78 protein-coding genes, 1 tRNA gene, 2 pseudogenes and 1 riboswitch (1 of these 82 running past the window's edge) are annotated in these 115,343 nt (G+C 54.9%); of the genes and pseudogenes, 39 read left to right on the top strand and 42 right to left on the bottom strand.

Annotated features, from left to right (window positions below):
* Positions 1 to 249: the end of a DUF8166 family protein gene (locus tag H6G07_RS21465; RefSeq protein ID WP_084173709.1), read on the top strand. The gene continues 381 nt to the left of window position 1, outside the view; the window shows 249 of its 630 coding nt (coding positions 382-630); the start codon falls outside the window, past its left edge; its stop codon occupies positions 247 to 249.
* Positions 250 to 267: 18 nt separating this feature from the next.
* On the opposite strand, the gene cobS is transcribed toward H6G07_RS21465, so the two are convergent.
* Positions 268 to 1,062 carry an adenosylcobinamide-GDP ribazoletransferase gene (gene cobS / locus H6G07_RS21460; protein WP_244901970.1) on the bottom strand — a complete coding sequence of 265 codons (795 nt, stop codon included), beginning with the start codon at positions 1,060 to 1,062 and terminating at the stop codon, positions 268 to 270.
* A 233-nt stretch (positions 1,063 to 1,295) separates the two neighbouring features.
* Between cobS and H6G07_RS21455 the strand changes: the two genes are divergently transcribed.
* Positions 1,296 to 1,751 (top strand): hypothetical protein, encoded by a 456-nt coding sequence (locus tag H6G07_RS21455; RefSeq protein WP_073611197.1) that lies wholly within the window; start codon positions 1,296 to 1,298, stop codon positions 1,749 to 1,751.
* Positions 1,752 to 1,795: 44 nt separating this feature from the next.
* On the opposite strand, the gene H6G07_RS21450 is transcribed toward H6G07_RS21455, so the two are convergent.
* The gene (locus tag H6G07_RS21450) at positions 1,796 to 3,547 is read right to left on the bottom strand and encodes an alpha-amylase family glycosyl hydrolase (RefSeq protein WP_084173717.1); all 1,752 of its coding nucleotides are present in this window, start codon (positions 3,545 to 3,547) and stop codon (positions 1,796 to 1,798) included.
* An 875-nt stretch (positions 3,548 to 4,422) separates the two neighbouring features.
* Here H6G07_RS21450 and H6G07_RS21445 point away from each other — a divergent pair.
* The 3 genes from H6G07_RS21445 to H6G07_RS21435 all read left to right on the top strand — a co-directional run bounded on the left by H6G07_RS21445 (position 4,423) and on the right by H6G07_RS21435 (position 7,950).
* The gene (locus H6G07_RS21445; RefSeq protein ID WP_084173707.1) at positions 4,423 to 5,163 is read left to right on the top strand and encodes an NfeD family protein; all 741 of its coding nucleotides are present in this window, start codon (positions 4,423 to 4,425) and stop codon (positions 5,161 to 5,163) included.
* Positions 5,164 to 5,308: 145 nt separating this feature from the next.
* A complete protein-coding gene (locus H6G07_RS21440) occupies positions 5,309 to 6,670 on the top strand; it encodes a flotillin family protein (RefSeq protein ID WP_242026926.1) in 1,362 nt (453 codons plus the stop codon).
* Complete coding sequence (locus H6G07_RS21435) at positions 6,667 to 7,950, top strand: flotillin family protein (protein WP_073611196.1); 1,284 nt, start codon at positions 6,667 to 6,669, stop codon at positions 7,948 to 7,950. The genes H6G07_RS21440 and H6G07_RS21435 overlap by 4 nt, the downstream gene beginning before the upstream one ends.
* Before the next feature lie 172 nt (positions 7,951 to 8,122).
* Here H6G07_RS21435 and ruvC read toward each other — a convergent pair whose 3' ends face one another.
* Positions 8,123 to 8,623, bottom strand: a complete 501-nt coding sequence (gene ruvC / locus H6G07_RS21430) for a crossover junction endodeoxyribonuclease RuvC (protein WP_073611195.1) — start codon at positions 8,621 to 8,623, stop codon at positions 8,123 to 8,125.
* Positions 8,624 to 8,631: 8 nt separating this feature from the next.
* Positions 8,632 to 9,735: a magnesium chelatase ATPase subunit I gene (gene bchI, locus H6G07_RS21425; protein ID WP_073611194.1), complete on the bottom strand. Its 1,104-nt coding sequence runs from the start codon at positions 9,733 to 9,735 to the stop codon at positions 8,632 to 8,634.
* Between the two features lie 398 nt (positions 9,736 to 10,133).
* On the opposite strand from bchI, the gene H6G07_RS21420 reads away from it, so the two are divergent.
* The 15 genes from H6G07_RS21420 to cysC all read left to right on the top strand — a co-directional run bounded on the left by H6G07_RS21420 (position 10,134) and on the right by cysC (position 24,902).
* Positions 10,134 to 10,565, top strand: coding sequence for a hypothetical protein (locus H6G07_RS21420; protein ID WP_073611193.1), 432 nt, complete (start codon positions 10,134 to 10,136; stop codon positions 10,563 to 10,565).
* Between the two features lie 103 nt (positions 10,566 to 10,668).
* Positions 10,669 to 12,093, top strand: coding sequence for a glycoside hydrolase family 1 protein (locus tag H6G07_RS21415; protein WP_073611192.1), 1,425 nt, complete (start codon positions 10,669 to 10,671; stop codon positions 12,091 to 12,093).
* 107 nt (positions 12,094 to 12,200) lie between these two features.
* Positions 12,201 to 12,590, top strand: coding sequence for a hypothetical protein (locus tag H6G07_RS21410; RefSeq protein WP_073611211.1), 390 nt, complete (start codon positions 12,201 to 12,203; stop codon positions 12,588 to 12,590).
* 22 nt (positions 12,591 to 12,612) lie between these two features.
* Positions 12,613 to 14,271: a substrate-binding domain-containing protein gene (locus H6G07_RS21405; protein ID WP_073611191.1), complete on the top strand. Its 1,659-nt coding sequence runs from the start codon at positions 12,613 to 12,615 to the stop codon at positions 14,269 to 14,271.
* A 277-nt stretch (positions 14,272 to 14,548) separates the two neighbouring features.
* Positions 14,549 to 15,838 (top strand): glucose-1-phosphate adenylyltransferase, encoded by a 1,290-nt coding sequence (locus tag H6G07_RS21400; protein ID WP_073611190.1) that lies wholly within the window; start codon positions 14,549 to 14,551, stop codon positions 15,836 to 15,838.
* A 34-nt stretch (positions 15,839 to 15,872) separates the two neighbouring features.
* Positions 15,873 to 16,391 (top strand): AAA family ATPase, encoded by a 519-nt coding sequence (locus H6G07_RS21395; RefSeq protein ID WP_338420722.1) that lies wholly within the window; start codon positions 15,873 to 15,875, stop codon positions 16,389 to 16,391.
* A gap of 108 nt (positions 16,392 to 16,499) precedes the next feature.
* Positions 16,500 to 18,227 carry a peptide ABC transporter substrate-binding protein gene (locus H6G07_RS21390; RefSeq protein ID WP_073611189.1) on the top strand — a complete coding sequence of 576 codons (1,728 nt, stop codon included), beginning with the start codon at positions 16,500 to 16,502 and terminating at the stop codon, positions 18,225 to 18,227.
* A 109-nt stretch (positions 18,228 to 18,336) separates the two neighbouring features.
* A complete protein-coding gene (locus tag H6G07_RS21385; RefSeq protein ID WP_073611188.1) occupies positions 18,337 to 18,624 on the top strand; it encodes an MSMEG_0570 family nitrogen starvation response protein in 288 nt (95 codons plus the stop codon).
* An 86-nt stretch (positions 18,625 to 18,710) separates the two neighbouring features.
* Positions 18,711 to 18,784 (top strand) — tRNA-Asp (locus H6G07_RS21380).
* 233 nt (positions 18,785 to 19,017) lie between these two features.
* Positions 19,018 to 20,859, top strand: a complete 1,842-nt coding sequence (gene ftsH / locus H6G07_RS21375; protein ID WP_199312326.1) for an ATP-dependent zinc metalloprotease FtsH — start codon at positions 19,018 to 19,020, stop codon at positions 20,857 to 20,859.
* Between the two features lie 195 nt (positions 20,860 to 21,054).
* A complete protein-coding gene (locus H6G07_RS21370) occupies positions 21,055 to 21,402 on the top strand; it encodes a hypothetical protein (protein ID WP_073611186.1) in 348 nt (115 codons plus the stop codon).
* Between the two features lie 101 nt (positions 21,403 to 21,503).
* On the top strand, positions 21,504 to 22,316 hold the full coding sequence (locus H6G07_RS21365) for a Nif3-like dinuclear metal center hexameric protein (RefSeq protein WP_073611209.1): 813 nt from the start codon (positions 21,504 to 21,506) through the stop codon (positions 22,314 to 22,316).
* 203 nt (positions 22,317 to 22,519) lie between these two features.
* A complete protein-coding gene (locus H6G07_RS21360; protein ID WP_073611185.1) occupies positions 22,520 to 22,747 on the top strand; it encodes a hypothetical protein in 228 nt (75 codons plus the stop codon).
* A 604-nt stretch (positions 22,748 to 23,351) separates the two neighbouring features.
* The gene (locus tag H6G07_RS21355; RefSeq protein ID WP_073611313.1) at positions 23,352 to 24,296 is read left to right on the top strand and encodes a YihY/virulence factor BrkB family protein; all 945 of its coding nucleotides are present in this window, start codon (positions 23,352 to 23,354) and stop codon (positions 24,294 to 24,296) included.
* A gap of 54 nt (positions 24,297 to 24,350) precedes the next feature.
* Positions 24,351 to 24,902 (top strand): adenylyl-sulfate kinase, encoded by a 552-nt coding sequence (gene cysC / locus H6G07_RS21350; protein WP_073611314.1) that lies wholly within the window; start codon positions 24,351 to 24,353, stop codon positions 24,900 to 24,902.
* Positions 24,903 to 25,022: 120 nt separating this feature from the next.
* On the opposite strand, the gene H6G07_RS21345 is transcribed toward cysC, so the two are convergent.
* The 4 genes from H6G07_RS21345 to H6G07_RS21330 all read right to left on the bottom strand — a co-directional run bounded on the left by H6G07_RS21345 (position 25,023) and on the right by H6G07_RS21330 (position 30,597).
* Positions 25,023 to 25,304: a hypothetical protein gene (locus H6G07_RS21345; protein WP_073611315.1), complete on the bottom strand. Its 282-nt coding sequence runs from the start codon at positions 25,302 to 25,304 to the stop codon at positions 25,023 to 25,025.
* A gap of 152 nt (positions 25,305 to 25,456) precedes the next feature.
* The gene (locus H6G07_RS21340; protein WP_190740769.1) at positions 25,457 to 28,321 is read right to left on the bottom strand and encodes an ATP-binding protein; all 2,865 of its coding nucleotides are present in this window, start codon (positions 28,319 to 28,321) and stop codon (positions 25,457 to 25,459) included.
* Positions 28,318 to 29,625: a P-loop NTPase family protein gene (locus tag H6G07_RS21335; protein ID WP_073610559.1), complete on the bottom strand. Its 1,308-nt coding sequence runs from the start codon at positions 29,623 to 29,625 to the stop codon at positions 28,318 to 28,320. The genes H6G07_RS21340 and H6G07_RS21335 overlap by 4 nt, the downstream gene beginning before the upstream one ends.
* 342 nt (positions 29,626 to 29,967) lie before the next feature.
* Positions 29,968 to 30,597 (bottom strand): DUF1176 domain-containing protein, encoded by a 630-nt coding sequence (locus H6G07_RS21330; RefSeq protein ID WP_139297161.1) that lies wholly within the window; start codon positions 30,595 to 30,597, stop codon positions 29,968 to 29,970.
* Between the two features lie 378 nt (positions 30,598 to 30,975).
* Here H6G07_RS21330 and H6G07_RS21325 point away from each other — a divergent pair, with 378 nt between their 5' ends.
* The gene (locus H6G07_RS21325; protein ID WP_073610561.1) at positions 30,976 to 34,986 is read left to right on the top strand and encodes a PAS domain S-box protein; all 4,011 of its coding nucleotides are present in this window, start codon (positions 30,976 to 30,978) and stop codon (positions 34,984 to 34,986) included.
* 108 nt (positions 34,987 to 35,094) lie between these two features.
* Here the strand turns inward: H6G07_RS21325 and H6G07_RS21320 are convergent, their stop codons facing one another.
* Positions 35,095 to 35,673, bottom strand: a complete 579-nt coding sequence (locus H6G07_RS21320) for a GNAT family N-acetyltransferase (protein WP_242026925.1) — start codon at positions 35,671 to 35,673, stop codon at positions 35,095 to 35,097.
* A gap of 166 nt (positions 35,674 to 35,839) precedes the next feature.
* On the opposite strand from H6G07_RS21320, the gene H6G07_RS21315 reads away from it, so the two are divergent.
* From H6G07_RS21315 to H6G07_RS21305, 3 genes are all read left to right on the top strand, one after another.
* Positions 35,840 to 36,733 (top strand): class I SAM-dependent methyltransferase, encoded by an 894-nt coding sequence (locus tag H6G07_RS21315; RefSeq protein ID WP_073610563.1) that lies wholly within the window; start codon positions 35,840 to 35,842, stop codon positions 36,731 to 36,733.
* Between the two features lie 90 nt (positions 36,734 to 36,823).
* A complete protein-coding gene (locus H6G07_RS21310) occupies positions 36,824 to 38,719 on the top strand; it encodes a GTPase family protein (RefSeq protein WP_073610564.1) in 1,896 nt (631 codons plus the stop codon).
* A gap of 98 nt (positions 38,720 to 38,817) precedes the next feature.
* Positions 38,818 to 39,330, top strand: coding sequence for an NADPH-dependent FMN reductase (locus H6G07_RS21305; RefSeq protein ID WP_084173541.1), 513 nt, complete (start codon positions 38,818 to 38,820; stop codon positions 39,328 to 39,330).
* An 11-nt stretch (positions 39,331 to 39,341) separates the two neighbouring features.
* Here H6G07_RS21305 and H6G07_RS21300 read toward each other — a convergent pair whose 3' ends face one another.
* Positions 39,342 to 48,266 carry a tandem-95 repeat protein gene (locus tag H6G07_RS21300; RefSeq protein ID WP_277882100.1) on the bottom strand — a complete coding sequence of 2,975 codons (8,925 nt, stop codon included), beginning with the start codon at positions 48,264 to 48,266 and terminating at the stop codon, positions 39,342 to 39,344.
* A gap of 519 nt (positions 48,267 to 48,785) precedes the next feature.
* Here H6G07_RS21300 and H6G07_RS21295 point away from each other — a divergent pair.
* Positions 48,786 to 52,445 (top strand): helix-turn-helix domain-containing protein, encoded by a 3,660-nt coding sequence (locus tag H6G07_RS21295; RefSeq protein WP_073610567.1) that lies wholly within the window; start codon positions 48,786 to 48,788, stop codon positions 52,443 to 52,445.
* Between the two features lie 7 nt (positions 52,446 to 52,452).
* On the opposite strand, the gene H6G07_RS21290 is transcribed toward H6G07_RS21295, so the two are convergent.
* Positions 52,453 to 54,954 (bottom strand): ligase-associated DNA damage response DEXH box helicase, encoded by a 2,502-nt coding sequence (locus H6G07_RS21290; RefSeq protein ID WP_084173543.1) that lies wholly within the window; start codon positions 54,952 to 54,954, stop codon positions 52,453 to 52,455.
* A gap of 466 nt (positions 54,955 to 55,420) precedes the next feature.
* Here H6G07_RS21290 and H6G07_RS21285 point away from each other — a divergent pair, with 466 nt between their 5' ends.
* Positions 55,421 to 57,121 (top strand): SUMF1/EgtB/PvdO family nonheme iron enzyme, encoded by a 1,701-nt coding sequence (locus tag H6G07_RS21285; protein WP_084173545.1) that lies wholly within the window; start codon positions 55,421 to 55,423, stop codon positions 57,119 to 57,121.
* A 120-nt stretch (positions 57,122 to 57,241) separates the two neighbouring features.
* On the opposite strand, the gene H6G07_RS21280 is transcribed toward H6G07_RS21285, so the two are convergent.
* Entirely contained in the window at positions 57,242 to 58,120 is an 879-nt protein-coding gene (locus H6G07_RS21280) for an S-methyl-5'-thioadenosine phosphorylase (RefSeq protein ID WP_073610569.1), read from the bottom strand.
* 31 nt (positions 58,121 to 58,151) lie between these two features.
* Entirely contained in the window at positions 58,152 to 58,997 is an 846-nt protein-coding gene (locus tag H6G07_RS21275; RefSeq protein WP_073610570.1) for a Tab2/Atab2 family RNA-binding protein, read from the bottom strand.
* Between the two features lie 310 nt (positions 58,998 to 59,307).
* Between H6G07_RS21275 and H6G07_RS21270 the strand changes: the two genes are divergently transcribed.
* Together H6G07_RS21270 and H6G07_RS21265 are read left to right on the top strand one after the other, a co-directional pair.
* Positions 59,308 to 60,603 carry a YcbK family protein gene (locus tag H6G07_RS21270; RefSeq protein ID WP_244901958.1) on the top strand — a complete coding sequence of 432 codons (1,296 nt, stop codon included), beginning with the start codon at positions 59,308 to 59,310 and terminating at the stop codon, positions 60,601 to 60,603.
* 108 nt (positions 60,604 to 60,711) lie between these two features.
* Positions 60,712 to 60,957, top strand: a complete 246-nt coding sequence (locus tag H6G07_RS21265) for a hypothetical protein (RefSeq protein WP_073610572.1) — start codon at positions 60,712 to 60,714, stop codon at positions 60,955 to 60,957.
* Between the two features lie 20 nt (positions 60,958 to 60,977).
* Here H6G07_RS21265 and H6G07_RS21260 read toward each other — a convergent pair whose 3' ends face one another.
* The 8 genes from H6G07_RS21260 to H6G07_RS21225 all read right to left on the bottom strand — a co-directional run bounded on the left by H6G07_RS21260 (position 60,978) and on the right by H6G07_RS21225 (position 66,592).
* Positions 60,978 to 62,348, bottom strand: a complete 1,371-nt coding sequence (locus tag H6G07_RS21260; protein ID WP_073610573.1) for a 16S rRNA (cytosine(967)-C(5))-methyltransferase — start codon at positions 62,346 to 62,348, stop codon at positions 60,978 to 60,980.
* A 1-nt stretch (position 62,349) separates the two neighbouring features.
* On the bottom strand, positions 62,350 to 62,538 hold the full coding sequence (locus tag H6G07_RS21255; protein WP_073610574.1) for a hypothetical protein: 189 nt from the start codon (positions 62,536 to 62,538) through the stop codon (positions 62,350 to 62,352).
* A 17-nt stretch (positions 62,539 to 62,555) separates the two neighbouring features.
* Positions 62,556 to 62,645, bottom strand: a complete 90-nt coding sequence (gene petN / locus H6G07_RS21250; RefSeq protein ID WP_073610575.1) for a cytochrome b6-f complex subunit PetN — start codon at positions 62,643 to 62,645, stop codon at positions 62,556 to 62,558.
* 120 nt (positions 62,646 to 62,765) lie between these two features.
* Complete coding sequence (locus tag H6G07_RS21245; protein WP_073610576.1) at positions 62,766 to 63,803, bottom strand: agmatinase family protein; 1,038 nt, start codon at positions 63,801 to 63,803, stop codon at positions 62,766 to 62,768.
* A gap of 51 nt (positions 63,804 to 63,854) precedes the next feature.
* Positions 63,855 to 64,193, bottom strand: coding sequence for a HepT-like ribonuclease domain-containing protein (locus H6G07_RS21240; RefSeq protein WP_073610577.1), 339 nt, complete (start codon positions 64,191 to 64,193; stop codon positions 63,855 to 63,857).
* The gene (locus H6G07_RS21235) at positions 64,165 to 64,539 is read right to left on the bottom strand and encodes a nucleotidyltransferase family protein (RefSeq protein ID WP_073610578.1); all 375 of its coding nucleotides are present in this window, start codon (positions 64,537 to 64,539) and stop codon (positions 64,165 to 64,167) included. Before H6G07_RS21235 ends, H6G07_RS21240 begins: the two co-directional genes overlap by 29 nt.
* A gap of 34 nt (positions 64,540 to 64,573) precedes the next feature.
* Positions 64,574 to 65,857 carry a polyamine aminopropyltransferase gene (gene speE / locus H6G07_RS21230; protein WP_073610579.1) on the bottom strand — a complete coding sequence of 428 codons (1,284 nt, stop codon included), beginning with the start codon at positions 65,855 to 65,857 and terminating at the stop codon, positions 64,574 to 64,576.
* Positions 65,858 to 66,040: 183 nt separating this feature from the next.
* Positions 66,041 to 66,592: a peroxiredoxin gene (locus tag H6G07_RS21225; RefSeq protein ID WP_073610580.1), complete on the bottom strand. Its 552-nt coding sequence runs from the start codon at positions 66,590 to 66,592 to the stop codon at positions 66,041 to 66,043.
* A gap of 167 nt (positions 66,593 to 66,759) precedes the next feature.
* Here H6G07_RS21225 and H6G07_RS21220 point away from each other — a divergent pair, with 167 nt between their 5' ends.
* The 3 genes from H6G07_RS21220 (at position 66,760) to H6G07_RS21210 (ending at position 69,617) form a co-directional block, all read left to right on the top strand.
* Complete coding sequence (locus H6G07_RS21220; protein WP_073610581.1) at positions 66,760 to 67,725, top strand: aldo/keto reductase; 966 nt, start codon at positions 66,760 to 66,762, stop codon at positions 67,723 to 67,725.
* Between the two features lie 326 nt (positions 67,726 to 68,051).
* Positions 68,052 to 68,211, top strand: a riboswitch (cyclic di-AMP (ydaO/yuaA leader).
* 98 nt (positions 68,212 to 68,309) lie between these two features.
* The gene (locus H6G07_RS21215) at positions 68,310 to 68,885 is read left to right on the top strand and encodes a universal stress protein (RefSeq protein WP_242026922.1); all 576 of its coding nucleotides are present in this window, start codon (positions 68,310 to 68,312) and stop codon (positions 68,883 to 68,885) included.
* 219 nt (positions 68,886 to 69,104) lie between these two features.
* Complete coding sequence (locus H6G07_RS21210; RefSeq protein WP_073610582.1) at positions 69,105 to 69,617, top strand: universal stress protein; 513 nt, start codon at positions 69,105 to 69,107, stop codon at positions 69,615 to 69,617.
* Positions 69,618 to 69,631: 14 nt separating this feature from the next.
* Here H6G07_RS21210 and H6G07_RS21205 read toward each other — a convergent pair whose 3' ends face one another.
* Positions 69,632 to 70,294, bottom strand: a complete 663-nt coding sequence (locus tag H6G07_RS21205; protein WP_139297163.1) for a hypothetical protein — start codon at positions 70,292 to 70,294, stop codon at positions 69,632 to 69,634.
* Between H6G07_RS21205 and H6G07_RS21200 the strand changes: the two genes are divergently transcribed.
* Positions 70,293 to 71,318 (top strand): aspartate carbamoyltransferase catalytic subunit, encoded by a 1,026-nt coding sequence (locus H6G07_RS21200; protein ID WP_073610584.1) that lies wholly within the window; start codon positions 70,293 to 70,295, stop codon positions 71,316 to 71,318. The two genes, H6G07_RS21205 and H6G07_RS21200, sit on opposite strands and share 2 nt — an antisense overlap.
* Before the next feature lie 99 nt (positions 71,319 to 71,417).
* On the opposite strand, the gene H6G07_RS21195 is transcribed toward H6G07_RS21200, so the two are convergent.
* Positions 71,418 to 72,170, bottom strand: coding sequence for a YdcF family protein (locus H6G07_RS21195; RefSeq protein ID WP_244901959.1), 753 nt, complete (start codon positions 72,168 to 72,170; stop codon positions 71,418 to 71,420).
* Between the two features lie 202 nt (positions 72,171 to 72,372).
* Between H6G07_RS21195 and H6G07_RS21190 the strand changes: the two genes are divergently transcribed.
* Complete coding sequence (locus tag H6G07_RS21190) at positions 72,373 to 72,855, top strand: molybdenum cofactor biosynthesis protein MoaE (RefSeq protein WP_073610585.1); 483 nt, start codon at positions 72,373 to 72,375, stop codon at positions 72,853 to 72,855.
* Position 72,856: 1 nt separating this feature from the next.
* On the top strand, positions 72,857 to 74,224 hold the full coding sequence (xisF, locus tag H6G07_RS21185; protein ID WP_073610586.1) for a fdxN element excision recombinase XisF: 1,368 nt from the start codon (positions 72,857 to 72,859) through the stop codon (positions 74,222 to 74,224).
* Positions 74,225 to 74,281: 57 nt separating this feature from the next.
* On the opposite strand, the gene H6G07_RS21180 is transcribed toward xisF, so the two are convergent.
* The 3 genes from H6G07_RS21180 to H6G07_RS21170 all read right to left on the bottom strand — a co-directional run bounded on the left by H6G07_RS21180 (position 74,282) and on the right by H6G07_RS21170 (position 80,007).
* On the bottom strand, positions 74,282 to 74,506 hold the full coding sequence (locus H6G07_RS21180) for a hypothetical protein (protein WP_073610587.1): 225 nt from the start codon (positions 74,504 to 74,506) through the stop codon (positions 74,282 to 74,284).
* The gene (locus H6G07_RS21175; protein WP_073610588.1) at positions 74,493 to 76,484 is read right to left on the bottom strand and encodes a DUF3987 domain-containing protein; all 1,992 of its coding nucleotides are present in this window, start codon (positions 76,482 to 76,484) and stop codon (positions 74,493 to 74,495) included. Before H6G07_RS21175 ends, H6G07_RS21180 begins: the two co-directional genes overlap by 14 nt.
* 1,531 nt (positions 76,485 to 78,015) lie before the next feature.
* Positions 78,016 to 80,007, bottom strand: coding sequence for a hypothetical protein (locus H6G07_RS21170; RefSeq protein ID WP_073610589.1), 1,992 nt, complete (start codon positions 80,005 to 80,007; stop codon positions 78,016 to 78,018).
* Between the two features lie 589 nt (positions 80,008 to 80,596).
* Between H6G07_RS21170 and H6G07_RS21165 the strand changes: the two genes are divergently transcribed.
* Together H6G07_RS21165 and H6G07_RS21160 are read left to right on the top strand one after the other, a co-directional pair.
* A complete protein-coding gene (locus H6G07_RS21165; protein WP_171973088.1) occupies positions 80,597 to 81,115 on the top strand; it encodes a hypothetical protein in 519 nt (172 codons plus the stop codon).
* Between the two features lie 686 nt (positions 81,116 to 81,801).
* Entirely contained in the window at positions 81,802 to 84,018 is a 2,217-nt protein-coding gene (locus H6G07_RS21160) for a hypothetical protein (RefSeq protein ID WP_073610593.1), read from the top strand.
* Positions 84,019 to 84,232: 214 nt separating this feature from the next.
* Here the strand turns inward: H6G07_RS21160 and H6G07_RS21155 are convergent, their stop codons facing one another.
* From H6G07_RS21155 to H6G07_RS21105, 11 genes are all read right to left on the bottom strand, one after another.
* Positions 84,233 to 86,308, bottom strand: coding sequence for a UvrD-helicase domain-containing protein (locus H6G07_RS21155; protein WP_073610594.1), 2,076 nt, complete (start codon positions 86,306 to 86,308; stop codon positions 84,233 to 84,235).
* Between the two features lie 16 nt (positions 86,309 to 86,324).
* Positions 86,325 to 92,861: a DEAD/DEAH box helicase family protein gene (locus H6G07_RS21150; RefSeq protein WP_073610595.1), complete on the bottom strand. Its 6,537-nt coding sequence runs from the start codon at positions 92,859 to 92,861 to the stop codon at positions 86,325 to 86,327.
* A 168-nt stretch (positions 92,862 to 93,029) separates the two neighbouring features.
* On the bottom strand, positions 93,030 to 94,187 hold the full coding sequence (locus tag H6G07_RS21145) for a hypothetical protein (protein ID WP_073610596.1): 1,158 nt from the start codon (positions 94,185 to 94,187) through the stop codon (positions 93,030 to 93,032).
* Between the two features lie 85 nt (positions 94,188 to 94,272).
* Positions 94,273 to 96,117 (bottom strand): DUF2357 domain-containing protein, encoded by a 1,845-nt coding sequence (locus H6G07_RS21140; RefSeq protein WP_073610597.1) that lies wholly within the window; start codon positions 96,115 to 96,117, stop codon positions 94,273 to 94,275.
* 14 nt (positions 96,118 to 96,131) lie between these two features.
* On the bottom strand, positions 96,132 to 99,548 hold the full coding sequence (locus tag H6G07_RS21135) for an AAA family ATPase (RefSeq protein ID WP_139297165.1): 3,417 nt from the start codon (positions 99,546 to 99,548) through the stop codon (positions 96,132 to 96,134).
* A 58-nt stretch (positions 99,549 to 99,606) separates the two neighbouring features.
* Positions 99,607 to 104,610: a DNA methyltransferase family protein gene (locus H6G07_RS21130; RefSeq protein WP_073610599.1), complete on the bottom strand. Its 5,004-nt coding sequence runs from the start codon at positions 104,608 to 104,610 to the stop codon at positions 99,607 to 99,609.
* A gap of 33 nt (positions 104,611 to 104,643) precedes the next feature.
* The gene (locus H6G07_RS21125) at positions 104,644 to 104,994 is read right to left on the bottom strand and encodes a HepT-like ribonuclease domain-containing protein (RefSeq protein WP_073610600.1); all 351 of its coding nucleotides are present in this window, start codon (positions 104,992 to 104,994) and stop codon (positions 104,644 to 104,646) included.
* Complete coding sequence (locus H6G07_RS21120; protein WP_242026920.1) at positions 104,991 to 105,314, bottom strand: nucleotidyltransferase family protein; 324 nt, start codon at positions 105,312 to 105,314, stop codon at positions 104,991 to 104,993. The genes H6G07_RS21125 and H6G07_RS21120 overlap by 4 nt, the downstream gene beginning before the upstream one ends.
* 48 nt (positions 105,315 to 105,362) lie before the next feature.
* Positions 105,363 to 108,416, bottom strand: a complete 3,054-nt coding sequence (locus H6G07_RS21115; RefSeq protein ID WP_199312316.1) for a DEAD/DEAH box helicase — start codon at positions 108,414 to 108,416, stop codon at positions 105,363 to 105,365.
* Positions 108,416 to 108,826: a hypothetical protein gene (locus tag H6G07_RS21110; RefSeq protein ID WP_073610601.1), complete on the bottom strand. Its 411-nt coding sequence runs from the start codon at positions 108,824 to 108,826 to the stop codon at positions 108,416 to 108,418. The genes H6G07_RS21115 and H6G07_RS21110 overlap by 1 nt, the downstream gene beginning before the upstream one ends.
* 965 nt (positions 108,827 to 109,791) lie before the next feature.
* Positions 109,792 to 110,127: a YkvA family protein gene (locus tag H6G07_RS21105; RefSeq protein WP_073610602.1), complete on the bottom strand. Its 336-nt coding sequence runs from the start codon at positions 110,125 to 110,127 to the stop codon at positions 109,792 to 109,794.
* 414 nt (positions 110,128 to 110,541) lie between these two features.
* Between H6G07_RS21105 and H6G07_RS27160 the strand changes: the two are divergent.
* From H6G07_RS27160 to H6G07_RS21090, 3 genes and pseudogenes are all read left to right on the top strand, one after another.
* Positions 110,542 to 110,736: pseudogene (locus tag H6G07_RS27160) on the top strand (tyrosine-type recombinase/integrase); the annotation flags it as partial.
* A gap of 142 nt (positions 110,737 to 110,878) precedes the next feature.
* Positions 110,879 to 111,004 (top strand): annotated as a pseudogene (locus tag H6G07_RS27155) (tyrosine-type recombinase/integrase); the annotation flags it as partial.
* A 364-nt stretch (positions 111,005 to 111,368) separates the two neighbouring features.
* Positions 111,369 to 112,028, top strand: a complete 660-nt coding sequence (locus H6G07_RS21090) for a hypothetical protein (RefSeq protein WP_073610604.1) — start codon at positions 111,369 to 111,371, stop codon at positions 112,026 to 112,028.
* Positions 112,029 to 112,167: 139 nt separating this feature from the next.
* Here H6G07_RS21090 and H6G07_RS21085 read toward each other — a convergent pair whose 3' ends face one another.
* The 5 genes from H6G07_RS21085 to H6G07_RS21070 all read right to left on the bottom strand — a co-directional run bounded on the left by H6G07_RS21085 (position 112,168) and on the right by H6G07_RS21070 (position 115,150).
* Positions 112,168 to 112,782 carry a hypothetical protein gene (locus H6G07_RS21085; RefSeq protein WP_073610605.1) on the bottom strand — a complete coding sequence of 205 codons (615 nt, stop codon included), beginning with the start codon at positions 112,780 to 112,782 and terminating at the stop codon, positions 112,168 to 112,170.
* A gap of 187 nt (positions 112,783 to 112,969) precedes the next feature.
* Entirely contained in the window at positions 112,970 to 114,085 is a 1,116-nt protein-coding gene (locus H6G07_RS21080) for a hypothetical protein (RefSeq protein ID WP_073610606.1), read from the bottom strand.
* A complete protein-coding gene (locus H6G07_RS21075; protein WP_073610607.1) occupies positions 114,082 to 114,615 on the bottom strand; it encodes a DUF4365 domain-containing protein in 534 nt (177 codons plus the stop codon). Before H6G07_RS21075 ends, H6G07_RS21080 begins: the two co-directional genes overlap by 4 nt.
* A gap of 135 nt (positions 114,616 to 114,750) precedes the next feature.
* On the bottom strand, positions 114,751 to 114,882 hold the full coding sequence (locus H6G07_RS26755) for a hypothetical protein (protein WP_277882098.1): 132 nt from the start codon (positions 114,880 to 114,882) through the stop codon (positions 114,751 to 114,753).
* 4 nt (positions 114,883 to 114,886) lie between these two features.
* Positions 114,887 to 115,150, bottom strand: a complete 264-nt coding sequence (locus H6G07_RS21070; protein WP_139297166.1) for a hypothetical protein — start codon at positions 115,148 to 115,150, stop codon at positions 114,887 to 114,889.
* Positions 115,151 to 115,343 lie beyond the last annotated feature (193 nt).

Below are 115,343 nucleotides of genomic sequence, written 5' to 3'. Positions count from 1 at the left end.
GCCAATACACCGGTCTATGGTCTGACACCAGAGCAGGTGCACTGCTTCCACTGCAACAAAGACGGGCAGACGCAGTTTAGCTACTACAGCCATTTGCTTAGATCGGGGGGCATGTTTGCCGCCCAGTTGGCTCAGCAGGTGCTGGCTGAGCTAGTTGACAGTGGTTTGTTCACCGGGGCCGATCAAAAAGCGCTGATGGTGCTGGGCAAAGAGCTGAGCTGGAAGAATACCCTGGGGGCGATTCGATAACCACGGGCATGGCAGGCTCTAGGCCAGGGTAGCTAGGCACAGCAGCAGGGTTTCGATCCATTCGACCGTGGCTCCGTAGGTGTCGCCAGTGTGCCCCCCCAGACGACGATTTAGCCAGGCTCCTATTAACAGGGAGAAGACCAATCCCCCTGCCAGGCTGATACCGTTGAGCAAAATTTGGTCGGGCTGTCTCCAGAACCAGAGACCATGTATGCCCAAAGCCAACGATAGCCCTAGCAACCAGTCTTGGGGCGATCGCAAATGCTCCCGATGCAGCGCCCCCTTTCCTTCGGTACGCAGGTAGGGGTAGCGGGCGATCGCCACTACCTGACCCCAGCGACCCCACACCATCGCCGCCACCAATACCCAACCACGCCCCGTGGCTAGCTCTGTCAGAGCCAGGGTTTTGAGGCCGAGAATGGCGATCGCCGCCATAACCCCAAAGGCTCCGCTCTGGCTGTCGGCCATCACCGCCAGCCGCCGCTCAGGGGCCATCACCGCTAGACCATCGGCGGTATCCATCGCGCCATCGAGATGGAGGCCGCCAGTCAGCCACACCCCCAAACCAATCACTAAGGCGCTGCGAGTTAGCGTCGGCATACCCAACAGGGCCAGGGCAGCATCTACTGCCACTAAACCAAGGCCAAGGCCAAGGCCCACCACTGGAGCGAGCGGGGCAATGCCCTCAAAGCGCGGCTGCCAGCCTGGTGGCAAAGGCAGCTTTGTGTAGAACAAAATGGATCCTCCCAGCCTGGCGAACCAGCCGGGGCGGGGGGAGGTTTCACCGGGTCGCGCGGGGGGCAATGGGGTCACGGATCCACCTCTGCGCTATAGAAAAACATTTCGGCAAAATCACGGAGACTTCAGCATTCTGGCGGAATGCTTAGCGGTTGGGCCTTTGGCAGAATTATCTCAGGGTTTTCCACAGAGCCAAGCGATCGCAGGGCAGATCATTCCCAGCGATATCGAGTATCGTGGATATAGACCCACAGGAGCGACCGCCACGGGCCTTGCTCCACCCGCCAACGTAGCGTGGTTAAAAACCCATGAATCACGAGCGTGCTAGTAATTTAAGCATCCCCGCTCCTTGTTTAATCGATAGCGGGGTTGTTGTCAACAAAAACGACATGCTCAGGCTACTTCAAGACCTGGGGCAAGTGCAGTACCGCCACTTTCAAGACGGCATTACCCTCTCCGAAGGCCAGGGACTGGTCATGGAGGTGTTCGCCGACGGGCAGCAGGCCACGCTCGTGGCTAATCATACACTCTATATCAACGTTTACAGTTTTGATTGTCTAGAAATTGGCAAAACCGATGCCGACGGCAACCATTTTGACCTGGTTCAAGACAACCGCCGACTGCGCCTGATCCCGCTATCTGACCCGATGCACGAGCACATTACGCGATCGGTGAACACCGCCGCCTTTGAGGCCATGGTCGCTGACGCCCTCTCCGCCAGCTGGGATGCCTGCCTCGACGACGATCGCAACTTTTTAGAATAATTTTAGAATTAGGGGCGCAGCATGCTGCGCCCCTACATAATTTTCTACAGCAGCGTCGGCATGGTGTCGTCGTGGGCAGAGTTGGGCTTGTTGGTGATCCACACCGACTGGTAGGGAGCCAGTTCGTAGATGGTGCGATCGTCGGTAAACCGGTGACCGCTAATCAGGTCGTACCAGTCGTCGGTGCTGACCAAATTGAGATCGCTGAGCTGGAGGTCTTGGGGTTGGTCGCTCAGGTTGTGTACCGAGAAAATGCTCTGGTCACGGGTCAGGCTTTGCCGCCAAAAAGCAAACAGCGCCGGATTCATGGGGTGCAGCGTGTACTGGGTGGCGTTGGGGTGAAACGAGGTCTGCTGACGACGAATCTTGATCAGTCGCTTGAGTTCTGCCAACACCTTGGCATGGGCGGTGGTGGGGTCGGCCAGGGCGGTTTCTAGCGTCTTGAGATCCCACTTGTAGCGGTTGATGGTGCGGTTGTGGCCGGTTTCTTCCACACCTTCGGTGTAGTTGTGGGTGGCTAGCAGGCTGTGGATGTAGAAGGCCGGAATACCCTCCAGCGCCATCATGATTGTTTGGGAGCAGAGAAAGCGCTCCACCTGCCACTGGTCTTCGCCCTTGACCGTGCCCTTGAGGGCATCAAACAGTGAAATGTTGATTTCGTAGGGCGATTCGGTGCCGTCGGGGCGGCTGCGCATGCTAATTTTGCCGCCAAAGTTGCGCATGGCCAAGATCAGCTGCTCATACTCGTCGCCGGTCAGCAGTCCTTCGGCGGGGCGCATGCCAATGCCGTCGTGGGAGGCCGTGAAGTTGAAGTAGGCGCAGCCAATGGGGGCAGGCGGCATACTCATCATCCAGGTTTTGAGGTGGTCGGCGCGGCCCTGCATGAGCGCGTTCAGCAGCAGCGGCGGCAGGCTGAAGTTATAGATCATGTGGGCTTCGTTGCGGTTGCCGAAGTAGCTGAGGTTTTCGCGGTTGGGCACGTTGGTCTCGGTGATCAGCGAAATGCCGGGGTCAACCAGCTGCAAAATTTCGCGGAACAGGCGCACCACGGCGTGGGTTTCGGGCAGGTGCATGCAGTTGGTGCCGTGCTTTTTCCACAAAAAGCCCACCGCATCGAGGCGAATGTAGCGTGCCCCGGCCTCGACGTAGGCCAGGATGATTTTGACGTACTCAATCAGCACGTCGGGGTTCTCAAAGTTGACATCGACTTGGTCGGCGCTAAAGGTCGTCCAGACGTGCTTTTCGCCCTCGGCGGTTTCGACGGGGGTGAGCAGGGGCGAGCTGCGGGGCCGCACCACCTGAGACAGGTCTTCACTGGGGTCGGCGGTGATGAAGTAGTTGCAACCGGGCAGTTCGTTTTGCTTAAACTGCTCAAACCATTCGTGCTGGCTGGAGATGTGGTTGATCACCAGGTCGGCCATCAGGTTGAAATTGGTAGCGATGCGCTTGATGTCGGCCCAGCTGCCTAGCTCGGGGTTGACCTTGAGATAGTCGATGATGGCAAAACCATCGTCGGAGCTGTAGGGGAAGAAGGGCAGGATGTGGACGCCGGTAATGGTGTCGTAGAGGTGGGTTTCGAGAAACTCGGCCAGTACTGAGAGGGGGGGACGATCGCCGTCAACGATGGTATCCCCATAGGTAATCAGCAGAACATTGTTGTGGTTCCACTTTTTGAGATCTTCGCGGCCTGAGGGGCACAAGGTGTCTTTAATCAGCGCAAAGATTTCGGTGGTTAATCGCTCAGCTGTTTCTGAGGAATAAACCTTCGCTAGCAGGGGTTTAATGTTATTGGTCACGCGACAATAGGGTGGGCTATCTACAGAAATATCTAAGTTGTTTATAGAGTGATTTTGAGGGGCAGTCTGAGCCGCAACGTTTTGGTAGGAGGCGGGTGCAGATTGCTTAGTACGATTTTTAGCGACGGTCATAATAACCTACAGTTTCCAGTAGTGGTTTACGGTAGTCTTTGCATCAAAAAGCAGTTACCGCCGGGGGGAATATTTCCCCCGAACAGCGCCTGCTCGTAAGCATTAACGGCCTACCCAACAGGGCTAACGAGCTAGCCTATTGGGCGGGCCGCTTTGGGCCCAAAGCATGACGAATAAACAGCTGCACCATCCCTTCGCCCCGTCGTATCGGCCTGGGAAATTGGATGGTACAAGCGTTTGCGTTATTGCTAGAGCTGCTGTGGACTAATGCCACGCAATTGCCATCGATGATTTCCGAGAATTCCCGCCGCTGGGGTCAAAGAAAACACGGGGTAGCGATGGTAATGGCTAAATAACAGATTTTTAGTGACGAATTTCAGATAGATGTTGTTTCGATCGCTGCGTAACGGCAGGTGGTGACCGTCACACTTTTTCTCCCTGGGATAGTTCTGATGGTGGCATAGGTCACTCTAAAACGCTGGCGCTAAGCCACGAAGTTCATAGCTTTTTAGGTATATCTTCGGAGTCTTCACAAAGCCTTGAGCACAATGTCTTGAGAGGGACTGCGTACAGTACACTGCCAGGGTGTTTGTGCTGGCAGTAGCCGCAGAGGCGGTTCAGATCTTAGAACGCTACTGAAGGGGCGATCGCACAATCCTAAGGCCAACTGCGTCTAGGGCTAACACTTAAACGGGTGTGCGCGGTTTCAAAGTTTTGGCTGTCAATGTTGTATCCCAAACGCCATGGTCAAGGCTGAGATCGCCTTGGTAGACGGCCACTCTCACGTTCTAATTAATGAAGATACGGGCGTAGACTCGGTTGGCGCGAGTACCCTGGCAACGGGGATTGATCTGGCTAACCCCGTGAGGTGCCGCCAAACTATGCTGATCTATGGTCTGTGTTTTCTGGTCGGGGGCATTTTTGTCTTGCTGGCCGCTGTCGGTGGGTTTGATGGTGTAGACATCGACGCCGATTTTGATGTTGATGCCGCAGCCGCCGTCAGCATTGACGATATTGACGCGGGTACCCAAATTGACCAGACGCTGACAGCTCTGCGCGATCGCTGGTGGCTGCCCTTCCTCAGCCTGCGGTTTTGGACTTTTGCTCTCTGCTTTTTTGGCCTGACGGGGCTACTGCTTAACCTGGTGCAGCCCAACTTGGCAGAGTGGCTGGGGGCGCTGATTGCGGTGCTGATGGGCCTGTTTTGCGGGCTGGTGGCGGCGCTAGTGCTGCGATCGCTGGGTCGGCAGTCGGTCAGCAGCCTGATTCGCTCCGAAACCTTGATCGGCCAGCTCGCTACGGTAGAAATTCCCTTTGATACCAATAGCCGAGGTAAGGTCAGCCTCAGCATGGCCGGCTCGACCGTCAGCTTTTTTGCCATCACCCAGGAGGAACGCGAGTTTCAGGCAGGCGAAACGGTGCTGGTGGTGGGCATGGAGCGCAACAAGCTGTGGGTGGCGGCGGCGGAGGGGATGGAGGGGTAGGGGAGTAAGGGAGATGAGGGAGGTGAGGGAGTGGGGGCGTTTTGATCGCTTGATTACTCCATCACCCCTATCTTCCCCATCACCTTTCTAATATGCCTAGCGCTAGAGATTACGAATAAGGAAGAGGTTGCGTATGACGAATGGAATGACTAGGGCAGAAACGGTGGCGATCGCAGAGGCAATGCCAGCGGTGCCGGTGATGGGACAGAGCGGGGGCCGGGCTCTCGGGGGTGGGGCGATCGCAGTCTTGATCTTCGCGATTTTGATCACCATTTGGGGCGTTAACGCCTTTGTGCAGATCTGCGACCCCAACAAAATTTTGATTATCTCCGGGCGCAGGTATCGCCGGGCCGACGGTCAAACCCTGGGCTATCGGGTAATTTATGGGGGCCGCACCTTCCGCATCCCCATTCTCGAAACGGTCAGAACCATGGATTTGACCACCATGCCGGTGCCAATTGAGGTCACCAACGCCTACTCGAAGGGGGGGACGCCGCTGGATATTCAGGCGATCGCCAACGTCAAAATCGCCCGCGATGAGGTGCTGGTCGGCAATGCGATCGAGCGCTTTTTGGGTCGGGGCCGAGAGGAAATCTCTCGGGTGGCGAGGGAAACCCTGGAGGGCAACCTGCGCGGTGTAGTCGCCACCCTCACCCCCGAACAGCTCAACGAAGACCGGCTCCAGTTTGCCGAGCGCATTGCCAGCGACGTGCGCAACGACCTAGTCAAGCTGGGATTGCAGCTCGACACCCTCAAAATTCAAAGCGTCGCTGACCAGGTTGACTACCTCAACTCCATCGGGCGGCGGCAGATCGCCAACGTAGTGCGCGATGCCGAAATTGCTGAATCTAACGCCGTCGCCGAGGCCGAGCAAATTGAGGCCGACAGCGCCCGCGAGGCCGACGTGGCCCAAACCCAGGCCCGCACCGTGATTCAAGAAAAAGAAAACGAGCTGCGCCGCATCACCGCTGAGGTCGAAAAGCAGGCCCGCATCGAAGAAGAGCGCACCCAGGCCGCCGCCGCCGAAGCCCGCGCCCGCGCCCAGCGAGAACTCCAAGCGATTCGCGCCCATCTGGAGCAGGCCCGCCTAGAGGTGGAAAAAGTGCTACCTGCAAAGGCTCAGCAGCGCGCCCAAGAGTTCCACGCTCGCGGGGCCGCCGCCACCCTCGAAGAAAATGCCAAGGCCTCGGCCCAGGCCAGCCAGATGCTGGTGCAGGTGTGGCAAGAAACGGGGGTAGATGCCTCCCAGATCTTCTTAGTGCAGCAGCTCGAAATGGTGCTCAAAGAAGCCGGTCGCATCCCCGGTCGCCTGCATCTGGGGCAGGTCAACGTGATCGACAACGGCGACGGCAAGGCGATCGCATCGCTGCTCAACGCCTACCCCGAAATGGTGAAGCAGTTTCTACGCCAGTCCGAAGACATCCTCGGCATCCCCCTCGCCGCCGTCTCCCCCCTCACCCCCTCTTCCTCATCTCCCCTCATCTCACCCTCGGAGCAAACCCCATGAGCCTAATCTTCACCCTCCTGGTCGTCATGTTCGGGGCCACCGGCAGCCTGCTGCTGATCATCAAAAACCTTTACTACATCTGCCAGCCCAGCGAAGTGCTGATCTTTTCGGGCGATCGCCGCACCGTTGGCGATGGGCACAGCGTCGGCTATCGCCTGGTCAAGGGCGGCAGCAGCATTCGCAAACCCCTGCTCGAAAAGACGTTCCGCATGGAACTCACCAACATGATCATCGAGCTGAAGGTGGCCAGCGCCTACTCCAAGGGCGGCATTCCCCTCAACGTCGATGGCGTGGCCAACATCAAAATTGCGGGCGAAGAACCGGCGATTCACAATGCGATCGAGCGCCTGCTGGGCAAAAGCCGCGAAGAGATCGAAAAAATTGCCCGAGAAACCCTCGAAGGCAACCTGCGGGGCGTGCTAGCCACCCTCACCCCCGAACAGGTGAACGAAGACAAAATGGCCTTTGTCCGCAACCTGCTCGACGAAGCCGACGACGACCTTGCCCAGCTCGGCCTCATCCTCGACAACCTGCAAATTCAAAACATCTCCGACGACGTTGGCTACCTCAACTCGATTGGGCGCAAACAGCGGGCTGACTTGCTGCGCGACGCTCGCATCGCTGAGGCCGAGGCCAAGACCCAGTCGGCTTTACAAGCCTCCGAGAACCTCAAGCGCACCTCCCTGCGCCAGATCGAAGCCAAAATAGAGACTACCCGCGCCGACGCCGATCGCCGCCTGCAAAACGCCCTCAGTCAGCGCCAGGCCGCGATTTCTGAAGCCGAGTCTGAAATTGCTGCCGAAGTCGCCCGCACCGAGGCCGAACTCGCCGTCCAGCGCGAACGCCGCAACCAGGTCGAGCAGCAGCTCCAGGCCGATGTGATTGCTCCCGCTGCCGCCGCTTGCCAGCAGGCCCAGGCCCGCGCCAAGGGCGACGCCGCCAGCATCGTCGAAGACGGTCGCGCCCGCGCCGAGGGCATTCGCGAACTGGCCACCACCTGGAAAGCGGCAGGCGACCACGCCCGAGAAATCTTTCTCTTCCAGAAACTAGAGTCGCTGCTGGCGAATCTGGTTGACACCGTGCCCGAGGTGCAGGTCGAAAGCATCACCGTGATCGACCCGGAACGGGGCGGCAGTGCCACCAAGCTGGCCTCGTTTATGGAACAGATGAAGCAGGCCACAGGTTTAGATTTGGCTCAGACGTTGCAGAATCTGGGTGGCGGCAATACCTCCCAGGCGTCATTGGCTGCTAACCCAGACGCTGATACCAACCAAGGGTAAGGCACTAATCACGGCTCAACATGGTGGGTTAAGTCATAACCCACCATGTTGAGACAGCATGAAAACGCCGAGATATTGTCCGAGAGTTTTTGAATTGCATGCTCCGCAGTTCCGACGACCGAGCAGAACTACGTCTAGCTTGAGGCCACCTGTGTTGATCCTGTAAGTGTCGTTACCGCTGATACCAAGCTGCCAGCGCCAGCGCCAGCCCATCTGCCGCATCGTCGGGGCGGGGAATGCGCTCTAGGCTCAGCTCTCGGGCGACCGCCTGCTGCACCTCAGACTTATCGGCATTGCCGTAGCCCGTCAGCGCCTGCTTCACCTGAGCCGGGGTGAATTCGACAAAGGGCAGGCTGTGCTGAGCCAGCACCAGCATCACCACCCCCCGAGCCTGGGCCACCAAAATCGTGTTGCCCATACGGTAAAAAAAGAACTTCTCGATCGCCACCAAATCCGGCTTATACAGCTCTAGCAGGCTGTGCAGATCGGTGTAGATAGTGCAGAGGCGATCGCCCACCGGAGTCTTAGCCGGGGTCTCGATCACGCCAAAATCGACCACCGTGGCCTCGGCATGGCCGCCGGGGGCTAGCAGCGAATCGGGGTGGTCGCCGTCGATCACCCCAAACCCCAGAATGGCTAGGCCAGGGTCAAGCCCGAGAATGCGCTGACCCACAGGAGTGCTTACCGAGCCCCCACAGGCTGACGACCGTTGACCGCCGCATCGGGGTCGGCTAGACCAAACACCTTACAGAACACTTTTTCGACTTTGTAGCCCGAGTCGATGCTCTCTAACGGGTCTTTGCGCAGGCGGTGGCGCAGGCAGAGCACAATTACCCGCTTGATGTCGTCGAGGGTGACTTCAGTGCGGCCCTCATAGGCAGCGATCGCCTTGGCGGCCCGGTTGGTGACAATGTCGCCCCGCAGCCCGTCTACATCTAGCTCTGAGCACACCTCAGAGATGCGCACCCGATCTTCGTAGTCGAGGTTGACTGAGGCTAGCCGCTGCTGCGCCTCCACTAGCTTGACCTGGAGCGCTTCTTGCTCGGCCTGGTGCTTGGTTAGGTAGGTGGCGGGGTCTTGGTCAAACTCAGAGCGCTGCTCGACAATTTGTACCCGCAGCTCAGGGTCGCGCACGGTGCGAATCTCGGCGTGCATACCGAAGCGATCGAGCAACTGGGGCCGCAACTCTCCTTCCTCAGGGTTGCCAGAGCCTACCAGCACAAACTGGGCCGGGTGGCGAATGGAGATGCCTTCACGCTCTACAGTGTTCCAGCCCGAGGCGGCGGAGTCGAGCAGCACGTCGACGAGGTGGTCGTCGAGCAGGTTGACCTCGTCTACATAGAGAATGCCGCGATTGGCCTTGGCCAGCAGGCCCGGCTCAAAAGCTTTAACGCCCTCAGATAGGGCTTTTTCGATGTCAATCGTGCCGCAGACCCGGTCTTCGGTGGCCCCCAGGGGTAGGTCAACCATGGGAACTTTCTTATGCGCCACAGGCAGATCATTGGTGCCGCGCTCGGCCCACACGTCGCGGTCCTGGGGCGAACGGCTGAAGGGGTCATCGGCTACGACCTCGATCTCGGGCAGCAGGTCGGCCAGGGCGCGAATGGTGGTGGATTTGCCGGTGCCGCGATCGCCCATGATCATCACCCCGCCAATTTTGGGGTCGATGACGTTGAGGAGCAGGGCCAGCTTCATGTCGTCTTGGCCAATCACGGCGGTGAAGGGAAATACCGCGCGGCGAGCGGGGGCAAAGGTGGCCGAGGGGGTCGCAACAGTAGAATTCACAGGCGTTTCAAAAGATGACGGCAAAATTTAAGAGTGTCTTCCATTGTGCCACAGTACCTGCGCTCCTTTGGCCGAGCGCGACTTAAAAGAGCGATTCTCACTAGCTATTGGCTATGGTATGACCGCGAGGGCTGGTGTAGATGCTACCCGTTGGCGATGTAAAGGAGGCTGAAGCTAGAGAGAACTTGAGCGATCGAAGCCCAAAATGAATAGATAGTTATATATCGGTTGCCCAATTACCCGCTATAAGCATATTAGTAGTGAGCCAGATAAATTTCTACCTGGGTTCCATAAGAGGAATATTTTAAAAAGTCCGCTCTAGTTGCAGTCTTATAGTTAGGGAGATTTACAGTAGAAAGGCTCTTAAGATTTCCTTTGACAAAAATGGGAGGTTTATAATGCAAGCTAAACAGCCCGAGCCGTGGGAATTGGCAAGATTGGAATATGAAGCGGCTTTAGAACAATATCGTCATTTAACCTCTTTGCGAAGACAAGACATGACCTTTGCGACCACTGTACAGGCAGCAGTTTTAACAATTATTGGAAACAGGCTTTTGAGTTTTAATGCTTCAGATCTGCTGCTATCAATTGTGGCTGCATTTGTTCTTTGTTTGGGGATCAATAGCGAACGTCGATTGGCAGCTTATATGTCTGGATATATGCGCCGTGCGAAAGAAGCTGAATTGGAATATGGAATGCAATTAGTACTTTTTGGCACGCAGGAGGTAGCGAGCAAGAAGCTACTAGCATCTAATTCTATAATCTTTCCATTCTATTACGCCTTCTTCTTTGTTGCATGGCTCACCGTCTGGATCATCAATGTATTTTGAATTTGGCCTTTAATTCCAACTTGAGTAGATATTAGTCATCTTTTTGTCTCATGTTGGAGTTAGTCAGCTAGGCGATTGGTTGAAGTCCCTTGCTCTTAACACTATGGCAAACTTTCCACCCGATTTTCTCTGGGGAGCTGCCACCGCTTCCTACCAAGTTGAGGGAGCCTATCAGCAAGATGGCAAAGGCCCATCCATCTGGGACATCTACTCCCATTTGCCTGGCACAACCTACCAGGGCACCAACGGAGATATTGCGGCAGACCATTACAACCGGTATGAAGAAGACGTTCGGTTAATGGCAGAGCTGGGGCTGCGCTCCTACCGATTTTCGATCGCCTGGGCACGCATCTTCCCCAACGGCATGGGCGAGGTCAACCCTGAAGGAATTGCATTTTACAGTCGCTTAATCGACGAACTGCTGAAGTATCAAATCATCCCATTCGCAACGCTGTATCACTGGGATTTGCCCCAGGCCTTGCAAGATATCGGCGGCTGGGAAAATCGAGCTGTCGCCGATGCATTTGCCACCTACGCCAAAATTTGTTTTGAGCAGTTCGGCGATCGCGTCACATACTGGCTTACCTTCAACGAAGTGATTAATTTCATCATGCTCGGCTATCGCGATGGCCTGCATCCTCCCGGCGTCAAAGATGAGCGCCGAGTCGTAGAAGTCACCCACATTGTTAACATTGCCCATGCCAAAGCGATCGCCGAGTACAGACAGTTAACTCGCGAAGGAAAAATTCTGGCGGGCAAAATTGGCATGGCCCACGTCCTCCTGCCCGGCTTTCCCATCAGCGATCAACCCGAAGATATTCAGGCCTACGAAAATTATGAGGTCATGGATCACCATTGGTTCTATGACCCGGTTCTACGGGGAGACTATCCCCAGACCATGTGGAACTATTACCAAAGCAAATGGGGTGCGCCAACGGTATTAGAGGGCGATCTGGCTCTGCTAAAGCAGGCTAAAAGTGACTTCATTGGCGTCAATTACTACCAGAGCACCTTTCTCGCCCACAACCCTCTAAATGGAGTTGGTTTGACCACGATAAACACCACGGGTGAAAAAGGCAGTCAAAAAGAAAGCGGCATTCCTGGCCTGTTTAAGCGAGTTATCAACCCCAACATTGACTACACCGACTGGGATTGGGCGATCTATCCAGAAGGGCTGCACGAAGGCATAAAGCGGATTCAGGAAAGATACGGTACCATTCCCATCGTGATCACTGAAAACGGCATCGGGGCGAAGGATGCGATCGCGGCCAATGGCGAAATATTAGACTATCCTCGCATTGAGTATCTGAAGCAGCATATTCTGGCCTGCAAGCGGGCGATCGCCGATAGCATCCCTGTATTCGGCTACTTTGCCTGGTCATACATTGACCTGCTGAGCTGGCTAAACGGCTATCAAAAACAGTATGGCTTTGTCTACATCGATCGAGAGAAAGACTTAGAGAGACGAAAAAAACAGAGCTATTTTTGGTATCAAAGAGTAATTCAAACCAACGGAGCAAAACTTTAAACGCAATTGCTCAACCCAGTTGGGCAATTACGTGGGAGCTTTGTCTGGGCTTGGGGCGATCGCCCTAAGCTTCTAAGTAGCAAACTCGTTGAATGGAGACCCGAGTTATGGATGGGTGCACAGTCACAGATCTAACAGTCCACGGTCAGCACAACTGCTTTCAGTTTAGCCCTGAGCAGATGGAGGCGCTGCAGCGAACCGGTGTCTCAGCGCAGCTAGAGCCGGGCACCAATATTGTCAAAATTCGCTCAGGCTCTTTTGGCTATGGGGCCGACGCCCTGCGCAATGAGCCGGTGGTGCTGCTGTGGATCTACGGCGGTCAGGTGATCAACCAAAAGACCAACGTGCCGGTGAATGCCACCTGGGTATCGCTCAACGGCTACGACGACGCCCTAGTCATGGAGGTGGTAGAGCCCGCTACCCTCTGCGCCTTTTTCTTTGATACCTATTTAGAAGACAACGACGAAGAACTGACCCTCTCGATCGTGCGAATTTAGGGGAGCGGTTAGGGATACTACCATGGCAACTCAATCACCTTCTCTGGCTCGGGCCGTGGCGCTGCTGCTGGCCACAGCGGCGATTTCTCCGATCGCCGCCGATCGCCTTTTAGCCCAGGCCCCAGGCACCCTGCCCGATCCGGTCTCAATTCCCACTCAGCTACCGGCAGATGCAGTGCTGCGCCTCGACGGCTCTAGCAGTATGGTGTTGGCCAATGAGGATTTGCGCGATCGCTTCCTCCAACGCTTCCCCAACGCCTCAGTAGAAATCGGGGCTAGCCGCACCGATGCAGCGCTGCGGGCGTTGATCGATGGCGAGCTAGATATTGTGGCCGCCGGGCGGCCTCTCACTGCCGCCGAACGCAGTCAAGGCCTAGTAGAGATACCCATTGAGCGCGAAAAAATCGCCGTGATAGTCGGCCCCGACAACCCCTTTGAAGGCAGCCTCAGCTTCGAGCAGTTTGCCCGAATGTTTCGCGGCGAGATTAGGAACTGGGCCGAGGTCGGCGGTGCTCCAGCCCGCATTCGCGTGATCGATCGCCCCAACTACAGCGATACCCGCATCGCCCTGAGCCGCTATGCCGCCTTTGACGGAGCCTTCTTTGGCACTGGCTCTACCGCCGACCCCGTCGATGACGACGACACCGAAGCCGTAGTCGAGGCCCTGGGCGCAGACGGCATTGCCTACGCGGTGGCCTCCCAGGTGCTGGGCCGCAGCGATGTGCGGGTTTTAGCCATGCACCAAACACTACCTAACGACCCGCGCTACCCCTACTCCCAACATCGGGCCTATGTCTACAACGCCGAAGACCCCACTCCCGCCGCCTTGGCCTTGATCGGCTTTTTTATGCAGCTGCCCGGGCCAACTAGCGCTGATGCCGCCGCAACTAAGGCATCAGAACCGACAGCAACCCCCTCGCCTAAAACTGCGCCCGCGATCGCTCCTCCAGCCCCAACTGCGACGCTTGAATCCACCGCCACCTCAGGACAGAACACCGCTTTAGTCCCCCCCGCTGGCACTACAACCGAGACAGCTACATCAGGGCGGTTTCCCTGGTGGCTATTGGGTATTCCTGTTTTGGGCGGGCTGCTGTGGTGGCTACTCAAGGGTCAGCGCAAACCAATAGCGTCACGCTCAATAGCCCCGGTTGCGCCACCCAAGACAGTTCCGGTAGCGGCTCCAGTAGCAGTCCCGGTAGCAGCTCCGGTAGACGATGTGGCCCTAGCCCCTGTACTAAACCCAGCAACAGCCCAGCCCGCCCCCATCAGAGACGTCGCTGCTGTTGTCTCTAAAACTTGCGCAATTCAAACCATAACCGTGCACAGTCGTCATAACGCCGTCTTGCTCAGGGGTGACCAGATGCAGTACCTCCAGGAGCAAGTAGCCGCTACCTGCAACCTCGATCCAGGCTCCTACATCCTGCGCATTAAAGCAGGCACCTTTAACTACGGCGACGATACCCAATCGGGCGAGCCCTGGGTACTGCTGTGGATCTACGGTGGCCGGGTCTCAAATTTAAAGACTGGCGTCTGGGTCAATGGCACCTGGTCCACCCTCAATGGCCATGCCGACACCCTCTCCCTAGAGGTCGATGAACCTGCCCAACTCTGTGCCTTTTTTATCGACACCTTTCCCGAAAACAACAGCAGCGCCATCACGCTGTCGGTGATCCGACTTTAAGAGTTGGATCCTGGTAGAAGGTTAGATGATTTCAACGTGAGCCAGTTCACCGGTAGGCCCATAATCTACGCGCTCCACTGCCCCTCAGCCTACACCTGCCTATCCCAGGCTGAGGGGCACTCTATAGGGATCACTAAAAACTGCTGGCGTGTCCCAGGTCACATTCCACCACAATATTTTCATAAACCCCTTGTCAAGCGGTACCCTCAGGCTCACACTGGGAATGTGAAACAGACGGTGAAAACGAGCCAGTTTGTGGGCTTATTGAGGGAATCTTGTGAAATCAGTTCTGGCCATAATTCTAGGGGGCGGTGCCGGCACTCGCCTTTATCCATTAACGAAATTTCGGGCTAAGCCAGCGGTTTCTTTGGCCGGTAAATATCGCTTAATTGATATTCCTGTAAGTAACTGCATCAACTCCGAAATCCACAAAATTTACGTACTGACCCAGTTCAACTCCGCCTCGTTGAACCGGCACATTGGTCGTGCCTACCAGTTTTCGCAGTTTACCGAGGGCTTTGTGGAAGTGCTGGCGGCCCAGCAAACCCCTGAGAGCCCTAGCTGGTTCCAGGGCACCGCCGACGCCGTGCGCAAATACCTGTGGCTGTTTGACTCCTGGAACGTCGAGGATTTCATCATCCTCTCTGGGGATCACCTCTACCGCATGGACTACAGCCTGTTTGTGCAGCGCCACCGAGCCACCAACGCCGACATTACCCTGTCGGTGGTGCCCATTGGCTACAAGCAAGCCTCTGACTTTGGCCTGATGAAGGTCGATGGCACCGGGCGCGTAGTTGACTTTAGCGAAAAGCCCAAGGGCGAAGCCCTAGAGCAGATGAAAGTTGACACCACCTCCCTTGGCCTCAGCGCCGAACAGGCGGTCGAGAAGCCCTTCATCGCGTCGATGGGCATCTACGTGTTTAAAAAGCAGGTGCTGATCGACCTGCTGCGTAAGAACCTCGACCAAACCGATTTCGGCAAAGAAATTATTCCGGCCTCGTCGCGCGATTACAACGTGCAGGCCTATCTATTCGACGGCTATTGGGAAGACATCGGAACCATCGAAGCCTTCTACGATGCCAACCTGGCGCTAACTCAGCAGCCCTACCCCGACTTCAGCTTTTACCACGAAGACGCGCCCATCTATACTCGCGCCCGCTACCTGCCGCCCAACAAGCTGCAAGACTGCCAGATCACCCAGTCGAGCATCACTGAGGGCTGCATTCTTAAAAACTGCCGCATTCACCACTCGGTGGTGGGGTTGCGCCAGCGCATTAACGCCGACTGCGTGATCGAAGACTCGCTGCTGATGGGGGCCGACTACTACGAGCCGCTCTCGGAGAGCAGCCAGCACCTGACTCGGGGCAAAATTCCCATGGGCATTGGCGAAGGCTCAATCATTCGCCGCGCCATTATTGACAAAAATGCCCGCATTGGCCGCAACGTGCAGATCGTCAACAAAGACAATGTGCAGGAGGCCGAGCGAGAAGACCTGGGCTTCTACATTCGTAGCGGCATTGTCGTGGTGCTGAAGAACGCGGTGATTCCCGACGGCATGATCATTTGAGGCCGGGTCTCCGGTGAGCCGAGATGCAATCCCTGTGCCCCTGTTGATGCTGGTGGGTATTCCCGGCAGCGGTAAGTCGACTTGGGCCAGGGATTTTGTCTTGGCCCATCCCCGCTACCGTATTGTGTCTACCGACAACCTTCGCGCCCAGCTCTACGGTGACGAAGCGATTCAGGGCGACTGGCTGCGGATCTGGCAGCAGGTGATGACCCAGTGGCAGCAGGCGATCGCAGCCATTCACCAGGGCGAGCTAGAGGGCGTGATCTACGATGCCACCAACGCACGGCGGCGGCACAGGAGAGAGGCGATCGCCGCTGCCTGCCAAACCGGCTTTGCCCCCATCACTTTAGTCTGGTTTGATGTGCCCCTAAGCCTGGCGATCGAGCGCAATCGGGGGCGATCGCGCCAAGTGCCCGTCGACATCATTGCCACCATGCACCGCCAACTCCAGGGAGCGCTGCCCTCGGTGCAGGAGGGGGTGGATCGGGTACTGGTTTTGGGAACAGATCTGTATCCTGCTTTACCATCTCAATCCGCCGACCCGCTACGCTAATGCCTGGGGATCGAACTACCAGGGCTCAGGTCATCGTGGTACAACCCAACCCCCTACCCCCCACCCCTACCCTCAACCGCCAATCTTCAGAATTCTACTGAGTTGCCCATGAACGTTCGTGCCGTCGCTGCCGCTAGTCTCTGTTTGCTGCTGTTTAGCGGGTGTCGGGCACCGGAGAATGCCCAAACTGAAACTGGCACTGATACAGCCACCGCCGCCGCTGACGACACCCTGCGGCTACTCTACTGGCAGGCTCCCACTATTCTCAACCCCCACTTTTCCAGCGGCTTCAAAGATTCCGAGGCCAGCCGCATCACCCTCGAACCCCTGGCCAGCTTTGATGCTGAGGGCAACATGGTGCTATTCCTGGCCGCCGAGGAGCCCACCCTCGACAACGGCGGCGTCGCCGCCGACGGCACCTCTGTCACCTGGAAGCTTAAGGAAGGTATCACCTGGTCAGACGGCACCCCCTTCACCGCCGAGGATGTGGCGTTTACCTACGAGTTCATCGTCAACCCCGAGGTGGCCACGGTCAACGCGGGCACCTACGAACTGGTGGAGCGGGTAGAGGCGATCGACGATACTACCGTGAAGATCACCTTCAAGGAGCCGAACCCCGCTTGGTATCTGGTGTTTACCGGCACCGAGGGCATGGTGCTGCCCAAGCATGTGTTTGAAGACTACAACGGCCCCAACGGTCGCGAGGCCCCCGCCAACACCATGCCCGTGGGCACCGGCCCCTACCGCGTCACCAGCTTTACCCCCGGCGATGTGATTGTCTTTGAGGCCAACCCCAACTACCGCGACGCCGACCAACTCGCCTTTAGCCGCGTTGAGCTGAAGGGCGGTGGCGATGCCACCTCGGCGGCGCGAGCGGTGCTGCAAACCGGGGATGTGGATTACGCCAACAACCTCCAGGTCGAGGCTGCCATTCTCGAACAGCTTGAGGCGGCGGGCCAGGGTGAGGTAGTGGCCAACTTTGGCTCCCTGGTCGAGCGGGTCATCTTCAACTTCACCGACCCCAACCAAGCCACCGCTGACGGCGAGACCTCTAGCACCGAGTTTCCGCACCCCTTCTTGAGCGATCGCCTGGTGCGCCAGGCCATTAATCTGGCCCTCGATCGCGACACTATTGCCGCCCAAATCTACGGCCCTACAGGCCAGGCCACCACCAATTTTTTAGTCGCCCCCGATCCCTTTGCCTCGTCCAACACCAGCTACGACTACGACCCCGAAGCCGCCGCCGCCCTGCTCGACGCCGCAGGCTGGGTCGATAGCAACAACAACGGCACCCGCGACAAAGACGATCAAGAAATGCAGTTGGTCTTTCAAACCTCAGTCAACCCCGTGCGCCAGAAAACCCAGGAGATTGTCAAACAATCCCTGGAGCAGATCGGCATTGGGGTCGAGCTAAAAAGCATCGACGCCAGCGTCTATTTCTCGGGCGATCCCGCCAGCCGCGAAACCCTTGAGCGCTTCTCCGCCGACCTGCAAATGTTTGCCACCGGCAACACCAACCCCGACCCTGGCTCCTACATGCAGACCTACACCTGCGCCGAAATGGCTCAAAAGGCCAACAACTGGTCGGGCAGCAACTACGCCCGCTACTGCAACCCCGAGTACGACGCCCTCTGGCAGCAGGCCGCCGCCACCCTCGACCCTGAAGAACGGCAAGACCTGTTTATTCAAATGAACGACTTGCTGATTGAAGATGCCGCCGTCATGCCCATCGTCCACCGCGCCGATGCCTCCGGCGTCAGCAACCGCCTCACCGGCATCAACCTCACCCCCTGGGATCTGAGCACCTGGAACATTGCTGAGTGGAGGCGACCTTAGGATGAGTGGACGGGTGGATGGGTGGATGAGTAAAAACCGCTGACCACCCATCTCTGCCTTTGAAAATCCGTCGCTCCCTCCCTACCCATCCACCCCTTACCCCCTACCCATGCCCGAAATTCGCTTCCAAATCCAGTGGCCCGACGGCAACCAAGACACCTGCTACTCCCCCTCGCTCGTCGTGAAGGACTACTTTAGCCCCGCCACCAGCTACCCCCTGACCGATTTTGTGGAGCGATCGCGCACCGCCCTGACCATCGCCAGCGATCGCGTGCAGGCCAAGTACGGCATGCCCTGTAGTTTGGCCCTGGGGCAGCTGCGCCAGATCGAAGCCACCGCCAGCCGCTACGACCACCTATCCACCCCCACGGTGACGGTGATTCAGTTCTTGGAATAACCGAGTTCAAAGAAAATTTTAGAAATTCTCGCTAGTCGTTTGACAAAAGCCCCACCAGGCCGCACTATAGAAATTGCCTAAGCCATGGGCCTGTAGTTCAACTGGTTAGAGCACCGCCCTGTCACGGCGGAAGTTGCGGGTTCGAATCCCGTCAGGCCCGTTCTAGTTCAAGTAATTCTTTTGCCCCACGAATATTTAATTCGTGGGGCAAAAGGTATCCATGCTGGGCGGTCATTTCAAGACGAGAGGGTTAGACTAGTGAACAGCCCATCCGGTATCTGGCGATACTAGCGTCGGGTAAAGTTTCGCTGAGTTAAACCGTCTATGACCCTACGTTTTCCTGGTAAGCAGGCTGCCCTCCGCCCCCGCACTGGCGCAACCGCCACGGGTGTCATGACCATTGGCTGGTTTTTGCTGCAAACCCTGATGCCGCTGCCCCCCGCTCTGGCCCAGGCCGAGGGCGAGCCGGAAGGGCTGACCTATGGGCAGTTTTTAGAAAAAATTGAGCAGGGCCAGGTTGAACAGGTTGACCTAGACGAAACCCGAGGCATTGCCTACGTCACCCTAGAGGGGGCTGCCGAAGACGCTGAACCCGAACAGGTGGCACTGTTTGCCGGAGAGCGCAACGCCGAGCTGATTCGCCGCCTGCGCGCCAACGATGTCGATGTAGAAATTCGCGACTCGTCGAGCAGCGGTGCGCTGGCCTGGTTGGCTACCAACTCGCTGCTGGCGCTGATTCTGATTTTTGGGCTGCTGCTGCTGCTGCGGCGATCGGCGGCGGGGGCAGGCAACGCCATGAGCTTTGGCAAGTCGAAAGCCCGCTTTCAGATGGAGGCCAAAACCGGCGTCGTGTTTGACGATGTGGCCGGTATCGAAGAGGCCAAGGAAGAACTGCAAGAGGTGGTCACCTTCCTCAAGAGCCCGGAGAAATTTACCGCCATTGGAGCCCGCATTCCCAAGGGGGTGCTGCTGATTGGTCAGCCCGGTACGGGTAAGACGCTGCTGGCCAAGGCGATCGCGGGCGAGGCCGCCGTCCCCTTCTTCAGCATTTCGGGTTCTGAATTTGTCGAAATGTTTGTGGGTGTGGGCGCATCGCGGGTGCGCGACCTGTTCCGCAAGGCCAAAGAGAATGCCCCCTGCATTGTGTTTATCGACGAAATTGATGCCGTGGGTCGCCAGCGGGGCGCAGGTATCGGTGGCGGCAACGACGAGCGCGAGCAAACCCTCAACCAGTTGCTCACCGAGATGGATGGCTTTGAGGGCAACAGCGGCATCATCGTGATTGCCGCCACCAACCGGGTGGATGTGCTCGACCTGGCGCTGCTGCGTCCGGGCCGCTTTGACCGTCAGGTGGTAGTTGACCTGCCCACCTACAAAGGGCGGCTGTCAATTCTAGAAGTCCACGCCCGCAACAAAAAAATTGAGCCGGAGGTTTCCCTGGCGGCAGTAGCGCGGCGCACCCCTGGCTTTTCTGGGGCTGAGCTGGCCAACTTGCTCAATGAGGCGGCCATTCTCACCGCCCGCCGTCGCAAAGAGTCGATGGGCATGACCGAGATTGAAGACGCGATCGATCGCATCACCATTGGCCTCAGCCTCACTCCCCTGCTCGACAGCAGCCGCAAGCGCATGACCGCCTACCACGAGGTCGGCCACGCCCTGCTCACCACCCTGCTGACCCACTCCGACGAGCTGAACAAGGTGACGATTATTCCGCGATCGGGCGGCATTGAGGGCTTTACCCAGTCGCTGCCCAACGAAGACATCATCGACAGCGGCCTCTACACCCGCAACTGGTTGATCGATCGCATCACCGTGGCCCTGGGGGGCTTTGCCGCCGAGGCCGAAGTGTTTGGCGACGACGAAACCACCACCGGAGCCAGCGGCGACATTCAGCAGGTGAGCAACCTGGCCCGCCAGATGGTCACCCTCTACGGCATGTCTGAGCTTGGCCCTGTGGCCCTCGAAAGCATGGACAACCAGGTGTTTTTGGGCCGCAACTTGATGCCCCGCAGCGAGGTGTCGGAGGAAATGGCCAGCAAGATCGACGCCCAGGTGCGCGGTATTGCCCTCACCTGCCTCGATCGCGCCCGCAGCCTGCTGCGCGAGCACCGCGTCTTGATGGATCACCTGGTGGACGTGCTGCTGGAGCGTGAAACCGTGGACGGCGAAGAGTTTCGCCAAATTGTCAGCGAATACACCCAAATTCCAGAGAAGTTCTTGGTTAAAGCGGGCTAAAGCAGCCTGGGGCGCTCTGTCTCTACCTAAAGATGGAGTGCCGACGCTCTAATCTCTACCCCTTACCTCTGTCTGCGGGACGATTCGGTTGGGGTAGCCAAATCGCTATGAATAGGGAGCTTTGGCGAGTGGTGATGCGACCGGAATCACCAGGTCGCCGAAATAAGTTTTCCTACCCGATTTTGGAGACCGACCATGAATACCTTTTTTGCTGCGGCTATGGGCTGGGCACGCAACGTTGCGATCGCCCTTTCCTGCATGCTGGTGTTGCTGACCGCTGCCCCCGCGATGGCTAACAGCAGCACCCCGAGCAGCCCCGACCAGGGCACGGCCCCACTCAATGGCATTTACAACGAAGCTGAAAAAGCGGTGCAGCCTGAGAACGCCCTCGATGGCGACAAGATGATCGACCGAGCCAACCAAGGGCTAAACGAAGTGCAGAAAAATGCCGATGTCAACCAGATGAACAACCCCGCGAACTCTGGTCAGGCCACTTCGCCCATCGATAAAATCAAAAATGCCTTGAGCAATATGACCAAGTAACCCCACTCAACAGACCTTCCTGACGCCGTTGGTCAGGGGTAGCACGGTAGACTAGGAGGGTTTTCTCCTGGAGCTGGCTACCCCGGTCAGCGGTGTTTTTTATGGCCCTTGCGATCGCAGATCTGATCTCTAAACTCGAAGCCTGGGCCAACCCCGCCTGGCAAGAAGACTGGGACAACTGCGGCTGGCAGGTGCAGCCCGGCCTGCTCGACGAACCGGCCCACGTGCTGGTATGCCTCACCCCAACGCTAGCGGTGATGGCCGAAGCCCTCAAACTCCGCCAGCAGGGCGTGGGCGTGAACCTGATTTTGGCCCACCATCCGCTGATCTTTAGCCCGCTGAAGCGCGTCACCCAGGGCGACCCGGTGGGGGAAATGGTGCAACTGGCGATCGCCCACAACATTGGCATCTACACTGCCCACACCAACTTTGACCAGGTACAAGACGGCACCGCCGACCTGCTAGCCCAAGTGCTGCACCTGCAAAATTCTGAACCCGTAGTGCTCACCCAGCCCGGCCTTGGCTACGGGCGTGTGGGTAACCTCAACCCCGCCCTCAGTTTGCAAGGGCTGCTCGATCTCATTCAAGCTAAGCTCTCACCGCCGCGCCTAATCTATTCTCCCGCCGCTGACCTGGAACAAACTATCGACCGGGTGGCGGTGCTGGGGGGCAGTGGGGCCAGCTTTATGGGAGCGGTAGCCAAAACTGGGGCGCAGGCGTACCTGACCTCCGACTGCAAGTTTCACCAGTTTCAGGAAGGGCGCGATCGCAAACTAGTGCTGATCGATGCCGGCCACTACGCCACCGAGCGCCCCGCCTGCGCCCGTCTAGCGGAGATTGTGGGGCAGTGGGGTGCCCCCTGGGCACAGCTCAGCGACCAGGACGAAGATTTTCGCCAATTTTGGGGCAACTGAAGCCTCTGTCTCATTTCGAGGGTTATATAACGTCCCTTGGCTGAACTCTCAGCAGCAGCTCTGTACTTCTAGCCAGTTTTCCTCATCAAAATCTGCCCACTGATTGGGGCTTTTAGGCAGCGCCGTTACTTTGCCCCCTTGGAACCCTGATAAAGGATGGGGTAGTATCGGCAATAACCTTATGCGCTAGGAGGGCTAGGCTCATGTTCCATCTGTACTTTGGAGCGTTTGATATTGTGCTTTATTTGGCGGGCATCTACGCTGCTATGGCCCTATCCAAAGCCCTCTGCGACCAAATGGATGAAGCCGAAGCCACCCAGAACGTGACCACCACGGCTCCTCAGGTTGCCCCTATGCAGGCGATCGCCCCCCATCTCGTCGCCCCTGCCCCCAAGCGCGAATCAGTCAGCGTCAAAGTATCGGCGAACTGACGCCAGCCCAAGCAATCCATAGAGCAGCCATGTCTTTACAACCCTCCCGATACCTAAGTGCGGTGGGGCTAATTTGTGCAGCTCTTTTTTTGGCGTTGCTGATCAACGGTATGATTTGCCCCCCTAGCCCCCCAATTCTGGGGGGAACCGGACGACTTCAAAGCCCCCCAAACTTGGGGGGGTTGGGGGGCGATGCAGCAACTGTTGCTTTTGCAGATTCATTCCTCAATTCAGCAACGCTCTTTTTTTTCTGTAGAGGCCTTGCACTGCTTGTAATAGAGGAGAAACTGCCACAGTAGATCGTCTTTAGCATCAGTGATTTGACAGCATGGAGCTGTAGAGCTGGGAGCTAAAGCCCTAGCGGCCTATAGGCGTTGGCGTTCATGAAACATTTCGAAGGAAAGCCCCTCTGAAAGAGAATTGCCCCTAAACCGAGTAATTTTGTCCTTCGGTGCTCTACTTTTTGGGTTTTATGCCACTCTAGGTAGCTGGCACAACCCTCTAGCGAACAAATAGGGTCGGTAGAATGAGGAGACAACGGGCGCGGTTAGAGCATTGGCGACGCGCATGGTCACTGGCACACCAATGGATCAACAGCGCGGCTATGCTCGATTTCTTTAAATATCGAGTGGGGCAGTCAGCGTGGACCAAGCTGATTGGCCGCACCCTGATGAAGTGGCAGCAAGATGATTGCCTTGAGATGGGGGCTGCCCTTGCCTACTACGCCCTGTTTTCCATGTTCCCAATGATTTTGGTGTCGTTGAGTATTGTGGGCTTTCTGATTGGCCCCAGCACCGATGCCTATAACGCCGTGCTCCACTTTGCCCAAGAGACCCTGCCCCCCGACGCCTTTCCCCTGGTGCAGACCACCCTCACAGAATTTCACAACGGCAGCACCAGTGCCAGCATTGTCGGTTTCGGCATTTTGCTGTTTACCTCCAGCGGTTTTTTTGGGGCGCTCAGCCGCTCCTTCGATAAAATTTGGCACACCAAGCCCAGCCACCACCGCTTCGACGGCGTGGGAGAAGTGGCGTTTATCTTTTTATGGCGGCGGTTTCTGGCGTTTTTGCTGGTGATTGGGGCCACCAGCTTGATTTTTGTGTCGTTGCTTTCCAACATTGCTATCGACACCATCACCAAGATTTTGGAAGGGGTGAACGAGTGGGTGACGGTGCTGGCGATCGATCAGGTGCAGCTGCTGTCGTGGCTGCGGCTGGGCATCTCCTTCGTGACGCTGACCCTGGTAGTGATGGTGCTCTACAAAACCCTGCCCAGCACCCGTGTCGCCTGGCGAGACGTGTGGCTGGGGGCACTGCTCACCGCCATTCTCTGGCTAATTTTGCAGCAGTTAATCAGCAACAGTGTGATTAGCCTGGGCAGCCAGTTTCGCTCCTACGGGGTGGTGGGCGGGGTGATGGTGCTGATGTTGTGGATTTACCTCACCAGCCAAATTTTCTTCTTGGGGGGCGAGTTTACCTACGTCTACGCTCACCAATTCGGCAGCCGCAAGGGGCAGAAAAAGCTCACGGCCAAGGTCGGTGGCCAGTGAGAGGGATGGGCCAGTAAGTGGTTTAATTTATAGAGCAGTTTACGGAATGGGCCAATGGCGACAGCGCAGCGTGGAGTAACGATCTGGTTTACGGGGTTGAGCGGGTCGGGTAAATCGACCATTGCTCGGGCTCTGGAGGCCGAACTGCGCCAGCGGGGTTGCCAGCTAGAGGTGCTCGATGGCGACATTGTGCGCACTAACCTCACTAAGGGCCTGGGTTTTAGCAAAGAAGACCGGGACGAAAATATTCGCCGCATTGGCTTTGTGGCGCACCTGCTCACCCGCAACGGTGTGGTGGTGCTGGTGTCGGCCATTTCGCCCTATCGCGAAGCGCGGGATACGGTGCGCGATCGCATCGGTGACTTTGTCGAAGTCTTTGTCGATGCCCCCCTCAACATCTGCGAAGACCGCGACGTCAAGGGCCTCTACAAAAAAGCCCGCGCTGGCGAAATCAAGCAGTTTACCGGCATTGACGACCCCTACGAAGCGCCCCTCAACCCCGAGGTGCACTGCCACACCGATCAGCAATCGGTCGAAGAGAGCGTGGCCCAGGTGATCGACAAGCTTGAAGCCATGGGCTACCTAGCGGCGGCAGCGGTGGTCTAGTCGCTCTCTAGCGTTGTAGCCGTGATGCCCACTATTTCGTGAAAAATAGTGGGCATCGAGAGTTGACCAGTGCGGCATCAAGCCTTTGGAGGAAATTTGCTTCCCTGGCAGAGATTTGATTTACTCTACTCCAGAGACTTCTTCCAAAACGTCCTTCCGAGTGACGGCCCAGAAGATGCCAGCACTGCCTGGGGCTCTGAGCTTACAGGCCGGGCACTCACAGGTCGCGCCGCCCTCTACGAGATTGAGATATTTGATTTCTGCCTGAATAGAAACCTCGCTAATCGGCAGCCCCAGCATCTTTTTAATGTGGGACTCTAAGGGGCGACAGGCCCGGCGGGCATAGCCTTGCCCTGCTCGTTCAGAGTAGATAACGTAATCCGAAAGCCAGGTGTCATTCATATAGCAGCTCTATCAAGCGACTTTACATCTCCCTTGAGGAATAGATTAAGATTACGCCTTAAGGTAGATGTAAATCAATGGTTCCCCAAAAGAGAGTGATGTTCTCATTGGCCAAGTCGGCTTAAATGCTTGTCAATGGATAAGCTAAGCACCTAGTGCTGTCCCAGGGCTCGGCTGCGTCGCAGTTTGCTGAGCAAACGCGCAGGCGGTTCTCGGCGGGCGTAGCTGACTAGATAGTCATGCACCAGCTGGTAGCGATCGATGGGGATATCGGGCAGCAAAAACACCAGGCCTGAGCCGACCAGAATATCGAGCACCAGGTCGAGCTGGTCGGCTTGGTAAACGGCACCGCGCAGTTTGATTTCTTCTTCGATGTCTTCTCGGCTGCGCTGGGGGCGATAGGGGCGGCTGTCGCGATCGATGTCGGTGAGCAGGTAGAGCACCAGGCGGGCCAGATCGGCATTCTCAGCGCCGCAGTCGTCCACGACGGTGCCCAAAAAATTCTGCACCAGGGTCTCCTTGGGAGAATCGCCCAGGTCAAGGTATTCGGCTAGGGTGTTGATTTCCTGACGCTGGAGCTGAGCCCCCACCACCTGAAGCTCAATTGGGCGCACCTCGCCAATGGAGGTAGACAGGTCAGCCACCAACTGATCGATCAGGGCGGTTTCGAGATAGAAGTGGGCGTCGTCGGTGAGGCGACGAATCAAAAATTTGGCGTCGGTGGCCTTAAAGTTGCCCAGGTAGTAGCGGTAGTCGCGGCTGAGAATGTCGTTGTTGAGAATGTCGAGGTCAAAGCTGCGCTCAATTTCGAGCAGGTGGTGGAGGTAATCTTCGCGCAGGGACAGCACCACTTTGAGGTAAGGCGTGTTGAGGCAGTCGAGCAAGAAGGCGTAGAAGTCGCGGCGCTGGGTCAGCTCGACGGCATCGACAAAAAATTCTTCAAACTGATCAAAAATCAGCACGATTTGCCGATAGCTCTGCTCGGTGAGGCGCTTGAGGCGATCGCTCAGGTCGATGGGGTCGATGGGGGCCGCCGGGGGAATGCCGTCGCCGTCAGCCTCGTTTTGCTGCTGTAGGGCGCGGGCCACCGCCTGGTTGACCTCATCGGGCCAGTCGCGGTAGCCCCTGACCAGCACCGCCAAAGTCGATCGCCCCTCCGGAAACGACTTGGTCAGGGCGGGCATCAGCCCAGCGTAGAGAATGGAGCTTTTGCCCACCCCCGACGGCCCGTGGATAATCACCAGCGGATAGCGGGGCTGCTCAAGGCGATCGGTGAGGGCCTCGACATCGGTCTGGCGACCCGAGGACTGAATCTCGGTGGCTAGCAGCGTCTGGATGGAGCCACCACTCCGCAGGGACTCTTGGGGCTGAATTTCGCCCGCCCCAATGAAGGCGCGTAGCTTGAAGCGGGTATCGACCTGGCGCTGCTTGAGCTTGACCCCAAAGGCGGCGCGGTATTTTTTTTGCTCGTAGTACTGCTGTTGCAGAGTTTGCAGAATGTTGCGGTAGAGAGGCAGATCGGTTTTGGGGTCGGTGTAGGTGTAAGCCGCTTCGAGCAGGGTAGTGGCCGCATCGGGCTGCTCTTGGGCTATATACACCCGCCCCAGTAGAAAGAGGTACCAACCCCGCTGATATTGGTTGGCCATCGTCAGCGCCGAGCAGGATGACTCGGCATCGGGTTCGCCGGAGGCCCCGGCGGTGATGGCCCCAGCGATCGCCAGAATATTCAGCGCCCGCTCAGCGCTGGTTTTGGCGGTGGCGGCATCGCCCTGGGCCAGGGCCACTTCTGCTAAATAGCCATAATTGCGGGCTAGGCGAATGGGGTCTTGGCGGTGCAGGGTCAGCCCCTCCTGGGCGGTGCGGGCCAGGGCGGGCCAGGCCCCCAGTTTTTGCTGCACCTCCGCCAAGGCATGAATGAACTTGCCCACCAGGTCGGGCTGCTCCAGATCGCGAAAAATCCGCAGGCAGGCGGTGAAGTAGCTCTCGGCCTTATGGAGCATGCGATCGTAGACCACCCGCTGCAAGATGGCCTGGCTGCGGCAGGTGGCCCCGAGGTAGAAGAGCAGGACGGCTTGTTTTTGGCGGGGGGTGGGGGGTGGGGGGTGGGGGAGTGATGGGGGGACGGGGGGCGGGGGCAGGGCAGATTCAGACTGTTCTAGGGAATTTTGAATGTTGAATTTTGTTCGCGCAGCGTCTCCGGAGGAGAAACTTTGACGTATGGAATGGGCCGACGGCCCTGGGGAATTTTCGTTTTTTGATGGGCGGGTGGATTTTTGCCAGTAGGTGAGGCTTTGCTCGAAGTGGTAGCGGGCCACGTCGAGGTCGCTGCGGCTAAAGGCGTCGCGGCCCTTGAGAAAGTCGAGACTGGCCTTGAGTTCACCGTCGAGGGTGGCATGGGTTTGGGCGATGTCGGCCAGGGCAAACTCTAGCTCGGTGCGCAGGGTCGAACCGGGTTGGTAGTGGGTGGCTTCGGCAGGGTGGGGGCTGCTATCGCCCAGCGAGAGCATGGTGGCGAATAGATCATTGGCGTTGGCGTGGAGGGAGTCGATCAGCTCGCCGGGGGGATATTCAAAAGGAATAGGGGCGGCGGCAAAGCTCTTAAAGTCAGGGGCGTGGCGGTTGAGAATGGTCAGGGTATGGTCGCTCACCCACAGCACCACCGGAAACGGCAGCGCCTGGGGAAAAGCGTTGCGCCCCAAATTGGCGGCTTTAAACACCGCAGCGGCGTTTTGTAGATGCTCTAGGCCGGTCACCATCAGCGCCGCAGGCAGCGGGGTATCAGGGGGCAGGGACAAGGCCTGGAGTAGAGTCGTCACGTGGCTGGGCAGCGATCGCTCCACCAGGGGCGTATAGGCCTGCAAATGATCGACCATCAGCCGCTGCAAGCGCGAGTAGTTGCACCGAGCCAGCACCAGTGAAAAGCGGTTGGGTCTCAGGGTAATCGCCCGCTTTAGCTCAGTTAGGGCAGCTTGGTTGTGGGCCACAATATCGCTGATCCCTAGACGCTGGCCGCTCATGGGCGACTCTGCTGAGCCAGCCAGCTGCGGTAGCGATCGGTTTCGGCCAGCAGGGGGTTGAGGCCAAACCAGCGGCCCTGGGCGTCGCGATACTCGTACAAAAACAGGCTGCGCACCAAAATGTTGTAGTCTTCGTCGCCCTGCACATCCTGGCGAGAGACGGCCTGGAGCAGCAGATCCCACTCGTGGTCGCTGACGAGGCCCATTAAGCTATCGCGCTCGTTGCGAATCACGGCCTCTAGGGTGTCGCGCAAAAAGGGCGGGTCTTGCTTGCGCAGGCAGCCATCCAGCAGGCGAATCAGGTTGCGCATGTGGCCACCGCTCACCTGACAGAGGCGATCGAGGGTGGCCAGCTCGTCGAAGATTTCTCCTACCGCATCAATGCGCTGGTTGACGTTGAAATCGGGAAAGGCGCGAATCAGCACCATCTGCCGCAGCAGCGCCATACCCGCCTCGTCGGAGTTGCCCTTGCGGTCTTGCATCGGCACCATGGGCAGCACCATCGGGTTGGTGCCAAAGCGGTTTGACAGCCGCACCAGGTCATTCGAAAACATCAGCTCTAGGGGAATGGTGTAGACCATGTGGCAGTCGAGCTGCCTGAGCTGCTCCCCCCGGTCGACAAAAATATATTCTGACTGGAGCCGTCCCTGGGAGCGAGGGGCGCTGTCGATGCGATCGAGATTATCCATGATCACTACCAGGCGATTTTTGCCCTGGGCCTGGAGGCGATCGTTGGCAGGGGTGAGCAGCTCGTCATTGATGGCGGTGATAATGCTGCGGGTGCGCGGCTCCAGGTATTGCCTGAGCTGGCTGCGCATGTCGGGGCTCTGCTTGGCCGAGGCCGTGATGCTGGCTATGCCCGCCGAAAAGCTCACGTCGGAGATTTCCATGGGGGTGCGCAGGGTATCGGCCAGGTTTTGAAACAGCCCTTGCAGATAGGTGGGCCGGGTAGGAATGCCCAGCTTGTCGAGGTGCTCACTGATGTTGTGGGCAATGCTGAGCAGAATGTCGGAGATTTCGACATCGGCCATCTCTAGGTCGCGGTCTGACTCAAAATAGACCACCTCGTAGCTGCGCCGCACCAGAGCATCCTGAAGGCGAAAGAGTTCTGTCGACTTGCCACAGCCGATATGGCCGGTAAAGAGCTGGGTGGTGGGGCGGTTGCGGGCTAGACGAGCAATTTTGCGCTCTAGCTCTTGAACGATGTCGCCGCCGCGCACGGTGGAGAAGTCGATGTAGTAGCGCTTGCCCCGCAGCGGCTGGGTGGGGTCGCAGGCATCGTAAAACTGCTGTAGATCCAGCATGGGCAACGGTTGTAGGATTGCCCCTAGGTTAGCGCAAGGGTCGGAGGGCGAAGGTAAAGCTTTGGCGACGGTTATTTTAGTGCCGCTGCGCAGAGTTCAAAGTGAAAAATCCGGCGTTGCTGATCAGCGGTACGATTTGCCCCCCTAGCCCCCAATTCTGGGGGAAACCGGACGACTTCAAAGTCCCCCAAACTTGGGGGGGTGGGGGGCCGATGCAGCAACTGTTGCTTTTGCAGATTCATTCCTCGATTCAGCAACGCCAAAAATCCTTAGGGAACAGGTATTTTAGGCATTTTGAACAGTAGGGTTATGGCTGTCGCAGCGGACTGGCGCTCAATAGGTTTAGGGGTAGATCTGGGGGTAGTCAGCGGGTTCGAGAAGCTCGCCGGGCGAGTCGCTGCACGCTTGATAGCGGAAGGTTTCTAGCGCTAGCTCGTCTCCCGTCCAGCGGTAGTCGGCCAGCGAGCCACAGTCGCCGATGCCGCGCGCCTTGCTGAACACTGTCAGCAGCTCTTGCTCAGGGTCAAAGGTGGCTAGGCCAGCCACGGTGCCCTCGCTGGTGCGCACAAACTGCCCGGTTTCATCGGGATAAAACCCATCGAGCGCCAGCGGCTGCCACGAGCCATCGGGCTGGTAGGCGATGTAGGCGTAGACCGACTGGTAGGCGGCGTTGGCGCAGACCAGCTCCACCAGGGCGCGATCGCCCACCCGATAGACCCGAGATTCTGCCTGGGCGACCTCGGGCTGGTAAAACCCATTGCAGAGGTCGAGGCTTTCGACCTGGTCGTAAACGGTTTGCAGAATTGCCTCATCCGCAGGCAGGCTGCCCTCGCTATTGGGGTCTGCTCCAGCACCCGGCTCCGTTGGGGCTGGGGTTGATGCCTCGGGGTTGGGGGCAGACGGCGTGTTGCAGCCAACGATCGCCATCATCACCAAAACCGCCATTATGCCCTGGGCTTTAAGCTGTCTCACTCGGTGCTCCTCAGCGCGATCGCCAATTGGGTTGCCATTATCCTATTTTGCTAGCATTCCCGTCTTGGTAGTCGCTAACTTTGATAGCCGCGCACCCCCAATCTTTCTTTAGCGGTAAGCACAAGCTCTAAAGTAACGTCTGCGGGTGGATTAACGCGATCGGAAAAAGCCGATAGAATCTGAACAAAATTACCTAGCCCCTGGAATTCCGAAGTCTATGCTGTCAATCCGGATGCCCTATCCTTCTCAATTGCAGCCGGAAGCGGGCTACCTCGTTTGCGCTCTAGGGCAGCTTGAAGAGTGTATTCAGAAGCCGTTTGCCGTCGATTTAGGAGTAGACCTTCACACCTTGGAGCGGCGGGGGCATCACTCCCTATAATGGCAAACCCCAATGGCTCTACAGGGCCAACCCACAACCAGCGCACCGTTCTCGTTCTAGATCGGGTTTACGGCAGAGCCGATATCTATCAGCAGCTCTTGCAGCAGGGCGAACTGACGTATCAAGTGGTGGCTCAGCTGTATGACGGCCCAATCCTAGACTTGTGTGAAACCCAGCAAGTCCATGGCATTCTTCTCGAATCTCACTACCCCGACAGTCGCAGTTTTGAGCTAGTGCAACAGCTCAAGGCCCAGCTGCACCATCGGTGCCCGCCCATCATTGTGATCGGCGAGAACGATGCCAATGCAGCCATCCAAGCGATGAAACTGGGGGCGATCGACTATCTGTGCCGCAGTGAGTTTACCGTCGATCAGCTCCAGCGGGCTCTCGATGCCGTGATGCCCTGCGCTCACCCAGTCACTTACCCTAGAGCGCAGGATCGAGAACGGTTTCTTGCCATAGGGTCAGATTTGCAGGCGATCGCAGGCTACGACGGCTATTTTCGCTGGGTGAGCCCCACCTTTGAACATGTGCTGGGTTGGACGACCGCCGAAATGACCGCCCGTCCCTGGCTCGATTTTATCCATCCAGAGGATGCTGCCCCCTCGATCGCAGCGGCAGACACCCTGCTCTCCGGCAGCGAAATTTTGGCCTTTGAAAACCGCTATCGCCACAAAGACGGCACCTATCGCTGGCTGCGCTGGCGCTGCCAACTGGATGTTGAGCAGCAGGTGAGCTACGGCACTGCCGTTGACATCAGCGCTCTCAAGCAGTCTGAGGCTGCCCTCGACAACAGCTATGACGATCTTGTTGAGCAATCGCACGTTTTTGATGCCATGCTTTCGGCCATCAGCGATTTTGTTTACCTCTTCGATCGCCAGGGCCGGTTTGTGTTTGCCAATCAACCCCTGCTCGATCTGTGGGGGCTGTCGTTAGAAGATGTTGTCGGGAAGAACTTCTTTGACCTCAATTATCCTGAGGCGTTAGCGGCTAAACTTCAGCGGCAGGTTGAGCAGGTGTTTACCACGGCTCAACCCGTCAGAGATGAGGCCCCATATACCAGTCCGACCGGTACCAGTGGCGTCTACGAGCACATCTTCACCCCGCTGTCTGACCCAGACGGCTCAGTGCAAGCGGTGGTGGGCTCGACTCGCAACATCACCGAACGCCAGCGCACCGCCGCCTTACTGCAAGCCAGCGAAGAGCGGTTTCGCCTGATGGCTGATACGGTGCCAGAAGTAATCTGGATTACCGACGCGGCGGGCCGAGTCGAGTTTGTCAACCAGCAGTGGAAAAGATATACGGGGGCTGACAGCGAGCCGACCACAGCGGTAGAGGCTCTGATTAGCTGCGTTCATCCAGACGACATCACCCTGACGCTGAACACATTTAATCGAGCGCTGGAGAGCGGAAGTTTATTTAAGGCTGAGCACCGCATTCGCTCTGAGGCTGGCTTTTATCACTGGTTTTTGATTCAGGCCGAACCCTACCGCGATCCGCAGACGGGCCAAATTGTGCGCTGGTTTGGCACCCTGGTCGACATCCACGATCGCAAATTAGCCGAAGCTGCCCTCAGCGCCTCGGAGGCCAAATATCGATCGCTGTTCAACTCCATGGACGAGGGCTTTTGCATCTTGCAGGTGATCTTCGACGACCAAGATCGGCCCATCGACTACCGCTATATCGAGACCAACCCCGTCTTTGAGCGCCAGTCGGGGCTCGTCAACGCCCTCGGCAAGACTATTCGCGAGCTGGTGCCCAATATCGAGCCCTTTTGGTTCGACATCTACGGTCGGGTGGCTCTCACTGGCGAGCCCATGCGCTGCGAAGACCACGCCCAGTCGATGGGTCGATGGTTTGACGTCAACGCCTTTCGCGTCGGTGCTCCCCACGAGCGCAAAGTGGCCGTGCTTTTCCAAGACATCACCGGGGCCAAAGAGGCCGAGGCCCGGCTGCACCGAGCAGCTAAACTAGACGCGTTTCGCGTTACCCTGGCCGATGCGCTGCGGGTGCTGAGCGACCCCATTGAGGTGCAAGCCACCGCCTGCCGCCTGATTGGCGAAGAGTTGAATGCCAACCGGGTCTATTATTACGAATACAACGAAGCTACCCTCATCGGTACCGTTTACGATGACTACAGGCAGGCTGGCGAGCCCAGCCTTGCGGGAGTTTACCATTTTGATGATTTCTCGACCGTGCATACGCTGCTGCGCACAGGGCATCCGCTGCTGCTGGACGACTTGGCCAACACTACTATGCTCACCTCAGCCGAACAGGCCCGGTTCAAAGTACTGGGTATAGAAGCCCTGGTCTGTATTCCTCTGGTCAAAGACTACCAGCTCGTCGCGGTGTTCAACGTCGGTCATGCTGTCCCCCACGACTGGACGGCCCTTGAAATTTCGCTGATTCACGAAACTGCCGAGCGCACCTGGGCCGCTGCCGAGCGCGCCCAGGCCGAAGTGCGACTGAGTCAAAGCGAAGCTCAGTTTCGCCTGCTCGTCACCGCTAGCTCAGACACGCTCTATAAGATGAGCGCCGACTGGAGCGAGATGTACAGCCTTGATGGCCAGGAGTTTTTGCCCAGCACCGATCGCCCCAATCGCTCGTGGCTAGATACCTACATTCCTGAGGGCGATCGCCTGCGAGTGCAGGAGGCCATTCAACAGGCCATTGGCGACAAGCGCCCCTTTGAGCTAGAACACCAGGTGTTTCGAGCAGACGGCACCGTGGGCTGGACCGTGTCGCGGGCGGTGCCGCTACTCAACGAGCACAACGAAATTGTGGAATGGTTTGGCGCAGCCAGCGATGTCACCGAGCGCAAGCAGCTACTAGAGCGAGAGCAGACGGCGCGGGAAAATGCAGAGCGGGCCAACCGCACCAAGGACGAGTTTTTAGCGATTCTCTCCCATGAACTGAGGTCGCCGCTCAACCCCATTTTGGGCTGGGCTAAACTGCTTCAGACCAATCAGCTCGATGCTGCCAAGACCCGGCGCGCGCTGGCCACCATTGAGCGCAATGCCAAGCTGCAAACCCAGCTAATCGACGACCTGCTCGATGTGGCTAAAATTTTGCGGGGCAAGCTGGAGATTAGCGACATTGCCATCGACCTGGCTGCGGTAATTGAGGCCTCTATCGATGTGGTGAGAACCGCTGTGCAGGCCAAAGCGATCGCGCTACACCCCACCCTAGCCAAAAACTGCCTGGTCAGAGGCGATAGCGCCCGCCTTCAGCAGGTGATCTGGAATCTATTGTCTAACGCGGTCAAATTTACGCCCCAGGGTGGCCAGATCGACCTTTGTCTTGCCTCAGTGGATGGCTGCGCCCAGGTGACCATTACCGACACCGGCAAGGGCATTAGCCGCGAATTTTTGCCCCAGCTATTTGACTCGTTTCGCCAGGAAGATGTGTCAATTACGCGCCAGTACGGCGGGCTGGGGCTGGGGCTGTCGATCGTCAAATACTTAGTTGAAGCCCACGGCGGCAGCATTGTCGCTGATAGCCTGGGCGAGGGGCAGGGGTCAACCTTTACCCTGCGGCTGCCGCTGATGACCAATGCCACCGTGCCGCCCCAAAAGGAAGCTCGGCTGCCCACCGTCATCGACCTAACGGGGGTCAAAGTGCTGGCCGTAGACGACAGCCAAGATAGCCTCGACTTAATCACGACGGTGCTGAGTCAGTATGGGGCCGAGGTGCGAGGCGTTGCTTCGGCCCACGAGGTTTTGCCCCACTTGACCCATTTTGAGCCCGATGTACTGGTGTGTGACATCGCCATGCCTGAGATGGATGGCTACGCCCTGCTGCAACAAATTCGCCACTTACCGGCTGAATATGGCAGCCAGGTACCGGCGATCGCCGTGACCGCCTTTGCCCGCGAGGAAGATCGCCACCGCGCCCTGGCCAATGGCTTTCAGCACCATATGACCAAACCCATCGAGCCCGACAAGCTGCTGCTGGCGGTGACGGAACTGGCCATGGCTGGCCGCATCGCTCACCGTGGGCCGTTGGCGTGAGGCGATCGCCGCGCCCTAACGATGCGGTAGATGGGCTGGCACTGGCGGTCTGGTATCGGCGCTAAGACGCATTCGAACCCCTCACCTTTTTTCTGAGCCGACCCCAGATCAAGTCGCTTCGCTGGCGGCTGAGCCCAGCTCCTTCTTTAGCAGAACGGCCTCAGGATAATAGCCAAGGGATTGATATAGGGCCTGGGCCGCTGGGTTGTCGCTAAATACCTGGAGGCTAATCTGTCTGTGCCCCTGCTGCTGCGCCCACCGATGGGCCACTGCGAGTAGGGCCGTGGCAATGCCTTGCCGCCGATGCTCGGGAGCAACGTAGAGCATCAGCACGTAGGGGTGCAGAACGCCGCTGCGCTGATCGGTCGCTTGCCCTAACCAGATCGCTCCTACTGGTGAGGCGACTGAACCAGCGGGAGCATCCACATCCACCCACCAGAGGGGTGTCTCTCGACCGAGGTAGCGATCGACTGTGGCCGCAATGTGGCTTGTCGGTAGGTGAGGGTCAAGCTCGCTATAGGTGCGCTCCATAAATTTGACTACGGTGGTGCGATCGCGACTGGAGCCCGAGCGTAGTCTATAGCCCGGCAACGTAAACGAGATCGCCTTCCCCTCGTGACCCATCGTGTTTACCCCATGCTTGACGTTGGCCCTATCTATTGTGGGTAATGCGGTAACACGCTTCATAGGGCGGCTGGAGGATATTGGGCTTGCCATCGCTGAACTTGGGCGATTATTGCTGCCTGCGTTAACCTGCCTGGGCTGAACAATTAGCAATCGCTGCTTTTTTCCTGGCCAGAGCAAAACGAACTTGTTACGCTGAGGGGAGTTTGCGCGGCGTTGATATTGACCTATGACAACCCAGTCTAAAACCCTGTTTGAGCAGTTCCTCGCGCCGATCTTCTCGCACCTAGTCGATCGCGACGCTCTGATTCGCCTGCGCGACAGCATCGACTGGGAAGCCGGGGTGGCCCAGTTCACCAATCCCCAGGTGGTCTACCCCAACTACTACAAGACCAGCAACTTCCACGGCATTAAGAACGGCTACCTGAATGTTGATGCCGCCCTCACCTATGACCCCATTACCCAATACGTACTGCCCCCCGGCGAAACCTGGGTGCGCGAGAGTCTGATCAAGGCTGTCAACGGCGAGCCTCGGCGGATTTTAGACCTGGGCTGCGGCACAGGTACCACCACGCTGATGCTGAAGCGCCGTTTTCCTAACGCTGAGGTGATGGGCCTCGACCTGTCGCCCCAGATGTTGGTAATGGCCGATCATAAAGCCCAAGCGGCGGCGATAACTGTGGCCTTTCGCCACGGCAACGCCATGGCCACGGGGTTGCCCGCTGCCTCGTTCGACGTGGTGTGCGCCACGCTGCTGTTCCACGAAACGCCCCCGGCGGTAGCTAAAACCATTCTCTCGGAAGCCTTTCGGCTGCTGACCCCCGGTGGACAAATGCTGGTGCTTGACGGCAACCAGCGCACCCTGCGGGCTAGCGACTGGCTCAGCACCATTTTTGAGGAACCCTTTATTCGCGACTACGGCCAGGGCAATGTGGATGCCTGGCTGGGCTATGCCGGATTTGAGCGGGTGCGCACTGAGGATGTGTTTTGGCTCAACCAGCTAAGCCATGGCCGCAAGCCGCTGCCAGTGGCGGATCGTATAGAGCAGCCAGAGGGCGATTCCGCAGCGGAGCGCTTCGCGAAGCGCCAGTCCGATGACCTGCCCCTCCCCCAGCCCGCCTAGCGACAACTCAGCGATCGTTCGGTGATTTATGCCCTAGGTTTAGGTGAACCCTGCTTACACTAAAGACGTTGGATAGGTAGGGATAGGGCCATGGTGCGACTTCAAACCTGGCAGTGGGTGGTGCTGGCGCTGCCCGTAGTGGCGATCGCCGGATTCATTCTGACCGCAGCAGGCGCGCAAATTCACGCCTGGGGGCTGAACTGGATCTGGGGCGTGATTGTCCTGATGCTGGTGCTGTGGCGGAGGCTGCTGGCCCGCTGGACTAAGCCCGTATTTAAGCAAGTGGAAGAAGCGCTGGAGCAGGTTCAACAAGAGCTGGATGAAGCGACCGAAGCAGAAGCCCCGGTTGGCATTCCTAACGCTGCATCTGCCGCTGCCGCCCTAGAAGACATTCTCGTTGCCGCCCAGCAAGACCCTCCCCTGTGGGAAGACTGGAACCCCTTTTGGGAGCGCTGCCGCGAGGTGGTGACGGCGGTAGCCCAGGCCCACCATCCCGGCGTCAAGTATCCGCTGCTCAACATTTACCTGCCCGATGCCTATGGCCTGCTGCGGGGCACCGTGGACGATGTCGATCGCTGGATTGACACCCTCACCCCGGTGCTAGGCCAGGTGACCGTCGGCCAAGCGGTGCAGGGCTACGAGGTCTACCGCCAGGTCGAACCCTCGGCCCGCAAGCTCTGGCAGGCGTGGAACTGGGCGCAGTGGCTGCTCAACCCCGCCGCCGCCGCCGCCCGCACCCTTAGCGAACCCACCAACGCCCTGGCCAACCAGCAGCTCTTGGGCAATTTGAATGCGCTGCTGCGAGAGGCCACCCTGCGAAACCTGTACCGCCAGTCGGTGGCGCTCTACAGCGGCGAACTGCCGACTTTGCCTGGCCCCAAAAAACCGCTGCCCACAGCCCAAACCCAGACCCTGCGGGAGATTCTCGACCACGCTGAGCCAGTGAATGCGGTGGCCGAAAAACCTGTCAACATTTTGCTGGTGGGGCGTACTGGGTCGGGCAAGAGCAGTGTAATCAACACGCTGTTTGACGCCGATTTGGCCGAGGTCGATGTGCTGCCCAGCACCGACACCATTAGCACCTACCGCTGGCAGGGCGACGCGGGCGAAACCCTCACTCTGTGGGATTCCCCCGGCTACGAGCAGGTCGATCGCACCGACTACCGCAACCAGCTGCTCGACTGCGCCCGCGAGGCCGACCTGCTGCTGCTGGTCACCCCTGCCCTCGACCCGGCCCTGCAAATGGATGCCGATCTATTGCAGGATATGCGTCAAGAAGTGCCCGATCTGCCCGCTATTACCGCTCTGACACAGGTGGATCGGCTGCGGCCCCTGCGGGAGTGGCAGCCCCCCTACGACTGGCAATGGGGCAGTCGCCCTAAAGAAGTCTCTATCCGCGAAGCCACCCGCTACCGGCAAGAGCAGCTGGGGGAATTGTGCGATCGCATCCTGCCCCTGGTCACCCGCAACACCGATCGCCCCGGGTGGAACGTCGAGGCCCTATCTACTGCCCTAGTCGAGCTGATCGACCCCGCCAAGGAGCTGCGGCTGGCCCGGTTTTTGCGCGATCGCGAGACTAAGATCACGGCTGCCGCTCGCCTGATCAATCGCTATCGCCTGCAAATGAGCACCACCCAAGGGGTGACCGCCTTTCTCAAAAGCCCCGTGCTGAAATTTCTCGCCACCCTCACCACCGGCTCCCCAGCCTTGGCCTACCTACTGGCCGAGCAGATTCCAGTCGAGCAACTGCCCGTGGTGCTGGGCAAGCTCCAGCTCGCCTACGACCTGTTCAAGGTGATTGGCCCCGACCAGGTGCAGCTCGATTTGCTCGCCCTGTGGCCGCTGCTGCTCGACCACAACGACCAGCCCGATCGCGCCGCCTGGGCCTTTGGCCACGCCATGGTCGAATATTGGAGCCAGGGGCTGGCGATCGCCGACACCCGCCAGCGAGTTGAATACTACCTCGGGCAATACGACACCCGCTGAACCACTATTCCTGCTGACCCACCTCTGAGTTGATGAAGAGACCTGACGGCGGTGGTAAATTGAAAGCGCTTCCGTTGCCCCCTCACCTTTTGAGAACCATGTTGATCTTATCTGCCACCAACGGTAAAAACCTGGATCTGGCCCACGCCTTTGCCGCCGAAGCCACCAACAACGGGGTAGCCGCAGAGGTCATTAGCTTGCCTGAGTTGCAGATACCGCTTTACGACTCTCTGGGGAACAGCAGTGCTGGCGATGGACTGCTCAAGCTGGCCCAAGCCATGCGGCAACACAAGAGCCTAGTCATCTGCGCCCCCGAGTACAACGGCTCCATTCCCCCAGTTCTAAGCAATGCGATCGCCTGGCTCTCGGTCAGCACCGACGACTTTCGGGCATTGTTCAACTCGCGGCCCGTGGCCTTGGCTACCCACAGCGGCGGCGGTGGGCAAAAAGTCATGCTGGCTATTCGGCAGCAGCTCTCGCACCTGGGCTGTACGGTGCTGGGCCGCGAGGTGCAAAGCAACTCGCAAAAGGCGGCCAATCCCGAGGCGATCGCCGCCCTCGTCAGCCAGCTCGCCGCCCTCGAATCATCCTACGAGGGCGCGACTGTATAGGTGAATCTCACCTACAGGATGGAGAGAGCATTGAGGTCGCCACTGTACCCAGTGATCTCGATGATGGCATCTCGACTGGCACTAAACCCACTCGTAGTGTCGTTGAGGGCAACGAAGGTGCGCTCATCAGTGCCTGTGCCCAGGGTGAACGTGGCTGCTCCCTTGGTTTTGAACAAGCTACTGGTCAGCACAGCGCCAATGGCCTCTTGAGTGAGGGCGCTCACTGCACCGGCCTTGACCACACTGGCGGCACTGACGGCGTAGGGGCCATCTAGCACATCCTCGCCAATGGATAGGTCGAAGATGCGATCGAAGCTCGCCAGCAGAGATTGATTCAGGGCAGCGTACTGGAACGTATCACCGCCGCTGCCGCCGGTTAGGCGATCGCCGCCAGCCGCCCCCACCAGCAAATCGTCACCATCGCCACCAAGGAGAATGTCTCTGCCAGCCCCGCCGTTGAGACCGTCGTTCCCGGCTTGACCGCTGAGATAGCGAGGGGTGGTACTAGTGGCAGCGAGCACGGTGTCGTCGTCTGCCGTTCCAGGCTGGATATCGACGGTGAGGCTGGCAGCCGCTCCGGTATTTCCCGCGATATCGGTGGCGGTAGCGTTGAACGCCACCAGCCCAGTGATATCAGGAGTCCAGGTTGTTGACCACTGACCGGCGCTGTCGGCGATCGCGGTGGCGATCGCCGTACCGGTTGGTAAACCGCTGTAAAGGTTGACCCTGCTGTTGGCCTCCACCGTACCTGCTAGGGTGACTGCATTGGGTTCGCCGTACTGGCCGGTGGCGGTAAAGGTCAGGGTTGGCTTGGTCGGGGCAACGGTATCCAGGATAAAGTCTAAGGCCGAAACCTCAGAGAGGTTGCCCGCGACATCGGTTTGCCGCACGAGGGTGCTCTTGACCCCGCTGCCGGTGAGGGTAAAGCTAGTTCCCTTACCCGTTGTCCAGGTGGTGCCGCCGTTGGTGCTGTACTGCCAGGTGCCACTGGTTTCTAGCCCCAGCACATTGACCACTCCAGACCTGGTGATGCCGTCATCGCCAGCGCTACCGCTGTCGGTGGCCAGGGCCAGGGTGGGCGCGATCGGTCCAGTGGTATCGAGGGTGAAGTTAAAGGTGGCAGAATTGACTGAGGTGTTACCGGCCAGATCCGTCTGTCGCACCACGGCGCTCTTGAGGCCGTCTTCGGCCAGCGCGAAGCTGGTGCCAACGCCCTCGATCCAACTGGTGCCCGCATCAGTGCTGTACTGCCAGGTGGCACCAGCCTCCAAACGAGAGACATTGACAATGCCGGTTTTGGTGATTTTGTCTGAGGTGGAACGCCCAGAGTCAGTGGCCAGGGCCAGGATGGGTGTTGCGACCACAGTGTCTAGGGTGAAGGTTAAAGGTTCTGACTGAAGGGAGACATTGCCCGCGACATCGGTTTGCCGCACAATGGCGCTCTTGACCCCGCTGCCGGTGAGGGTAAAGCTAGTTCCCTTACCCGTTGTCCAGGTGGTGCCGCCGTTGGTGCTGTACTGCCAGGTGCCACTGGTTTCTAGTCCCAGCACATTGACCACTCCAGACCTGGTGATGCCGTCATCGCCAGCGCTACCGCTGTCGGTGGCCAGGGTCAGGGTGGGCGCGATCGGCCCAGTAGTATCGAGGGTGAAGTTAAAGGCGGCAGAATTGACTGAGGTGTTACCGGCCAGATCAGTCTGTCGCACGATGGCACTCTTGAAGCCGTCTTCGGTCAGCGCAAAGCTGGTGCCAACGCCCTCGACCCAACTGGTGCCCGCATCGGTACTGTACTGCCAGGTGGCACCGGCCTCCAAACGAGAGACATTGACAATGCCAGTTTTAGTGATTTTGTCTGAGGTAGAGCGCCCAGAATCTGTGGCCAGCGATAGCCCCGGGGCAGACACTTTAGTGTCGAGGGTAAAGATAAAGGGATCTGAGTTCAGGGAGGTGTTGCCACCTACGGTTTGGCGTGTGATCACACTTTTCACCCCATCGCCGCTCACCGAGAAACTGGTGCCTTGGCCGTTTACCCAAGTGGTGCCGTTATTGAAGCTATACTGCCAGGCCGAATTGGGTTCTAGCCCAGACACATTGACAACCTTGGAGTTGGTGATCAGGTCAGAATTGGAGCTGCCAGAATCCACCGTCAGCGACAGCAGGGGCGGCGCAATGTCGGGGGTGTCGATGAGGGTAAAGGACTGGCTGGCGGCCACTGAGCCGCCGTTGCCATCGATCACCGTGTAGGTGAGGGCAACCAGGCCGTTAAAGTCGGTGTTGGGGGTAAAGGTATAGGTGCCATCCCCCTGATCGAGCAGGCTGCCGTTGGTGGCGCTGAGGTCGGCGATCGCCAGAGGGTCGCCATCCCCATCGCTAAAGCCCGCCAGTAGATCAGCCGCACTTAGACTATAGGGCGTGTCTTCTATGCCATTGGCCAAGCTGGCGGTAGCGGTGCCAGTGGGGGCATCGTTGACGTTGTTAATAGTGAGAGCAAATACCTCACTGGAGGAGTCTTGACCATCGGAGGCCGTTACTTCAATGGATAGGAGACCCACATCAGCCTGGGTTGGGGTGCCGCTGAAGGTGCGGGTGGTGGGGTCAAAGCTAATCCAGGCAGGCAGGTCGGCCCCATCGGCCAGCTTGGCGCTATAGGTAATGGGGACTGTGCCCATAAAGCCATCGTCTGGGTCAACCGCCTCGAAGAACGAGAAACTAAACGGTTCATCCTCATTGACGGTTGGGGCAATGCCTAGATAGGGGAGCGGCGCGTCATTCACCGGATTGACCAAAATTGACACCGTATTGCTGCTGGCGGCCCCGGTATCGAGGTTAGACACCATGACTTGCAGGGTAACGGTGCCGTTATAGTCGCTGTTGGGATAGAAAGAGAGTCCTTCGAGGGCCGTATTGATGGCAGCCAACGTTCCCCTGAAGGAACTGCCGTCCTCAGAAACATAGTCCAGGCCACTGGTATTGCCCAGATAGAATGAGCCAGCGCTGCGCTGCAAATAAACCCGGAAGAGAGAAGAGCTGGAATCGCTATCGGTCAGCGTGATGGCGTTGCCCGTGGCGCTGCTAAAGACAAGAGCACTGTCCTCAGCAATGGTTTGCTGAGCCGGTGCTGTAATAACGGTTGGATCATCTATGGATGCAACGGCGATTTGAAATACCTGGAATGCTTCCAGCCCAGACGGATCAGTAGCCGTGACTTTAATATCGAGGGTTGTCAGGTTGGCTTCGTTGGGGGTGCCGCTGAAGGTGCGGGTGGTGGGGTCGAATGTGAGCCAGCTGGGCAGCGCGCTGCCATTGGCCAGGGTGGCGGTGTAGGCCAGGGGATCGTTCTCTGGATCGGTAAACCCATTGGTCGGCAGCGCAAAACTAAACGGGGCATCTTCGATCGCCGTTTGATTGGCAATCGTGCTGCCCACCAGAGGTCTATCGTTGATCGGGGTGATGGTGATGCCAGCGGTATCGCTCTGCCCACTAAAGGCAGTCCGCACGGTGTCGCCGTTGAGCCTGACTAGAGCAAACTGGCGATCGCCGTTGAACACCGCCGTCTGATAGCTGTAGCCGCCCAGCAGAATGTCGCCATCCGCGCTGATTTGAATGCCGCGAGCAAAATCTAGTGCACTGCTGCTGAGGCTGCTGATGGGAACGGTGGTGATACCGTTAGTGCCAAAGCTGCTGTCTAAACTGCCGTTGGCGTTGAGGCGCACGGCGGCAAAATCAAAGTTAGGCTGGCTAGGGCTGCCGTTGTTGGCGCTGAGGCCGAGCACAATTTTGCCGTCTTCTGCCACCTGGAGGTCATTGAGGTAAAGGTAAGTGAGGTCGTTGATTGCTAAACGCTGCTTGCCCACCGTGCCGAAGGTGCTATCGAGGGTGCCGTTGCTGTGGTAGCGATAGAGGGTGGCCTGGAAGCCGTTGGAGTAACCTGCGGTAGCCCCCACCAGAAATTTGCCATCGGCCAGGGCAGTGACGCGAATGCTGCTGAGGTCGTCATTCACAAAGACGCGATCGCCCACCAGCAGTTTGCCGTCGCCATCGAAGCTGGTATCGAGGCTACCGTCGCTGTTGAACCGGGCCAGCCCCAGGGTTTGGCCGCTAGGGCCGTTGTAGAACCCAGCAACCAGCAGTTTGCCGTCGGTAGTCGGAGTGACGCTGCGGGCCGAGTCGAACCCAGAGGCCAGGGTGGTAGTGGCCAACCCATCGTTGCTAAAGCTGGTGTCGAGGCTGCCGTCGCTGTTGTAGCGCACCACCGCGAACCCTGCGTTTTGCAGGTCACCGACGGCAACGAGCTTGCCGTCGCCCAGCACCGCTGAATCGTAGACATAGCTGTTGTTGCCCAGGGGCGTAACAACTTTGCCATCGCCATCAAAGCTGGTGTCGAGGCTGCCCGCCGCTGTCAGTTTAGCGACGGCAAAGTTAAAGCCCGACCCGGCGTAGGCAATGCCCGTTACCAAAATGCTGCCATCGCTGAGGCTGTGCACCTTTTGAATTTGGTCGTTGGCGAAGGGGGCCAGGTCAACGATCGCCTTGCCGTTGGTGCCAAAGCTGGTGTCGAGGCTGCCGTCGCTGTTGAACCGGGCCAGGGCGCTGCTGCGGTAGCTGCCGGAGGGGTGAACGTAGCCTGCCACAATGGTTTTGCCGTCAGACTGGATGGCGATCGCATTGGCAATGTCCATGCCGTTGGTGAAGTCGGCGGTGGCGATGCCGCTGCTGCCAAAGCTGGTGTCGAGGCTGCCTGCCCCAGTGCTCAGGGCGGAGTAGGTGCCGCTGCTGCCCAGGGTTTGATCCCAGGCGCGGAAGCTGAAGGTGGCGGTGCCGCTGTAGTCGGCGTTGGGGATGAAGCGCAGGCGGGCGGTTTCATCCAGCAGCAGCACTTTGCCAGCGTTAGCTCCGGCGAAATCGATCGCGGTCCAGGTGCCGCCGCTGAGCTGGTACTGCCAGGTGCCGTGGGTGTTGTCTACGGCAGAAATGGCGATCGCCTCGGGGGCGACCCCGGCCACATCGACATCGGTGATGGAGCCGTTGACCACAATGTCTGCCACGGTGTTGCCCGCTGAATCGAGGGTGTCTTCGGCGATCGCCGTTAGCCCAGGCGCAAAGGTGGGGTTGAGGCTGGGGGCATCGTTGGTGTTGGCGATCGCTACGGTTTGGGTGGCGGCGACTGAGCCACCGTTGCCATCGACGACGCTGTAGCTGAGGGTAATGGGGCCGTTGAAGTTGGCGGCGGGGGTGAGGGTGTAGGTGCCGTTGCCGTTGTTGACTAGGGTGCCGGTGTTGGCGCTGAGGTTGGCGATCGCTAGGGTGTTGCTCTCTACATCGCTGAAGCCGACTAGGAGATCGGCGGTGTTGATGAGGTAGGGTTGGTCTTCGGTGCCGGGGGTGAGGGTGGCGGTGGCGGTGCCGGTGGGAGCATCGTTGACGGGGGTTACCGTGAGGGTAAAGGTTTCGGTGGTGGAAAGTTCACCATCGGTGGCCGTAATGCGAATGGCCAGGTTGCCGTTGAAGTTTTGGGGAGGCGTGCCGCTAAAGGTTGCTCCATCGAAGTTGAGCCAATCTGGGATGGCTTCACCGGTTTCTAGTGTGGCGGTATAAGTGAGGGCGTCGCCATCTGGGTCACTAAAGGTATTAGCGGGGATGGTTAACGTAAATGGGGCATCTTCGGTGGTAAGTGCATCAGCTAGTGGCACCAGTACTGTGGGGGCATTGTTAGCGATGTCTACGACCCAAAGTTCTGGGCCATTAGTGCCATTATCGGCAGAGATGTAGAGCTTGCCGTTGTCGTAGCCCAGAATGGCGACATTGGAACTAGCCGTTCCAGGGTTAAAATCTTGCACCAATACCGGATTGCCAGTGGTGGGGTCAATCTTCCACAACTCAGCGCCATTGGTGCTGTTGTAGGCCCCGAAGTAGAGCGTCCCGTTGACGTTCGTTAGAGAGTTGGGATAAGAAGAGCCACCGCCCGATTCGATTTCAATCAGCACCGGATTGCCGGTAGCGGGGTCAATCTTCCACAACTCATAGCCGTTGGTGCCATTGTAGGCCCGGAAGTAGAGCGTCCCGTTGACGTTGGTTAGTAGTTCGGGAGAAGAAGAGCCACTGCCCGATTCGATATCGGTGACCTGCACCGAATTGCCGGTGGCGAGGTCAACCTTCCACAAATCGGTGCCATTAGTGCTGTTGTAGGCCCCGAAGTAGAGCGTCCCGTTGACGTTGGTTAGAGAGTAGGGAGAAGAAGAGCCACTGCCTGGTGCAATGTCGGTGACCCGCACCGGATTGCCAGTGTTGGGGTCAATCTTCCACAACTCAGCGCCATTGGTGCTGTTGTAGGCCCCGAAGTAGAGCGTCCCGTTGACGTTGGTTAGAGAGTAGGGAGAAGAAGAGCCACTGCCCGATTCGATATCGGTGACCCGCACCGGATTGCCGGTGGTGGAGTCGATCTTCCACAACTCAGCGCCATTGGTGCTGTTGTAGGCCCCGAAGTAGAGCGTCCCATTGACGTTGGTTAGAGAGTAGGGAGAAGAAGAGCCACTGCCCGATTCGATATCGGTGACCCGCACCGGGTTGCCGGTGGTGGAGTCGATCTTCCACAACTCAGCGCCATTGGTGCTGTTGTAGGCCCCGAAGTAGAGCGTCCCGTTGACGTTGGTTAGAGAGTTGGGAGAAGAAGAGCCACTGCCCGATTCGATTTCAAGCAGTACTGGATTGCCGGTAGCGGGGTCAATCTTCCACAACTCATAGCCATTGGTGCTGTTGTAGGCCCCGAAGTAGAGCGTCCCGTTGACGTTCGTTAGAGAGTAGGGAGAAGAAGAGCTACTGCCTGGTGCAATGTCGGTGACCCGCACCGGATTGCCGGTGGTGGAGTCAATCTTCCACAACTCAGTGCCATTGGTGCTGTTGTAGGCACTGAAGTAGAGCATCCCATTGATATTTGTTAGCTGGTTGGGAAAAGACCCGAGGTTACGGGTGTTAATGTCTGCCACTAGCACCGGATTGCCGGTAGCGGGGTCAATCTTCCACAACTCGTAGCCGTTGGTGCTGTTGTAGGCCCCGAAGTAGAGCGTCCCGTTGACGTTGGTTAGAGAGTTGGGAGAAGAAGAGCCACTGCCCGATTCAATTTCAAGCAGTACTGGATTGCCGGTAGCGGGGTCAATCTTCCACAACTCGTAGCCATTGGTGCTGTTGTAGGCCCCGAAGTAGATCGTCCCGTTGACGTTGGTTAGAGAGTTGGGAGAAGAAGAGCCACTGCCCGATGCGATTTCAAGCAGCACCGGATTGCCAGTGGTGGGGTCAATCTTCCACAACTCAGCGCCATTGGTGCTATTCGTGGCACGAAAGTAGAGCGTCCCATTGACGTTGGTTAGAGAGTAGGGAGAAGAAGAGCCAGTACCTGGTGCAATGTCGGTGACCCGCGCCGGGTTGCCGGTGGTGGAGTCGATCTTCCACAACTCGGTGCCATTGGTGCTGTTTGTGGCACTGAAGTAGAGCGTTCCGTTGACGTTCGTTAGATAGTTGGGAGAAGAGGAACCAATGCCCGATGCGATTTCCAGCAGCACCGGATTGCCAGTGGTAGGGTCAATCTTCCATAACTCGTTGCCATTGGTGCTGTTGTAGGCACCGAAGTAGAGCGTCCCGTTGACGTTCGTTAGAGAGTAGGGAGAAGAAGAGCCAGTGCCCGGTGCGATGTCGGTGACCCGCACCGGATTGCCAGTGGTGGGGTCAATCTTCCACAACTCATAGCCGTTGGTGCTGTTTGTAGCATTGAAGTAGAGCGTCCCGTTGACATTGGTTAGAGCGTAGGGAGAAGAAGAGCTACTGCCCGATTCGATTTCAAGCAGCACAGGACTGCCAGTGGCGGGGTCTATCTTCCACAACTCCCTACCATTGGTGCTGTTTGTAGCACTGAGGTAGAGCGTCCCGTTGACGTTCGTTAGATAGTTGGGAGAAGAGGAACCAATGCCCGATGCGATTTCCAGCAGCACCGGATTGCCAGTGGTAGGGTCAATCTTCCATAACTCGTTGCCATTGGTGCTGTTGTAGGCACCGAAGTAGAGCGTCCCGTTGACGTTCGTTAGAGAGTAGGGAGAAGAAGAGCCACTGCCCGATTCGATTTCAAGCAGCACTGGATTGCCGGTAGCGGGGTCAATCTTCCACAACTCATAGCCGTTGGTGCTATTCGTGGCACGAAAGTAGAGCGTCCCATTGACGTTGGTTAGCAGGTCGGGAGAAGAAGAGCCACTGCCCGATTCGATTTCAAGCAGCACCGGATTGCCGGTAGCGGGGTCAATCTTCCACAACTCATAGCCGTTGGTACTGTTGTAGGCCCGGAAGTAGAGCGTCCCGTTGACGTCAGTAAACGACTGGGGAGAAGAGCCATCAGTCCCTAAGTTGAGGTTGTATTGCACCGGCTCAGCATTCAGCGTGCCAGCATACTGCTCTAGCACCACTGGGGTAAACGCCAGCGCAACAGGGGTCATGGCCCCATCTAGCTCCCAACGCCCACCCAGGGCGGGGTTGCCCACCCGGGTAGTGGCAGCTGCAACGTTGGCCCCGGTTAGCTCGCTCAACCGCTGCACAAACTGCCGCCCGATCGCCCCTTGGGCCACCTCACAGCCATAGATCAGCAGCGCAGCCTCCGGAGCTAGGGCGGCCGCCCAACCCCTAACTTCTTCTGCATACCAATCCACTGTGTCCAGACTCAGATCCACAATGCTAAACCGCATCTCCCCCGGCTTGCCGTGGGTCACAATGTGGATAGCAGCCAGGTTGTGTCGCTGGGCCAAAACAGCGCTAATCTGCTGCACGCCATCTTTCCCTGAAGCCAGTAATACCGCCTCAACCCCCGTCCGCACTCCTGCCATCAGCAGGGCTGTGTCTGTTACCGAGGGGTCAATAAAGACAATTTCTCGGTCAGCCTCAGGCTGAGCACTATGCATCGAAACCACGGACGGAGGTTGAGTCAGCATTGAAGCCATAGGAAGACAAAGTTTGTATAAAGGTGAATCGAAAGTGGGAACCTAGAGATAGGCCCAAGCCTGCCCGTTGGGCAAGCCCAGTTAGCCCGTCAGTGTTTTTGCTGAATAAAGCCTCGGTTCCTTAGTTTTGATAGATGCGGACGGTCTAAGTCAGTAAATTTATGGAAAGGAGTATCCGTTATTGCCCTGAGACATCCTCAAGATACTGAACTCCCTTGAGCCATAGCAGTCGGCAAAGTCAGATAAAAGTCAGATGAAGGTCAGACAGGTTGTAAGTTGGAGCCGTAGAAACCCCTTAGAATCCTGAAAAACTGAGCGATTTTTCCGAGGAAATAGCCTCAAATCACTTCATTTAAAGCGAGAAAAGTTATTGCCGAATAGTTAGGTAGACAAGGGCGATCGCCCCTGAAATCCACTAAAACTTCATAACTGTCAGAAATTCATTACTTATTCTTTAAAGCCACTTAAGTACTTTCCCTTATGACCGCAGAAGAGGCCTTAGCACTACTGGATAGTGTTTTGAACTTAGACCCCTTATCGAAGGTTCAAAAGCTAGTCTTTATCCACGCTTGGGATGGGCTGGCCTACGATGCGATCGCCCGTGCTACCGGCTATGACACCGGCTATATAAAAGATGTCGGGGCCAAGCTGTGGCGGCAGCTGTCGGAGGGGCTAGGGGAACCGATTACCAAGTTCAACTTTCGTGTTGTTCTCCAACGCTATCAGCCGCAGCTCCTCGCCAATGCGGCCTCAGCTTCACCGACTGAGACCTCGCTATCGCCTCACCAAGACTGGGGCGAAGCGGTAGATGTGCTCAACTTCTATGGTCGTACCCAGGAGCTGGAGCTGCTGGGTGAGTGGTTGACCGAGGAGCATTGTCGCCAGGTAGCGATTTTAGGCATGGGCGGGGTGGGCAAAACCTCGCTCTCGGTTAAATTGGCCGAGCAGGTGCAGCACGACTACCAGTGCTTATTTTGGCGATCGCTGCGCGATGCGCCTCCCCTCGAAGACTTTCTGGCCACCCTGCTACAGTTTTTGGCCCAGGGCAAAGACCTGGCCCTGCCCGACTCTCAGGGGGCGAGGCTCTCGCTGCTGATCGACTCGCTGCGCACGGCGCGCTGCCTAATTGTTCTGGACAATTTTGACGCGCTGTTTGAGCCGGGGCAGCGATCGGGCACCTACCGCGACGGCTACCAGGGCTATGGCGACCTACTGCACCGCATCGGTGAAACTCGGCACCAAAGCTGTCTAGTGATTACCAGTCGTGAAAAACCTCGAGAAATAGGCCTGCTACAGGGAGAAGAGACCCCCGTGCGGGTGCTGGCGTTGCCCGGCCTCGCCCCTGTAGACGCCACACCTCTGCTGACCACCAAGGGCGTGAAAGGCTCTGAGCAAGAGCTGGGTGAGCTGATCGACCGCTACCAGGGCAACCCACTGGCGCTCAAAATTACGGCCACCTCCATTTGCGACCTGTTTAACGGCGACATTCCCAAGTTTTTGGCCCAAGATATTGCGGTCTTTAACGGCATTCGCCACCTGCTGCGGCACCAAATTGAGCGGATTTCGGCCCTGGAGGCCACGGTGATGTTTTGGCTGGCCATCAACCGCATGCCGGTGATGATTTCCGAACTGTTGCCGGACATTGTGCCCTCGGTGCCGGCCTCGGCGCTGCTAGAGGCGCTGGAGTCGTTGCGGGGGCGATCGCTGATTGAGCAAACCTCCCAGGGGTTTACCCAACAGCCCGTCGTGATGGAGTACGTCACCAGCGAGCTGATCGCTCACCTCAGTACTGAGCTAGCTAATCCAGGCACGACGATGCCGTTTCTCAAGCGGTTTGCCGTCCTCAAAGCCACCGCCAAAGACTACGTACGCGAGAGCCAGGTACACGTCATTGTCGAGCTACTGGTGCAGCAGGCGATCGCCCAGCTGGGCAGCCAGCAGCAGCTCATTGATCAGCTCTTGCAGCTCCTGCGAGAACTCCGACACCAGAGCGGCGGCACCTCGGGCTATGCCATCGGCAACTTGATCAATCTGCTCACCCACCTGGAGGTTGACCTAACGGCCTTTGATCTCTCCCGCTGCCAGGTGCGCCAGGCTTACCTAGCTGAAGCCAAGCTGCAAGACGTCAGTCTCGCCTTTGCCGATGTCACCCAGTCTGTTTTTGCCGAAACCTTTGGCGGTATTTCCTGCACGGCCTACCGTGCCGATGGCAGGTGGTTGGCCACCAGCGATACCAGTGGCGAAGTCCACATTTGGGATATTCCCACCTACAAACAGGTCAGTACGTTCAAGGCTGACACGGTTTGGACCTGGACCGTGGCCTTTGCGCCCCCGACTCTTCAGCGGGAGGGGAACCCGGTAATTTTAGCGACCGCTGGCGACGATCGCTTGGTTAAGCTATGGCACGCCGAAACCGGGCAATGCTTACAGACGCTGAAGGGGCACACCAACACGATCAATGCCCTCGCCTTTAGCCCTCAGGGAAACATTCTGGCTAGCGGCAGCCAAGATGCTACCGTTCGCCTGTGGCAGCTGGATGCTCCCCAGGCAGAATCTGCACCCTGCCTGGTGCTGGATCAGCACCAGGGGCGGGTTTGGGCCGTGGCTTTTAGCCCCGATGGCGAGTCCCTTGTCAGCGCATCAGAGGACTGTACCCTCAAGGTTTGGAACCTGGACACCCAGCGGTGCGATCGTACCCTGGCGGGCCACCGAGCCTGGATCAAAGCTGTCGCCGTTAGCCCCAGTGGCAAGTACGTGGCCAGCGGCAGCTTTAGCGGCACCATCAAACTTTGGGATTTTTACACTGGAGACTGTCTGCACAGCTGGCAGGCCCACCCCTCTACCGTCACGGCCCTGGCCTTTAGCCCCGATGGGGCTCTTTTGGCCAGCTCTAGCTACGACCAAACGGTCAAGGCCTGGCAGGTCTCCTCGGGCAAGTGCGTCCGAACCCTGAGAGAACACCACAACCGCGTCTGGTCGGTGGCGTTTAGCCCCGATGGGCAGCAGTTAGCCAGCGGCGGCGATGACCACGCCGCCCGAATTTGGGACCTTAAAACAGACCGCTGTGCCAAAACCTGGAAGGGGCACACCAACAGCATCTTGTCCTTGGCCATCGAACCGGATAGTCAATGGCTGGCTACCGGCCACGAAGACCAGACCATCAAACTGTGGCATCCAGAGACGGGCAAGGTGATGCAGACCCTCCATGGCCACAGCAATCGGGTATGGTCGGTGATGTTTGCGCCAGCAACTGCGGCCTACGCAACCCGGACTACGCTGCTAGCCAGCGGCAGCGGCGATCGCACCATCAAGCTGTGGGACACGCAAACCGGCCACTGCCTAACCACCCTCAAGGGACACACCAGCTGGGTTTGGTCTGTGGCCTTTCATCCCCATCAGCCGTGGCTGGCCAGCGGCAGCTACGACCAAACCGTGAAGCTGTGGAATCTAGACACCGGGCACTGCTTCCGTACCCTCGATGCCCACACCGCGCCAGTGGTGTCTGTCACCTTTAGCGCCAATGGACAGTGGCTGGCCAGCAGCAGCTTTGACCAAACCATTCGGCTGTACGAAGCCCAGTCGGGCCAATGTGTTCGAGTGCTCAATGGGCACGAAAACAGCGTGTGGATCATCCAACTGAGTGCCAACGGGCAGTACCTGGCCAGCGGCAGCTATGACCAGACTGTCAAACTCTGGGATCTCAGCACTGGGTTGTGCCGTCAGACCTTTACCGGACATACAGGCCCCGTAGTATCCCTGGCCTTTAGCCAAGCGGAGCGTCACGTGATCAGCGGCAGCTTTGACAACACCATCAAGATTTGGGATATCGAAACAGGCGATTGCATTCAGACCCTTCAGGGCCATGGTGGCCTGGTTTCTGCGATCGCCCTACCGCCTGCGGCAGCCCCCGCCCACAGCCCTCAAAACACCGCCACGTCCCCTGGGCAGCCAACCTTTTGGAGCGGCAGTTTTGATGAAACAATCAAACAGTGGCACCTAGAAACCCAAACCTGCCTCCAAACCTGCCGCACCCCCCGCCCCTACGATGGCCTAAACATTACTGGAGTCAGCGGGCTGACCGACACCCAAAAAATAACGCTCAAATCCCTTGGTGCGATCGAAGCCGCCGTGGCGCGCTAGTGGCTGTCTACCGCTTGTCCCACTGCTCCTTCATGCGCTGGATACGCTCCAGCAGCGTCTCGTTCGACATGCGAGAGTTTAAGCGCTCTACCAGCAGCGGAAAGGCTAAGGGCGAGGGACGCTTAGTGTCCTTCCACACGACCGATCGCTGGTCTAGCCGACTGAGCGTCTTGGCCAAGCGGTGCGTCTCTAGCTGGTCTTGCAGCACCTCCCGCTCGGCCTGCTTTAGCAGCAGATTGTCTGGCTCATATTTGGTGAATACTTCGTACAGCAGCGATGTGCTGACTTGAAGCTGGCTCGACGTTTTGCGCGACCCCGGATAGCCCTTAAACACCAGCCCTGCCACCTGGGCCATACCACGAAACTTGCGCTGGGTCAGCTCTGAAATGTTGAGGCTAGCGCGAATGTCATTCTCCAAATTCTCTAGACTAAAGAAGTCGCTAGAGAATAGATCTTGATAGGGATATCCCTTGGGGCCAAGAATTTCAAAGCCGTAGTCGTTGACCGAAATGGTGAAGGTCGCCGTCTTTTGCTTAGCAAACCGATAGCCCCAGAGAAACCCTAGCCCTTCGTGGACAAAGCGGCCCTCAAAAGGAAACACGTAGAGGTGCTGGCCCTCGCGAGTTTTGCAGCTTTCTACTAATAATTCATCAGCGCTGGGCAGTGTTGAGAGGCGCTGCTGGGCTTCGAGAATAGGCTTAATGGTGAGAATTTCGTCGTTGGCGAGGGCAATGTTGTGGTCAACGGCTAGGGGTGGTGCATCGCTGCGCGGATGCACCCTACGGTTATCATTGTCGTTGGCGAGAAAGGATCGCACCCGCTCCACTTCACGGCGTAAATGGTGGCTGAGCGTATCCGAAATTGCTAGCTGCCCTCCACCCCAGGTGGGGGTCACGGTCGATTTTTTGCGGGTGCTCTTAACGTAGAGCACCATGTCCTTCATTTGAAAATACTCCAGCTGCCGCCCCGCGAAAAAGAATACATCCCCCTGCTTCAACCGCGATACAAAAGACTCTTCTACAGTGCCAATTTCTTTGCGGTTGGTGTAGACAATTTTGATCGGCGTGTTGGAGGTGATGGTGCCAATGCCCATGCGGTGAATGCGGGCTAATTTTGCGTCACTAATTTTGAAAAGTCCGTCTTCTCGCACCACTTTTTTGTAGCGAGGATAGGCTCCTAGGCACTGGCCCCCGTTTTCAATAAAATCCAAAATCCACTGGTATTCTTCGTCGGTGAGGTCGGCATAGGCGACGGTTTGACGCAAATTTTCTAGAGCCTTTTGCGGCTCAAACCCATCGCCGCAGGCTAGGGTAACTAGGTGCTGCACCAGCACATCGTAGGGCTTGTACTGGGGGCGACGGGTTTCCATATCGCCCAGTTCTAACCCCCGGCGAAAGGCAGAGATTTCGAGCAGTTCCAAGGCGTTGGTGGGCAAAAAGAACACTTCTGAAGTGCCTTCGGGCACGTGGGCACTGCGCCCCGCCCGCTGTAGCAGTCGCGCCAGATTCTTGGCGCTACCGATCTGCACCACTCGCTCCACCGGCTGAAAATCGACGCCCAGATCCAGCGATGACGTACACACCACCCACTTGATGTCGCCAGATTTCACCCCAGCCTCGATCGCCTCTCGCTCTTTGACATTGATCGAGCCGTGGTGCAGGGCAATGCGATCGGCCTCCTCTGGCAGGGCAAAGTTTAGCGCCTGGTACCAGCGCTCGGCCTGGTTGCGGGTGTTGGTAAAAATCAGCGTGGATTTTTCAATGTCCAGCGCTTCTATCAGGGTTTCAAACATGCGCAGCCCCAGGTGCCCCGCCCAAGGAAAGGTATCTACCGACTCGGGGCGAATGCTTTTGATCACCGTGTCGCGCTTCAGATTTGAGCGAATGATCATGGGCTTTGTGCTGAGACCCACAGCGGTTTGAGCCGCTTCTTCCAAATTTCCTAGGGTGGCTGAGATTGCCCAGGTGCGTAGGGTGGGTTGGAGCGATCGCAGATGCCCCAAACACAGCTCGGCCTGGGTGCCCCGCTTCGAACTCATCAGCTCGTGCCACTCATCCAGCACCACTGCCTGCAAATTGCTAAACCGCTTGGCCTCGTCTTTGTAAGACAGCATCACCGCTAGCGACTCCGGCGTGGTGATGAGAATGTTGGGCATATTCTTCATCTGCTTGGTCTTGCGGGCCGAGCTGGTATCTCCGGTGCGCGACTCGACGGTAATGCCCCAGCCCATCGACTCGATCGGGGCTTTGATCGCTTGCTCAATATCGCGCGACAGGGCGCGCAGAGGGGTGATATAGAGCAACTGCAAGCCTACGGCGGGGGTGGCGATCAGCTCGGCGATCGCTCCCATCACCGCTGCATAGGTTTTGCCCGACCCGGTAGGCACCTGCACCAGCCCGCTGCGTCCATCAAGATAAGCAGCCCAGGTTTCAGCCTGAAAGGTGAGAGGCTGCCAGCCACGGGTGGCGAAGTATTGGGTAATAGGAACAAGGCGCGGGTTAGATGTCACAGGGCTGGTTGAAGATGTCGGCATCATTCCAGTGTAAAGGGGGATAGCTGCTCGGACTATTCACTGCTCTTGCTGGCCCAATCGTAGGTGGCGTGGAAAAGACTATTGAAGCATTAGGAAAAATGATTATTTTCGGCCTTGATGGATATAAATGATTACCACGATTTTTCTCGGGTTATCAACATTGAAAATTGCATTAGTTAGCTGAAAACTAATTAAAAACCTTAACGAGCAAACCTGAAAAGAGGATTTTATTGCAGACATTAACTTAGGAATATGTCTGGCCTGTGTGGTAGTGGTCAGAACGTTGAATAAGGGGTCTCACCCCTTATTCAACTGTTAAAAATTCATGTTGTAGGGCCTGTCGTGTAAGGAATTGAACAACGCTGCCGGAACTGGAATCTTTTGATTGCCGTCCATTGTCTTGGCTACCAGGTGTGCATTCTACTTTTGGCAGCTAACTCCTATGACTAACGCCAAGTCTATTTTCATTTCCTACCGTCGAATAACCAGCATCGACATCACAGGACGAATTTATGACCGTTTAATAGCTCATTTTGGCGAGAACAGTGTTTTTAAGGATGTAAATTCAATTCCCTTTGGGGTGAATTTTCGCCACCATTTAGAGCAAGAAGTCAGCCATTGCCCGGTGTTGCTGGCGATTATTGACCCCCAGTGGTTAGGGGTCACTGATGCCCATGGTAAGCCTAGATTGGCGAACCCCTCCGACTGGGTACGGGTGGAAATTGAGGCGGCTCTGCGACGCGATCGCCTCGTCATTCCGGTGCTGGTGAATGGGGCCACGCTCCCCGAAGATGTCGCCCTACCCGAGGGGCTGAGGGGTTTGGTGCATCGCCAGAGCGCAGTGGTGCGCTGCGACCCCGACTTTCACCGCGATCTAGATCGGCTGATTCACCGCATTGAAGGTGTATTCGGCAATTTAGCTGTGGGCAGTTCCGTGTCCTCGTCGTCCCCGCCGATTTCTAGCCCAATCGATAAGCAGGCCGTTGCCTTGACCACCGCCAATAAGTTCCCTCAAGTGTCTAGCGCTCGGCCTATGGGCCGCCGCCGCTGGCTACGCATGGCGGGGCTAGGGCTACTGGGGAGCGGTACGGCAATGGCGGTGCGTCAGCAGGTGCCAGCCCTACAAACCTTAACTCCAGGGAATGTTTCTGAAACTATGCCCAAGCTGGCTGCGATACCCGATCGCCTGCAACAGGCCCTAGAGCAAGGGGAAAGCCCTGCCCCAGAGCCACCAAACCTAGAACCCTCTCTGGAGCCCCCCGAGGTAGCGACTCCCGATCCAGAGATCTTGACCCTAGAGGCAGTGGATTTGGGTGAACTCTATAGCTATGAATCGGTGAGTGTCGATGAGTTTGGCATGGGGCGATCGCAAATTAAATTTTCCACCCCATCCCACAAAGCCCTGCGGCTAGAGACCCCGATTGGCCCCGTCACCCTGCGCTTGGTGTCGATTGTGGGGGGGCAGTTTGTGCTGGGTGCCCCCGCCACCGAGCTGGGCCATGACCCCTCGCAGCCGCCCCAAACCATTGCCACCGTCGATTCGTTTTGGATGAGCGTCCACCCCATTACCCAGGGGCAGTGGCGGGCAGTGGCGCTATTGCCCGCCGTCAATCGAGAGCTTGACCCCAACCCGGCTTACTTTACTGGCAACGATCGCCCGGTGGAGCAAGTGTCGTGGCAGGAGGCGGTAGAATTTTGCGATCGGCTCAACGAACTCCTGAAAACTCAGCCCGCTCAGCCCAGTCTGCAGCGCTACCGCCTACCCACTGAGACCGAGTGGGAATATGCCTGCCGCGCCAAAACCACCACCCCCTTCCACACGGGCCAAACCCTCACCACCGACCTGGCCAACTACAACGGTACCAAACCCTACCGCCAAGAACCCGTCGGCCAGTTTCGCGGTACCACTACGGCAGTTGGAGCCTTTGGCAAAGCCAACGACTTTGGCCTCTACGACATGCACGGCAACGTGCTGGAGTGGTGTTCTCCCAACCGAGACGAATCCGCTAACGATGCCTGGCGAGTAGTGCGGGGTGGCTCCTGGCAAAGCCCGCCCCAGCAGTGCCGTTCGGCCTATCGAGCGGGCCTTGAGGCCGACACCCGCAGCAATGAGGTCGGTTTTCGCATTGTGGGCGAAGGGTGATTGGCATCCCGTGCTACCGAGGTCGTCAGTAGCACGGGTTGAGCTAGCGAAACCCAACATTTACGGCATCTGCGATCGCTCCACAAAAACCCGGTTTTTTTAGAAAACCGGGTTTCTACATCAAGGCAGATACTTCTTGATCAGTAGGTTGAGCTTTTCTAGGGTGGCCTTGGGGGCTTTATCCCACGGCGTAATGATGGCGTACTTCAGCGCCGAATGGGCTTCCGACTCGGGCGGGTTGGCGGCAATGCGGTTCACTACTTCGCGTATTACCCGCTGGGCGTTGACGGCGTTCTTTTGCAGATTGCCGATCACCATCTCCACGGTGACGCTGTCATGGTCGGGGTGCCAGCAGTCGTAGTCGGTAACTAGGGCCAGCGTGGCGTAGGCGATCTCGGCCTCGCGGGCCAGCTTGGCCTCGGGCAGGTTGGTCATGCCGATAATGGTCGCGCCCCAGCTGCGGTACAGCTCGCTCTCGGCTTTGGTGGAGAAGGCTGGCCCCTCCATGCAGACGTAGGTGCCGCCCCGATGTAGATCTACATCGGGCAGCTCCAAGCTTTCGACGGCATCGGCCAGAACACCTGCCAGAGCGTTACACACTGGGTCGCCAAAGGTAATGTGGCCCACTAGCCCCTCGCCAAAGAAGGTGTTGACCCGGTTGCGGGTGCGATCGATAAACTGGTCGGGCACTACCATATCCAGCGGCTTGGCGGCCTCTTTGAGCGAACCGACGGCGGAGGCAGAGATCAGGTATTCCACGCCAAGGGACTTCATCGCGTAGATGTTGGCGCGAAAGGGCAGCTCGGTGGGCATCAGGGTGTGGCCGCGCCCGTGGCGAGCCAAAAACGCCACGCGAATACCGTCCAGCGTGCCGAGAATAATGGCGTCGGAGGGGCTGCCAAAGGGGGTGTCAACGCGAACTTCTTCGATGTCGGTGAGGGCTTCCATTTGGTAGAGGCCGCTGCCGCCGATGATGCCAATCTGTGCCTGTGCCGCCATGGTAGTTAATGTCTAGAGCTGGACTGCATTATCATACCTGGGGTTGCTGCAAGAGCCAGAGGCCGGTGGTGGTCATGCCGGAGTCGTCGGGGCGCACCAGCAGAAAGTGGAGGCCCTGGCTCTCGCGTTTGCGCTGCTCGAAACGTTGACCGGCGGCGGCCACATCGGGGTCGCTGAAGGTGGTGAAGACCCAGCGATCGCACAGTCCCGCTTCCAAAATCAGCCCATCCGGTTCCCCTCGCACATAGCTCAGCCAGGCAGAATTGTTAGCCTGAATCCACTGGGCCAAGGCCATCGCCTGCCGCCCCGCATCCACCACCACTCCAGGAATGGGCGTGGTGCTGGCTAAGCCCAGGCGAGAGGGCATTGAGTTCGGCGGTAGGTGGCGCAGGGGAATGGGTTCGTAGGGTAGGGTTTGCTCGAAATCGTAGGCCGCCAGGGCCGTGAAGCCCCAGGAATCGCCCCAAAGATTTTCCGGCAGCGGCACTGGGGGTGGCGACTCGATGTGCAGCGGATTATAGGGAATAGGGACGGCGTTGGGCTGGGTGGGGTACCACTTGGCCCGCTGCTGGAGCCACTGGTGCAGGGTAGGGGTATGGCGGGTTGGTTCGACCGCAATCCCCAGCGACTCACAGCTAACCGTTAGCAGCGACAGCGCCTGGGGGCGAAACACCTGAATTTTCTCTGGGGTCGTGGTGGCTTTTTCTAACGCGATGCCTATCTGCTCGCTCACCCAGGCTTTGTTCACCGCTGACTGGGGAGTCATGGCTCCGTAGCTAAAGGCAAAATCAACGCTGCACAGCAAAATTTCCCACAGGGGTTCGCCGCTGGGGCTGGTCAGGGGCGGACGGTGAAGATCGGCTTGCCAGACAGTCATGGTGGGTATCTGGCCACTACGGGCTCAGCGCAGGGGCTTACATTTTAAGTCGTGGTACTGAGGTCGGGCAGCAGGGTTGCCGTAGTCAGCGGCAGTCTTCAGCATAGGGGAGAAGGCTGTCTCTAAGTAAATCGGTTGGGTGAATCATTAGTAAACGGTTGAACCGGCAAGGACGCCGCCCTCAAACTGGAACTGAAGGCGATCAGGCTCAGTCTGTAGAAACCATCGACCCGCACCCCTCCCTAGGCAGATGCTTTGGGAGTAAAAAATGGTGCTATATGATGGCCGTGGCGAGAGTGGGGAATGCAGGGTGAATCAAGTTCTACGCGTTAACCGGGCTACGGTGCTGGTGCTGAGGCCAGAGCCGCCGGGGCAGTTGGCCGCTAACGAGCAAGTGGCGATCGCCGCTGGCAGCGTCTATCCGCTGCAATCGTACGCCTACGCCGACATCAACGGCGGCTTTGACGGCCACATTAAAGTGGCCTTTCGCGACAGTGCTCCCGGTGGGTTTAACACCTGGTTTGTGCCCAGCCGCGATACCCAGGTCGAGTCTGACGGCGTGGTGGTCTACCCCCAGGAAGATCAAGAGGGCATGCCCGTGCTGTGGATCAATACCAGTACCCTGCTCAAGCGCCGTCCCCTCGACTCGGGTCTGCTCAACCCCAACGAAACCGTGGCCGTGTCTCGGGGGCAATCCTATAACCTGCACTCCTACGCCTTTGCCGACAGCCAGGGCAACTTTAACAACCACATCAAAATTGCCATCCGCAACCCCGAAGACTTTGTCAATGGGCTGAGCACCTGGTTTGTCTATACTCCCCATGCCTTTGTCACCCTCGACAACGATGTGGTGTTTCCCCGCCCAGACCCCAATGCCTTTGTGCTGCGGGTGACCGCCAACACCCTGTTTAAACGCCGCCCGGTCGATAGCAGCCAGCTCGCCCCCAATGAACAGGTCGCGGCCTCTCCCGGTACTACCATCGTGCTGAGCAGCTACGCCTTTGCTGATGCCCAGGGGTCGTTTAACGGCCACATTCGCTTTGCCATTAAGTATGTCAAAGACGACATCAACGGGCTGAATACCTGGTACGTGTTCCAGGGCCATGCGCGGGTCGAGCGGGCCGGAGTGGTGGTGTATCCGCCCCCGACGACCCCGCCCCCTACCCCGCCGCCCCAGTACTCAGGCCGTCCCTTTCGCCTGCCGGGCAATACCTCGACGTTCTACACCGACCAGCCGATTATTCCCGGCGGCAGCTTTACCTGGGGCGAAGCTACGCGAGATGCCACGCGCATTCCTGAAACCCAGGCGATCGTTGACAACATCATTGGTCTAGCTCGGGCACTTCAGGGGGCGCGCGATCGCCTCAACCGCCCCTTTCAGATCACCTCCTGGTATCGCCCGCCTGCGATAAATGCCGCGGTGGGTGGGGCTTCCCGCAGCCAGCACCTGTTTGGCCGCGCCGCCGATATTCAGGTGCAGGGTCTCAGCGGTCGCCAGGTGGCCAACGCGCTGATGCTGAGCTGGCCGGGGGGCATGGGCATCTACGGCAATATTCCCAACATCATTCACCTCGACACCGGCCCCAAACGCACCTGGGGGTTCTAACCAGGTTGAGATGTGCCTCTGCTCTGCTGGGTTGTAGCGATCGGCTCCGCAGCAGATCTCTTGATCTGGTTATTATAAAAAGCAGCTAATTATTTTTACTGAACGTTCATGCCCCAGCCCAAACATACCCAGGCCCACCTATCGCGCACGGTGCCCAAAGATCAGTCTGAGTTCTTTAAAAAGCGCACCCGTGACTCGATGGAATATTACATGGGGGCGAAGCTGCTAGAGGTAGGTGTGAACCCGAAAAACACCGTTTACCGCTGGACTTCTGAGATTAAGGGCAGTCAGGAAGTGATTACCGTCAGCGCCTACTGGGGTGAGTCACGCGAAAAGCTTGAGGCATCAGAATAACGGTTTTTCTGAGGGCCATATCAGGCCTGCTGAAGCCTGACCATAAAGAACCCATCCATATTTTGGCGGTGGGGCCAGACGCGTATCCAGCCCGCAGGAGCCACCTCTAGACCGTTCCCAAAGCCGGGTGGTGGTGGCTGCACCTGCCAAGTGGGATGGGTGTGGCAAAACGATTCAATCACAGCCTTGTTTTCGGCAGGGTGCAGCGTGCAGGTGGCGTAGACTAGGGTGCCACCGGGTTTGACGCAGCGGGCGGCCTCGCTCAGCAGAGCACTTTGCAGCTTGGCTAGCGTCTCTATGCTGTCTGGGGTTTGCCGCCAGCGGGCATCGGCGTGGCGGTGCAGGGTGCCTAAGCCTGAGCAGGGGGCATCGACTAAGACGCGATCGGCCTGACCGTGAAACTGGGCTAAGTCGGTGCTGTCGCCCGCGTGGGTGTGCAGGTTGGTGAGGCCCAACCGGGTGGCGTTGGCGGTAATTTTTTTGAGGCGAGAGGGGGCGCGATCGCAGGCCCAGACCTTCCCTTCATTCCCCACTATCTCTGCCATCTGCGTAGCCTTGCCCCCCGGTGCCGCACACACATCCAGCACCGTCTCTCCGGGTTGCGGATCGAGCAGTCGCCCCACCATCTGGGCGCTGGCATCCTGCACACTCCACCAGCCTGCTTCGTAGCCGGGCAGATTGGTGAGTGCTCCCTGGTGGTTCATCAGGCGCAGCCCCCAGGGAACCCCGGCGATCGGTTCGATCGCAATATCTGCGGCGGCAAAGGCAGTTTTCACCGCTTCGACTGTGGTCTGCTGACGGTTAACCCGCAGGTCGATAGAGGGCACCTGGTTAAACCACTGGCAAAGCCGGTCGGTTTCTTCTGGGCCAAGCTGGTCAAGCCATAGGGCGATTAGCCAGTCGGGGTAGCTGTGGCGGATTCCTAGGGCGATCGCGGGCTGATCGGGCAGTCGCAAGGGATCTGCCCCCTGATCAGATTGACGGATGTACTGGCGCAGCAGGCCATTCACCACCCCAGAAAGCTTGCCTAACCCGTTGGCCTTAGCCAGATCAACGCTGGTATTTACCGCCGCCGAGTCGGGCACAGCGGTCAGGTAGCGCAGTTGATAAAGCCCCAGGTGCAGCACAAGGCGCAGCACCGGGGGCTGTTTATCCGCCGGGCGAGTGCCCAGCTGATCGATGAGAGCGTCTAAGGTGCGCTGGCGGCGAACGATGCCATAGACCAACTCGGTGGCAAAGGCGCGATCGCTTTCGCTCAACTTGGCCTGACTCAGCGTGCGGTGCAGAGCTACATCGGCGTAGGCTCCCGCCTGCACCTGAAGCAGCACATTCAAGGCTAGTTGCCGTGCCCCAGCCGGTGCAGCAGTCCGAGTAGTGACGAGTTTAGCCAAACTAAGATTTTGCGCGCCGCTTAGGAATCTGCCGATCGCGCTTAGCGGTTTGCTCGTCGTTTTTGCGGCGGCGGCGATCGCGCCAATCGGCGGCGGTTAAATAGGCCACGCCGCCGGTCACGACGACCATTAGCACCAGGGCAATGGTGGCCAAAATGCTAAAGGCTTGAGCTTGTACAGTTGCTTCCATAGCTATAGACGCTGGGTTTAGAAACCGTTGCGACCCCAGATCACCATCGACAGAGAAAAGGTAAAGACGACCAGTAGCGAAACCCAGCCGAACGACAAAATGTCCATAGGTGCTTTCTTAAGACTCAAAACAACACAGCTATTCTTACCATAATGCCACGGCGTTTCCCCGCTTAAACGTCTTGCCGCTCTGGGGGGCAAGATTTTTGGTGAAGACCCGTCCCCGTCCTATAGCCCCATCAGGCAGCACAGCTTGTAGACGGCCCGAGCGCCCACATTGCCGTCCCACTCGCCGTCGCCCACCTCACAGAGGTCAAAGCCAATAATCTGGCGATCGCTGCGCACCACCTGGCGCAGCAGACAAAACACTTCTTCCAGCTCTAGCCCGCCCGGTACCGGGGTGCCGGTGCTGGGGCAGAGTTTGGGGTCGAGACCATCGGCATCGAAGCTGACGTAGACTTTCTCGGGCAGATCCGCGACGATCGCTTCGCACTGCTGCATCCAGGGAATGCCCCTGTAAGTATTTTCTTTCACCACCGAGTCGTAGTGGGTGACAACACGCCCTCCCGACTGTTTGATCAGCGCCACCTCGTCGTGGCACAGGTCGCGAATGCCGACCTGCACCAGCCTGCTCACCTGGGGCAGCTCCAGCAGGTTATACATAATCGACGCGTGGGAATAGCGGAAGCCCTGGTAGCTGTGGCGCAGGTCGGCGTGGGCATCAATGTGCAGCACGCCAAAATCGGGATGGCGCTCGGCCAAAGCCTGTAGGTAGCCCAACGGCACACTGTGGTCGCCGCCAATCACCCCCACTCGCTTGCCAGCGTCGAGAGCGGCGGCACTCTGGGCGTAGAGCCAGCCCGACATCTGCTCGCAGGCGTAGTTGACGTTGTCGAGATCGGTTTGCAGCAGGGGCTGGGTGGCGATCGCCACGCCCTCCTCCGTTGCCTGAATCACCCGATTTGCCGCCTCCCGCACCTGCTGATTGAGCTTGCGCAAATGCTGGGGAATCGGCGGCATATAAATGCCCTGCCGCCAGCCCTCGGGATTGTCGCGATCGTACAGATCGAGCTGAGGAGAGGCCTCTAGCACCCGCTGTGGCCCCTGGGCGGTGCCCTGGTGGTAAGACACCGTCACTTCCCAAGGCACGCCAAAGATGACGATACCCGCTGTGTCGTAGTCGCAGGGCAGACCGTAGAGGTTGCCGTTGTCGAGGCCGACACCACTGGGGTCGAAGGTTTGCAAATTGGCGGTTGAGGTAGTCATGGCGAGTTGGATTTTGCTTGGTTTTCGGGCCTATCTAACGTTTGAGTTAGCTCAATTTTCGGGCGGAATATGTAATGTCAGCTCTGCAATCAGAGGCGGAATTTCAGTTTGAACCACATTCCAAACAACGCTGAGATCAATGTCGTCATAGCCATGGACTAGGCGATTTCGCATGCCGTTTATCTCTGGCCAAGCAATGTTGGGCAACGCCTGGCGAGTGGAGTCTGAAACCCGCCTTGCAGCTTCAGCAATCACTAATATGCGACGGATAACAGCGTCTTGAAGCTGAATATTTTTGGCAAACTCGGATTCAGAACATTGCTCGGTATAAGCGGTAATTAACTCTGCCGATTGCAACCTATCAAGCAGGAGTTGAAGATCCCGTTGCATAGATCACCTGGGCAGAGGAAAGGATTTCGTGGCGGCGCAAGTAGTTGAGACTGGTTTCAACGCCTTGACGCGTGATTAGATCCACCTCTCGGCCAAACAAAACCTTTAGTTCTGCTTCCATTTGATCGAGGGTGCGAAAGGTCGGGTGAGCTTTAGTGTGAAATTGCACCATCACATCCACATCGCTGTTGTCATGAAAGTCGTCGCGTAGAGCAGAGCCAAACAGAGAAAATTCTGTGACTTGCCAGCGATCGCAAAACTCAGCAATCTGGTCTATTGGTATTTCAATCTGAGCAACAGCCACGCCAATCCACCCTGCTCCGTGAAAAAGAGATAGGAGCAGCATTCCCCGCTAATCTCCTATCTCCTAGTTTATTGCGTTAACCCTTCAGCATGTTTTGCACAAAGGTGGGCAGGGCAAAAGCCGCCTGGTGCATGCCTACGTTGTAGTACTGCAAGCTGTGCTCAGCGGCAAACGCTTCCGACTTCGCCGCATCCATGCCCTGGAGCGGATGGGCCGCACCCTTGGTGGCGTAATTAAAACTCCACATGCCCGTTGGGTAGGTGGGGATAAACGCTAGATAGCAGTACACGTTGTCGTCGCCAAAAATGCCTTCTAGACAGTGGTGAATATCCACAAAAGCCCGCTGGTTAAATCGGGGCGACTCACTCTGGGCCGTGATCGCCCCACCGGGCCTGAGAATACGGTGCACCTGCTGATAAAACGCCGTGCTAAACAGCCCCTCCGACGGCCCTACCGGGTCGGAAGAGTCGATCACAATCAGGTCGTAGCTAGCATCGGCGGCGTTGGCCACAAAGGCGATGCCGTCTTCAATGCGCAAGTCGAGTTTAGGGTCTTCAAGCGCTCCTGACAGGGAAGGCAAAAACTCCTTCGAGGCGCGCACCACGGCTTCGTCAATTTCGACCATGGTGACTTTCTCGACCTGGGGATGGCGCAAAATTTCGCGCACGCTGCCGCCGTCGCCGCCGCCGATGACCAGCACATCTTTAAAGCTGGGATTTAGCAGCATCGGCACGTGGATGATCATCTCGTGGTAGGCATTTTCATCCTTCTCGCTGCACATCACCATGTTGTCGATGGTGAGCATTTTGCCGTAGGCAAAGGTGTCAAAAATCTCCACAGTTTGGTAGGGCGATTTCTCGCGGAAAATGCGATCGCCCTTGTGGCGAATTGACAGCGCGATGTCATCGTTTTTGTCGGTAAACCAGACGCTGCGGCTCTGTTTGGGCGTGACCAGCTTGTTGGTGATCTCGTCGCGCAGTTCGCCCAGGTCAACGTCGATGCGCTCCAGCAGTTCAAGCTGGCCGCGATTCATCTCCAGGGCTGAGCCGTAGTCAGCCTTAAACGCGACCTTGAGTTTGTCAAACGAAATCCAAGGGTTGACGGTGTCGCCGCAGGTAAACAGATCGACTGCTGCGTAGCGGTACTCAGGCCAAGTGTGGATGGCCAGGTGACTCTCTTGGATCACCACGACCCCCGACACCCCAAAGGGCGAAAAATGGTGAAACACCGAGCTAATTACCGTGGCTCCGGCGTCGGCAGCCGCCGCCACCATGCTGCTCTCAATCAGCGGCACGTCGTTGAGAATGTCTGACGAGCAGCCAAAGAACTCAACCAAAATATGTCGTCCGAGCGAATTCATGCGCCCTTTCCCCCTTAGAGTTGGCCCAAAACAAAGAGCGACTACTGTATCACTGTTTCAGAGTCTATTTCCCCAGGGCAGTGCAATGCGCTGCCTTAGGGATCTTGTAATGGTGTAGACCCCCAGAGGTGTTTTTGCCTGTCGGGCAGATCACATTGGGGGTGAGGAGTAGGGGGCGATCGCCTAGGACTTGGCCTGCAACTCATCTAGTGCCGCCAGCACCTCCCGACTGTGGATCACCGGCTGCACTCCCAAAAAGCGGGCCTGCATGGTGCCATCGGGGCCAATGATGTAGGTGTGCCGCAGCGACATCGCCCCCAGCCACGAGCCGTAGGCCTTGCTCACCGCCCCTTTTGGATCAGACAGCAGCGGAAACTCCAACCCCTCCGAATCACAGAACTCGGCGTGGGACTCAACACTGTCGGCGCTAATGCCAACGACTTGAGCATTGCGGGCCTTGTACTCGGCGATATCGCGCTCAAACCGCTGGGCCTCAATGGTGCAGCCCGACGTAAAATCGCGCGGATAAAAGTACAGCACCACCCACTGATTGCGAAAATCGGCTAGCGAAATTTCCCCATCCCCAGCGTTAGACGGCAGCGTAAACTCAGGAGCCGGTTCCCCGATCGGAATCTGGGTACCCCCCAGGGCCAGGGCCGGGGCTGGCGATATCATCCAGCTCAGCCAGGCGAGGCAAAAACCCAGAGCAGCCCGCAGCAAACGACGGCGATTCATAGAGAACTGATCCTGTGAAATAGGGGGTATTAGGAAAGGGGAAAACGGGCGAAATCTAGCTTTAGACCCTCCGATCGCTAGAGATTTCTGAAAGCTTTTTAATCAAAGTTTACAATATTGCTGTCCTCTCCTAGTCCGGTCGTCGCCCTTTTCAAGGAACCTTTACGATGTCTCCAATCACTGACCTACAGACTCTCACCCTCGGCCCCGATGGCCCCACGGTACCGGCGTTGGGCGTGGGCACCTGGGCTTGGGGCGACTCCCTATTTTGGGACTACGGTAAAGCCTATAGCGACAGCGACCTGCACGCCGCTTTTGAGGCCTGTCTCGACGCCGGTCTAACGCTGTTTGATACCGCTGAGATCTATGGTTTTGGAGAGTCAGAGCGGCTGCTAGGCCGGTTTATGCAGCAGCGTCCTCAGCAGGCTTTGATTGCTACCAAGTATTTCCCACTGCCTTGGCGATTTTCTCAGCAGTCGGTAGTTGACGCGCTGGCCGCCAGCCTCGATCGCCTCCAGGCAGCCTCGGTGGCTCTCTATCAGGTGCACCAACCGCTGAGTTTTTTGCTCAGCCAAAAAGACCTCATGCAGGCCCTAGCGGCGGAGGTGAAGCGGGGCCGCATCGGTGCCATCGGGGTGAGCAACTACCCGGCCAGCCAAATGCGTGAGGCCCACGGTTACTTAGCTGAGCATGGCATTCCCCTCGCTGTTAACCAGGTGCCCTATTCTCTACTCAACCGCAAAATCGAAACCAGCGGCGTGATGGCAACGGCCCGGGAACTGGATGTGACCATTCTGGCCTACAGCCCGCTCGCCCAGGGGTTGCTCACGGGCAAATACACTCCCGAAACCGACCTTAAACCCGCTGGTGCCAGGCGAATTAGCCCTAGTTTTAGCCAGGATAATCTAACTAAGCTCAAGCCGGTTATTCAGGCACTTAAAGAAATTGGGGAGAAGCATGAACGCACCCCTGCCCAAGTGGCGCTCAACTGGCTAGTGGCCCAGGGCAATGTGCTGCCCATCCCCGGGGCTAAAAATGCCCGTCAGGCCGCCCAAAACGCTGGGGCTTTGGGTTGGCAACTGGCAGTGGATGAACTCGACCGGCTGGGCCAGTTGACCCAGGGCTATCGCTAGGACTGGAGGGTAGGGTAGGCGGCGATTGGGCCAGTTGACCCAGGGGGATCGCTAGGTGTGTAGGGGAGGATAGAGCGCGATCGCAACCTATCCTCTAACGCTTTAAAACCGAAGAATCTTTCTAATGGAAGATGTCTAACTAGAAAAAAATGGTTTTCTTAAGAATATTTTGCATCTTAACTTGTGCTTTATTTTGAGCCAGGAAATTCACCTAAAAAATAAAAAACTGTTGTTTCATTGCTGAGGTGTATCGCGAGATACAAATAGTCACATAACGTAAGGATTTCGTTGACGGTTTTCATTTTTCCCTTCTACAATTTAGAAGTCGAACAAGTCAGCCTAATCTAGTCGCCCCAAAGGCTAGAGCGGGGGAACCAGTAAAGGGGCGTGTTTCCGAGTTCTCAAACCCCCATGAAGGGTAATCGGAGAAGGGTATCTCTCAACCCTAGCCCGTCAGCTAACCTCGTCGGCATTGAGGGAGACTGAACTATCACCATTTACGCCAATGCGTTGATTGTTTCAGTGTCCTAAGTCGTGTTAACACGGCTTGTTCGCTGTTCATGACTAGGCTCCAGGAGGGTCTCATGCAGCTCAAATCGCGCACTACTGCCCCACCAAGGCAGCCATTTCCCAACGCACCTCAGGTTTCTCCTGAGGCGGCAATTAAGCCCATGATTATGCGTTTAGAGGCGGCCCTAGGTCGCCGCGATCTCGCTAAGAATATCGTTTTACTGCTGCGGCCAAAACCGCCTGTTGCAGGCCCCAATGTAGAGGATCAAACGATCAATTTTGTCGTCGGCTATAGCGGCTCGGCCCACAGTCAGGCAGCCCTTGATTTGGCCCTGTGTGTGGCGCACCAAACTCGTTTGGCGAAGCCCAATCCGGTGATGGTGCATGTGGTTTATGTGGTCGATAAAACTCGTCCTAAAACCATTGCCAACGCCGATCGCATTTTGTGGCAGGCGCGCTGCTTGGCCAGCGAATGGCGCGGCTCGCTCAACGCTCACCTGCGGGTCGGTCAGGTGGCGACCGAGCTGAGCCAGGTGGCCAAGGAGATCGGGGCCGAAGTGCTGCTGGTGGGTTGTCACACGGATAAGCACCAGCTGGTGCGGCAATTAGATTCCCAGACTCCTTGTTCTGTGCTGGGGTTGCCCAAGTAAGTCGATCGCCTCAGCCGGTGTGGCTCAGCGTTAGGCGTCAGCCCATGCGAACGTTCGAGCGTCAGGTTTGGTAGAGTCGAGGCGAATTCTACCAAACCTAACGGTTGAGGTGCTGTAGCAATTTGTCGTTGGTGGGTGGTGGACGATCGCGATCGCCGCCCCCTTGAGCAATCCAATTAACCGCTTTAGGCAACCAGCCCTACTCTTGAGGAAGAAACCATGAGCTATCGAAAAATTCTGGTGGCCCTCGATCGCACAGCGGCCTCCGATCGCGTCTTTGACTATGCCTTAGACCTAGCCCAATCTTCCCAGGGGCAGCTAAAATTGGTTCACAACCCCGCGCTCAAACCCTACGACAACTTAGGGCAGCTGATTGATGCTGGAGCAGGTCTACAAAATTCTGCCAAGGTGCAGCATGAAGCAGAAGCGGCCCAACTAGACCAGAGTCAAGAGACTCGACAATGGCTGGAACAATTGCGCGGGGAGGCTCTAAACCGCCAGGTCTCGACAGAGATTGTCTGTGAAACAGCTGCCCCCGGCCCCTTCATCTGCCAACTCGCTGAAACCTGGGCCGCCGACGTAGTTGTGATGGGCAACAGCGGCAAAAAAGGCCTAAAGAAGCTCATTCTGGGCAGCGTGAGCGAGTATGTGGCCAAGCATGCTCCTTGTCCTACCCTAGTGGTACCCAATGACAGCGGCTTAGAGGTTGAACTTCTATCTAAGGCCGGTTAGCTCTGTTGGGGCAGCTATAGCACTAGGGGGTTGCCCCGATTGGTAAAGACAACGGCCTCAATTTTCCAGTCGGGTTGGTTGATTAGGGTCTCACGCAGGCTGCCCAGCAGCGCTTTCTGTTCGCACACCGACAGCGAATTGAGCACCCGGCGAGAGCTGCGGGCCACCCGCAGGTCGATGGTGACGGTGTTGGTCTCAGGGTCAAAGCTGGTGCGATAGCCCGAGAGGTTAAGTTCTGGAATAGCCTGCTCCGCCATGATCAGGGCAACGGTGTTCTCCATGCTTTGGGTGCGGGGTACCTGAATGGGCTCGGCTTGGTAGCTCTCGCAGCGATCGTCGAGGGTATAGAGATCGACGGCAACTGGGTCGGTGGGCACCACCAGTCGCCGGGCCTTGGCCTGTATGAGGCGACTGGTGCTAATCAGGGCATCGGCAGGGCTAGAGGCTAATTCTAGGGATTGGAAGAGGGGAGCGATCGCCGAATTCGCAGCCTCCCCGGAGCCCGTAGATGTCGTTAAGTCCGTCGCTTTAGATATTGGCTCCACCCCAGTGCTAGGCCCAGAACAACTCCCCAGCAGTCCCAAAAGTGCCAGGAAAATTGCCCCCGAGATTATCCCTGAGGCCCCCGGCCAGGTATGGTGGGGACGGTATTGAACGGGGTTGAGACAACGGGCCATGGCGAGTGCTTCCTGGAATCGACGACACGTGCTGTCGCTGGCTGATTTTACGGCGGCGGAGTTTGAAACGGTGATGGAGACGGCGGTGAGCTTTTGGCAGGTGCTGTCGCGCCGCACCCGTAAGGTGCCCGCCCTCCAGGGGTTGGTGGTCACCAACATGTTTTTTGAACCCTCGACCCGCACCCGCAGCAGCTTTGAGCTAGCCGCCAAGCGCCTGTCGGCAGATGTGCTCAACTTTGCACCCGGCACCTCGTCGCTCACCAAGGGTGAGACCATTCTAGACACCGCCAAGACCTACCTGGCCATGGGCACCAACCTAATGGTGATTCGCCACCAGGAGGCGGGGGTGCCGGGGGCGATCGCCGCCGAGATGGATCGGCTCAATACTGGAGTCGGCGTGCTCAACGGCGGCGACGGGCTCCACGCCCACCCATCCCAAGCCCTACTCGATCTATTCACGCTAGGACTGACCCTTGATCCGGATCAACCCACGGCATCGCTGATAAAAGGCAAGAAAATTGCCCTAGTCGGCGACATTCTCCACTCCCGCGTCGCCCGCTCCAATCTCTGGTGCTTAACGGCCTGCGGCGCTGAGGTTCACCTGGCGGCCCCACCCACCCTGCTACCCCCCGGTTTTGCCGATGCCTTCATTACCCAGTCGCCCATCGACATTCCCCGCGCCATCGTGCAGCACAGCACCCTGGCCCCAGCCCTGGAGGGGGCCGATTTTGTCATGACCCTGCGTTTACAAAAAGAGCGCATGGCCCAGCACCTGCTGCCTAGCCTGCGGGAATATCATCAAGGGTTTGGGGTGACGCGCGATCGCATCCAATCCTGCCAGCCCACTGTCAAAGTCCTCCACCCCGGCCCGGTAAATCGCGGCGTCGAAATCAGCTCTGACCTGATGGATGACCCCAACCTAAGTCTGATCAGCGACCAAGTTACCAGCGGCGTTGCTGTGCGGATGGCGCTGCTGTACCTGATGGGAGTGGGGAAGAAAGGGGGTGAGGGAGTAGGGGAGTGAGGGAGAAAGTTTTGAATTTTAAGTTTTAAGTTTTGAATTTGCTGCTTTAATTCAAAACTCAAAACTCAAAACTTAGAACTCTCCCACCCCATCACTCCCCTACGCCCCAAACCCCACCTCCCCCGTTTCTCGCGCAAAATATCGGCCCATCATGCCATAGCCGATCAGTCCGGCCCATTCTCGCAGTACCAGGAACTGACGTTTGCGATTGTCCAGACTCTGCGGGATGGGACTGGGGTGGGGCGTGACCTCGAACCCTAGGCTGCGGAAGGTGAGCAGCGATCGCGCCATGTGGGGCGGGTCGGTGACCAAAATTAGCCGCCGAATGCCTTGGGGTTGCAGCAGTGCCGCTGTAAATAGGGCATTTTCGTTGGTGGTGGCCGAGCAGGGTTCGCCGTCAATCGCCTCGGCTGGCAGCCCGGCGGCCTCTAGCAGTTGGCCAATTTCTGCGGCGTCGCTGCGACCGCTGGCGAAGATTAGGGGTGCCCGCTGCTGTCGCCACAGTTCGGCGGCCACCTGCACCCGACTGGGGCGAAAGTCTCTCCCGCGCCCCAGCACCACAACGGCATCGGCAGGCTGGCCGCCATCGCGAGGAATCAGCAGCGCCAGTCCTTTCCCACCCAGCTGAGTACCCAGGGGAGATAGGCTCAGACTATAGAGCAGCACCAGCAGCACCCCGGCCAGACTAATCCGGCGCTTCCATCGGCGGGGGCGCACGATCCAGGGGGCAGCGACCATCACGGCCAGGATTGGCAGGATGAGGGTGGGCTGTAGGAGCATATTGAGCAGTCGCCAGAGCGATCGCGTCAGGTCACCCGCCGCTGTAATTTGACAGGCCGATAGATCAACCACGGTATACCTCCGGCTTAGACTTTAGAAGCAAGGATGCCCACCCTATAATGCAAGGCACTGGTCGCAGAGGATGTCGGCACCAATACTGGATGGCCCCGATCGGCTGCCCTGCTTAGGGATAGCTGCACGGCGTAACCAACCGCTACGATAGACGAATTTTTGTGAAGCCAGTGCCGCCTCTGTCGTTATTTATAGGTTTGTTATGCCGCTCGCTACGCCGAACTCTGTGGTCGCACTCGCTGACAGTCTGCGGGTAACCTTTGCCCCTCTCTCCCTCGACGAGGTTTATAGCCTGGCCGATGACCCCGCCAACGGTGCTGTGGTGGTGATGAGCGGCATGGTGCGCAACAACAGCGAGGGCAAAGCCGTCGTGGCGCTGGAGTACCAGGCCTACGAACCTATGGCCCTGGAAGTGTTTAAGCAGATTGCTGCCCAAATTCGCGACACCTGGGCTGATGCTACCCGTGTCGTCATTCACCACCGCACCGGCAAGCTGGCCGTGGGTGATATCAGTGTGCTGGTGGCCGTGGGCTGCCCCCACCGAGCCGAGGCGTTTGCGGCCTGTCAGTATGCGATCGACACCCTTAAGCACAACGCCCCGATTTGGAAAAAGGAGTGGTATAGCGAGCTTGATGGTACACTCCATAGCACTTGGGTAAGTATTGGAGCTTGTGAAGAGGGGTAATGTGCCGTCAACTATTGGCTATTGCCGTGTAAGCAGTCGAGAGCAAAGTGACAACACCGCTGCGTTGGATCAGCAGAAGGCCCGTGTTAAAGAAGCAGGGGCCGAAGAGATCTTGGTGGATGTGGAGTCGGGTCGGTCTGGACGCGAAGATGATAGACCAGAGTTCCAGCGACTTATGCGCTTGGTGGAGCAGCAGCGCGTTGAGAAGGTGATTGTCACCCGTCTAGACCGACTGAGTCGTTCAGTTATTACTCTCAGGAGGATACTAGATTTATTTCAAGCATCAGAGGTTGTTCTCATAGCCTTGGACAACTCTGTAGACATGACAACGGCTGCTGGCAAGTTTCATGTCCATATGCTGGCGTCTCTAGCTGAAATGGAGTCTGACCACCTATCAGAGCGTATTAAGCACGGTCATGCCCACTTTCGCAAACAAAAGCGAGTTTGCCATGCTCCCCTTGGCTATAGGGTTAACAACTTCAAGCTAACTGTGGACAAAGAAGCATTTATCTGCATGCTTGAGTCAAAATTGGAGCTATCAAAGTTTTCACTTTCTAGATGGCTGATTGAAACCTATATCTCTGTGCAAAGCCTTGACGGGACTATCCGTCGGTTTAATAAGGTTTACGGATTTCCTGTTTTTTACTCAGCCAGCGCCTTGGGACGCTGGTTGAGAAGTCCAGTTTTGCGGGGGCATATTGTTTATCGTCCTAAATCAATCAATCCAGAGGTTTACCATAATCAGCATGAAGGTTTGATGACTGAAGATGAGTACCAGGACATCAAACAAATTTTAGATTTCAACTCTAGGCTTGGTGGCTTTGGTCACTCCCGTGGACGATATGCTTTAACCGGATTAGTTCGATGTGATTGTTGCGGTAAAGGATGCATCATTGCTAATGGCTATCGCGGCCAGTACAAATACTTCCTCTGCGCCCGCAGCCGCACCAAAGCCTGTGAGTGTAATAAAGGTGTACGCATGGAGGTTTTGGAAAAAGCTGTCATTGACGCTCTGGTTCAGCGCGCTGAGGAAATAGCTAATCTAGCGAATGTCTCAACCCCCCAAAAAGAATCTGCTGAACTGGCAGAGCTACGTAGTCAGCTAGCTGTACTGGAAGCAATGGGTGAAAATTCAGCAATTGTTGAAGCCAGGGCATCACTCAAACAGCAGATAGAAGCCCTTACCCACCGCCGCGAGTCACGCACACAATTAGATACTGGCCTAAAGGACCTGCTCATAACGGTAGCCTCTCAGACTGATTTTTGGGAGAGTCTACCGACTGATCAGAAACAACGCTTCCTTCGGCTTCTTGTGGAAGCAGTCGTGATTCGCAATGGACACCTTGTAGGAGTGGATCTTCTGGTGTAACCAAGCCTTTTTTAAGCGCGTAGGTGATCATCGCGTTCAGTAATTCTTTTGCAATACTCACACCGTCCTCCGTTGCTTCCCTTGGTTTGTTAGCCATTGCTTTAAATTGCGATCGCGCTGGTCGAGCCATCTCCATAGCTGCCGTTTGTCCTCTGGGTCGAGCCGCCCCAGTAGGTCGAACACCTCCGCTGCTGCATTCTGGGGGGCGCTCCTGATGATCGTGACTAGCAGTTGATAAATATCGGCAGAGATTTCGTTGAGGTCAGTTTTAGCCGTCTGCATGGCGGCCACCTCCCAGGAGCTCGGTTAACTCGCGATCGCTGATGGAGGTAAATTCATCCGGGTGATGGTGTCCATTTGTCTGCTTAACAGAGTTATGTTCAACCTGCTCAACATTTCGCTCAACAAATCCTGAAAAGCCTTGCCCTAAATAATGTTGAGTGGGTTCAGGTCTACTCAACATCTGCTCAACATTCTGCTCAACATCGAGGTTTTGTTGAGCATTCTGCTCAACCCAGGGTGGTGATTCAAGTGTATTGAGGGAGTACAGGCCGTCTTGTTGGACAATCCAGCCCTGCTCAACAAGGGTGCTTAACAATTCCCGCAAGTAGGGCGATCGCCGCTTGGACTTGTCGGTATCGCGGTCAAATAGGCGTCCTTGAGAGATCTCCCGCACACCCATGGATTGTTCTTTCCGCTTTAGGTAGTTGTAAACCTTGAACAGATCACCAGTAAGCTCCTGTTGGGGGCTGTTGACGGCTAAGACCAGCTTCAGTTGGCCGATATAGTACTCAGTCCACCGCCGCGCTAGCTCGACAGTGTAGCCATCCACAGTAGGCTCCGGTGCTCTGCTTGCCAAAACCGCATTCACTAGGTGCAGCCAGAGGATAAAGCGACCAAAGTAGGTCTCAAACTTGGGATAGGCTGCCTGTAAGCTGGGGTGGTCTGCGGCAATTTGACGATCGGTCAACTCGTGCTGGTACGCCTGAAAGGATTCTTTGGCGTGGGGACTCAATAGGTAGGTGCCCTCAGGTAACTGGAGCAGGTCGTTGAACAACTGCATTACTGCCGAGGTGAGGCCAATATCGCCAACATCTTTTGCAAGGTCAATTTTTGATGGGGGGGCGTCCGCCGCACAGAACAGATAACGGGCAAATTCTCCACAAACGTCTTCGTGAGCGCCCATTAGGCGCTGTAGGGCGCTAAATTGGGTAGCCCCTACCCGATTGATAGCGGTTTTGGGTAGGAAGGTAGAGCCGTCACCTTTGCGATCGCACACGATTGCGCCGCCGTTGAACTCAGATAGGTCGGCTTCGAGTTCGCCACCGTCACCCTTGCCACTGTTAAAACGCCCCCGTTCAGTGATAAACGCAGAAGCCTCATCTTTATAAAGCAAGAGCCCTCTAGGGTTCTCTTTATGGATTTGGACACGGGCCGCCAGGGTGTTGTCTTGGGAAACGTAGCGTCGCCGGGTCGGCTTGTTTGGCTCTGGACCAGGGTTATCCCCTGACTTAGAAGCCTTCAGCCATTCCTTATAGTCCTGCTCGTAGGTGGCCAGCTCGTACTGGTAGTCAAGGGCAGCAGATTCCTCTAATTTAGTTAACACCTCTAGAATGGCGGCCTGAGATGGAGTTTTCTTTCGCCCGGTGCCAGCGACAATAATACTTCTGAAGATTGCTCGTACGGTATAACCTGCTGTGGCGTGGACAACCAGAGTATGGGCGGTACCGATCGCCGTTGCTAGGACGGGAATAAGAGTGGTGACCAGAAATTCTGGAGCCGTTGGCATCGCGTCAGCTACCTGGGCAATCTTACGGGCTAATGCGCCGCCGTCCCCGTGCAGGCCTTCTTTGAAAGGGAGCCGTTGCCCTTGGATTGCCCTCAGGTGCTCAAGATCGGCTGTTGCCCGTTCAGTCGCCGTCTCAAGGTCGGCTTCACGTTCTAGTTCACCGTAAATCCGCTGTAAGATTTGGGGCGGGTAACCAGTTTGGCGGGAAAGGTCAGCAATCAGTGCTTCAACATCGGAGCCCTTAAGACCCTCCACAATCGCTTGCTTTAGGCATTGTTGAGCTTGGTCAAGAGTGAGCCCCTTTGCATCAAACCCTAGTTCCTTAGCTTGGGCCTCAAAAAGCCTTAAAGCATTCCACGGGTCGAAATTTTCGACCTTACACCATTGCTCTAAAGTAATCCTGGCTTGCTCTAAGGTATGGCTGCCCGTGGCCACACCCTGGAGCAGCAACTCTTCTACCTTGATCTCCACACGTGCGCTATTAATCTCTACTGTCCGTTCCCTCTCTTTGGCCGATTGACGCTGGGTCTTAGGCTTGCGCTTGCCTGGGCTACTCTGTTGGCTCGAATGTAATGGCGCGATCGCCTGTCTAATCTCGGCGGGTGCACATCCACTGGAAAAACAACTGTAGGGTGGTGGTTCACCCTTAGACGAAATACTTAAGTTGTTACCTCCGCAAACTGGACAAATATACTTGTTCTTTTCTTTGGGATTTGGGGCGAGCTTATCAAGATAGAGGCGAATATCAAAACTCATCGCACCCTCCCTGTTGCTCACTAAGGTATTGGGGTTGATCTTGGGTGGAGGATACGTGAGCTAGAACTAAGACGGGCGTGAGCAGCCAACCTGAAGTAGGCCGTTGAGAGTATAATTGCGACATTATCAAGAAAAGAAAACGACATTCTGAGCACCGCTGACAGGCAGTGCTTTTTGCTGTTTAAACGAAGAAAGAGATCCCAAGAAGCAAATTAGATCTGCCTCAGGAATCTCTTTTTAAGTGCGTGATATTGGTTGAGTGGCGCTTTATCAGGTGTGCCACTCAACCAATATCCCGGCCAAATATTTAACGGCCAAGGGATTACTAACGGGCCGCAAAAGTGTTTGGAGCAACCCGGCTGCTCAAAACACCATAAAGTCTGGCCAAACAAAAGTGAAAGCATATTCCCTCCTCAGGAATAACACTTCCCTTTCAATAGCCAAATAGCTATTCAAGCTTTGATCAGGAGCAACTTTAATCAACCCTTAGGCTTAAAGCTTAAAAGGTCAATAATGGGTTATCACCCTGAGAATAAAAATCTTGAATTGCCAAAGCCTATCAGAAAGGAAAAGTTGTGAATTGGATAGTCGTTCATGATTTATCTCGGTCGGTCGTTTTCCTTACTGATGACTTCAACAATATAGTGAGGGCTTAGCGCCAAGCACCTGCTCGTTGTCGCAATCAATAAGACATTACTCTAACTTTTCAGCTAAAAGGCTAATTGCATAATTTAGAAAAGTTTACATATGACTAATTGGTTCATATTGATGCTTTAAGTCATTCTGGCTAGATGCAAGTTTTTGCAGGTAAAAACTTGCAGATGCAAGTTTTTACCTGCAAAAACTCACGCCTCAAAAGCAATCAACATACTAGAAATGAAAATTGATATAGAGGAGCAAGCAGGTAAAGTGAAGGACCACTCAAAGAGAATATATTTGGCTCATTCCCAATATATTGATCCGTTAAAGATGCCATTTGACAGCCTTATTCATCACCACAGAGGCCTTGGGCTTTTTCGTTGGGACAGTTGTCAGCAGCGCGTCTCCCACAGGTTATCCCCTTTACAAACCGTTACACCAAGTTTGTAACTGTGGCAAACCCTTTGCCGTCACAGCGCTGTAGCGAACCTGGGGTAGTTTGTTGAACCTTTACATCTCAGAGATCCACTTGTCAGCAGCTAGATTATGGTCTTCCCATCGGCAGCATCGCAGATGGGAAGACCATACCTTATGGCAAAACGAGACATCAAGCCGCCGAATGATCCTGCTGACGGCGCTTATTCTCCTGCCGCAGCTGCTGACTGAGCGCCTTGATCTGAGCCTCGGATAAATCCCTCAGCCGTAGCTGCCCATCCGCCGTCAGTGGTAGCTCAGCGGCATCCTGAGCACTGAACACTTGTTTGAAGAGCTGCTGATTAAACGCCGAGATCGGGGCGATTTTATCTTGCAGATCCTGCTCATCGTACTGGCGGCTTTGCATTGCTCGGCTGTGATGCATCGCCCGCGCCGCTGCCTCTAGCTCCGCCTCTGAAGCCCTCGATCTTTTCAGATAGGTGACATACATCTTGCGCAGCGACTGAGGCACCACCGGCACCCCCACATGCCGATAGAATAGGTACTTCACCCAAGACGTCAAATTTTGGTGGGTGATCGGTTCACCGGGTGTGGCCCCCATCGTCGTCTTCACCTTGACGAACAACTGATTATGAGCGGGGTTAAATAACGGACGATAGGTGTCAATCCAGGTCTGCAAGAGACCATAGAACGTCTGCCCCCGGGCCAGCTGCATATTGTCAATCGGCGTCAGGTACTTCCCATAGATCTCACCCGTCTTGTAATCCTTGGGCCCAAGGTAGAGGTGCCACTGAGCCAACTCAGGGCGAGCCATATTTTCAATTGGCACCAACACCCCATCCTCAATCGATCCCTGCATCAGCGTGCGGCCCATTTCTAGCTCACAGATGGTGCGATTCCTCTCGGGTGCCATCACCGAAAGTATACAGAGCACCAACACCAGCTGTAGGTCGCAGGCGATCGCCGTCGGCTCTCGAAGCTTACGCTGACGGTGGGGCTTGCCATTACGCTGACTCACCGAGTAGTAAAACCGCTCTTCGTACTTGGCCTGTTGGGCGTCAAGCACATCGAGCACCGTTTCCCAAGAGACGCTGCGTTCCTTGTAGGCGATTTCTGGCGGCTTACTCTTGCGCAACTTGTTGGCTACCGAGAGCTTCTGCCGCAGTCGCCGTACCACTGGAATATCCGTGTACCCCGACTTAGAGGCCGTGTTCTCCGTCTCTCGATAAAAATACTTCGCCACAATAATCAGCGCCTGTAGAGTCGCCACCTGACTATCTGGCGCATCCCTGTAGAACACAAAGTAGTCATCCCACACCCGCTCCGCCACCCGCGCCTGCTGCTCGGCCAACTCCTTGCGTTGCTCCCGCCGCATCAGCAACTTTTGCCAAGCCTCCTCTTCATTCATTCCCTCCGCCTGAATGGACTCCATCGAAACATTGAGCGGGGTGTAGGGCACCAACCCTGTGAGGGATAAGTCCTCCAGCGGTACCAGACCGTAGCGATGCTGCCAACCCAGCATGCGCATGAGAAATGAGACATTGCTGTTAATGGTGGCAGGTCTATGATTGAGGGACTGCACCTCGAACTGCTTTACAGCATCGATTTGCACTCTCAGCCTGTCATTGACCTCATCGGGCTTGAGGCCAAAATCGGGGCGTCGCACTCGCTTAGTGAGCCCCAGGTTTTTGAGCGGCTGTTTTCCCCTCTCCTTGGCAATGTTGAAAGAGTGGCGATAGACCTGAGCCGCTGGCTGAGAGACCTCATCACCTAAGGGAACCTGCCCCGCATCGAGCCACCCCTGGTCTTGAACCCAGGCGATGAACTTAGACAGCTGATAGCGATTGGCCTTTTGAATTTTGGAATCAATGTCCTTGGCCTCAAAGTGAGTGCTCTGGGCCTTTAGCGCTTGGTTGAGCTGGTCAAGGGGCAGGGTGTAGAGGAAGCGCTGGGCCGCTTCGACTTCTGAGGGAGTAATGCGGTCTCCCTGACGGCTGGGGCCACCCCAACCCGGCACGGTGTAGCCGATGACCGCTGTACGTGCCAGGGAGACCGTATTGCGCGGACTGTCTCCAGTAGCGCACTGTCCGCTGAGCACCAAACTATAAGCCCGAAATGCAGCGCCGACAGTCTTGATTTGACGGGAGTAATATACATCTTCCATGCGTCAACCCTTCTTTTTTAGCTAATGTGTATGGATGCGCACAAGCTAACTGATTAGCTTGCCTTATGTCGGTCAGATCCTTGATTTGTAAGGACATAATACCCTAAATGTAACTCATTTTGCATGCGCTCGTTGTAGGAAAAATAGAGTGCGCATAAGCTAAGAAATTAAAGAATAGCGAGTTTCGTAAAAAACATTAATTCCATTATTTTTTATATCAAATACAAGAGATTGAAAACTTCTAAATAACAGCTAAAGCTATCTGCAGCAATGCTTTAGGAGATAGCATTATAAAACTTTGTTCTTTATATTGAAATATTTTTGCTTTCCAGCATCAAATTCCGCTTCGATAAAAATATTTGAGAGTGGGTTGGACGGTATTACAAGCGCTGCGAAGTCGAATATTACTTGCGAGGTTTTTAGTAATGCGCATAAGCTAGGTTTATGAATGACGCATATTGCAGGTGTGCCAATACTTTCATGGCACTAACATGATGGAAAATGTATATTTTGTCTGCACGATCTTTAGCTTGTACGCAGCATTAGAATTGAGTCGGTATTATTGATGAAAGGTATTAGGTACGGTGTCATGGTGCATTCTCAGACAGGCTCACCCTCGCCACAGGGCCAAGAGGGTCGGCGGGTACGGAAGCAGCGCAGGAAGGGGGCTAAGGTGCCCTTGAATCTGACGCTCACGCCTCGGACTTATTTCTATCTCCAGCTTGTGGCCAGCCGACTCAAGATGACGATGTCGGGGGTGATTGAAGAATTTGTCGCTGTGAAGATGGAGCGGGGTGTCTGGTTAGCTCCGTTGGGGCGGGGCAACCGGCGGGCGGGGCAGAAGGCGATGCGGGGTCAGCCGATTTACCACGGAGAGCGGAAAAGGCCAGTTAACTTGCTAGTTACGCCTGCTACCAAGCGAAATCTAAAGCGGTTAGCACAATTGGCGGCAGACCCTGCGGTTAGGCCCTCCATGTCAGATTTGGTGGAGCGGCATCTGACGGCGATTGCAGAACTGTGGGAGGACCGCTTTCCCTACCCGGGCGATCGCCAACCAACAGCCCCTGGCTGCACCACCGGCACCGCCAAACCCGCTCTCTCGCTTTGAACAACTTCAGGTGAGCGGTGTAAATTCAGCCCGCTCGGCAAGAAGCTGTTTAACTCCCTCTAGGTTCATGCTTCAGCCCTGGATGCCTTTGATCCCCTACTCCGGCTCTACGAAGGTTGTACTTCTCGCACGATCGATCGCTTCGAAGAAGCAATCGTGGTCAGGTTCCACACCAGCAAACCCAAAATCTCCTACCTGTTCTACCCAGACTTCGATAGCCAACAGCACTCTTGTCTCCGCATCAGTATGCAGATTGATTTGCAAGACCTGTACGTCAGCCACTGAGATTATGACCCAGAGGATAATCTACCCGTATTGCACCTAGTGCACTCGAACTATCGGCTCTATGAGAAGTTCGCCAAGCTGAGTCGGCAGGAGGCAAATTAGGGGTTACTGGATGGATTGGGAAAGATTCGCGATCTCCGAGGGTGGCAAAAATGTCTGGAGAAACACTGTGCGGAGTTAAAAGGGCATCGGGTAGTGTGGTGGAAGAATGCTGATTCCTATAAGGCGAGGCTAGTTCAGTCTGTACAGCGGCAAGTAACTTCAAGCAAAAATTTAGGAATAATTATTCTCCCCAAAACCGAAATGCTTCTGTTTAGTGTCACTATCTTCTTGGGAACTCTTACGGAGAAGCTAGCTGTACTGTCCCTCGTACAGTTCTTACGATACTTAGGAATGTAGCTATGACAAAATCTCAGCAGATTAACAATATTATTGAAAAGCGCCAGCCTTTGGTAAAGCGGATTGAAAATGCTGAGGTACAGTTACAGAAATTAGGCTTGGAGCTACAAACGCTTGCTCAAGAAAGAGATGAGTTATCTCTTAGAGGTGAACTAGACGATTCTGAGCTTCGTGCACAATTGAGAAAGATTGACTTTGCAACAATCCAATGTGAGATTGTGAATGAATTAAGAGCACTCGATAAATTGAGGAAAAGATTCTCTCGTAAGACGTTAAATATTGGAGTTGTTGGGCGTGCAAGGCAAGGAAAAAGCCGCCTCCTACAAAGCCTGACAGGTCTATCGACTGTTGAAATTCCTGATGGAGAATTGCTCCAATGTACTGGAGTAAGAAGCACAATTTATCATGTTCAAAATACTACAACTTATGCAGAAGTAGTTTTTCATAGCGAACAATCCTTCTTAGAAGAAATTATTGCTCCTTACTATGAACAACTAGTTTTAGGATTAGCTCCTAAAACTTTGCAACTCTTTGCTTCCAATCCACCACAGCCTCCTTCTCAAAAAAGCTCTGAATTAAATGCAAAGTATGAGCATCTTTGCAAATATCATCAGCACTTAGATAAATATCGAAGCCTTCTTTTGTCCAATTCAATGCAGATTGAATCAAGCCAAATACGAGAGTTTGTAGCTCAAGACACTGTTGATGGAAAAGGTGCACATTACAACTATCTAGCAGTTAAAGAAGTAAAAATATTTTGCCCCTTTCCGAACAAGGAAGTAGGACAACTTGCTTTAGTAGATATGCCAGGTTTAGGAGATACAGGGATTGGTGATTCAGAGAGAATGATCCGAACGTTAGGTCAAGACATCGATTTTGTGCTCTTTGTTAGACGACCGAGAACTGGGGGCGATGACTGGTTCGATTTTGATACGCAACTTTATGACACAGCAAACAAGGCTCTCACAGAATTACCTATCGAAGATTGGTCATTCATGGTTTTAAACCGTGATAGTACTAATTCTGCTCTTTGTGAGATTTTTGCTGAAAAAATGCAAGTCAAGCATATTAAAGCGAAGCAAACAATTATCGCCAACTGTGCTGATCAACCTGAAGCAAATAATGAGATTCTAGGTTCTGTTCTAGATTATCTAATTAATAGAATTGACGTTTTAGATTATCAGTATTCCACAGCCTGCTTTGACCGAGTTAGCCTTCTCCAACAACAAACAAATTCTGCGATTTTAAACTTCTCCAACATTATAGATTCTCTAAAGAGCGAAGATGGAATGGAGGAGTTTAATAAAAGATTCAGTGCTTTTTGGGATGCGTTTCCAGTCCGTCTTGAGGACTTGCTAACCGAATTAATTGAAAAAAGAGATTGTGAAGATTGCCACTTTCGTGATGATGTGGATAAACTCATTCAAAGTTGCCGGAATGATAAAGCGATAGTGCCAAATCAAGAAGAAATTGAAAAACTCAATAAACGTTATGAGGGCTATCGAACAGCTTATGAGAAGAGCCTTCAAAATATTCGCACTCAATTATCTATTCGTTTTCTTTCTCTAGAAACAGGGCTCAATCGATCTCTAGAAGAAATTAAATCGCAGGTCATTGTAGCGTTAGCCGATCAGGGTTTAGGTGAATTAGTAGCTAGAAATAATAATGAACCTATAGTTGCTAGCAAATTTCTAAAAGCTGTAGCAGATTTAGTTCCTGAGAAACAGCAAAAGATTAAATTTGGATTTCAGCTTTTGGCTAACTTTGATCTTGTTTATCGGGGGCTCATTCAACACAGAATTCGTAAGCATCTGGATGTACTCACCGCTAACAAAACAAAATACAAATTTGAACCTAAGTTGTTTGACGAATTACTTGGGAAGGGGCAGCCTCCGGCTGAGAGAATTGTTAGCAACCTAAATCAAGCATACATTGAAGCTGTCAACAACTGTGAAAAGGAGCTAAAGGGACTTCTAAGAGAACCTAGTCAAGCTGGGTTCGCAATTGTTGAAGAATTTGTAGATCGCGTAATTCGAGCTAAGGATGTTGAAAACGAATGGCGCGATTTTCTTTGGAGAGAACGCTCTAAAGTATGGGCTGATGCTTTCCGCCGTATGGAGACGCTGCAAGAACTTCAAAAGACTGCTAGAGATCTAGCCGAACGTGCAAAAGCTATTAACAACGCAAATGAACTAAGTGAACTGCATGGCATTGGATGATTTAATTCACTGCTCAATCTCCTTGTTAGCACACATTTGTCAGTGGACTTCCAGATGTTTCGCCTTTACTGAAGAGCATAATTGATGTGAATAGGTCGATCGCTCGCCGAGTAGTACAGCGAGTCAAACGGCAATTGCTGCTTCAGAATGCCTCAGCGAGGCGATCGCTCTCCATCCCTGACTCGATGAACTTGACGAGTTCATGCTGGCGTAGCTACTCGTGGATACATACAAACAGCGCTTCTCTAGCGCGAGTAGCCGCAACATAGCGTTCGCATTTGTCGAGTAGCTCGGCTCCGGCCAGGTTATTCATGGCGTCGGTATCGCTTGTGCAGGCCATGGCGATCGCCTTAAACTCCAGCCCTTTAATCCGCTTCATCGCGCCCAAGCGTACCCCAGGTTCTTCAGGGCCAGGGTCTTCTTGTCTGGGTTGCAGTTCATAGGTCTTTAACCCCTCAGCATGAAGAGCAGCTCGAATGTCTGGCTTGTAGGGGGTAACGCAAATCTCATGGTCAGAGAACTGGCCCGCTTCTACCGAAGCCTTAGCCCATTGAGCAATAACCTTGGCTTCCTCTTGTTCGTCAGTGCAGGTGGCAATTTCAGGGCTTGGCCCGGTAAAGACAGAGCGATCGCCGATGGTGCTGGTCTTGCCCTCGTCCAGGTCATCGACATCTAACCCATCGAGGATTTGCTCAGCAAAGCGGCGGATTTGCTCACTGGTACGGTAGTTCACCTTAAGGCGCTTAGATCGACCGCGCACCTCAATACCGGCGCGGTTGAGGGGGACGCGGGTGCGGTAGATGCGCTGGTGTCCATCTCCAGCCACACAGAGCGGATTCACTTGCCCGTCACTTAGGGGGCTGAGGGCAGCCAACAGCCGCAGTCCTTCAAGGCTAAAGTCTTGCACTTCGTCAGCTAACACATGGCGAAACTGAGGAAAGTTGCCCTGCTCTACTACTAGGCGAGCTTGGTGGATCGCCCCTTCAAAGGTCATCAGGTTGCGCTTTAGCAGCAGGCGTTTGAATGCCTTGAAGACGGGCCAAGCCTCCCGCCGCTGCTTGCGACCTAGGCGGGGCCTGCCGGTACGTACCGTCGTTAAGTAGTCTTCCTCGGTCTCAATGCCATTGGCATCGACCACTAGGTTGAACTCCTCTTGAAGACCGTCTTTCGTTATCGGTAGGTTGGCAATGGTCGGGTCAGCCCAGACTTCGGTCCAAAGTTCATCGCGCTCTTCGGGAGAGGCAATGCGTCCCTTCCAGCCGCCCCGCTGGCAGATAGTGCGGGCCAGTTGGTTGAGGTGGGTGACCTCGATCCGTTCGGCAACCGTGGGGTTAAGGCGAGGGATATAGCCTTTAAGGGTGATGGCCAGGTTGGTAGAAAACGTCACCAGCAAGATTTTGTCTTTGGGATTGTTGAGTTTTCGGGCTAAGTAAACGGCTCGATGCAATAGGGCTACAGTTTTCCCGGTTCCGGCTGCTCCGGTGATGCTCATGGGGCCGTTCACCTCCCATTCCACCAACTGACGCTGTCGGGGATGGAGGAAGATGCGCCACTCCTCCAGGGTGCCGCCTTGAAGGATGGCTTTGAGGGCATCTTCGCCATCGACAATAACTAGGTCGCGGTTGGAGCGCTGGGTTAGTTTTGAGAAGTCGCCGGGGCCTTCTACGTGGACGGTGCTGGTTGCGTCAATATCAGACCCCAAAGCCTGGGCTAAAGCCTCATCGAGGGAAAGGCCAGCAGCATAACCAATGAGAACTTCGACACATTCGTCGGGCAAATATTTGCTCAATATATCCAGGTCGTAGTCGGTACGTATTTCCCGTACTGCCGGAATCAGCAACTGCGGGACGCCAGCATTAAACAAGTCGTGGTCGGAGAGTTGTTGAAGGATGTAAGGATTGCCTGGGCTGAAGGTTTCAGGTGTTGCCACCTGTTGAACAGCCTGCTGGGTGGCTTGGGCGTCAAAGATTTGAAACGCGCCGGTACTGCCGTGGACTTCAAAGCGCTTATTTTTGGCCCAGTCATAGGCGCGATCGTGTGAGTCGATATGAACGAGAAGGAAAGTATCGCCCTGTTCAGGAGCAATGACAATAGCCCGGTAACCATCGGGCAAATCGGCCCCCCGCACTTTCTCATCCAGCATGGTTTCTTTTAAGCCATGCAGGCCAATGGCAGGATCCCAGGGATCCACCTGAAATTTCTCAATGAGGGTGGCGACCTTCTTTTGCACCTTGGTGGGGAGCTTATAGAAGTTCTTAAACACCTTGGCGTGCATCATCAGTTGAGCCATGGTTCGTTCTCCCTGATCAGGTGTTGAGAAGGTCAATTAAAACGGTAGTGCCCTGGGCCTGAAGGTCATCGGTGGTGACCACCTTCCAGCCAGCGGCTTGCCAGGCTGAGGCGAGGGATACTTGGTCTCCGGCCAACACCGCAATGGGCGGCGAGTGGTCAGGCCAAGCTAATTCTGCCAGAGCATCGTCTTCAATGGCTTCGGCTTCGTAAGCTGGTTCAGGCAGCGGCACCCTCGCAGCGGCCAGGCCATTTACTAGGCTATGAAGAGAGTCGATCACCTCCTCGCGGATATCGGCCCAGGGGCCGCTGGCGGAATCTATGGTCATTGTGGGGACGACATCAGGAGCAGTGCCCTCGGTGACTTCTGATGTCGTGAAGCAGGTAAACGCCCCACAGAATTGGAATAGGTTAAGGCAGGCTAAAAACCTGCGCCACCGAGGCCGATAGCTTTGACTGGCCAGGCGCTCATCGTCGCGATCGCCTAACCGGGCGCTGACTCGTACCTGGTCGCGCTGGTTGGCCAGACAGGCTTCTAAGGTGGAGAAGGCAACCAGGTCAGTGCCAGAACTGGCCTGAGGATTGCAGACCCAGGTACCCTTTTCGTCGTTGGCGGGTGGGACAAAGTCTTTCCCGATACGCCAGTCTTCCAGGGCGCTAAAGAGGTCGGGTTCCAAATGGGTGCGATGGGCGGCTAGCACCTCTAGAGGAAAGGCGGCAGCAAAATTGGCCAACTGTTGCCAGCCCGTGGCGCTGGGGCGTTCAATGAAGGCGAGAAGCTGTTGCCAGGGGTTCCCGACGGCGCGACGGCCAGCAGGCATGACGATACCCTGGTTGGCGGCAGCATTAGCAAAAAACTCCATCTTTTTGGCAATGGGTTCCGGCACGATGCAGAAGCTATCGAGGCCTGAGTGCTGCACATCGTCCCAGGTAATGTTCCACAGGTGGTAGCGGTCAGCGTTGAGGATGGCACGGCGTTTAGCCATATCATCGGCCAGGCGGTTGGTGGTGACGTGGAACTCAAACCCATCGGTGAAGATAGCAATGGGGCGAATGGATTCATCATCGGCACAGCGCAGCAGAAAGTCTGGCTGGCACTGGATCGCAACCCCCTGGGGAGGCCCAAGCTGAGGTTGGAGTTCAAGTTCCCAGGTGTGGTTGGGATGAGGAATTGTAAACCGGAATCCGGCTTTACCCTGCACCAGTGTCTTCTCCCAGGTGCCCGATTTGTCGAGCACCCATTCTTCGAGCTTGCGCACCAGTTCTCGCTCTAGGATGCTGCCGAAGAGGGAGGTATTGGGAATATCGGTTAGCCCAGCTCGCTCAATGCGGCGATCGCCTGCCTGGATCAGTTGTTTCAAGAGTCGAACGCCCAGGGTACGACTAATCTGAGCTGCATTGTACCGCTGGGAATAGGTGCGCACGCATCGGTAACAGCCATCGGTGTCGTTTTCTTCTAGGGCGCTCATGCGACCACAGCGACAGCTTTCCATGGCATCGAGGGCCAGGCGCATCACTGCCATAATGCCTTCGCCAGTACGATTGGCCTCATCGGTTTCCTGAAACAGGGTTTTGAGATAGCCAGTGCCGCCGGGGACGCGATCGAGAATTACTAGGTAGTCTCGGGTCAGCGCATTATCCCCATCGGGTAACTGCTGAGGAAAGATGGTGAGGTGGCTGGGGTCTCCCTCAAACCGCAGCCGCAGCCCTAGGCCCAGGCAAGCCCGCAGAGTTTGAATTTCGTCCTCGGCCATGGGGGGCAGCAAAATGCGAATCGCTTCGGACTGGATTTCTCGGTAAAGGTAAACTGGAACTTCCTTGAAGGGGTTAATGGTGCGACCTTCGGCCTTGGCTTTGTCGAGCTTGCGACGGGCCGAACAGCTGCGGCGGTGTTTAACCTTGTCAATTGCCTCAAACGGCCCAGCAACCACGCCACAGTCGGCGCAGACCACAAACCCGTTTTCTGGAGCTGGTCCCTCTGGGCCAAAGGCCACCGCCCCCTTGTCGTCTTGGTAGCCAATGTTGACTTCTCGCAATGTCACCGCCGCTCGATACTCAATGCCGAAGGGGAGCTCTTCTTCCCCAGTGGCTCCGCTGGGGGCATCGATAGTCAGGTCAAAGCTGTAGCGGCGCTGGTAGAACTGGTTTTGCCGTTCATCAGAACGATCGCTTGATAGGCTCTCGTACTGCTCCATCACCGAGAGCGCCTGGGAGCGGGAGAACTTAACGAAGGTCTTGTGCTGCCCAATGTCAGCCTGGCTGTCGGCACCGCCATCGTAGTGGCACTGCGGGCAAGCGGGGGCAGCATTTTCTTGGGTAAGGTCACTGGTGGGGCGCATATGCCCACATTTACCGCAGATAGCCCAGGTTTCGGTCAGCGGTTCTTCGCGGCTGCCCACGCCAATTTGCTGAATCTTAAACTGGCGCTTGTGGGTGTAGAAGTGGTTGTGGGGGGCTAACTCCCGCAGGGCGCTCGCCGCCGGGCGCACCACCTCAATGGGGGGGATCGGTTTCTCTGCCGTGCGGTGGCGGTTGTAGACGGAACCATAGAACCGCACCCCAGACTCGGGAAAGGCGTAGTTGGGCAGCAGTCCGTTGTTGGTCAGCAGTTCCAGGGCGGTAGTGCGGGCCAGGCTGGTTTGGCGGCCTTTGAGCACCCGCAGTTCATCTTCAATTTCTTGGCGGGCCTCCAGTTCGTGCTCGTCGAGCTTGGCTTTTTGGTCTTGCAGGCGGCGGCGGGCGTTATCTAGCTCGCGGCGTTGTTGGTCAAACTCTTGGGCCACCCGTCGCAGGCGCTGAAGCAACCGTTCAGTTTCGGTTTCCTGGGTAAAACGGGCCTGGGTATCAGAGCGAATATCACTGGCAAAACGGGCCAGAAACGCTTGCTGGAGTTCGGCCTCTCGCTGGGTGACCCAAGCCATCAGGTTAGGAATTTGGCCCTGAGTATTGCTCATGTCGCGGACAAACTGGGTGCCGCTGCCGGGCATTTCGCGCAGTTGGCCTACCTTGGTAGCCGAGTCGAAGCAGTAGGCCAGATACTGGCGCACCAGCACCGCCGAGGCATCGACCCAACAGCCTGGTGGATCGACCTTGCCCCGGAGCATTTCCCCCGGACGACCGTAGAAGAACAGGTCGTGGGGCTGGTGGTTGATCACCGAGACAATCAGCGCCGTACCCGTGGATCGTCCGGCCCGGCCAATGCGTTGCAGGTAGCTGGCGGTAGTGGGTGGAATCGAGCACAGCATGGTGCTGGACAGGTCACCAATGTCGATGCCCATCTCCAGGGTGCTGGTGCAGGTAAGCACGTTGGGATCATCGGCGTGCTGCGTAGTCGAGAAGGCGCTTTCCAGCGTTTCCCGCTCGTCGGTGGTCAGCAGGCCCGTGTGCTCGCTGGCCACCACCCGGCGTAGGGCACCTTTGCGGTAGCGGTCTTGGTAGTAGCCCTGGCGGAGGGTAAACTCGTCGCGGCGGTAGGTGCCATTTTGGGCACTGTATTCCAAACTGGGGGCACCCTCCCAAAGGTCAGCTTCGATCTCCGGGCGGACGATGGAGCGGCGCGTCTCTGAGCAGGTGAGCTTAACCCCATAGGGCACCAGCTTGGCCTTGGCGGGGTTGAGTGTGTAGTAAACCTTGCTGCCATCGTTATGGAGTTGCTGGAGCAGGCCTGTGGCCTCGGCCTTGGTGTATAGCAGTTGCAGCAGGTCGAGGGCTTCTAGGTCGCCAATCGTGGGACGATTCAGTACCCGTTGAGTCCAGCGGACATGCCAGGGCTGGGTGTTGCCGGAGGTTTGGCTGAGGATGTGGTCGTGGTATTTATCGCCCTTGGTAACCATCAACCGGGGGCGAAACCGGGTCATGGGCGGGTGGGTTTCGCGCTGGGGTAGGTAGCGGCCAAAGGGAGATTTGCCCCAAAACCCGTGGCGGGCATAATCGACTAGGTAGGGATGGCCGAGGGCACCCCGCAGGCGGTAGCGGTGCAAAATACCCAGCAGCCAGCGACCGAGGGTAGCAATGGGCAACGAAGTCAGGCTGGTATCGATCGCCTCAATGCTATCGCGCAAGGCTTCGACGGTTTGGGTAATGCAGGCCCAGTCCCAGGCGAGGCAGGTGGCCCCACTGGCCTCTAGGGTGCGCCCACGCTGGAGCATAACGCCAAATTCGCTGCTGGCCTGCCAGGTCAGCCGTTCTTGAATGGCGGTTAAGAGCTGGGTTGGGGGCTGGGTAGCGGTAGAGTGATTGCGGTAAGCCAGGTAGTCTTCAAAGTCGGTTAGGTCGGGGGCTAGCAGGGCAGCGATCGCATCTTTCAAACTTCCTGGTCGCCCCACTCCGGGAGTGCCCCACCAGTGCAGCAGGCGATCGCCTACCGCCGTCAGCGGTACCCCCTCAGAACCGGCGTCATCCACTACCCGTTGCAGGGCGGTGCGGAAGGAAAAGTTGTAGGTGCGGGCGGAGAGAAAACCAGCCCGGTGGGAGGCATCCTGCACGCTATCGGTGAAGGCCAGCAGCTTGGGGTCGCTGTTGAGCACCGAGCCAAAGAGTTCATCCACCATGACGCTGGAGAGGGTGGCGGAGCGGGAGCCAATAATGAACACGCTTTCTAGAGAGCCGCAGCAGGGGCAGCCCTGCTTGCCCACCAGCTGACTTTTACCATTGCCCTTGATCGTTTCCACATCGTAGTTAATGGCCACCCGAAAGCGTCGGCTGTCGTCGGTGAGGGGGCAAGGGCCTTCGCCCTGGCGCACCACGAGGCTCTGGGGATGGAGATACCACTGACCAAACAGGCTGGGCTGATCGCTGCCCTGCTGCTGAATGCGCCACTGACTAGCGGTGTCGTCGGGGTCGGGCATGAGGGTGACAATGTTGGCATCGCGTTTCCCGTGGTGGCCAAACCAGCCTTGGTAAATCTTTTTAATGTCATCAGTGAGCTTAAACCCTTCTACTCCTCTGGCCCCAATAGCGCTTTCGGCCTGAGTATCTTTAAGACCAATCCAGCCAGAAGCGCCGCATTCGCTGCACTGAAAGGCGGGCAGCATCCGGTTGTCACCTGCGGGCTCGTCAAGCCAGCAAAAGACAGGAGATTCGTTGACGTAGCGCCCGATGCGGGTGAGTTCGCGAATCCAGAGCTGCACCTGGGTGGGCACTAGGGGAAAGGTGCGATCGCTGCGAACTTCCTTGGCAAAGGCTACCAGGGCAAAGAAGGAAACCAGAATCCAGCGGCGATCCTCAAACCGGGTGACCAGCAAAAAGCCCAGCTCTTGGCTGGCCATGCGTTCGATCAGGCTATTCCAGGTCAGGGCATCGGTGCCGGTGCGCTCGTTGTCGTCAAAGAGGGTCAGCAGTTGCTTAAACAGACGGGTGGTGCAGAGCCATTGGCCTAAAGCTACACCCCACCTATCGAGAGCGGCGGTGTCATTAATATCCTCAGTGAACCGAGGGCCATCCCATAGGGCTACCTGGCGAAAGGTATAGGCGGGGGCGTCTTCATCGGGGTGGGGCTGGCAGTCATCGGGGGTGGGCAAGTGTAGTTCTACCAGAGCATCGTCTAGCCTGGTGACAATTTCTTCCACGGTGAGCCGGTCTTCAATGATCACGGCTTCGGCAGGGATATCTTCCTCAAACAGGGTGCTGGCGAAGCGGGCTAGGCGATCGCCCCCGGTCTCGATGGCATCGGCGATGTCGTTGCCCAGGGCGCGATCGCTCCTATCGCGATCATCCATAGTGGCGCTGGTACCCACTACGCAGAGCTGGCCTTTAGGGATGGCAAGGCGCTCCTTAAGGCGGCGAATGAGACAGGCCACATCGGCCCCCTGGGCACCGTCGTAGGTATGCAGCTCGTCGAGAATTAGGTATTGTAGGGTGCCGGGTTCGTTGAACCGCCACAGCCGCTGGTCTTGGGGCCGCAGCAGCAAAAAGTCCAGCATTTTGTAGTTGGTCAGCAGCACGTCGGGGGGCGCGTCGAGCTGGGCGGTGTGGTTGGTGATGCCGTGGTCGGCCCCCATGTGGGTATCGCCAGAATCTTGGGAGCTGGGGTCGGCGGGGTCGTAGCGCCCGGTGTAAGTGCCAACACGAATGCCCGCATTTTTGAGTTTGGGGTCTTGCCAGATGGTTTTGGCAAAGCGCTTTTCCTGGTCGGCGGCCAGGGCATTCATGGGGTAGAGAATGATGGCTTTGATGCCGGATTGCCCCGCTTGCTTGGCCCGGAGGCAGTGGTCGAGCACGGGGTACAAAAAGCACTCGGTTTTGCCGGAGCCGGTACCGGTGGTGATCAGGGTAGGTTCTGGTTGGTGACGGTTGCTGTGGAGCCGCCGCCAGGCCCTTGACTGGTGGCGGAATGGGGTGAAGGGGACGGTGATGTTGAAGGGTGGAGTGTAGTCTTCAGCCAAGCGGAAGGGGCGCTTGAGCTGCACCCAGGGGCCTTTGAAGATGCCTTGCTGAGGGTCTTCGAGGAAGCGCTCAAAGGCCTGAGCTACCCGCTCGTCGCGGAAGTCAAAGGTGGACTGCAGGTAGTAGAGAACCTGGCGACGGATGTTGTCGGCGAGGTGAGCTGGGAGCATGGGGGCTGAACCGGGGGCGTTTACTTAGGGTATTCACAGATCTCGCCTCTCCGTCAGAGTTCCCAGACTCTTTACGGAATCTCAATTCTCCTAAGGCTGTAGCTCACCTAAGAACGTAACGTCTGGCGCAGTAGACTAAAGTTCTGTTCCCTAATGCGATGTAATAGATTAATTCAGCTCTACCGACTGTTCAGATCGCAAAACATCTTCCGCAGCAGATTCTATTGCTTCGAGTAGCTGAGCGCTCCATTGGCTCCAGGTCTCAACAGGAAACTGAAGGACCTGATTATATTCACACTCGTGAGGCAATCCTGCTTGTTGGAGCCTGTTTTGGAAACTCAGGCGAAATTTGTCTTCTATTGCACTGCCGTAGAGCCACCCTAGTTTTATTTGGAGAGTACCGCCAGACCAGACTGTAATTGGTGACTTTTTGCTGATAGCTGAGTATTTGGGGCTGCAAGATCCTTCAGAGGCACCTGTGCCCCAGCCAATTTTGTCGAAGCCGTTACTGTGAAAAGACTCTAATACCTGACGAAGGCTGTCTACATAAGCTTGCTCTAGACGATGTGAAGCATCATCTAAGAAAGACTCCTTGTCCCATTTCTTTGTTTTTCGGGGTTTTGGGGCAATACCACTGTTCTTAGCTATTTGTGCTGCGGTTGTCAGCCCAAGAATTCGCGGGATATGCGTACTAAAGTCTCCACCGCTGTAGCGCCGCAGTTCAAGAGCGAGCACTTGTGTGGGCAACATCCTCTCGTTTAAGAACTCAACGATACGTTGCAGTTCTGCTGGAATTCGATCAGCGACAAAAATCAACCGAACGTTGCCACCTTGGAGGTTATCATTGGCAACTTGCCAAAACTTCTCCTCATCGTTTAAATCTTCGCTATTGTCACGGAGAAAATTTGATAAGAGAACCTGCGGGTCTTGACCTTTGGCCTCAGTAGTTTGATAGAAATAATTTTTTAGGGTGTCACCGCCCCAATAGACCACTGCATTTGCCGCATAGTCCAACATTTGGCCAACGACCTGTCGCCGGAGTTCTCTATTATTTTTGCGTTTGACTTCAACAAGAGTGGGGATGGCATCTTGATCAATGAAGAGATGGTCTAAGGACCACTGGTCATTACCGCCTTGTTCTGAAGGAACTCCTGCTTCGCGCTTGAGCAGTAGCCATCGGCGAGGGGCATCGGAGTTTATCTGATCACCAGCCAACAGGTCAGAATGATGCTCCAGCAGTTGCTGAAAGTCGTCCTCGCGATCGTAGGCAGAAAGCTCCATTCGAGTTAAATCTGACCCATGTTGAATATAGATAGCTTCACTCATAATTCCTTAGCCAAATATGTCTTTAGAAAATAATCTGAAGATTTTCTAGTAAGCTTGTGCAAGTTGTGCAAGAAGAATCTGAAATTTATAGCGTAATTAAATTATTTCTCTGAAGTATAGTTTCAATTGAGCTTCTCAAACGGTTACCGCTACCTTCTAAATGGTTCAAAATAATGACTCCTTGGCTAAAACCAGTGAATTCATGTAGCCTGTAAGGCCTACCACCCTCTTCTGGACCCCTTTCTGGAGTTATAGCCCAAGCCGCTTTTACATTATGATGCCCATCTTGGGTGAGGTTGTTAACTCGCAAAGTTTCCTTGTACAAAAACTTTTTTCTTAAATTCATATTACTTGCGCCAAGAGTAGGATCTAAAGTAACTATCCAAGGATAAGGACGATTCTCTGAGTGGAACTCCAAAGAGATATCTGGTGTACGCTTCCTTTCATCTCCTTCAAAGCCAGCAGGCTCCCAGAACCCATAAGAATTTCTCTCGCTATAATTATCTACTGACCAATACCTTTTCTCATAAAAAACTTTTAAGTGTTGCTTACTATCTGTTGGGTGAGCCATCTCACAAAACAGACTATTAGGCTTTGGATTGTGATAGAGAGGCGTCAGATCACCTTTTTTAGTAGGCTTAAAGCCAATTTCCTCTAAAGATTTGACAACTTTCAAAAGGCACCATTTCTCGTAATTATCCTGAAAAGGAGCAACTTGAAAAGGCACTGCTTCAGAAGATGTGTCAACAAAGCTAACTGAATCTTTGATTAGATTTGCGATTTTCCATAACCTAGAGTAACGCCAATCATAGTTAATAAGCTCAGAAAGATTGTTGACTTTCTGAAGAATTAAACGGTTAGAAGAGATAGGGAGTTTACCTGAAGAAACCGTGCAGTAGCGAATGTATTGATCCACCCTGTCTAGTTCTCTTTGATGCCTTGAAGCATCATCTTGCAATTGCCTCTTATGAGGCCCTCTAGTTGCAGTGGCAGACAGTAATGTACTATCAATAAAGTCTTTAAGTTCAGCTTTTACTTTGCTGAGGGCTATTTTGACTTGTTCAATACACCAACAGACTAAGAAATTTTCTTCAATGTCGTATGTAGGCTTTCCTTCTAATACAGAAAAGGCTAAGGGATAGGTTTTCCCTTGAAAGGAGTCTACTCTCTGCACTCCAAGAATGGATAGAGATACTTGAGTTGAGTGAAATGCATAATTAGGAGAGGCCACAGAAGATGAAGCATAGTGCTTAACTTCGAGCGCCATTTTTTGAGCTGGAGCTTTGGCTATAGCATCAACACAAGCTGTGAAGTTAGGTAATAGCTTCTTTATTCGTAAATACAGAACCAAAGAATCGGACCTTTCAGGATTAGATAAGGCCTCTTGTGAAATTTGAGCAAGCTGTTCAAAAGGTGTTGTAATGTTCGCTTGGCGATTTAGCAACTCAAGTCCCGTTCTTACGTGTTCATAGAGTGCTCCATACCATGAATTAAACCCCAAACCAATTGTAGTTTGAATGGGTTTCCCATTTTCAGCTAAAACTGGTTCACCAGAAGCAGCACAAAGCGTTATTTTCGCATTGGCTGCGCACCAAAGCTGTTGTCTGATTCGTTTTCTATCATCTTCGCTAGCCGCATAGTTAATTGTTGGCCCAGGAATAGGAATTTGTGTTAGATGGATGACATATTCTTTCTCTTCCTCTTCCCAGTCTTTCCAAGGATTATTCCCAATATAAATATAAAACCTTGAAGGAAGGGGAACGGACTGTGTACGATTTACAGACAGCACAAAATAACAATCCCTATTATTCTCCCTAAACACTCTTTCAGAGGTTTCTTCGTCCAAAAAGTTAAACCGGATAGGTTCATTCTGCAAGTACAGAAATATTTCTCCGTATGTCAATGTTTTTATGGAAGTAGGCTCGGTCATTTTTAGACCTCCTATCAAAATGCAGATTGGCCTGGGAAGCCACTAACTATCTTCTCAAGAATAGATAGGGAAACAGGTAGTTCCTGCTGAGTAAATCTGTCTTTAGCCTCTTCAAGTTTGACTAAATACTTTTGGTAGTCGCCGAACTGATTAAGGCCTGGTAGCTTCGAGAGAAAGAATGAGGAAATTATTGAGTCCAAAACAAGCTTAGTTGTTCCTTCTAAATCAATTGCGCTTGAGGAGAAGGGATAGGCTTTGACATAAGATGCAACAGAATCTAAAGTTCGATAGCCAAAAATTGAGTTCGCTACGATGCCTAGTTCGAATAAAGCATCTAATTCGTCTTTAAAAGCCTGAAAAGTTCCTTGGCCGTGTTTCATTTCTGCCAGCAAGTTCTCTGCATGGCTCAATACACCTTCCTTTGTTGGTAAAACTCTAATCAGCATTGAACGGTCAAGAACTTTTGGGCTTAGAGTTTTGGAAGCTGCATCTGTATTAATCGTTGCAAAGAGTTTTAGGTTGCCAGTCAGTTCAATCTCCTCTCTTGTATCCTGACAAACAATTACCTTTTTAGTTGATGACTCTATAGTTGAAAGAATTTTTGCTAAATATTGCTCGGGTTGAGCTAAGTTGAACTCATCGAGACAAATAAAGAACTTACGACTTTGTTGGGAATTAAAATGACACTGAGAATCTTTAACAAAACGAAAGAAACTAGTTGGTCTAAATTTCCCCTGAATTTGATCGTAAAATCCTAAAAGATTTTCTGATGAGAACCAGGAGGGCAAAACCGGTTCTAACAGGTATACTCTATCAAAGCTCTCTGTTTGACTTATGTCTTGGTTGAAGTACTGAGCAAGCAAACTGACTAGGGCTGTTTTACCTGAACCGGGAGGGCCTGCTAAAACCGTTAAACGGGCATTACTATTGTTGGCCTGTGCCCAAACAGCCGACAGGACAGTATTATCGTATCTAAAGCCTTTTTGATGCACATAATCACAAAAGGATGAGAAATTCTCATCCCCTAAATCTGCTGAGGTTAAAGATGGGATAAGATTGTACTGATTTTTTGAGATTTCTTGGATCGAATTTGAGGAATCTTGTAATTTATCTGTTTGTTGGACAATCTTTGCTAGTAATTGAATTGCATTTGAAGTCTGCTGTGCGTAGTTCTTAAACTCTTGCCCCAAAGTAGCAAGCGACTGTTCGAGCCTTACAAGACTCTCATTATCTATAATATCTTGATGTATACCTTCCATGGGTATAGATTCACCTTCTGGAGGGACAGAAGTGTGATCTGATTGCGTTTCATTAGGATTAATCAGTTTGTCATTAGTATCAAGAGAATCTTTGTTTTCTGCTTCTACAGGCGCTGTTAATTCAGCTTGACTCCGTTCTTTATTGTCTTTTTCAAATATCCCTATGGCTTTTAAAGGCTGAGTAGTGCTAACAGGCATTACTTCTTCTGTTTTCTCTACATGCTTTGGTAGCTTTGCAGGTTTTTGTAAGGAAGGGGGCTTCGATTCTGCTTGGGGTAATTGAACAGACAAGATCTGGAAATCATTATCGTTCAGTTTGTGATTAGGCGCTAACACCGCAACTGATGTGTTAGTCATGCCAAAGTCTATGCAAACATAAATCGGTTTTTCTGAGTCTGACTCTTTAATAGCTTCTGGTAAAAGTGATATGTCGATCTTAGTGCTGTTTTCTCCTCTATCACAACGTGCAGGTCTTTTCTTATCTGGCAACCACTGAAAAAAATGAGGTTTAATTCGGATATTGGTTGAATCTATATCTTTTTTTTGAGATGACTCGTAAGCGGTAGCACCGAACATAAGGTCTTTAACTTGTGCAGTCCCGATGTTTGAGGGTTTACTTAAGGGAATTAAGAATTCTCGGACACCTGAATTGCAATCAGTCCAGAACTGAATAGCCAATTTTTCTGGCAAAATAGATAGATTTTCTGTGGTAAACACCGTATACGGCATATCAAAATGAGAAGCTTTCCTTCTTGTAACCCGCATCCTGCCAAATTCGGGCATAGTCATCAAAAGCTCTCTATTGTTTCGATGTCTAATAAGGTTTAGTGTTTGGCCTTTTGTGTTGTTAATATCGACTATTTTTAGAATGCGGTAATAGATTTTTTCGGCTTGATTCAGTTCTCCATGCTGGCCAGCTTTTTCTTTAAACTCATCTGATCTTCGCTCAGCTATAGATATTCCTAAACCTACTGCAGCGAGACTACTAGGATTAGCAACCTCAGCTCTATACACGTAACAATTTTTAGAGAGATAGGGTGCAAAGCTGGGATCAGTTTCAAGGCTCTCGCGAAATATTTTTGATCTACTGCCACCACCTGCCAGCAAAATGCTATCAATACAAAACTTTTCATCCGTAGAGGAGAAGTTGTCATTAGCTTCAGCAAGTTGGAGAGTTGAAAGTATTCCTGGCTTAATTTTTCTTTCCCAATCTTCTTCGAAAGCTTCAACAATTACTTGGTAACTAATTTGGCAAAAGATAAGATTGTTAATCTTTAACTCAATAACTGGGTTTTTTGTAGGATTCTCTAAAATTTTTATTTTAATTTCTTCAATCTTCTGAAGCAAATCAAGGCAGTCATCTTTAGATAACCGACTGAGTTGATTGCTGCTGATGATTTTTTTAAGTATGGTTTTATTTAAGTTAGAGCCTCCATATTGAATGCTATTATGTATTGGAAGAGCTTTATTATAAAAAGTTCCACGTTTTGTTAGATGTATTACCGCAATGTCAGTCGTGCTTCCGCCAACGTCTATTATTAGATAATTTGCAGATGGCTGATCAGGATTGATTTTTTGCTCGCATCGGCTAAAATAATAGTAGACTCCATACTGCTCATACAGAAAATTTTCTGTTGAAGCTTCAGCTTCTTGTGGAAAAGGCGTAGTTCCTAAAGCAAGCTCCCTGTGAACTTTTCTAAGGATAGAGCGGATACTTTGTCTATAAGTCTCTCTTTCCTTCGTTCCATAGCCTGGTGCTGTGAAGTGAAACTTCAGGTTAAGTTGAGAGCCCCAAATACTCTCAAGCCTATCCTTGATTTTTTGGCATAGTAAATTAATAAATTCTCCAGTTATCTGGTGTGGATCTGGATCTGAGGTAGGTGTATGGGAAATTTTAATCTCACCATTTCTAATGCTTGCAAAGCGATTTAGGGTTGAGCGATTTACTCCATCTTTTTTTATCTGTGATGCCTGAATTAATAGATCTGCTTTAAAGTTCCAAAAAATTGAACTGCTTCTTCGTTCTCTCAGTGGAGGAGGCCAATTAGATAGGTCGCCCAGGGAATACTCTGGTTTATCTCCAACCCTTATGCGTTGAAGTTGCGAGGGTAGGAGGGTTGGGTCGCCTTGTGATTCTGGATTGAGCTTAAGAAGTCCAATATCGTATTTCATATGTATGCAGCAGCAATTATCTATGTAGGGATGGCTGGTAGGGACCCTGCTAGGAAGACTAATTGAGGTCTTTCACGCTGTACTTGCTCTTAAAGTGCCCATAGGCGTAGTCATAATCAGCTTCGCGATCGACGCGGCTAAATGGTGGGTAAAAAGTTTTGGTGACAGTTTGGAGGCCGTCGTCGATCGCCCAACTCACCGTCAGGGGCGATTCGCCGTCCCAGGTTTTGCGGGCGTCGCGGACTTCTTTGCCGCCGGCGGTTTTGCGGTGGGGGCTGGGCACTAGGCGACCGTGGGCGTCGTATTCGTCGGCGATTTCGTATTGGCGCATGACGGGGAATTGCACGCGGTAGATAGTTTGGAGTTCGTCGAGGGTGAGGCCGAGGGCGATCGCAACCATCACGTCAATTTCTAGCAGGGCTTGACGGCGGGCGTAGTCGCTGCGGAGGGGGGAGTGCCAGGTCCACTGGTGGGGGGTGAGGGCGGGCCAGGGGGCTTCGTAAGGGTAGGTTTTGGGTGTGGGATCTTCGGTTTGATTTTTCCAGGCTGCTGCTGCGTTCACCAATATCTCGCTTTGGCTGGCCCACTGGTCTTGGGGTAGGTCGGGGAGGGCGACGGTGGCCCAGAGGTCGGCGTAGTGGGTGGTGAGGGCGTTGAGGCGCAGGCCGCGATGCATGATGGGCGTGAGCCAGGGTTCAGAAATTTTGGGGAGGCTGCGGAGATTAGTATCGTAAATATCAGATCTTCCAGCGGCTCGCATAAGGAAGTCGAATATTAATGAAGCAGAGCTTGAGGCAAAGCCCAGCATATCTTCTTCGGAAATGAACGTAAGTGATAAAACAGGATGAATATGCACTGATCCAGGTGGCAATATGCAACTAATTAAGGTTCTTTCCATGCTCGTATTTACAGAGCGTCGATTAACATATCTATATCTTGTTGTGAGTAAATTGCTTGCCGGAAATTCAGGAATAGATGCTTTGAATGCTTCTAGTTTCCCGTGCTTATTACCTGGCCTATAAACGGAGTTTGGAAGATAAGATGCTGAAAGAGTCGTAAGGTCTGTATCGTCATATGCTCTATGCGAGTTGCATGCTGATCGTGGGTTTTTGTTGAAAGGATTACCAAGATAGAAGTGCGGGCCACTAACAACCCACTCACTTGTTTCTTGAGGTCGAAAAGATGGATCTTGCTGACGAGTCAAAATTCCTTTTTTCTGACTATTTGATTCGTGCAAAAACTCGGTTGCCAAATACTTTCCACTCAAATCAACTAACCATCTCCGGGATTCATTGATTTTCTTGACAACTTCGACGATCTGAGCAACATGAACCCTTAGTAAACGAGTTGACCTGCAAGAGGAATATTCTTTTTCAAGAAGATCACGAAATATTTCTAGGACTTTTTCATCCACAAGAACAAGTCTCTTGCTATGACCTGAAGTTTCCCATTCTCCATGTTCAGTTTTAATGCCTGGAACGGGTTGATCTGCGTCAGCGTGTTTTCGACAAGCAGATATTGTCAAAGGACTGAATAAATTAACAGCTTGATAAAATTCAATTTTATAGCTCTCATTGATTTTTCCTTTAAAGCAATTCAGGCTAAAGTCTGCCTTGTTTCCAACATCTTCAAAAAGCTTCAATTCATTTTCGAAATGATAGTGAGCAACGAGGTGAGGATAATATTCTGCCCTGAATTTGCCACCGCCAGGATCATCGTAAGGACCTTCTGGATGCAATAAGCCTCCGAAGCCTTCTACGCCCAATAGAGCCCAGCTTCGAACAATAAAGTTCTTGTATAGATTGGTCTGACTACCTTGCAAGGCTTTGTAAAGCCTATGGCAGTTTAGGAAATGAATGTTTCCTAAACTGTTTCTTTGAGCTTCAAGGTAAATTCTTCTTTTATGCTTGTTTTCTAATAAGTAGGATCGCTTTTCATTGAAGTCAGCATTGCGAGCTTCCTTGACCCCTAAAAGTGGTTCAAAATCTGATAGCAATGTGTCTTCTAGCCAGCCTACTTTTATCCAGGGCGGGTTTCCCAAAATTAGGTCAAACCCTGCTGATTGGGTGGCCTGTTGGCCCAGCACTTCAGGAAAGGCCAGTTCCCAATGGTTAAACCGGGCTTTGGTAGCAATATCTCGGCTCACCCGGTACCAGGGCACTGCATTCCCCAACACCTCCGCATCCAGGGCATCAGCGGTGGTGGCACGTAGCAGTTCTGCCCCGTCAAAGTTGAGGCGAAACTGTTTGATGTTTAGGGGTAAGGTTTCAGGTTCAAAATTGGTGCGATCAGCTCCTATCGCCCCCTGGGAGAGGGGCCGGGGATGAGGGCCAAGCAACAACTGCGCCGCTTCCAAAAAATCCTCCCGGCTGGGCAACGCCGCCACCTCATCCAGGGGCCAGAAAAATAGGGCACACCAGGAATCCATCAGCAGCTTTAGCCGCTGAAAACTGCCCGATGCCGCTTCTAGGCTGGCCTTCACCTCTTCTTGCAGGGCCAAGCTAGGGCCAGGTTCGGTGGTAGGCGGGTGGGGCCACACACTGGCAGGGCACTGGGTTTGGGCCAGGGCGGTCTGGCGTTCTTCGCTGTAACACTGCTCGTGGGCGTCGATTAGGTCGCTCACCGCCAGAGCCAAATCCACCTCCGACTCCGTCCAGCGGGCCTTCACCCTATTGCGAATCCACAGCTTCGCCTGGTCAGACTCCTCACGCTGATACTGCCGCACCAGAGCATCCCCCGCCGTGGGCACCATATCTGGGTCAAACACCAGGTAGTGATACACCTCCTTGGGCTGGCGGGCCTCCCCCGGCTTCAGTTGACGCGGCTCCACCGCCTCATCGCCGCTTTTCAAGTGTTGGCCGCTCATCAATTGCGCCTTCGTCCACACCGCCCGCCGCGCACCGATCAGGCTGTTGCCGGGGCGGAGGCGCAGACCAAACCAGGGCGTGGCACCACGGGTGTAGGCGGGTGAGGTGGTGGGTTGGTGAGGTGATGAGGTGTTTGATACATCATCTCCCCATTCCCCTATCTCCCCATCTCCCCATCCTTCCACCCTCACCCGGTGCATCGTATTCAGCCACAGCGACAGCGCCCCCAGTTCCACCGCCGTGGGGTTGAGGTCTACACCGTAGAGGTTGCGGGTGGTGATGTAGTGGCGGGTGCGGCGCAGTTCGTCGGGGTAGTCTGCCGGGTCGATGGATTGGCCGAGCTGCTGCTGCTTTAGCTCCAGGTAGCGGGCGACCAGTTGGTTCGCCGCTTCGTTCAAAAATGCGCCGCTGCCCATGGCCGGTTCGCACACCGTCAGGGTGAGAATTTTGTCGGCATCGGCGGGGGTGTAGTCCTTCAGCAGGGGGCGCAGGGTTTCTTCCACCAGGCACTTGGTCAGCACCTCCGGCGTGTAGTACGAGGCCGTCTGCTCCCGGTCTAGCCCCGACAGGTGCAGAATGAACGAACCCATGGGGTAGATACGGGGTTTGCCATCGGCCAGGCGTTCCACCTCATCTTTCTTGAATTCCTCTAGCCGCTCCTGGGGCACAAACCAGGTTTGGGTCTTGGTTTTGCCAAAATCATCCTTGGCCCGCTTCACCTGAATCAGGTCGGTGTCGGCAAACATCCCCGAAAACGACAGCAGCCCCTCATACACCGCCCCCAACTGGTTAATCCCCAGGTCGGCATAGTTGACCCGGCCCGTGGTGCGGGTGCCGCTGTCGTAGCTCAGCGACAGGCAGCGAATCACCCGTTGCAGGCAGGCATTGGAGAGCTGGGCCTGGGCCAGCAGGGGGGTGGCCTTGGGGTCAAACAGGGTGGCCGTCAGCGGCGGAATAGTGAAGGTGCGGGTGGTGCCCGCCAGTGAGAGCAGGCCCTGGTCAGGGTTGGCCTCCGCCTGCTGGGGATGAAACCCCTGGTGGATCAGGGTAAATAGGCGATCCAGATGGGTCTGAAAGTAGCTGCCCTCGGCGGCCTGCTCCGACAAAGGCACCAGTTCCAAATCCCGCAGGGCTTCCAGGCTGTAGCCCAGGCGATAGGCCCCATCGTTAATCGGCAGCACCCCCAGCTCCGCGCCGTGGGCCTCGGCATAAAAGCAGAAGATTAGCCGGTAGACGTAGGTGAGGGCTTCGTGGCGCAGTTGTTCGGCGGTGACCCGCTGGGGGCCATCCAGCTCCTGGTCGTCGAGGGCCAGCTCACCGGGGTTGACGGTAGTGATGGAGCGCTTGCGGCGGCGGCGATCGCGCACCCACTCGTTGGCTAACAGCTCGATCGCCTCCCGCACCGCCGCTTGCAGGTTTTCCGTTACCCCGTGGGCCAGCTTGTGGCTCTGCTCCTCCAGCTTGTCGTGGATCAGGTCGGCAGATTCGCCATCGGGGGCCAAGGTCTCCCGCGCCAGAAAGGTGGCGAGTTGCTCAAAGGTGGCGGTTTCGCTGCGGCCAAAGGCATCGTCTAGGTCGAAGGCCAGCCAGCGACCGTTGGCAAAGGTTTTGCGATCGATCAGCAAAATGCGGCTGCCCCCCAGCAGCAGCACCCAACGGGGTGGCTCCTCGGTCTTAAAGATTTCCCCAATCGCCCGAGTCCAGTCGCCCTGCACCAGAGGTTGGCTGGGGTCGGTGCGCTGGTCGGGGCGGGGGTTGGCCTCCAGGGGGTCTTCCGTGGCGGCCCCATCGGGCAAACTGCCATCGGGGATGCAGAACAGGCTTTCACAAATTACTAGCCAGGGCTGGCCAAACCGCTTCAGCACTCCCAGCACCGGCACTACCCCATGGCCCCCTTCTACAAATAGGTCTTGCCGCTGGAGGTGGTCGTAGCCCAGGGCCTGCATGAGGTACCCATGCCAGGCGGCGATCTCTGGCCCGGCAGTATGACGCTGGGCCGGGTTGAGCTCTTCCAACGCCTGGGCCTTAGCGCGAAAGTAGCGCTGGCTCAGCTTTTTTAACCGTCGCGGCGTGGCGTTGGCCCCAGACTCTCGCCACTCTTTCAGCAGGTTTTTGGTATCTCGGCCAAAGGTGGTGTCGAGGTAGTGGGAAGAGTAATATTCGCCGACGTTCTGGATAGCTAGGTCGAGAGGCATTGGGGGCGGGGGTGAATGGACCGTGAGGGAGCGTTAATCGTTGGACAGGTCATTGAGCATTTGGGCGATCGTCGGTTGAAGGGCTGGAAAATCTTGTTTGATAGTGTCCCAAATGACCTGGAGATTCACCCCAAAGTATTGATGAATGACCTTATCGCGCATGCCAGCAATGCTCTTCCACGGCACTTGGGCATATTTCTCCCGCAGGGGCTGGGGAATCGTCTTGGTAGCTTCTCCAACGATTTCGATAGCTCGGATTACGGCATACGCCGTTTTTTGATCGGCTTCAAAGTCTTCAAAACTCATACCTGCCGTAAACTCTTGAACCGCATCGATGGCATCAAGCATGTCTCTTAGATAATCTTCGATTTGCCGAGAGGTCATAGATAAACAACCTCCTCCAAAATGCGCTCTCCAAGACGGGGCTTGAGCCCATCTTTCATCACCAGATCGACTTTGCGGTTGAGTAGATCGCTAAGTTCGTTTTCCAGTTGGCAGAAGGTCAGCAGCCCAAATCGAGCTGCTGGGTCAAACTCTACTAAAACATCAATATCGCTAGATTCTGTTTGCTCACCCCGAACGAAGGAGCCAAAGACCCCTATTTGCCGAACACGATACTTTTGCTGCACCTCGGGCAAGTGCTGACGCAGCGTGGCTTGAATGCTTTGCAGTGTCGTTGTGGGTGGCATCTCAATGGGGGGCATACCTTAGTTCCTCAAGGTGACTTCAGCCTATCTCAAAGTTCTATTGTGTTAATTAGCTACTCCCTCAATCACCAGCAACAGGCGGGTGATGGGCGATTCACCCGGCAGCAGGTGCATGTCGCGCCAGTGCTGCTGGCGGTCCTTGATGTATTTCTCCATATCGTCACGTTCCTGACGCAGTCGTTTGGCAGTGGCACTAGTGGAGTCGAGATCAGTCAGACGGCGATCGATGATCTCTTGCCGCTTGCGTCGCCAGTCGCGCAGCCGGCGTTCTTCCTGGCGCAGTAGGGGCATGACGCGGCTCTGGCGCTCCTTCTCTAGGGCTTTTAGGTGTTTGAGGCTGGCATCCACCGCCGCCGATAGCAGCAGCTGGGCCGATTGGGTTTCCGCCGGGCGGTTGATGTTGGCCAGGGTTCCAAACTCAGCATCGCTGAGAGTTTGCTCTAGGCTGAGAATTTCGCTCTTGCCCTTGGGCAAAATCCGCACGGCATGGGCGTCCACCACCAGCGGCGTGCCTGCTTTCGAGGGCACCTGACCCATAAAGCAAAAGGCCAGCTCCCCCGCCGCTAGATGCTTAGAGGTAATGATCGGCGCTTCGCCTCGGGCAAACTCCATCAGCAGCCGCTCCACCAGCCATTGCATGATCGGGTGGGTTTCGCTGCACAATAGTTCCTTCGACCAGTAGCCCGAGGTATTGCGGGCGGCGGTAATCGCCAGCTTCACCCGTTCTACGTCTTCTGTCAGCCGAAACTGATCATGTGCGGGCCAGGCTTCTTCGGGGATAGCCGTCGCGCCAAAAATCACGCTCTCCTTTTGGGATGGCGACCCTAGTCGCCGCTTCAGATCTGCCGGGGCCGTCAGGGTGACCATTTTGCCCGACTCCTCCAGGTTGGGGTAGTCACGCTTGGTCTCTCGCAATAGTCCATAGGCTTCTTTGAGAAAGGCCATGTCGCGGTAGAAGCGGATGCGGGAGGAGTGGGTGGGTGGATGGGTAGGTGGGTAGATGGGTAGATGGGTGAGTGAAGGGGGTGGAATTTGGCCCGTTTCTCCCGCCTTGTTTTCTGACTCCTCTCTGCCGCCTAGAAGCATCGCCAAGAGGTCATCGTCGTCTTTCAAGTTACCGGCGGTGATGATGGATTCCAGAGCGTTGGCTTCAGCGTCAACGGTGGCATCGGTGCCGGTGCGTTTCTCCAGAACGTTTTGGTCGTCCGCTAGCAATCCCTGCTCAGCAATATACTCGGCCTCTTTTTCGGGGTCGTAAAGCATCAGTTGGCTTTCGCCAGAGCGAGTGCTGCGGTTGATCTCTTCGACTTTTTCAATTAACCGCCCAAAGATGGCGGAGTCACCGCTGAGCAAACCGTTGGCGGTCTCCACCATCAGGTAGCGGAGGATGGGCTGGTGGGTTTGGCCGATGCGGTCTACCCGCCCATTGCGCTGAATTAGGGTAATGATCGACCAGGGCAGGTCGTAATGGATGACGTGGTGGCACTGGTGGTGCAGGTTGATGCCCTCAGACGCGACATCGGTGGCAATCATGATCCGCACCGGGGCCGACTGGGTGCCAAAGGCTTCCACCGCCGCCATCAAGTGAATGTCGGGGCAAGCGCCATTGATGGACGCGATCGCCTGCTTGGCCTGGTCTTCAAATTTCTCGCTGTGCTTGAGGTTGAAATAGGCGGCGATCGCCAGGGCCAGCGCCTGCTGGGTGGGCACGTACTCCGTAAAGACCAGAATGCGCGGACTGTTGGCCTTGCCCGTCCAACCAATCGCTTCCAGTTGGCCCAGCAGCAGCTTAAACCGTGATGAGTCCGTCAGAGCCAATCCCTTCAGAGCAGTGCTCAACTGTTTCAGGTAGGGAATCTCGGCGTTCTGAGGATCTTTTTGCGTCAGGCTGTTGAGTCGCTTGGTGACGGTGCCTGCGCAGGACTCTGGGCTAGAAAGAAACTGCTTGTAGAGGCCGTACTGGATCAGCCGCTGGTTGCGCCAATCAGCTCCCTTGCCCAAAGCCTTTGCCTCCTTCGCCGCCTGACGCATTTCCCCTAACACGCCGTAGACCGCTTCTTCTGCCTGGGTGGCCTGGGTGGTGGTCTGGGCCAGAGGGGTAACGATGCGATCGGTCATCTGCTGGCCGATCTGCCCCCGAATATCCTCCTTGAACCGCATCAGGTAAAAGCCTCGGATATCGTCAGCATCGTACTCCCGATAACGGGGGTCCGGAATGGCTGAGGGGTCAAGCAGGGAGATCAGCCGCCCAAAAGTTTCGCGCTTGCCGTTGTGGGGGGTGGCGGTGGTCAGCAGCATGCTGTCAGTGCGGCGAGAGAGCAGCCGGGCCAAGCGATGGGCCTGGTGGTTCTCTGGCACGCTTGCCCCAGCTACGTTGTGGGCTTCGTCAATTACCACTACATCCCACCGAGTTTCTTCTAAAAAGTGGCGGTAGCGCCCGGCATCCTTCAGGGTGTCGATGCTGATGATGATACGGTGGTAGACCTCGAAGGGGTTCTTGTTAGTAGGAATTTTGAGCCGCAGCTTGGCAATGCCCTGGGAGTCGAGCCGCACCAGGGGCAGGTTAAAGCGATTCCACAGCTCCGCCTGAAACTGGGTCAGCATCGACTTTTTCGCCAGCACCAGGATGCGATCGGCTCGGCCCCGCCGCATTAGCTCCGTCAGCACCATGCCCACCTGGATAGTTTTACCCAGGCCCACCGTATCCGCCAGCAGCAGCCGGGGACGGAGCTGTTCGAGGGCTCGCCGCACCGTGGTGAGCTGAAAGGCCATGGGGTCAAAGGCCCCCAGGCCATCCAAATCGGGCGTCTCGCTGGCCGCAGGCATCTGCCGCAGCTGAGCCTCTAGAAACAACTTGGCGCGGCGAAAGCCGTTGGAGCCATCGGGGACCAGTTGGGTCTTTCTGGGGTCAACCGGCTCGATGCGATCAAGCTGGGTGAGAAACACCGCCTGATGCCCCCTCACCAGGTCATCCACCCCCACGACTTGCACGGCGTGCTGGGTGCCCGCGTCGTTCGCGGCATCGACCCGCTGCACCAGCCACTCTGCATCTCGACAGAGCACTCGCATTCCGGGAGCAATGGACAAGGGGGATGCCATTAATCAAAATCCTCTGGGCTTAGGCAAAGCTCTTCTAACCCTGCCATACGTAGACACGCATTGAGCACCTCTACATCATCCTCAAAGCCAATGGGTGAGTCAAAGTCGGGGTCATCGTCGTCGGTTTCGACAAAGTAGAGCATGGCCCCCTTCAGCCAGGGCGTCGCTAGATCGGTCAGAGTAGACCAGCGGCTGAGCAAATGGGTGTAGGTGGCGGCGATCGCCTCTACCAGGGCCACATTTACCATCGGGTTAGTCTGGGCCGCAAAGCGCGCTCGCTGGAGATGAGCCTGGATGCGATCGTCTAAGTAGGTTAGGTCAATAGGGTCTGATTGTTGGGCACAGAGGGTAAGAGCATCGGTTAGGGTGCGATCGAGCCCCTCTGGTAATACCAATAGATTGAGCTGCATAGGTTTTCATATAAGACGGCAAGGCCGCCATGGTCCTTGCTTAGCTTTCCCAAGGCCAAGGGCAACAACCGGAACTTTGCCGCAGAATGCAGGCAACTTAAGTGGATATCCAGAATCACTATTACAGTGCTAGCGCAAAGCGATTGCTCTGACGGGGTTGAGGATAGGTGTGGTGCGGACCCGGTAATGCATTCGGCGATCGCCTGTCCGGCTCAAAGCGCGGTCACCATGCCGTGTCGTGTATACACAGTGAGAATAAAAAAAGCAGGGCGCTCTGGCTCACCGATAACGCCTGAGACAGCTAGAGTATGGCTGTCATGAATATGTTGAGCAGTGTTGAGTAGATGTTGAGTAGATGTTGAGTAGATGTTGAGTAGTACCCAACACTGCGAAAATGCCAAACAATAACCATTTCACAGTGTTATCTGTGGGTTGTTGAGTATGTTGAGTGAGTTACACTCCCTTTGCCGAAAATTAGGGAAAAGCCGTATCATGCCTCTAGCACGCTATCAAACTCCTTCTAGAAGCAAAAGCACTGGATGGCTCGACCAGCTGGGTGAGTATTCGCAGCTGTGAAAAGGGTAATGCGCTACTGTTTGGCAACGGCAGCTTCGATGTCTACATATAACCGCGACTAGCTAATCGTTAGTCTTCAGTATCTAAATCGCTGAGGTACAAGCCTTTAAACTCTTCAGCCGCAGTCGCGTCAATCGTATGGAGCGCTCAAATTATCGCCAATACGGTCTTAGAGCTAGGATCGCGTAGCTCATTGGTCTGCCGAAACACGTTAGACGAACAAATACCCATTCCGTTTGCAAGATTGCCTTGGCTAACCAAGATATGGGGCAAGCCTGATCTAAATAGTGCTATTCAACACCCACGACTATCTAATTCCGGTTAAACGAGTGACCTAGCGATGTCTAAGAGCAGACTCACAAGAATGTCCTTTCGTCACATTTTGATGGTTATGCCTGAAACCAAATCTTGAGCTTTTCCTTAGCTTGATCGACGTGTTCTTGCTTAATGTGAACCGCAACCATAGTAAAGGCAGAAGCAATTACCCCAAAATCGTCAGTATACCCGGCAACTGGGGCAATGTCTGGGATCGCATCTAGGGGAAGGATGAAATACCCAAGGGCACCAACGATCACAGTTTTAGCCCAGGCTGGGGTATCCCGGTCGCAAAAGCAATAATAAAGGGTTAAGACCTTTTCTGTAATTCCTTTCCCCGCAGAGGCCGCAACAGCCTTTATCTTCTTCCAAAAGGAATTATCCGAATAATGACGGTTATGTTTTCCCATATGCCGTTCAACGCCCTGCCTTGCATAGCTCTCTATACCTATAGAAAGCCAACTATCAGGGTAAAAATTGGCAGTAACCGTCGAACCACATCAAATCTTCACCTGTAAAGCAATTATGCTCAAAAGTTTTGTATAACCGCTCAAGTTCCGTTTATGACCCTTTTCAAAACTTTTCAAGTTTTCGGCCACGCACCATAGGAGTTTGAGGGATGTACAGAGAAGTGCTTCAATCACCAAAAACGAAACTTTTGCAGATTCTCTTTGGAGAGCTGCCAGACGAAGGCGATCGCACCTCAGCTCCAGAGCTAGCCAAAAAACGAAAAGCCTATCCCTACGGTGGGCATTGTCAGCCCCTATTCGAGAGCGAGCTGACCCAGCTACTCAACACGGTTAAGCGGCAAGGACAAACATGCCTACCGCAACTGGCTCATGATCTATATAGCCTATCGACACGGTCTACGCCGCGAAGAGATCGGGCTGCTGCGATGGGTCGATGTCAACTTCGATCAGGGCGAAATCTATATTCACCGCCTAAAGGGTTCAAAGTCCAACACTCACACGCTCGATGGTCAGGAGTTTAGAGGACTGAGGAAAGTAAAGCGAGAATAACCCAGCCGCCCCATTCATCTTTGCTGGCTATGGGGGGAAGGGTATCAGCGGTAAGGCTGTATCTAAGGTCTTTGAAGCTGCTGCTGCGATCGCCCTGTCAAAGGAGCTAAGCCACCCCCATGTTTTATGACACACCAGAGGTTACCTAATGGTTGAGAAGGGATACCCTCTTGGAGTCATTCAGAAATGGTTAGGGCATAAGCAAATTCAGCACACGGTTAGATATACCGCTTTCAGTGCAGCTCAATTTAGAGATGTAGTTGATTGATTTCGGATAAAAATCCCAATGCACCGGAACAAAGTCAAGAAATCAATAAGTTGAGAAGAACGTCTGTGTCCGCTGGTTGGGGACGTTATGCCGCATTGTTAGCTTGCGTCTGTTACCTCTGAGTAATGACTACTTAGCTGAAGCCTGTGGTTATTTTCGTGTCTCAACCAACCTACGCGATCAGAGAGCGTACCTATCGTATAAATTAGCCTTAGTTAGCCAACGGCATTAAGACTTAACAGTGCTACAAATGCCACCTAACTCTCAGTTTGAGTTTAGACATTTCTTGTAAAGTGGTCTTGCTATAGGGAATAATAAGTAGGTGAATACTTAACAAAGTTTAGATGTCGGTGTAGACAAAGTAATGAAGCATAAATTTTACGTGCAGTACAGTCATGTCAGTACATATTTCTCTATCGCCAAACAAAGTTATGAAAACGCACAGAGCTATAGTAGACAGGTCTCAACGCTACCTCATCCACCTGATGAAGATGTTATCTTCGAGGGACACCAACTAGGGAAGAAAGAATACAATGAGGTTATAATCTACATTATTTTTATTGCTCTGACAGCAGAAGCCTTGATCAATAAATACTTGTTTTCGCAACGACAGGCGGGAAAGATATCGAAAAGGTTATTCGACCACATTGACAAGAAAATGAGTACAGAAGATAAGTGGGGACTCGCAACACAGTATTTCAGTGCTTCTGAGGCTCAGGAGCTATTGAACTATGGTCGTGAACCAATGCAAAGCCTTTTAAACTTATTTAAGCTAAGGAATCAGCTTGTTCATGCCAAACAAAGTAAGTTAGACATAGTAACCCATAATTCTGATGGGGACCTTATTCTGCAAGATTCAAGCGAAAAACCTAGTCCATATAATTTAGCGTTCGAAAATACAAAACATTATCTTGAGACAGTTCAACACTTAATGAAAGTGCTACAGGAGCTAGACTCTGAGGTTATTTCAGACTGGCTTAATGAGGATGATTGGGCTGAACCTATACTTATCACAGAAGAATGAAAAATAGCCTTCTAAAAAACTTGATTAACCTAGATTGAAAAAACTAACTGCTAACCCTTGCAACATCACAAGCGGATAGTAATACGTTGTACTATGATTATTAGCTTGTGTCACCACTAATCTCACTTCGGAAATTAATTTAAGTTAGGCTTTTCAAGTCAGACTCATATGCTGAGTAATCTTTCCAACCTAATTCCTTGATAACATCGTGAGCTAAATTTTTATACATATTTAGGCTTAGAGAAAATTGATTTCCAAGTGAAATTTCTAAATTGGCAAAGCAATCAACTACAGGCTGCTTAAAATTTCCTTCCTCATAATGCATGGATTGGTTTCGAGCTTGCCAAATTACATTCTTTAGTTTTTCTGTGCCTATATTTCTTCCATCAGGGCATTGACTCAGACGAGTGTATGCGATCGATATGCCTTGTTTAGCAATTTGGAGAACAGCGCTACATAAAGCATCAATAGAAATACAGTTGACATCGATTGAAGCCTGTATTGCAACAATTTGCTTTTGTAGATTAGCTAACTCTTCATGAGTCCTACGTGAATCTATAGCTATTGCCTGCTCTTGTAGAGAAACTACATTATCATTAAACGGTGCATCCATCAATTGCTGATTAAGATACTTTGCTTTGCTACTGAGTCCATGATATTTATTTTGAAGTTGAGAAAGCCGTTTCTCCTCAACACTAATTAAATCAATTAGTCCACGAACTGCGTATTCTGTGTCTAATACATATTGATGCATTTCAGAGCAAGCTTATTAGATTTCCACTAACAATTATCAATTGCCTACCGAACTTCTTGCCGGACTTGGCATAAGCCTCACTTAATACAAAGTGCTTAAAAAAGCTAAGTAGTTTTACTTACATATAAAACTAGGGCTTAATTTGGAAAAATGACAAGGATAATTCAATCTATTCTCCTAGGAGTTTCTATCTAGTCAGATTAGTTACTTCTTCATTAGAATTCAGTTTTCCAAGAAATATCAAAGTATACTTGTTAGTCAACTCTTGAGTTATTTCATTTAGCGAAGGTTCTATTAAAAGCCTCACCTTATAAATTTGGCTGATTGTAGCTAGCTCAATATACTTGAGGGCATCAGAGGCAACAGAACCAGAGTAAGTTTCTTCACCTTCTATGTCGTGTACTTCAAATCTCTTTGTTCTTTTATTTCCACCAATCCACTCAGCTAAAATCTCAATTTCATCTGGTGTTTCTTGGATAGTTCGCGTGACAGCTAATAAAGCTTTGGTAACCACAACTCTTGAAAAATAAACGTTTCCGCCCAATTCAGTATCTGGCGAACCCCAAGACAAAGAGCTATCCACATCCAAATCAGATAAAGAAACTAAAAATTTTCTAAAATTCGAGGCTGACCTCTTTCTAAGTTGCACTAGCTTTTCCTTTAGTTTTTGATCATCATCCATTATGGATAACAAATCTAAAAGCTCCTGAAGGGTTCTCTGCACGAGCGGCTTTTCTAAAATCTCAATCTGTTCGGAAGTGGCAGAGGAAGCAAATCTTAATCCGAATGATCCCTCATATGTTGTGATAACTGACATTTGCACTTTAGCCAAAACATTAGTTGAAATAGGACCTAAGCTACTAGGATTTCCATTGGCATATTGACCAAGAGCATCGACTAAACTTTGAAATGAAGTTAGTAAATTGCCCAACTTCTTTGACAATATTTCACGCTGAAATGGATTTTCAAATTTAAGGCTAAAATTTATAAACTCTCTTTCTTCAGATATTGCAAGCTGAACTGAAGATCTAATAGACTCAAAAACTTCAACTTCAGCTCTTTTCTCAACAACAGCAATTACATTAATTAAATCATTTACTCTGTAGGTATAGTCTGGTGAGGTCTTGTCTAACGGCAATGCAAGAAAGGCATCCTGATTGTTCTTGGTTTTATTTTTATAAATCAACTGATTGAGACGCCTAAGTTCGCTCACTTCAGCCCAGCCATTGCTTTCTAGATACTTCTGTATACAAGAAGGATCAACATATAAAAGGCTGTCTATATCTACAGACGGGAGTTTCATAGCTTTTCTTTTCGAGAAATTTTACTCATTAATTCTCGCAATGAACTTGGTGTTAGGCGGTTGGAAATGGGTAGCTTCACTGTGATTGTATTATTAACAGCGTCAGGTTCATCTTTAAGAGAAATCCAAAAAGCGCTAGTTCTCATAAGCGTTTCAATTGAGCCGTAATCGGATATTTCAATCCACTTATCCACTTCCCTTGGTACAATTACAACAATAAGCAACTGTTCGCAATAAGGCTTTGGGTGAATTAATCTTTTATAATTTGACGCCTGTAAACCGCTGAAAATAACCCATCCGTCTTTTATACATTCTTTAGAGGTGCATTTGACCTGTGCATCAAATTTTGGTGACAAGCATTTGTTCAATTCACCAGGCGTTTCGACTGATATATCTATGCCTGCATTATCCATGATGACTTTTTTGATATTGCATTCATAGCCAACTACTGTAGCAATTGCTTCAATGTACGCATAACTAAATAATTCCTTCCTTATGCTTTGATAAGCACCTTCAGGGAAATGATTCATTATAAACTTTAAGGTTAAGTGCTTTCTATGTCCTTAATCCAATATGCACACGCAAAGGGCTTAAAAGTATGATCTTACAGTTTTAATGATGCTCGATGTCAACAAAAATTCATAAAGCTATGAACTTTTGGCTATCTAAACCACTTCAGCAGATACAGCGATCGCAGGCAGGTTCTCATCCCCCACCTCATCACCAATAATTTCGAGCAGTTCTTGGAAGGCACTGGGAGATAGTCTCCCCACCAGATACCCTACAAACTCATCCACGTAGTCAGCTATCTTCTGAGTCAGCTAAATCCTGTTTCGACTGCTCCAGGCCATGCAAGCGCTGTCTCAGCTCACTATTGCAGTGCATTGCCGTGGTGAGCTTAACCAGCTTGTCGATATCGGTACGGCCCTCAGCCTCCGTAGAGAGTCGCTGCCAAACGCCCTCAAGCCGTTCATGTTCGATCGTACGAAGCAACATACAGTCATCAGCCGTGCGATCGCGTTTCTCAGCCAGCGACAACGACACATCACTATGGACTTGGCCCAAGCTCAACCCCAAGCTGCTTAGCTATCTCTAAAGGTATGCCCCTTCATCCGAAGCTGCTCAGCCTGTGCTCAACGGTCTGCGATCGCTAACTTATACCAAATCCGAATAGCATACCCCCGAAATAATTAGGCTAGTCAAGCGGGCCACCAGTGATAGTTGGTCAAGGCTTTAATCTCGGCTTGCATCGACAGCA

Source organism: Phormidium tenue FACHB-1052 (assembly GCF_014696675.1).
GTDB classification, from domain to species: Bacteria; Cyanobacteriota; Cyanobacteriia; order Phormidesmidales; family Phormidesmidaceae; genus Nodosilinea; species Nodosilinea tenuis_A.
Note: the sequence above shows the minus strand (reverse complement) of the source record. Positions and strands in the feature narration are given on the sequence as shown.

Coding starts and splice junctions, on each gene's coding strand:
- H6G07_RS21225 (WP_073610580.1), bottom strand. CDS start 66,592: ATGAATCGCCGTCGTTTGCTGCGGGCTGCTCTGGGTTTTTGCCTCGCC.
- H6G07_RS21120 (WP_242026920.1), bottom strand. CDS start 105,314: ATGCCCCCCATTGAGATGCCACCCACAACGACACTGCAAAGCATTCAA.
- H6G07_RS21355 (WP_073611313.1), top strand. CDS start 23,352: ATGCTCGATTTCTTTAAATATCGAGTGGGGCAGTCAGCGTGGACCAAG.
- petN (WP_073610575.1), bottom strand. CDS start 62,645: ATGGACATTTTGTCGTTCGGCTGGGTTTCGCTACTGGTCGTCTTTACC.
- H6G07_RS21275 (WP_073610570.1), bottom strand. CDS start 58,997: ATGACTGTCTGGCAAGCCGATCTTCACCGTCCGCCCCTGACCAGCCCC.
- H6G07_RS21125 (WP_073610600.1), bottom strand. CDS start 104,994: ATGACCTCTCGGCAAATCGAAGATTATCTAAGAGACATGCTTGATGCC.
- H6G07_RS21320 (WP_242026925.1), bottom strand. CDS start 35,673: ATGAAGCGTGTTACCGCATTACCCACAATAGATAGGGCCAACGTCAAG.
- H6G07_RS21420 (WP_073611193.1), top strand. CDS start 10,134: ATGCAAGCTAAACAGCCCGAGCCGTGGGAATTGGCAAGATTGGAATAT.
- ftsH (WP_199312326.1), top strand. CDS start 19,018: ATGACCATTGGCTGGTTTTTGCTGCAAACCCTGATGCCGCTGCCCCCC.
- H6G07_RS21280 (WP_073610569.1), bottom strand. CDS start 58,120: ATGGCGGCACAGGCACAGATTGGCATCATCGGCGGCAGCGGCCTCTAC.
- H6G07_RS21135 (WP_139297165.1), bottom strand. CDS start 99,548: ATGAAATACGATATTGGACTTCTTAAGCTCAATCCAGAATCACAAGGC.
- H6G07_RS21410 (WP_073611211.1), top strand. CDS start 12,201: ATGGATGGGTGCACAGTCACAGATCTAACAGTCCACGGTCAGCACAAC.
- H6G07_RS21215 (WP_242026922.1), top strand. CDS start 68,310: ATGCAGCTCAAATCGCGCACTACTGCCCCACCAAGGCAGCCATTTCCC.
- H6G07_RS21145 (WP_073610596.1), bottom strand. CDS start 94,187: ATGAGTGAAGCTATCTATATTCAACATGGGTCAGATTTAACTCGAATG.
- H6G07_RS21440 (WP_242026926.1), top strand. CDS start 5,309: ATGACTAGGGCAGAAACGGTGGCGATCGCAGAGGCAATGCCAGCGGTG.
- H6G07_RS21325 (WP_073610561.1), top strand. CDS start 30,976: ATGGCAAACCCCAATGGCTCTACAGGGCCAACCCACAACCAGCGCACC.
- H6G07_RS21405 (WP_073611191.1), top strand. CDS start 12,613: ATGGCAACTCAATCACCTTCTCTGGCTCGGGCCGTGGCGCTGCTGCTG.
- H6G07_RS21205 (WP_139297163.1), bottom strand. CDS start 70,294: ATGGCCCGTTGTCTCAACCCCGTTCAATACCGTCCCCACCATACCTGG.
- H6G07_RS21415 (WP_073611192.1), top strand. CDS start 10,669: ATGGCAAACTTTCCACCCGATTTTCTCTGGGGAGCTGCCACCGCTTCC.
- H6G07_RS21170 (WP_073610589.1), bottom strand. CDS start 80,007: ATGGAAGATGTATATTACTCCCGTCAAATCAAGACTGTCGGCGCTGCA.
- H6G07_RS21140 (WP_073610597.1), bottom strand. CDS start 96,117: ATGACCGAGCCTACTTCCATAAAAACATTGACATACGGAGAAATATTT.
- H6G07_RS21305 (WP_084173541.1), top strand. CDS start 38,818: ATGTTGATCTTATCTGCCACCAACGGTAAAAACCTGGATCTGGCCCAC.
- H6G07_RS21310 (WP_073610564.1), top strand. CDS start 36,824: ATGGTGCGACTTCAAACCTGGCAGTGGGTGGTGCTGGCGCTGCCCGTA.
- H6G07_RS21115 (WP_199312316.1), bottom strand. CDS start 108,416: ATGGCATCCCCCTTGTCCATTGCTCCCGGAATGCGAGTGCTCTGTCGA.
- H6G07_RS21085 (WP_073610605.1), bottom strand. CDS start 112,782: ATGCATCAATATGTATTAGACACAGAATACGCAGTTCGTGGACTAATT.
- H6G07_RS21235 (WP_073610578.1), bottom strand. CDS start 64,539: ATGCTGCTCCTATCTCTTTTTCACGGAGCAGGGTGGATTGGCGTGGCT.
- H6G07_RS21295 (WP_073610567.1), top strand. CDS start 48,786: ATGACCGCAGAAGAGGCCTTAGCACTACTGGATAGTGTTTTGAACTTA.
- H6G07_RS21150 (WP_073610595.1), bottom strand. CDS start 92,861: ATGCTCCCAGCTCACCTCGCCGACAACATCCGTCGCCAGGTTCTCTAC.
- H6G07_RS21110 (WP_073610601.1), bottom strand. CDS start 108,826: ATGCAGCTCAATCTATTGGTATTACCAGAGGGGCTCGATCGCACCCTA.
- H6G07_RS21210 (WP_073610582.1), top strand. CDS start 69,105: ATGAGCTATCGAAAAATTCTGGTGGCCCTCGATCGCACAGCGGCCTCC.
- H6G07_RS21360 (WP_073611185.1), top strand. CDS start 22,520: ATGTTCCATCTGTACTTTGGAGCGTTTGATATTGTGCTTTATTTGGCG.
- H6G07_RS21445 (WP_084173707.1), top strand. CDS start 4,423: ATGGTCAAGGCTGAGATCGCCTTGGTAGACGGCCACTCTCACGTTCTA.
- cysC (WP_073611314.1), top strand. CDS start 24,351: ATGGCGACAGCGCAGCGTGGAGTAACGATCTGGTTTACGGGGTTGAGC.
- H6G07_RS21105 (WP_073610602.1), bottom strand. CDS start 110,127: ATGGGAAAACATAACCGTCATTATTCGGATAATTCCTTTTGGAAGAAG.
- H6G07_RS21435 (WP_073611196.1), top strand. CDS start 6,667: ATGAGCCTAATCTTCACCCTCCTGGTCGTCATGTTCGGGGCCACCGGC.
- H6G07_RS21080 (WP_073610606.1), bottom strand. CDS start 114,085: ATGAAACTCCCGTCTGTAGATATAGACAGCCTTTTATATGTTGATCCT.
- H6G07_RS21155 (WP_073610594.1), bottom strand. CDS start 86,308: ATGGCTCAACTGATGATGCACGCCAAGGTGTTTAAGAACTTCTATAAG.
- H6G07_RS21180 (WP_073610587.1), bottom strand. CDS start 74,506: ATGCAGACGGCTAAAACTGACCTCAACGAAATCTCTGCCGATATTTAT.
- H6G07_RS21370 (WP_073611186.1), top strand. CDS start 21,055: ATGAATACCTTTTTTGCTGCGGCTATGGGCTGGGCACGCAACGTTGCG.
- H6G07_RS21255 (WP_073610574.1), bottom strand. CDS start 62,538: ATGGAAGCAACTGTACAAGCTCAAGCCTTTAGCATTTTGGCCACCATT.
- H6G07_RS21190 (WP_073610585.1), top strand. CDS start 72,373: ATGCCGCTCGCTACGCCGAACTCTGTGGTCGCACTCGCTGACAGTCTG.
- H6G07_RS21345 (WP_073611315.1), bottom strand. CDS start 25,304: ATGAATGACACCTGGCTTTCGGATTACGTTATCTACTCTGAACGAGCA.
- H6G07_RS21200 (WP_073610584.1), top strand. CDS start 70,293: ATGGCGAGTGCTTCCTGGAATCGACGACACGTGCTGTCGCTGGCTGAT.
- H6G07_RS21245 (WP_073610576.1), bottom strand. CDS start 63,803: ATGACTACCTCAACCGCCAATTTGCAAACCTTCGACCCCAGTGGTGTC.
- H6G07_RS21160 (WP_073610593.1), top strand. CDS start 81,802: ATGACAAAATCTCAGCAGATTAACAATATTATTGAAAAGCGCCAGCCT.
- H6G07_RS21315 (WP_073610563.1), top strand. CDS start 35,840: ATGACAACCCAGTCTAAAACCCTGTTTGAGCAGTTCCTCGCGCCGATC.
- H6G07_RS21240 (WP_073610577.1), bottom strand. CDS start 64,193: ATGCAACGGGATCTTCAACTCCTGCTTGATAGGTTGCAATCGGCAGAG.
- H6G07_RS21335 (WP_073610559.1), bottom strand. CDS start 29,625: ATGCTGGATCTACAGCAGTTTTACGATGCCTGCGACCCCACCCAGCCG.
- H6G07_RS21300 (WP_277882100.1), bottom strand. CDS start 48,266: ATGCATAGTGCTCAGCCTGAGGCTGACCGAGAAATTGTCTTTATTGAC.
- H6G07_RS21265 (WP_073610572.1), top strand. CDS start 60,712: ATGCCCCAGCCCAAACATACCCAGGCCCACCTATCGCGCACGGTGCCC.
- H6G07_RS21365 (WP_073611209.1), top strand. CDS start 21,504: ATGGCCCTTGCGATCGCAGATCTGATCTCTAAACTCGAAGCCTGGGCC.
- H6G07_RS21340 (WP_190740769.1), bottom strand. CDS start 28,321: ATGAGCGGCCAGCGTCTAGGGATCAGCGATATTGTGGCCCACAACCAA.
- H6G07_RS21285 (WP_084173545.1), top strand. CDS start 55,421: ATGACTAACGCCAAGTCTATTTTCATTTCCTACCGTCGAATAACCAGC.
- H6G07_RS21090 (WP_073610604.1), top strand. CDS start 111,369: ATGAAGCATAAATTTTACGTGCAGTACAGTCATGTCAGTACATATTTC.
- H6G07_RS21390 (WP_073611189.1), top strand. CDS start 16,500: ATGAACGTTCGTGCCGTCGCTGCCGCTAGTCTCTGTTTGCTGCTGTTT.
- speE (WP_073610579.1), bottom strand. CDS start 65,857: ATGAATTCGCTCGGACGACATATTTTGGTTGAGTTCTTTGGCTGCTCG.
- H6G07_RS21220 (WP_073610581.1), top strand. CDS start 66,760: ATGTCTCCAATCACTGACCTACAGACTCTCACCCTCGGCCCCGATGGC.
- H6G07_RS21385 (WP_073611188.1), top strand. CDS start 18,337: ATGCCCGAAATTCGCTTCCAAATCCAGTGGCCCGACGGCAACCAAGAC.
- H6G07_RS21130 (WP_073610599.1), bottom strand. CDS start 104,610: ATGCCTCTCGACCTAGCTATCCAGAACGTCGGCGAATATTACTCTTCC.
- H6G07_RS21455 (WP_073611197.1), top strand. CDS start 1,296: ATGAATCACGAGCGTGCTAGTAATTTAAGCATCCCCGCTCCTTGTTTA.
- H6G07_RS21075 (WP_073610607.1), bottom strand. CDS start 114,615: ATGAATCATTTCCCTGAAGGTGCTTATCAAAGCATAAGGAAGGAATTA.
- H6G07_RS21165 (WP_171973088.1), top strand. CDS start 80,597: ATGGTGCATTCTCAGACAGGCTCACCCTCGCCACAGGGCCAAGAGGGT.